121 protein-coding genes, 1 tRNA gene, 1 pseudogene and 1 riboswitch (2 of these 124 only partly in view) are annotated in these 115,343 nt (G+C 36.3%); of the genes and pseudogenes, 16 read left to right on the top strand and 107 right to left on the bottom strand.

What is annotated here, in order from left to right:
• The 4 genes from dinG to KD050_RS19545 all read right to left on the bottom strand — a co-directional run.
• A protein-coding gene (gene dinG, locus KD050_RS19560; RefSeq protein ID WP_370627147.1) for an ATP-dependent DNA helicase DinG crosses the window boundary here: on the bottom strand, window positions 1–1,358 show its 5' end (the start). It extends 1,402 nt beyond the left edge of the window; only the first 1,358 of its 2,760 coding nucleotides appear in the window; the start codon lies at window positions 1,356–1,358; its stop codon lies beyond the left edge, outside the window.
• A gap of 663 nt (window positions 1,359–2,021) precedes the next feature.
• Window positions 2,022–3,251 carry an MFS transporter gene (locus tag KD050_RS19555; protein WP_211893964.1) on the bottom strand — a complete coding sequence of 410 codons (1,230 nt, stop codon included), beginning with the start codon at window positions 3,249–3,251 and terminating at the stop codon, window positions 2,022–2,024.
• Window positions 3,252–3,280: 29 nt separating this feature from the next.
• The gene (locus KD050_RS19550; protein ID WP_370627146.1) at window positions 3,281–4,306 is read right to left on the bottom strand and encodes an ROK family transcriptional regulator; all 1,026 of its coding nucleotides are present in this window, start codon (window positions 4,304–4,306) and stop codon (window positions 3,281–3,283) included.
• 277 nt (window positions 4,307–4,583) lie between these two features.
• Window positions 4,584–5,021 carry a hypothetical protein gene (locus KD050_RS19545; protein WP_211893962.1) on the bottom strand — a complete coding sequence of 146 codons (438 nt, stop codon included), beginning with the start codon at window positions 5,019–5,021 and terminating at the stop codon, window positions 4,584–4,586.
• Between the two features lie 158 nt (window positions 5,022–5,179).
• On the opposite strand from KD050_RS19545, the gene KD050_RS19540 reads away from it, so the two are divergent.
• Window positions 5,180–6,184, top strand: coding sequence for a nucleoid-associated protein (locus tag KD050_RS19540; protein ID WP_211893961.1), 1,005 nt, complete (start codon window positions 5,180–5,182; stop codon window positions 6,182–6,184).
• Between the two features lie 282 nt (window positions 6,185–6,466).
• Here the strand turns inward: KD050_RS19540 and KD050_RS19535 are convergent, their stop codons facing one another.
• From KD050_RS19535 to KD050_RS19490, 10 genes are all read right to left on the bottom strand, one after another.
• Window positions 6,467–6,868 (bottom strand): DUF4830 domain-containing protein, encoded by a 402-nt coding sequence (locus KD050_RS19535; protein ID WP_211893960.1) that lies wholly within the window; start codon window positions 6,866–6,868, stop codon window positions 6,467–6,469.
• Window positions 6,869–7,117: 249 nt separating this feature from the next.
• On the bottom strand, window positions 7,118–7,501 hold the full coding sequence (panD, locus tag KD050_RS19530; protein ID WP_211893959.1) for an aspartate 1-decarboxylase: 384 nt from the start codon (window positions 7,499–7,501) through the stop codon (window positions 7,118–7,120).
• 259 nt (window positions 7,502–7,760) lie between these two features.
• Complete coding sequence (panC, locus tag KD050_RS19525) at window positions 7,761–8,591, bottom strand: pantoate--beta-alanine ligase (RefSeq protein WP_211893958.1); 831 nt, start codon at window positions 8,589–8,591, stop codon at window positions 7,761–7,763.
• Window positions 8,566–9,423: a 3-methyl-2-oxobutanoate hydroxymethyltransferase gene (gene panB, locus KD050_RS19520; protein ID WP_211893957.1), complete on the bottom strand. Its 858-nt coding sequence runs from the start codon at window positions 9,421–9,423 to the stop codon at window positions 8,566–8,568. The genes panC and panB overlap by 26 nt, the downstream gene beginning before the upstream one ends.
• 221 nt (window positions 9,424–9,644) lie before the next feature.
• Window positions 9,645–10,634: a biotin--[acetyl-CoA-carboxylase] ligase gene (locus KD050_RS19515; RefSeq protein ID WP_211893956.1), complete on the bottom strand. Its 990-nt coding sequence runs from the start codon at window positions 10,632–10,634 to the stop codon at window positions 9,645–9,647.
• On the bottom strand, window positions 10,618–11,826 hold the full coding sequence (locus tag KD050_RS19510; protein WP_211893955.1) for a CCA tRNA nucleotidyltransferase: 1,209 nt from the start codon (window positions 11,824–11,826) through the stop codon (window positions 10,618–10,620). The genes KD050_RS19515 and KD050_RS19510 overlap by 17 nt, the downstream gene beginning before the upstream one ends.
• The gene (bshA, locus tag KD050_RS19505) at window positions 11,804–12,934 is read right to left on the bottom strand and encodes an N-acetyl-alpha-D-glucosaminyl L-malate synthase BshA (RefSeq protein ID WP_211893954.1); all 1,131 of its coding nucleotides are present in this window, start codon (window positions 12,932–12,934) and stop codon (window positions 11,804–11,806) included. The genes KD050_RS19510 and bshA overlap by 23 nt, the downstream gene beginning before the upstream one ends.
• 12 nt (window positions 12,935–12,946) lie before the next feature.
• Window positions 12,947–13,354, bottom strand: coding sequence for a methylglyoxal synthase (mgsA, locus tag KD050_RS19500; RefSeq protein ID WP_211893953.1), 408 nt, complete (start codon window positions 13,352–13,354; stop codon window positions 12,947–12,949).
• Window positions 13,355–13,364: 10 nt separating this feature from the next.
• Entirely contained in the window at window positions 13,365–14,141 is a 777-nt protein-coding gene (gene dapB / locus KD050_RS19495) for a 4-hydroxy-tetrahydrodipicolinate reductase (RefSeq protein WP_211893952.1), read from the bottom strand.
• A 2-nt stretch (window positions 14,142–14,143) separates the two neighbouring features.
• Window positions 14,144–14,476, bottom strand: a complete 333-nt coding sequence (locus KD050_RS19490) for a nucleotide pyrophosphohydrolase (RefSeq protein ID WP_211893951.1) — start codon at window positions 14,474–14,476, stop codon at window positions 14,144–14,146.
• A 106-nt stretch (window positions 14,477–14,582) separates the two neighbouring features.
• Here KD050_RS19490 and KD050_RS19485 point away from each other — a divergent pair, with 106 nt between their 5' ends.
• Entirely contained in the window at window positions 14,583–15,452 is an 870-nt protein-coding gene (locus KD050_RS19485; protein ID WP_211893950.1) for a YitT family protein, read from the top strand.
• Between the two features lie 305 nt (window positions 15,453–15,757).
• Here the strand turns inward: KD050_RS19485 and KD050_RS19480 are convergent, their stop codons facing one another.
• From KD050_RS19480 to prsW, 34 genes are all read right to left on the bottom strand, one after another.
• Window positions 15,758–16,438: a zinc metallopeptidase gene (locus KD050_RS19480; protein ID WP_211893949.1), complete on the bottom strand. Its 681-nt coding sequence runs from the start codon at window positions 16,436–16,438 to the stop codon at window positions 15,758–15,760.
• A 58-nt stretch (window positions 16,439–16,496) separates the two neighbouring features.
• Entirely contained in the window at window positions 16,497–17,093 is a 597-nt protein-coding gene (locus tag KD050_RS19475) for a lipoprotein heptaprenylglyceryl N-acetyltransferase LhaT (protein ID WP_211893948.1), read from the bottom strand.
• A gap of 350 nt (window positions 17,094–17,443) precedes the next feature.
• Window positions 17,444–18,223: a menaquinol-cytochrome c reductase cytochrome b/c subunit gene (locus KD050_RS19470; RefSeq protein ID WP_211893947.1), complete on the bottom strand. Its 780-nt coding sequence runs from the start codon at window positions 18,221–18,223 to the stop codon at window positions 17,444–17,446.
• Window positions 18,224–18,264: 41 nt separating this feature from the next.
• Window positions 18,265–18,939, bottom strand: coding sequence for a menaquinol-cytochrome c reductase cytochrome b subunit (qcrB, locus tag KD050_RS19465; protein WP_093060857.1), 675 nt, complete (start codon window positions 18,937–18,939; stop codon window positions 18,265–18,267).
• Between the two features lie 20 nt (window positions 18,940–18,959).
• Window positions 18,960–19,463, bottom strand: coding sequence for a QcrA and Rieske domain-containing protein (locus tag KD050_RS19460; RefSeq protein WP_090561754.1), 504 nt, complete (start codon window positions 19,461–19,463; stop codon window positions 18,960–18,962).
• A 157-nt stretch (window positions 19,464–19,620) separates the two neighbouring features.
• On the bottom strand, window positions 19,621–20,067 hold the full coding sequence (locus KD050_RS19455; RefSeq protein ID WP_211893946.1) for a YpiF family protein: 447 nt from the start codon (window positions 20,065–20,067) through the stop codon (window positions 19,621–19,623).
• A gap of 12 nt (window positions 20,068–20,079) precedes the next feature.
• Window positions 20,080–20,631: a ReoY family proteolytic degradation factor gene (locus KD050_RS19450; RefSeq protein ID WP_211893945.1), complete on the bottom strand. Its 552-nt coding sequence runs from the start codon at window positions 20,629–20,631 to the stop codon at window positions 20,080–20,082.
• A 20-nt stretch (window positions 20,632–20,651) separates the two neighbouring features.
• On the bottom strand, window positions 20,652–21,896 hold the full coding sequence (locus KD050_RS19445; protein WP_211893944.1) for a tetratricopeptide repeat protein: 1,245 nt from the start codon (window positions 21,894–21,896) through the stop codon (window positions 20,652–20,654).
• A 206-nt stretch (window positions 21,897–22,102) separates the two neighbouring features.
• Entirely contained in the window at window positions 22,103–23,392 is a 1,290-nt protein-coding gene (gene aroA / locus KD050_RS19440) for a 3-phosphoshikimate 1-carboxyvinyltransferase (RefSeq protein WP_235754010.1), read from the bottom strand.
• 15 nt (window positions 23,393–23,407) lie between these two features.
• Complete coding sequence (locus tag KD050_RS19435; RefSeq protein ID WP_211893942.1) at window positions 23,408–24,508, bottom strand: prephenate dehydrogenase; 1,101 nt, start codon at window positions 24,506–24,508, stop codon at window positions 23,408–23,410.
• Window positions 24,508–25,608, bottom strand: a complete 1,101-nt coding sequence (hisC, locus tag KD050_RS19430; RefSeq protein ID WP_211893941.1) for a histidinol-phosphate transaminase — start codon at window positions 25,606–25,608, stop codon at window positions 24,508–24,510. The genes KD050_RS19435 and hisC overlap by 1 nt, the downstream gene beginning before the upstream one ends.
• Before the next feature lie 22 nt (window positions 25,609–25,630).
• Window positions 25,631–25,993: a chorismate mutase gene (aroH, locus tag KD050_RS19425; protein WP_211893940.1), complete on the bottom strand. Its 363-nt coding sequence runs from the start codon at window positions 25,991–25,993 to the stop codon at window positions 25,631–25,633.
• Window positions 25,990–27,081, bottom strand: a complete 1,092-nt coding sequence (gene aroB, locus KD050_RS19420; protein WP_211893939.1) for a 3-dehydroquinate synthase — start codon at window positions 27,079–27,081, stop codon at window positions 25,990–25,992. Before aroB ends, aroH begins: the two co-directional genes overlap by 4 nt.
• Before the next feature lie 2 nt (window positions 27,082–27,083).
• Window positions 27,084–28,265 (bottom strand): chorismate synthase, encoded by a 1,182-nt coding sequence (aroC, locus tag KD050_RS19415; protein ID WP_211893938.1) that lies wholly within the window; start codon window positions 28,263–28,265, stop codon window positions 27,084–27,086.
• A gap of 320 nt (window positions 28,266–28,585) precedes the next feature.
• Entirely contained in the window at window positions 28,586–29,356 is a 771-nt protein-coding gene (locus KD050_RS19410; RefSeq protein ID WP_235753859.1) for a CheR family methyltransferase, read from the bottom strand.
• 381 nt (window positions 29,357–29,737) lie between these two features.
• Entirely contained in the window at window positions 29,738–30,184 is a 447-nt protein-coding gene (gene ndk, locus KD050_RS19405) for a nucleoside-diphosphate kinase (protein ID WP_090561775.1), read from the bottom strand.
• Between the two features lie 145 nt (window positions 30,185–30,329).
• Complete coding sequence (gene hepT / locus KD050_RS19400) at window positions 30,330–31,304, bottom strand: heptaprenyl diphosphate synthase component II (protein ID WP_211893936.1); 975 nt, start codon at window positions 31,302–31,304, stop codon at window positions 30,330–30,332.
• A gap of 18 nt (window positions 31,305–31,322) precedes the next feature.
• The gene (locus KD050_RS19395; RefSeq protein ID WP_211893935.1) at window positions 31,323–32,027 is read right to left on the bottom strand and encodes a demethylmenaquinone methyltransferase; all 705 of its coding nucleotides are present in this window, start codon (window positions 32,025–32,027) and stop codon (window positions 31,323–31,325) included.
• A 3-nt stretch (window positions 32,028–32,030) separates the two neighbouring features.
• A complete protein-coding gene (locus tag KD050_RS19390) occupies window positions 32,031–32,792 on the bottom strand; it encodes a heptaprenyl diphosphate synthase component 1 (protein WP_211893934.1) in 762 nt (253 codons plus the stop codon).
• A 57-nt stretch (window positions 32,793–32,849) separates the two neighbouring features.
• Entirely contained in the window at window positions 32,850–33,071 is a 222-nt protein-coding gene (gene mtrB, locus KD050_RS19385) for a trp RNA-binding attenuation protein MtrB (RefSeq protein WP_211893933.1), read from the bottom strand.
• Window positions 33,072–33,138: 67 nt separating this feature from the next.
• Window positions 33,139–33,708 carry a GTP cyclohydrolase I FolE gene (gene folE, locus KD050_RS19380; protein WP_211893932.1) on the bottom strand — a complete coding sequence of 190 codons (570 nt, stop codon included), beginning with the start codon at window positions 33,706–33,708 and terminating at the stop codon, window positions 33,139–33,141.
• A gap of 234 nt (window positions 33,709–33,942) precedes the next feature.
• Complete coding sequence (locus KD050_RS19375) at window positions 33,943–34,215, bottom strand: HU family DNA-binding protein (RefSeq protein WP_090561787.1); 273 nt, start codon at window positions 34,213–34,215, stop codon at window positions 33,943–33,945.
• 172 nt (window positions 34,216–34,387) lie between these two features.
• Window positions 34,388–35,866: a stage IV sporulation protein A gene (spoIVA, locus tag KD050_RS19370; RefSeq protein ID WP_211893931.1), complete on the bottom strand. Its 1,479-nt coding sequence runs from the start codon at window positions 35,864–35,866 to the stop codon at window positions 34,388–34,390.
• 75 nt (window positions 35,867–35,941) lie between these two features.
• A complete protein-coding gene (locus KD050_RS19365; RefSeq protein ID WP_211893930.1) occupies window positions 35,942–36,649 on the bottom strand; it encodes an LptM family lipoprotein in 708 nt (235 codons plus the stop codon).
• A gap of 13 nt (window positions 36,650–36,662) precedes the next feature.
• Window positions 36,663–36,842, bottom strand: a complete 180-nt coding sequence (locus KD050_RS21325; protein ID WP_370627243.1) for a DUF2768 domain-containing protein — start codon at window positions 36,840–36,842, stop codon at window positions 36,663–36,665.
• A 560-nt stretch (window positions 36,843–37,402) separates the two neighbouring features.
• On the bottom strand, window positions 37,403–38,422 hold the full coding sequence (locus tag KD050_RS19355) for an NAD(P)H-dependent glycerol-3-phosphate dehydrogenase (RefSeq protein WP_211893928.1): 1,020 nt from the start codon (window positions 38,420–38,422) through the stop codon (window positions 37,403–37,405).
• 30 nt (window positions 38,423–38,452) lie between these two features.
• On the bottom strand, window positions 38,453–39,763 hold the full coding sequence (gene der, locus KD050_RS19350) for a ribosome biogenesis GTPase Der (RefSeq protein ID WP_211893927.1): 1,311 nt from the start codon (window positions 39,761–39,763) through the stop codon (window positions 38,453–38,455).
• 101 nt (window positions 39,764–39,864) lie between these two features.
• On the bottom strand, window positions 39,865–41,013 hold the full coding sequence (gene rpsA, locus KD050_RS19345; protein ID WP_211893926.1) for a 30S ribosomal protein S1: 1,149 nt from the start codon (window positions 41,011–41,013) through the stop codon (window positions 39,865–39,867).
• A gap of 93 nt (window positions 41,014–41,106) precedes the next feature.
• Entirely contained in the window at window positions 41,107–41,694 is a 588-nt protein-coding gene (locus KD050_RS19340) for a lysophospholipid acyltransferase family protein (RefSeq protein ID WP_211893925.1), read from the bottom strand.
• A gap of 1 nt (window position 41,695) precedes the next feature.
• Window positions 41,696–42,370, bottom strand: a complete 675-nt coding sequence (cmk, locus tag KD050_RS19335; protein ID WP_211893924.1) for a (d)CMP kinase — start codon at window positions 42,368–42,370, stop codon at window positions 41,696–41,698.
• Between the two features lie 173 nt (window positions 42,371–42,543).
• Window positions 42,544–43,191, bottom strand: coding sequence for a flagellar brake protein (locus tag KD050_RS19330; protein WP_211893923.1), 648 nt, complete (start codon window positions 43,189–43,191; stop codon window positions 42,544–42,546).
• A 75-nt stretch (window positions 43,192–43,266) separates the two neighbouring features.
• A complete protein-coding gene (locus KD050_RS19325; RefSeq protein ID WP_211893922.1) occupies window positions 43,267–44,550 on the bottom strand; it encodes a PepSY1/2 domain-containing protein in 1,284 nt (427 codons plus the stop codon).
• Between the two features lie 9 nt (window positions 44,551–44,559).
• Window positions 44,560–45,375 carry a spore cortex-lytic enzyme gene (gene sleB / locus KD050_RS19320; RefSeq protein WP_211893921.1) on the bottom strand — a complete coding sequence of 272 codons (816 nt, stop codon included), beginning with the start codon at window positions 45,373–45,375 and terminating at the stop codon, window positions 44,560–44,562.
• A gap of 44 nt (window positions 45,376–45,419) precedes the next feature.
• The gene (gene prsW, locus KD050_RS19315; RefSeq protein WP_211893920.1) at window positions 45,420–46,112 is read right to left on the bottom strand and encodes a glutamic-type intramembrane protease PrsW; all 693 of its coding nucleotides are present in this window, start codon (window positions 46,110–46,112) and stop codon (window positions 45,420–45,422) included.
• A 68-nt stretch (window positions 46,113–46,180) separates the two neighbouring features.
• Here prsW and KD050_RS19310 point away from each other — a divergent pair, with 68 nt between their 5' ends.
• Entirely contained in the window at window positions 46,181–47,146 is a 966-nt protein-coding gene (locus KD050_RS19310) for an asparaginase (protein ID WP_211893919.1), read from the top strand.
• 414 nt (window positions 47,147–47,560) lie between these two features.
• Here KD050_RS19310 and KD050_RS19305 read toward each other — a convergent pair whose 3' ends face one another.
• The 7 genes from KD050_RS19305 to KD050_RS19275 form a co-directional block, all read right to left on the bottom strand.
• Window positions 47,561–47,698: a hypothetical protein gene (locus KD050_RS19305; RefSeq protein WP_211893918.1), complete on the bottom strand. Its 138-nt coding sequence runs from the start codon at window positions 47,696–47,698 to the stop codon at window positions 47,561–47,563.
• 285 nt (window positions 47,699–47,983) lie between these two features.
• Window positions 47,984–48,961 carry a YpdA family putative bacillithiol disulfide reductase gene (locus tag KD050_RS19300; protein WP_211893917.1) on the bottom strand — a complete coding sequence of 326 codons (978 nt, stop codon included), beginning with the start codon at window positions 48,959–48,961 and terminating at the stop codon, window positions 47,984–47,986.
• Window positions 48,962–48,987: 26 nt separating this feature from the next.
• The gene (locus KD050_RS19295; RefSeq protein ID WP_211893916.1) at window positions 48,988–49,755 is read right to left on the bottom strand and encodes a metallophosphoesterase; all 768 of its coding nucleotides are present in this window, start codon (window positions 49,753–49,755) and stop codon (window positions 48,988–48,990) included.
• 75 nt (window positions 49,756–49,830) lie between these two features.
• Complete coding sequence (locus KD050_RS19290; RefSeq protein WP_211893915.1) at window positions 49,831–50,463, bottom strand: CBS domain-containing protein; 633 nt, start codon at window positions 50,461–50,463, stop codon at window positions 49,831–49,833.
• A 74-nt stretch (window positions 50,464–50,537) separates the two neighbouring features.
• Window positions 50,538–51,143, bottom strand: a complete 606-nt coding sequence (locus KD050_RS19285; RefSeq protein WP_211893914.1) for a LysM peptidoglycan-binding domain-containing protein — start codon at window positions 51,141–51,143, stop codon at window positions 50,538–50,540.
• Window positions 51,144–51,223: 80 nt separating this feature from the next.
• Window positions 51,224–52,639, bottom strand: coding sequence for a RecQ family ATP-dependent DNA helicase (locus KD050_RS19280; protein ID WP_211893913.1), 1,416 nt, complete (start codon window positions 52,637–52,639; stop codon window positions 51,224–51,226).
• Entirely contained in the window at window positions 52,632–53,666 is a 1,035-nt protein-coding gene (locus KD050_RS19275) for a YpbB family protein (RefSeq protein WP_211893912.1), read from the bottom strand. The genes KD050_RS19280 and KD050_RS19275 overlap by 8 nt, the downstream gene beginning before the upstream one ends.
• A 110-nt stretch (window positions 53,667–53,776) precedes the next feature.
• Here KD050_RS19275 and KD050_RS19270 point away from each other — a divergent pair, with 110 nt between their 5' ends.
• Window positions 53,777–54,025 (top strand): ferredoxin, encoded by a 249-nt coding sequence (locus KD050_RS19270; protein WP_211893911.1) that lies wholly within the window; start codon window positions 53,777–53,779, stop codon window positions 54,023–54,025.
• A 331-nt stretch (window positions 54,026–54,356) separates the two neighbouring features.
• On the opposite strand, the gene KD050_RS19265 is transcribed toward KD050_RS19270, so the two are convergent.
• The 12 genes from KD050_RS19265 to KD050_RS19210 all read right to left on the bottom strand — a co-directional run bounded on the left by KD050_RS19265 (window position 54,357) and on the right by KD050_RS19210 (window position 67,017).
• On the bottom strand, window positions 54,357–54,950 hold the full coding sequence (locus tag KD050_RS19265; protein ID WP_211893910.1) for an ECF transporter S component: 594 nt from the start codon (window positions 54,948–54,950) through the stop codon (window positions 54,357–54,359).
• 153 nt (window positions 54,951–55,103) lie between these two features.
• Window positions 55,104–55,236: riboswitch (FMN riboswitch) on the bottom strand.
• Window positions 55,237–55,627: 391 nt separating this feature from the next.
• The gene (locus KD050_RS19260; protein WP_211893909.1) at window positions 55,628–56,875 is read right to left on the bottom strand and encodes a hypothetical protein; all 1,248 of its coding nucleotides are present in this window, start codon (window positions 56,873–56,875) and stop codon (window positions 55,628–55,630) included.
• On the bottom strand, window positions 56,868–57,404 hold the full coding sequence (gene sigX, locus KD050_RS19255) for an RNA polymerase sigma factor SigX (RefSeq protein ID WP_211893908.1): 537 nt from the start codon (window positions 57,402–57,404) through the stop codon (window positions 56,868–56,870). The genes KD050_RS19260 and sigX overlap by 8 nt, the downstream gene beginning before the upstream one ends.
• 297 nt (window positions 57,405–57,701) lie before the next feature.
• Window positions 57,702–59,480, bottom strand: a complete 1,779-nt coding sequence (locus KD050_RS19250) for an ATP-binding protein (protein WP_211893907.1) — start codon at window positions 59,478–59,480, stop codon at window positions 57,702–57,704.
• The gene (locus KD050_RS19245) at window positions 59,473–60,189 is read right to left on the bottom strand and encodes a response regulator transcription factor (RefSeq protein ID WP_211893906.1); all 717 of its coding nucleotides are present in this window, start codon (window positions 60,187–60,189) and stop codon (window positions 59,473–59,475) included. The genes KD050_RS19250 and KD050_RS19245 overlap by 8 nt, the downstream gene beginning before the upstream one ends.
• Before the next feature lie 137 nt (window positions 60,190–60,326).
• Window positions 60,327–61,511: a c-type cytochrome biogenesis protein CcsB gene (gene ccsB / locus KD050_RS19240; protein ID WP_305080228.1), complete on the bottom strand. Its 1,185-nt coding sequence runs from the start codon at window positions 61,509–61,511 to the stop codon at window positions 60,327–60,329.
• 4 nt (window positions 61,512–61,515) lie between these two features.
• Window positions 61,516–63,174 carry a cytochrome c biogenesis protein ResB gene (locus KD050_RS19235; protein ID WP_211893905.1) on the bottom strand — a complete coding sequence of 553 codons (1,659 nt, stop codon included), beginning with the start codon at window positions 63,172–63,174 and terminating at the stop codon, window positions 61,516–61,518.
• 13 nt (window positions 63,175–63,187) lie between these two features.
• On the bottom strand, window positions 63,188–63,724 hold the full coding sequence (gene resA, locus KD050_RS19230; RefSeq protein WP_305080227.1) for a thiol-disulfide oxidoreductase ResA: 537 nt from the start codon (window positions 63,722–63,724) through the stop codon (window positions 63,188–63,190).
• A 99-nt stretch (window positions 63,725–63,823) separates the two neighbouring features.
• The gene (locus KD050_RS19225; protein ID WP_211893903.1) at window positions 63,824–64,558 is read right to left on the bottom strand and encodes a pseudouridine synthase; all 735 of its coding nucleotides are present in this window, start codon (window positions 64,556–64,558) and stop codon (window positions 63,824–63,826) included.
• A gap of 107 nt (window positions 64,559–64,665) precedes the next feature.
• Window positions 64,666–65,625: a D-alanyl-D-alanine carboxypeptidase family protein gene (locus KD050_RS19220; RefSeq protein WP_211893902.1), complete on the bottom strand. Its 960-nt coding sequence runs from the start codon at window positions 65,623–65,625 to the stop codon at window positions 64,666–64,668.
• Between the two features lie 53 nt (window positions 65,626–65,678).
• Entirely contained in the window at window positions 65,679–66,245 is a 567-nt protein-coding gene (gene scpB / locus KD050_RS19215) for an SMC-Scp complex subunit ScpB (RefSeq protein ID WP_211896365.1), read from the bottom strand.
• Window positions 66,238–67,017: a segregation/condensation protein A gene (locus tag KD050_RS19210; protein ID WP_211893901.1), complete on the bottom strand. Its 780-nt coding sequence runs from the start codon at window positions 67,015–67,017 to the stop codon at window positions 66,238–66,240. Before KD050_RS19210 ends, scpB begins: the two co-directional genes overlap by 8 nt.
• A 54-nt stretch (window positions 67,018–67,071) precedes the next feature.
• Here KD050_RS19210 and KD050_RS19205 point away from each other — a divergent pair, with 54 nt between their 5' ends.
• Window positions 67,072–67,581, top strand: a complete 510-nt coding sequence (locus KD050_RS19205) for a DUF309 domain-containing protein (RefSeq protein ID WP_211893900.1) — start codon at window positions 67,072–67,074, stop codon at window positions 67,579–67,581.
• Window position 67,582: 1 nt separating this feature from the next.
• Here KD050_RS19205 and KD050_RS19200 read toward each other — a convergent pair whose 3' ends face one another.
• From KD050_RS19200 to KD050_RS19145, 12 genes are all read right to left on the bottom strand, one after another.
• Window positions 67,583–67,942, bottom strand: a complete 360-nt coding sequence (locus KD050_RS19200; RefSeq protein WP_211893899.1) for a GNAT family N-acetyltransferase — start codon at window positions 67,940–67,942, stop codon at window positions 67,583–67,585.
• Window positions 67,943–68,238: 296 nt separating this feature from the next.
• Window positions 68,239–69,555: a diaminopimelate decarboxylase gene (gene lysA, locus KD050_RS19195; RefSeq protein ID WP_211893898.1), complete on the bottom strand. Its 1,317-nt coding sequence runs from the start codon at window positions 69,553–69,555 to the stop codon at window positions 68,239–68,241.
• 68 nt (window positions 69,556–69,623) lie between these two features.
• Complete coding sequence (locus tag KD050_RS19190; protein ID WP_211896364.1) at window positions 69,624–71,069, bottom strand: spore germination protein; 1,446 nt, start codon at window positions 71,067–71,069, stop codon at window positions 69,624–69,626.
• The gene (locus KD050_RS19185) at window positions 71,069–71,851 is read right to left on the bottom strand and encodes a SigF/SigG family RNA polymerase sporulation sigma factor (RefSeq protein WP_090561857.1); all 783 of its coding nucleotides are present in this window, start codon (window positions 71,849–71,851) and stop codon (window positions 71,069–71,071) included. Before KD050_RS19185 ends, KD050_RS19190 begins: the two co-directional genes overlap by 1 nt.
• Window positions 71,851–72,297: an anti-sigma F factor gene (gene spoIIAB, locus KD050_RS19180; RefSeq protein ID WP_093060805.1), complete on the bottom strand. Its 447-nt coding sequence runs from the start codon at window positions 72,295–72,297 to the stop codon at window positions 71,851–71,853. Before spoIIAB ends, KD050_RS19185 begins: the two co-directional genes overlap by 1 nt.
• Window positions 72,287–72,643 (bottom strand): STAS domain-containing protein, encoded by a 357-nt coding sequence (locus KD050_RS19175; protein ID WP_093534831.1) that lies wholly within the window; start codon window positions 72,641–72,643, stop codon window positions 72,287–72,289. Before KD050_RS19175 ends, spoIIAB begins: the two co-directional genes overlap by 11 nt.
• Before the next feature lie 212 nt (window positions 72,644–72,855).
• Window positions 72,856–74,160, bottom strand: a complete 1,305-nt coding sequence (locus KD050_RS19170) for a pyrimidine-nucleoside phosphorylase (protein ID WP_211893897.1) — start codon at window positions 74,158–74,160, stop codon at window positions 72,856–72,858.
• A gap of 33 nt (window positions 74,161–74,193) precedes the next feature.
• Window positions 74,194–75,372: a phosphopentomutase gene (deoB, locus tag KD050_RS19165; RefSeq protein ID WP_211893896.1), complete on the bottom strand. Its 1,179-nt coding sequence runs from the start codon at window positions 75,370–75,372 to the stop codon at window positions 74,194–74,196.
• 73 nt (window positions 75,373–75,445) lie between these two features.
• Window positions 75,446–76,345: a site-specific tyrosine recombinase XerD gene (gene xerD, locus KD050_RS19160; protein WP_370627145.1), complete on the bottom strand. Its 900-nt coding sequence runs from the start codon at window positions 76,343–76,345 to the stop codon at window positions 75,446–75,448.
• 65 nt (window positions 76,346–76,410) lie between these two features.
• Window positions 76,411–76,854, bottom strand: a complete 444-nt coding sequence (locus KD050_RS19155) for a ferric iron uptake transcriptional regulator (RefSeq protein WP_090561869.1) — start codon at window positions 76,852–76,854, stop codon at window positions 76,411–76,413.
• An 85-nt stretch (window positions 76,855–76,939) separates the two neighbouring features.
• Complete coding sequence (locus tag KD050_RS19150; RefSeq protein ID WP_211893895.1) at window positions 76,940–77,407, bottom strand: hypothetical protein; 468 nt, start codon at window positions 77,405–77,407, stop codon at window positions 76,940–76,942.
• Between the two features lie 50 nt (window positions 77,408–77,457).
• Window positions 77,458–78,006: an NUDIX hydrolase gene (locus tag KD050_RS19145; protein WP_211893894.1), complete on the bottom strand. Its 549-nt coding sequence runs from the start codon at window positions 78,004–78,006 to the stop codon at window positions 77,458–77,460.
• Between the two features lie 88 nt (window positions 78,007–78,094).
• Between KD050_RS19145 and KD050_RS19140 the strand changes: the two genes are divergently transcribed.
• Complete coding sequence (locus KD050_RS19140; protein WP_211893893.1) at window positions 78,095–79,003, top strand: aldo/keto reductase; 909 nt, start codon at window positions 78,095–78,097, stop codon at window positions 79,001–79,003.
• 173 nt (window positions 79,004–79,176) lie between these two features.
• On the opposite strand, the gene KD050_RS19135 is transcribed toward KD050_RS19140, so the two are convergent.
• A complete protein-coding gene (locus tag KD050_RS19135; protein ID WP_211893892.1) occupies window positions 79,177–79,431 on the bottom strand; it encodes a DUF3886 domain-containing protein in 255 nt (84 codons plus the stop codon).
• A 17-nt stretch (window positions 79,432–79,448) separates the two neighbouring features.
• Complete coding sequence (locus KD050_RS19130) at window positions 79,449–80,630, bottom strand: acetyl-CoA C-acetyltransferase (RefSeq protein WP_211893891.1); 1,182 nt, start codon at window positions 80,628–80,630, stop codon at window positions 79,449–79,451.
• Window positions 80,631–80,736: 106 nt separating this feature from the next.
• Here KD050_RS19130 and KD050_RS19125 point away from each other — a divergent pair, with 106 nt between their 5' ends.
• Together KD050_RS19125 and KD050_RS19120 are read left to right on the top strand one after the other, a co-directional pair.
• On the top strand, window positions 80,737–81,633 hold the full coding sequence (locus KD050_RS19125) for a hydroxymethylglutaryl-CoA lyase (protein ID WP_211893890.1): 897 nt from the start codon (window positions 80,737–80,739) through the stop codon (window positions 81,631–81,633).
• An 11-nt stretch (window positions 81,634–81,644) separates the two neighbouring features.
• Window positions 81,645–82,577: an alpha/beta hydrolase gene (locus tag KD050_RS19120; RefSeq protein ID WP_211893889.1), complete on the top strand. Its 933-nt coding sequence runs from the start codon at window positions 81,645–81,647 to the stop codon at window positions 82,575–82,577.
• A 110-nt stretch (window positions 82,578–82,687) separates the two neighbouring features.
• Here KD050_RS19120 and KD050_RS19115 read toward each other — a convergent pair whose 3' ends face one another.
• The 5 genes from KD050_RS19115 to KD050_RS19095 all read right to left on the bottom strand — a co-directional run bounded on the left by KD050_RS19115 (window position 82,688) and on the right by KD050_RS19095 (window position 86,461).
• Complete coding sequence (locus KD050_RS19115; RefSeq protein WP_093063024.1) at window positions 82,688–82,906, bottom strand: YneF family protein; 219 nt, start codon at window positions 82,904–82,906, stop codon at window positions 82,688–82,690.
• A 207-nt stretch (window positions 82,907–83,113) separates the two neighbouring features.
• Entirely contained in the window at window positions 83,114–85,114 is a 2,001-nt protein-coding gene (gene tkt, locus KD050_RS19110) for a transketolase (RefSeq protein WP_211893888.1), read from the bottom strand.
• Between the two features lie 86 nt (window positions 85,115–85,200).
• Window positions 85,201–85,434: a DUF896 domain-containing protein gene (locus tag KD050_RS19105; RefSeq protein ID WP_211893887.1), complete on the bottom strand. Its 234-nt coding sequence runs from the start codon at window positions 85,432–85,434 to the stop codon at window positions 85,201–85,203.
• A 62-nt stretch (window positions 85,435–85,496) separates the two neighbouring features.
• Window positions 85,497–86,147, bottom strand: a complete 651-nt coding sequence (locus KD050_RS19100; protein ID WP_211893886.1) for a YneB family resolvase-like protein — start codon at window positions 86,145–86,147, stop codon at window positions 85,497–85,499.
• Window positions 86,144–86,461, bottom strand: a complete 318-nt coding sequence (locus KD050_RS19095; RefSeq protein WP_211893885.1) for a cell division suppressor protein YneA — start codon at window positions 86,459–86,461, stop codon at window positions 86,144–86,146. The genes KD050_RS19100 and KD050_RS19095 overlap by 4 nt, the downstream gene beginning before the upstream one ends.
• 174 nt (window positions 86,462–86,635) lie before the next feature.
• On the opposite strand from KD050_RS19095, the gene lexA reads away from it, so the two are divergent.
• A complete protein-coding gene (gene lexA, locus KD050_RS19090) occupies window positions 86,636–87,256 on the top strand; it encodes a transcriptional repressor LexA (protein ID WP_211893884.1) in 621 nt (206 codons plus the stop codon).
• A gap of 166 nt (window positions 87,257–87,422) precedes the next feature.
• Here lexA and KD050_RS19085 read toward each other — a convergent pair.
• A pseudogene (locus tag KD050_RS19085) lies at window positions 87,423–87,563 on the bottom strand (peptidoglycan-binding protein); the annotation flags it as partial.
• Between the two features lie 616 nt (window positions 87,564–88,179).
• Here KD050_RS19085 and KD050_RS19080 point away from each other — a divergent pair.
• The 3 genes from KD050_RS19080 (at window position 88,180) to KD050_RS19070 (ending at window position 89,699) form a co-directional block, all read left to right on the top strand.
• The gene (locus KD050_RS19080) at window positions 88,180–88,350 is read left to right on the top strand and encodes a hypothetical protein (protein ID WP_211893882.1); all 171 of its coding nucleotides are present in this window, start codon (window positions 88,180–88,182) and stop codon (window positions 88,348–88,350) included.
• Between the two features lie 303 nt (window positions 88,351–88,653).
• Entirely contained in the window at window positions 88,654–88,824 is a 171-nt protein-coding gene (locus tag KD050_RS19075; RefSeq protein WP_211893881.1) for a hypothetical protein, read from the top strand.
• A gap of 443 nt (window positions 88,825–89,267) precedes the next feature.
• A complete protein-coding gene (locus KD050_RS19070) occupies window positions 89,268–89,699 on the top strand; it encodes a hypothetical protein (RefSeq protein ID WP_211893880.1) in 432 nt (143 codons plus the stop codon).
• A gap of 1,051 nt (window positions 89,700–90,750) precedes the next feature.
• Here the strand turns inward: KD050_RS19070 and KD050_RS19065 are convergent.
• The 18 genes from KD050_RS19065 to KD050_RS18980 all read right to left on the bottom strand — a co-directional run bounded on the left by KD050_RS19065 (window position 90,751) and on the right by KD050_RS18980 (window position 110,333).
• Window positions 90,751–91,620, bottom strand: a complete 870-nt coding sequence (locus KD050_RS19065) for a cation diffusion facilitator family transporter (RefSeq protein WP_305080257.1) — start codon at window positions 91,618–91,620, stop codon at window positions 90,751–90,753.
• Between the two features lie 242 nt (window positions 91,621–91,862).
• Window positions 91,863–92,153 carry a VOC family protein gene (locus tag KD050_RS19060; RefSeq protein WP_211893878.1) on the bottom strand — a complete coding sequence of 97 codons (291 nt, stop codon included), beginning with the start codon at window positions 92,151–92,153 and terminating at the stop codon, window positions 91,863–91,865.
• A 336-nt stretch (window positions 92,154–92,489) separates the two neighbouring features.
• The gene (gene glnA / locus KD050_RS19055) at window positions 92,490–93,824 is read right to left on the bottom strand and encodes a type I glutamate--ammonia ligase (protein ID WP_211893877.1); all 1,335 of its coding nucleotides are present in this window, start codon (window positions 93,822–93,824) and stop codon (window positions 92,490–92,492) included.
• 40 nt (window positions 93,825–93,864) lie between these two features.
• Window positions 93,865–94,248, bottom strand: a complete 384-nt coding sequence (locus KD050_RS19050) for a MerR family transcriptional regulator (RefSeq protein ID WP_090561907.1) — start codon at window positions 94,246–94,248, stop codon at window positions 93,865–93,867.
• Window positions 94,249–94,384: 136 nt separating this feature from the next.
• Window positions 94,385–95,635: a methionine gamma-lyase family protein gene (locus KD050_RS19045; protein WP_211893876.1), complete on the bottom strand. Its 1,251-nt coding sequence runs from the start codon at window positions 95,633–95,635 to the stop codon at window positions 94,385–94,387.
• Between the two features lie 77 nt (window positions 95,636–95,712).
• Complete coding sequence (locus KD050_RS19040; protein WP_211893875.1) at window positions 95,713–96,012, bottom strand: rhodanese-like domain-containing protein; 300 nt, start codon at window positions 96,010–96,012, stop codon at window positions 95,713–95,715.
• Between the two features lie 73 nt (window positions 96,013–96,085).
• Window positions 96,086–96,307: an RNA chaperone Hfq gene (hfq, locus tag KD050_RS19035; RefSeq protein ID WP_211893874.1), complete on the bottom strand. Its 222-nt coding sequence runs from the start codon at window positions 96,305–96,307 to the stop codon at window positions 96,086–96,088.
• Window positions 96,308–96,370: 63 nt separating this feature from the next.
• Window positions 96,371–97,291, bottom strand: coding sequence for a tRNA (adenosine(37)-N6)-dimethylallyltransferase MiaA (gene miaA / locus KD050_RS19030; protein ID WP_211893873.1), 921 nt, complete (start codon window positions 97,289–97,291; stop codon window positions 96,371–96,373).
• A complete protein-coding gene (locus KD050_RS19025; RefSeq protein WP_211893872.1) occupies window positions 97,284–98,180 on the bottom strand; it encodes an alpha/beta hydrolase in 897 nt (298 codons plus the stop codon). The genes miaA and KD050_RS19025 overlap by 8 nt, the downstream gene beginning before the upstream one ends.
• A 25-nt stretch (window positions 98,181–98,205) precedes the next feature.
• Window positions 98,206–99,852: a glycerol-3-phosphate dehydrogenase/oxidase gene (locus KD050_RS19020; protein ID WP_211893871.1), complete on the bottom strand. Its 1,647-nt coding sequence runs from the start codon at window positions 99,850–99,852 to the stop codon at window positions 98,206–98,208.
• Window positions 99,853–101,364: a glycerol kinase GlpK gene (gene glpK, locus KD050_RS19015; protein ID WP_211893870.1), complete on the bottom strand. Its 1,512-nt coding sequence runs from the start codon at window positions 101,362–101,364 to the stop codon at window positions 99,853–99,855.
• A gap of 11 nt (window positions 101,365–101,375) precedes the next feature.
• The gene (mutL, locus tag KD050_RS19010; RefSeq protein WP_211893869.1) at window positions 101,376–103,184 is read right to left on the bottom strand and encodes a DNA mismatch repair endonuclease MutL; all 1,809 of its coding nucleotides are present in this window, start codon (window positions 103,182–103,184) and stop codon (window positions 101,376–101,378) included.
• Between the two features lie 21 nt (window positions 103,185–103,205).
• Entirely contained in the window at window positions 103,206–105,773 is a 2,568-nt protein-coding gene (gene mutS / locus KD050_RS19005) for a DNA mismatch repair protein MutS (RefSeq protein ID WP_211893868.1), read from the bottom strand.
• Window positions 105,774–106,158: 385 nt separating this feature from the next.
• Complete coding sequence (locus tag KD050_RS19000) at window positions 106,159–106,296, bottom strand: YfhE family protein (protein WP_211893867.1); 138 nt, start codon at window positions 106,294–106,296, stop codon at window positions 106,159–106,161.
• A gap of 354 nt (window positions 106,297–106,650) precedes the next feature.
• Window positions 106,651–107,214 carry an outer spore coat protein CotE gene (cotE, locus tag KD050_RS18995; RefSeq protein ID WP_211893866.1) on the bottom strand — a complete coding sequence of 188 codons (564 nt, stop codon included), beginning with the start codon at window positions 107,212–107,214 and terminating at the stop codon, window positions 106,651–106,653.
• 118 nt (window positions 107,215–107,332) lie between these two features.
• Window positions 107,333–107,908 carry a nucleotidyltransferase family protein gene (locus KD050_RS18990; RefSeq protein WP_211893865.1) on the bottom strand — a complete coding sequence of 192 codons (576 nt, stop codon included), beginning with the start codon at window positions 107,906–107,908 and terminating at the stop codon, window positions 107,333–107,335.
• 15 nt (window positions 107,909–107,923) lie between these two features.
• The gene (locus KD050_RS18985; RefSeq protein WP_211893864.1) at window positions 107,924–109,546 is read right to left on the bottom strand and encodes a hypothetical protein; all 1,623 of its coding nucleotides are present in this window, start codon (window positions 109,544–109,546) and stop codon (window positions 107,924–107,926) included.
• A complete protein-coding gene (locus KD050_RS18980) occupies window positions 109,539–110,333 on the bottom strand; it encodes an ABC transporter ATP-binding protein (protein ID WP_211893863.1) in 795 nt (264 codons plus the stop codon). The genes KD050_RS18985 and KD050_RS18980 overlap by 8 nt, the downstream gene beginning before the upstream one ends.
• A 186-nt stretch (window positions 110,334–110,519) precedes the next feature.
• Between KD050_RS18980 and KD050_RS18975 the strand changes: the two genes are divergently transcribed.
• On the top strand, window positions 110,520–111,728 hold the full coding sequence (locus KD050_RS18975; RefSeq protein WP_211896362.1) for a CynX/NimT family MFS transporter: 1,209 nt from the start codon (window positions 110,520–110,522) through the stop codon (window positions 111,726–111,728).
• 44 nt (window positions 111,729–111,772) lie between these two features.
• Here KD050_RS18975 and KD050_RS18970 read toward each other — a convergent pair whose 3' ends face one another.
• A complete protein-coding gene (locus KD050_RS18970) occupies window positions 111,773–112,828 on the bottom strand; it encodes a nitric oxide synthase oxygenase (protein WP_211893862.1) in 1,056 nt (351 codons plus the stop codon).
• A 344-nt stretch (window positions 112,829–113,172) separates the two neighbouring features.
• Between KD050_RS18970 and KD050_RS18965 the strand changes: the two genes are divergently transcribed.
• The 3 genes from KD050_RS18965 to KD050_RS18955 all read left to right on the top strand — a co-directional run bounded on the left by KD050_RS18965 (window position 113,173) and on the right by KD050_RS18955 (window position 115,028).
• The gene (locus KD050_RS18965) at window positions 113,173–113,436 is read left to right on the top strand and encodes an excalibur calcium-binding domain-containing protein (protein WP_211893861.1); all 264 of its coding nucleotides are present in this window, start codon (window positions 113,173–113,175) and stop codon (window positions 113,434–113,436) included.
• Window positions 113,437–113,816: 380 nt separating this feature from the next.
• Window positions 113,817–113,889, top strand: a tRNA-Val gene (locus KD050_RS18960).
• A gap of 131 nt (window positions 113,890–114,020) precedes the next feature.
• The gene (locus KD050_RS18955) at window positions 114,021–115,028 is read left to right on the top strand and encodes a tyrosine-type recombinase/integrase (protein WP_211893860.1); all 1,008 of its coding nucleotides are present in this window, start codon (window positions 114,021–114,023) and stop codon (window positions 115,026–115,028) included.
• A 46-nt stretch (window positions 115,029–115,074) separates the two neighbouring features.
• Here the strand turns inward: KD050_RS18955 and KD050_RS18950 are convergent, their stop codons facing one another.
• On the bottom strand, window positions 115,075–115,343 hold the 3' portion of the coding sequence (locus KD050_RS18950) for a YhjD family protein (protein ID WP_211893859.1). 88 nt of this gene lie beyond the right edge of the window; 269 of the gene's 357 nt are visible here — the last part of the coding sequence; the start codon falls outside the window, past its right edge — the gene reads right to left on this strand; it ends in the stop codon at window positions 115,075–115,077.

Genomic DNA, 115,343 nt, shown 5'->3' with positions numbered 1-115,343 from the left:
GCACAACCAGAAGTTAATAATGGTTTCTCTCTTTCTTGATCGGTCATTACCATCGCATGGTTGGTTACTAATATATGACAATTTGCACTTTTGCGGAGAGCTCTTTCATAAAAATCATGTTCTCCAACCTCTTTAATGTTTGACAAACTTCCTCGCCTGATTTTATCGACAAACAGTTGCCCTCCACCAGAGGCATTTAACTCTGTTAGATCTCCATCTTCCGTTAAAGTCAGCCATACTAATATTTGCATAATCGTAAACGTTTCATCGTACGACTCATCCTCTAGTTGGACATGCTGCCAAAAGCTATAAAGATCTATATAATGATGCATCCCTTTTAGCGTTGCAACCTTAATATTCGTTTCTAAAATTGCGTTTATCTTTGGAATTTCCTCTGTCACCAATTGGTCTATCAGATGAGTTGTATATGTACTAATAATAACTGGTCTTTTCATTTTAAATGCATAGATAACAGCTGGTAATAAGTAGCCTAATGTTTTTCCAATTCCCGTTTCTGCTTCGCAAACTATTTCAGATTCGTTTGTTAGAGCTGCTTGAATTTGATCCATCAATTCAAATTGCCCCTGCCGTTCTTCAAAGCTAGAGAAACTCTTACTAAATAATTCTATTTTCATTTCCTTTGTTTTGGGAAATGAAAGTAATTCGGTTTCTTCCTGTATCTCCTTCAATACTTCTTTTACCGGAATCCCACGGTAAATTAGAAAATTGTCTGGTGATAACGCTTTTCTTTTACTTACGAGTGCGTCAAAAAATAGGATGGATAAATTAGATTTTAATTGAAAGGATCGCTTATGTAATAACTCAATAGTTTTAACTGGTAGCTTCATTAATCTATCTATACATTTTAACAATAAATGAGCAGTTGCTAAAGCATCATCATCCGCTCTATGTGCAGACTCTAAATCGATTTCTAACTCATTGGAAATATCCTGAAGCTTATAGCTATACAGGTTCGGAAACATTATTTTTGTGAATTCTACTGTATCCATTGTTTTACATACTAATTTTGAAAGTCCTACTCGTTTCAATTCCTTTTGGAGAAATGGTAGGTCAAAGTGTATATTGTGGGCAACAAAAATATGATCGTGCAGCATTTCTAATACTTCTGCCCCTATGTCCTCAAATAATGGTGCATTTTGAACATCACTATTCGCTATTTTAGTCAAATCCTGGATAAATAATGGAATAGGCTTTTCTGGGTTAATAAAAGTCGTATATGTGTTTACTATATTGTTATTTTCAATAAATACAATTGCAAGCTGAATAATACGGTCACCATTCGTCGATGAGTGGCCTGTTGTTTCAATATCGACAACTGCATATTTATGATTTTCCATCATTCCTCAACTCACAGTCCTGTTGTTCTAAAAAAATTGTACCACATTCACTTTCCAGTGACGAAACTTTTACTTTTATAAGGACTTCTATCGTCTTATTTTTAACTGTTAGATTTAAATATGAACTGTAAAATTTACTTATGTCAATGAGGGGTTTACTTACTCAATTAAAAACATGATTGCATTATGATTTATTACTTCTAAATATTTTTTTAGGATCCTTGTAGGCACTTATGAAACCATCGAAAAAAGATTGCTAGAAATTTAGTGATAACTCTCAATAAGTAACTCGGGTTTTCAACATGGATTATTTAGGTTTCACCTGTTCTCTTTTTTCGAATATCAGATAATTTATTATGAAATTGATAAGTATAAAAACAATCTCGGCATTAATTTCCCACACCTCGCCCTATTTGTTTCTCCCCTCTTTTCAGTCTTCCTTCCTAACCAGCCTCCTTACTTTACTACAATAAGAAAAAGCCATTCTTCTTGAAGAATAGCACCACATAATAACTTTTATTAAAACCAGCCACATAAAACACAATTATTTACTTACTCCCAAAATTTTGTCCGATTCAAATGGGTGAGTTTTGTCAATAAAATGTACTTTTATTTCTCTCTACTTCATTTTTAGATTTCGCTAAATATACAATCCCTACATCATTAAAGTGCTGTTGAGCTTGTATCATTCCTCTTGAATACATCCTTGTTCGCCAATAATATATTTAGCTTTTCAGAGCTTAATAGCATTGCAGTAACAAAAATAACAATAGTAATTGGGAAGATACCTATTGTTGAATGAGATGCAATGAAACCAAGGAGAGGTGGCATAAATGTTGTGCCGGTGTATGCAAACGCCATTTGATAGCCCATAATTGTCTGAGAATTTTTTTTCCCAAAACGTGCTGGCGTTTCATGCAACATACATGGGAATATCGGTGCTAATCCTAGTCCAACAATTATAAACCCAACAAGTGAGAAAGCAGACGGCAATGGTAAAACTAGTATAACGGCACCTGTCAATGCTATTATTTGCCCCCACCGTATAAGCGTACGGTTAGTAGTTTTAAAGGTTATAAATCCTGTTATAAATCTACCAATTGTTATTCCTGCATAATAAAAGGAAATCCAACCGGCAGCAGTTACTACACTTAATCCTTTAACATTTACCAAGAAACTGCTTCCCCAAAGACCGACTGTCGCTTCAACTCCACAATAAAAAAAGAAGGAAGCCAGAGCCAGTTTAACTCCTTTAGTTTGTAAAGGTTTTATTTTAGTATCTTCTTCATTGATTACACCTTTTATATCTTCATTCTCTTTCTGTAAAGTAATATCGCTCTTTGTTTTCACTTTTTTCCATAAAGGCAAAGTGAAGAGAAGGATGATAACTAATGCAAACTGAATACCTGAAATAACAAAATATCCATTTCTCCAAGAATTATCCTCTGATATTAACTGAGCCATAATGATTGGACCTAGAGTAGCTCCGACTCCCCAAAAACAATGTAACCAACTCATATGACGTGCCTTATAATTTATAGCAACATAATCGTTTAATCCTGCATCAACAGCCCCTGCTCCTAATCCCAATGGGACAGCACATACTATTAACCAAACAATAGATGGAGCAAAATGAAATCCAAGCAAAGCAAAAGCAGTCATTAATACACTGACAAATGTAACTTTTCCAGTCCCGTACCGTTTAAGTACCCTTCCACTAATCAGACTGGAGATAATTGTACCGCCTGCAATCGTCATAAAAAGGAACCCGGCAGTCTCGAGTGGAGCCCCTAAGTCCGGTTGCATCACTGGCCACGATGCCCCCAATAAGGAATCTGGTAAACCCAAGCTGATAAAAGCCAAATAAATGATCATTAAAAGGAATGTTGCCATATTTCTACCTCGCCTACTTTCCGATTGTTTTACTTTGTTGTTTCATTCAACATAAGACCAAGCCCTAGACTTTGTAATCCATATAAATAATCTTGTTTCCAATCACTTATTGTAAGCTCTGGCAGATGCTCTGAAGGAATATATTTAGAGCTTGCTATGGCAATTTTCTCCACTTGTGCTTCTTCCACTTCATCATTGCAAAAAATGATGGTATGAGGGTTAATGATAGCTGTAAATGTGGCTACTAATCTGCTAATTGGATCAATCTGATAATCTTGTGAAAACACTAACTCTTTAGATCCAGTTCCATTTTCCAAAGCATTTCGGAAATTCCGATCATTATACTGAGGGACAAATGAAACCTCTCCCGCGAAAAATGTACTACCTCGCACCACATCACCATTGATCATAAATCCTGCACCAGGACCATTTTGTCCGGAATACAAATATACTAGAGATGGATTCTCCTTAATTTCTCTATAATGGTGATATCCAAGAACAGCAGCGTTCATATCGTTCTCAACTACCACAGGTATAGAAAACTGATTCTCATAGAATCCTTTTATATCAAAATTTTGAAACTGCTCATAACCAGGTATATGAAAAATCCTTCCATTATCAACGGAACCAGGAACTCCGATTGCGATAGAACTGATTTTTGGAAAGCCTGTTATTAATTTTTCAATGCATGTAGTTAATAAATGCAACCCATCCTCCACTAATACACTTGGAACTTTTCCTTGATCCTTTACTTCCCCTACACAATTAAAAATTGCAAAATTCGTCTCTGTCCTCTCTAAGAAAATTGTAAGGCCAAGCATATGCTCGGGATTGTACGTATATCTTTTTGCTCTTCTCCCACCACTAGATTCATCTAAACCGACTGAAGTAATTTCCCCATCCTTCTCCATCTCTACTAGGAACTTACTAATGGTTGGAAAACTAATTTCTAATTTATCGCTAAGCTCAACTTTTGTTGCACTTCCTAATTCTAAAAGGGATTTCCGAATTCTAGAAAGAATTACCTTCCTCAATGACTTTTGAGTAGGATTCACAAACGTCACCTCCTATAAAGTATACTTATTAAAGACCTTTAATAAGTGATGGTGATAACATATCATATAAAATTTTCGAAAACAATCGCTATTAACAGAAATGAATGAATTTTACGTTTTTTCGAGGAGTTGTAGAAGAAAATACTAATTTATACTCAACGAGAACCCCACCTGCGAAATTTGTTGTTGAACTGTTTCGTTATTATTATATGGTTACTTCCATTTAAAAATAAAAAAAAGCTGAAACCAATAGAGTTTCAGCCTTTTCTTAGCTTTTTTATTCGTTAACTGATTCTGATAATGCGGTTAATCCAAGGTCAAGGTCCAATCCTAATTTACTAGAATAATGCTCGCTATCTTCATTCTGTCTAGATTTTCCCCAAAGACCAACTGTTCCATTTAGCATGGAAGAGATAGAGTTTTCCTCTTCTGATTCATGCCCAAATATTGACTCAGTTTCTACCTCGATCCAAAAATGTGAAGTGTCCTCTGTGTTTTCTGCTTCAATCCATGCAGACAACTGCGTCATAACTTTTGCATGGACTTCATTTTCACCGTCTTGAGAACCTAAACTAAAATCTGATGCAGAGTCTGTTCCTAGAGCAAATGATGAAGAATCATTTTCTTCGTAAGATTCAATAACGTTAACCAATGAAGTGTTGTTATCAGCATTCAAGAAAGATGAATCCTCTTCATTCTCGAATAAAGCATTCAAGCTTCCGCCCAAATGTACCTTCTGTCATGGAATAGTATGTGTCTTTTTCCTCATCTACATAGTAGTTTATTTCTTATTTTATAATAAAACACATGATAATATTGTGCAGAGTATGATATGGTAAATTATCTACAACTAAAGATTAGAAGGTGAAGACCATGTTAGAAGTAAGTGAAAGTAAATTAGCAAAGTATGTCGTACATTATGTAGGCGATACGCTTGTATTCGGAGATGAAGCATTCTCCCAACCAGAAGTTATGCTAGAAGCTGCCTTTACACAATTAGCGTTTAACAAAATTGATTTGGAGCAGCAATACGAGTTTTTTCACGAATCCGATATAGGATTAAATGAAGTATATAATTATGTAAATTCAATTTTTGACCAGGAGAGCAGCTTTCTGGAACAATCCAAGCATATAGCGACACATTTAAAAAGTGTATCCCAACATCCTAATATTAAAAATGGAGAATTGTTTATAGGATTATTCGATAATTGCTTATGGCACACAGAAGTAAAAAAGGTGCTAGCCATTGTAAAAATAGATGAAAAAGAAATGTTTCTTGACGTGAAAAATGAGCAAAACAAAATGGTTGTCAATGGAATCGACGGTATTAATGTAAAGAAAATCAATAATATGGCAATAATCATAGATATGGGGCCGGACGTAGCTCCTGCGGTATTTATGAAAACGAAAAAGAAAGAAGATGTTGTTTATTGGCAAGAGCGTTTTTTAAAGATTAAAGTAGCCGATGAACATTATCATAAAACTAATTTAGCGTTAACAGAATGTAAAAACTATATTATTAAAGAAGAAGGTTACACGAATACCGAGAAATTGGGTTTTTTAAACAAAACACTCGATTATTTTAGAAATGAAGATGAATTTCAAGTAGATAACTATATTGATACAGTCTTTGAAAAAACAGATCCAACCCAAAAAGACATTATCGTCAATTCGGTAAAACCATACGAAACGGTCATTTCCGAAAGTGCTATAGCAAAAGTAGAAAAAACGTATAAACGTAAAATCAAGTTAGATTCCAATATCGAAATTCAAGTTAACGTTCGTGATATTGACCAAGTCGAGGAGCTAATAGAAGTAGGCTACGATGAGGCAACAAATCGAAAGTTTTATAAAATTTATTTCCAAGAAGAGATATAAACGTAAAATGATAAAATTCAACATCAAAGCTGCACCTCAATTGTTAGACACTTTCTAACAATTGAGGTGTTTTGTCTATTGAGAACATAACACCAAGAACTGGCGTTTCCTTTAGTGGTCAAATACTATCTTACAAGTACTATTACAGATTCGCATAAAAAATGAGATGGTGGTCTCTGCTTGGGATTTCAAATCCTGTCGTAGATTTGTCGGATATTAACCACAGAGCTGAGAACATTATCTGTTTATATATTAATAACTTTTTTCAAGCTAACGGAAGCACTACTTTTTAATCTTTTGTTCTTTTCTCAAACGCTCTTTATCATCCAAGTTAAATGTACCAGGTTCCCAATTCGGAAGAATCCCATATCCACCAATAATATCACCATCCACTTCGAATAATATTACTTCTAGAGGTTTACCTTCCACTTCTTTCTCCTTAAGCTTATAAAAATATTCCGTCACTTCTACTCCAATATATTGTCCTAAAAAGGTAATACCACTAGCTTCAAAATTACTTAGCATTTCATCAGGAATCTCTAATTGATATGTATCAACTTCTAAAAGCTCTTTTATTTCCCACCCTTTGTTGGATAGATATAGTTCATGCTGTTTGTTAAGGCTTTCTTGACCACACCCAGGGATCAACAGTAGCATAACAAACATTGCAAATGCTTTCCTCATCACAACTAACTCCCCCTTCTGTTATCTCTCCTTCTTGAGATTAAACTTCTTATTAGTACTATGAGTTCTACAAAAAAGACATTACCCCTTTTTCTGTTTATCGATTATCTCTATACTAGACTCACCCAGTTACTAGAAGGTACCAAGCTAACGAAATTCTGATTTATATAAGAAACTCACAAATATATAAAAAGCCTACCCATAAAGACAGCTTTTGCTATCTTCAAAGGTAGGCGTATTTTTTCCCCGTTACATAACTGTAGCTTCGGGTTCGTAATGGATGATTTGATCGATTGAATTATCTTGGTTCATAATCGCAACTGTTGGTTTATGGGATTGTGCTTCTTCATTCATCACATAAGCATACGATAAAATGATTACTACATCTCCACGTTGGACTAAGCGTGCTGCTGCTCCATTTACACAAATCACTCCACTTCCACGTTCACCGGAGATTATATATGTTTCAAAGCGGGCACCGTTATTATTGTTAACGATATGCACTTTTTCGTTTGGTAGCATACCCACAGCATCTAATATATTTTGGTCGATTGTAATACTTCCTACATAATTTAAATCCGCTTCTGTCACTACTGCACGGTGAATTTTACCATTTAACATCATACGTAACATTTGTTACACATCCTTCTTCAAGTATAATCAAATTAATTTCAAAAAAACTGTTATTTAGTGAAGTCCCATCAATGTTGATTTCTGCTCCAGGCGGACGCTTTCCGCGGGCACAGCTTAAATCTCCTCGTCACTACGTTCCTGTGGGGAATTCAGCTCGCATTATTCCGGCTGGGGTCGCCGCCTTCCGCTCCAATCAACAAGACTGACTTTTTAAAAAAGAATAAATTTTATAGAAAAAGAAATTATAGATTTTATTCAATCAAGTTAAAATATTATCTATTAACCGAGCTTTCTCGAAAAATACTGCTGTCGCAAATAAGACTTCCTTTGTTTCACCAGTAACTGGCTTCAAATCTGGATAGGATAATGCCTCTAAATAATCAATTTTACCAGACGTATTACTTTCAATATGCTCTCTTCCTTTAGCAATTGCTGCTGTTAAATCATCTGTCGTTTCCCATGTTACTGTAGCTAACTGCAATGCTTGATACAAATGAACTGCCTCTCCACGCTCTGTTTCACTTAGAAATACATTTCGAGAGCTTTTAGCAAGTCCGTCTGGTTCCCTTACTGTCGGAACTCGAACTATTTGTACTGGGAAGTTATACGCATCAACAAATGTCTCAATAATCGCTAGTTGCTGTGCATCCTTTTGTCCAAAATACGCCTTAGTAGGTTGAATTAGATGAAACAATTTAGTAATTACCTTAAGCACTCCATCAAAATGGCCTGGTCTGCTTTCTCCACATAACTTTGTCGAAAGATCTCCTACAATTATATTGATATCACTTTCAAAAGGATACATTTCATTAGCACTAGGAATGAATAATACATCCACTCCTGCATCTGTCGCTAGTTGTGTATCTCTTTCAATATCTCTAGGGTATCTGTCTAAGTCTTCATTTGGACCAAATTGAGCAGGATTTACGAAAATACTTGCCACAACTATGTCATTATCTTTTCTCGCTTTGTTTAATAATGCCTGGTGTCCTTCGTGTAAATAACCCATAGTTGGGACAAAACCAATCGTTTTTGCATTATTTAACGCTATAATTTGCTTTAGCTCATTTATCGTTTGTATTGTTTGCATGATTGCCTCCATATAATGCGGAAAGTTGTTCTTCCTTCATCGTGAAAGAATGCTCTACAGTAGGGAAAGTTCCATTCTTCACTTCACCTACATATTGCTTGATTCCTTCTAAAATTGGTTCACCGACATTTGCAAATTCCTTCACAAATTTCGGAATATGATGTGTTCCGTATTTCACCATATCATGGAAAACTAACACTTGACCGTCAGCTTGTGCACCTGCTCCAATACCAATAGTTGGAATTGTAAGAGACTTAGAAATTGTTTCTGTCAGCTGGTGTGGAATACATTCTAAAACGACCGCACAAGCCCCAGCTTGCTCACATAATTTCGCATCCTCTATTAGCTTTTCTGCTGCTGCTGCAGTTTTACCCTGTACTTTATATCCACCCAGTACGCCTGCAGATTGAGGCAATAAACCAAGATGAGCGACAACAGGAATACCAGCAAACGTCAATTTTTCGATGACTGGCAGTACATCATCTGCGCCTTCTAGTTTCACTGCCTGTGCACCTGTTTGTTGCATTAGTTGGACGGCATTCGTAAGCGCTTGATCTAAGGAACCGTGAAACGTCCCAAAAGGCATATCTACCACAAGAAAAGTATTCTTGGCACCGCGTCTAACCGCTTTTCCATGATGGATCATATCATCCATCGTAACTAATACAGTAGAATCATAGCCAAGCACTACCATTCCTAGCGAATCTCCAACAAGTATCATATCCATCTCTGCTTCTTCCGCAAATTTTGCAGTTGGAAAATCATATGCTGTCATCATCGTAATTTTCTCATTGTTTTTTTTCATACTAATAAAGTTACTCGTCGTTTTCATACTATTATCCCTCCATTTGTTAGTGAAGAGAAAACCATATAAAAACCCTTCTATTCCAATTTGGACAGAAGGGCAGAAAATTTATGTTCATAGGTTTTCTCCGTCCCTGTCATGTAGATCAAGGCAGACTATTTAGTTAAACAAACTACTTCATATGGTGCAGTTCAAAAAGATACTGCCCAACACATACAGAATAACAAAAAAATTGAAATCCGTCCAAATTAATTTTTTCCTAATAAATGAATGTCTGCAGAATAGACACCACGAATTTCACCACTATCTAGTTTAAGTTCTAAAATACCATCATTCGTTATACCTAAAGCAACACCTTCAAGGGTTTCTCTCAACGTAGTTGCACGTATACGTTTACCAATCGTACAATTATGACTTTCCCAAAGAATTTTAATGGGTTGAAAGCCTTTTTCTACATACAAATCCCCATACTTTTCAAGATAGAAAAGTATTTTAGCTACTAATAATGAACGATCGACTTCTTCACCGTTTTCCATTTTCAATGATGTAGCAATCGTTTGAATGGATTCGTCAAATGCGCTCAGTTCTTGATTTACATTGACACCAATTCCTATAATAATTGAATGGACTATATCCATATCAGCCTGTAACTCGGTCAGAATACCCGTCACTTTTTTTCCGTTTATAAGAATATCATTAGGCCATTTAATCTCAGGAGTAAGATTTGTCACCTCTTGTATAGCTTGCGTAATAGCTACAGCAGAAACAAGTGTGAATTGAGCAGCATATTGCGGACTAATTGCTGGTCGAATAATGACACTCATCCATATACCTTTGTTTGCGGTAGAGTTCCAGCTTCGTTCTAGTCTTCCTCTTCCCGCAGTTTGTTCCTCTGAAATTATAACAGTTCCATGAGGGGCCCCAAGGCGTGCTTTATCAGCCGCAATAATTTGTGTGGATTCGCAAGTTGTATAATAATCCATATTTCTGCCTAATTGCTTCGTAATCAGATTAGGTATGATTTGCTCTGGAGTAACTAAATCAGGAATAGACTGTAACACATATCCTTTCTTTTTGATGGCTTCAATTACATAGCCATCCTCTTCGATACTTTTCAGATGCTTCCAGATCATCGTGCGCGAAATATGCAATTCATCTGCGAGCTTCTGACCAGAGACAGGTTCCCCTTTTGCATTTATCAGCTGAGATAGAATTTTTTCTTTAATGGAGATATTCATGAGAAAACCATTCCTTTATTTCTTGTCTGTCATTCTTTATTTGGCTATTTACTATCATGCCAGTTAATCTATCTAATGCTTCTTTTATCCATGGACCTCTTTTTTTGTTTGCCCATTGCATAATATCATTTCCATTGACAACAATCTCTTTTTTGGAGGCGATTGGAATAGTTCGCTTTCGTAGTAAAAATTCCTCAAGTGGATGAGTTATTTCATTAGAAAGAATGGATTTTCCATAATGGTAGGAAACCGTTAAAACTTCCTCATTAAAATGGAATAATTCATCGGTTGTCCAAGCACCTTTTACTAAACTCTGAACTGCTTGAAACACATTTTTCACATGTCTTTTTTCATCATTTGAGCATTTATAATAGCTTAATAGTTGATTAGTATTCTCTTTTGACTGCAGGAGAGCAAGGAATGCCCATCCATTTGCTTTAACATTAAAACTAGAGAAGTCTTCCCAACTTTCTAGAATCCTTACCCAGTCTCCAGGGAACATACTTGATAGACCACTATCTACAAAAAGTTGCATCCCTTTGAATGGAAAATCACTTAGCCATACTTTCTCTAGTTCAACTTTCACTCGTTCAATGGAAATATGCTTTATAAGTTCATGCAACGACTGAATTGCTTCAAAAGTATGTGACTCAAGGGAGAAATTTAACTGTGCAGAGAATCGAACCGCTCTTAACATTCGTAGGGCATCCTCTGAAAATCTTAACTGAGGATTTCCAACAGCTTGAATTATTCCATCCTCTATGGCTTGTCTTCCTCCAAAATAATCGACCAGTCCGTCTTCTTTTGTTAAAGCCATCGCATTTATAGTAAAGTCTCTTCTCTGCAGATCCTCTTTTAAAGTACGGACAAACATAACCCCATCTGGTCTTCGAAAGTCTGAGTATGTAGATTCTGACCGATACGTAGTTACTTCGATAGGCTCGTCTGATACAACTAATACAGTACCATGTTCAATACCAACATCAATCGTATGGGTAAATATTTTTTTGACTTCGTCTGGCGTTGCATTTGTGGTAATATCCACATCATTTACAGGAGCGTTACGTATAAAGTCTCGGACAGCCCCTCCCACTACAAATGCCTCAAAACCTGCTTGTTCCAGTTCATCAATTACTTTATACGCTGCTGGCCACCGATTTTTCATAACGCTATTTTTTCGCCACTCTTTCATACATCGCTTCATATTGCTCCACAATACTTTTTGAACTAAATCGATCCTGAATAATCGCAAGCGATCGATCTACTATTTGTTTATGTAAAGTCGGGTTTTGTAAAATTTTCACACCATATTCTGCTACCTTCTCACAATCCCCTAATTCAACGATATATCCATTTTCTCCATTTGTAATAACCTCAGGAATTCCACCAACATTCGTTCCAATACAAGGTACTCCACAGGCCATAGCTTCAAGTAGAACTAAACCAAATGACTCTTTTTCAGAAAGTAATAGCATAAGATCCGCAATTGCATATAGCTCTGATAGACTTTCCTGTTTTCCTAAAAACAACACATCATTTTCGATTGAGGTGCCTTTAATTGACTCCATAATTGGATGTTTTTCAGGACCATCCCCTACCAATAGCAGTTTAGTAGGAACGTGCTGGTGAATAAGTTTAAAGCTTTCCACTATATCAGGTACATGCTTCACTTTTCTAAAGTTAGAAACATGAATAACTACTTTTTCATGCGGTTTTATGCCTAATAATTCTTTTAGATTACCTGGATCTTTTTTAGTGTATTCTCGTTCATCAATAAAATTATATATCGTCTCAATATCTCTATTCGGTGCTATTAAGTCCATTGTTTCTAAGGCAAGGGAATTAGATACCGCAGTAACTACGTTCGATTTTTCTATTCCATATTTAATTGCACCTTTAAGTGATGAATCATAGCCTAATACTGTTATATCTGTTCCATGTAACGTTGTAACAATGCCTATATCTGAATTTGCCATATCTTTAGCCAGAATAGCACAAACTGCATGAGGAATAGCATAATGGACATGTAACACATCTAATTGCTGGTCTACAATCACTTCTGCCATTTTATTGGCTAGTGCAATGTCATATGGTGCATATTGAAAAACCGAGTAACTATTCACTTCTACTTGGTGAAATGTTATGGTTGGATATATTTTATTTAATCGGAAAGGGATTCCTGATGTGATGAAATGTATTTCATGCCCTTTTGCTGAAAGCATCTTTCCTAATTCTGTCGCTATTACCCCTGATCCACCAACTGTTGGATAGCAAGTAATACCTATTTTCAATTTACGCATTTAATCACTTCCTTAACGTGAACGTCTCTCTTCCAATAAACGCCAATCTAAAAAACCTTCTTCAATACCTTTTAGCAGAATTTCTGCTGTTCCCATATTAGTTGCAAGCGGAATCTGATATACATCACAAAGTCGAATGAGTGCAGTTACATCTGGCTCGTGAGGTTGAGCAGTAAGTGGATCTCGGAAAAATATGACCATATCCATTTCGTTATTTGCAATTGCTGATCCTATTTGTTGGTCACCACCTAGTGGTCCTGATTTATATCTAAATACATTTAAGCCAACTTCATCGATGATTCTAGTTCCGGTTGTTCCAGTAGCAAATAAGTCGTGCTCCTCTAATATTGCTTTGAAGGCAGTTACGAACTGTATTAAATCTTCTTTTTTCTGATCATGCGCTACTAATGCTATTCTCATTTTTTACCTCCTATAAAATAATATCTTCTAAACCATAAATCAGTACATTTCGTTTCATGACTTCCTCGATGGACAATACAATTCCAGACATAAAGGATGCTCGGTCAAACGAATCATGACGCAGTGTAAGCAATTGTCCTTCTCCTCCAAGCAGTACCTGTTGATGTGCAACTAAACCAGGTAAACGGACACTATGTATATGCATCCCATCCATATTTGCTCCTCTTGCCCCTTGAATAGTCTCCTCCTCCATAGGATTACCTTGTTCCATCGACGTACGTGTTTGCTGAATCATTTGAGCTGTCTTAATAGCTGTTCCTGATGGTGCATCTACCTTTTGATCGTGATGCATCTCGATAATCTCTACATTTGGTAAATATTTTGCTGCTGTTTGTGCAAACTTCATCATAAGAACTGCACCAATAGAAAAATTAGGAGCTATTATACATCCTACCTGTCTATCTTCTACTTTGTTCCGTAATGTATCTAATTGTAAATCAGTAAAGCCTGTTGTACCAATAACTGGTCTTACACCATACTCAAGAGCAGTCATCGCATGTTCAAAAACTGCTGAAGGTACCGTCAAATCAACTAGTACATCAGGTTCTGTTTGTTCAATTAATAAATTTAATGAAGTGAAGATGGGAATGTTATCCCCAAGGCACTCCATATCTTTCTTAGAATCCAAAACCGCTACTAACAAAAAATCCTTATTTTTAAGTACTGTTGCTACAGCTTCTTTACCCATTTTACCTCTTGGGCCTGCTACTGCTACTTTAATAACCATTATTAGTCCTCCTTGACCGTCCATCTATCTTTGTCTCTTGTATTATATTTGTTTAAAACTTGCTCTAGTGACTGCTGCAGATCTATCCCTTCCGCGTTTGCCAGACACAATAGTACAAAAAAGAAATCTCCCATTTCATCGGCTATCTCTTTTTCTACTTCTGTATCTTTTTTCTTCTTTGTACCATACTTATGTTGAATCTCTCTAGAAAGCTCTCCCAATTCTTCTGTGAGTCTTGCTAATAGCTCCAGAGGTGGAAAATAACCTTCTCTATATTGATTTATGTATGTATCTACTTTTTGTTGTAGTTCAAATAAACTTTTTTTCTCTGTCATAATATTATCTCTCCTTTTATATCGTAATAAATTTATCCACTAGTTGTCAAAAACATCAAAATAATCGATAATAACTTAAGTATGAACTAATAAGCGAGGTGGAACAATGGGACTTGGACTTAAATTTAAAAATATTATGATGATTATTTTTGGAGCAGCCATTTATAGTTTTGGCTTTGTTCATTTTAATATGCAAAATGAGCTTGGAGAAGGTGGATTTTCTGGTATTACCCTCGTTTTATATTTTGCATTCAACTGGGATGTAGCCTTGATGAACCTTTTATTAAATATACCTATGTTCATTATAGGGTGGAAGCTGCTCGGTAGGAAAATGTTTGCCTATACATTAATCGGTACCATTTCAGTATCCGTATTTTTAAAAGTATTTGATATTTATGAATTTCAACTAGGTTTAGAGGATGATCTTTTTCTAGTTTCGCTATTTGCAGGGGTTTTCGTAGGTTTAGGTTTAGGAATTATTTTCAAATATGGAGGTACAACCGGAGGGGTTGACATTATTGCCCGTCTTGTATTTAAATACAAGGGTTGGAGCATGGGTAAAACTATGTTTATCTTCGATGCATTTGTAATTTTATTATCATGGGCAACTTTCTTAAATGAGCGTTCTATGATGTATACTCTAGTAGCGGTATATGTTGGAGCAAGGGTCATCGATTTTGTACAAGAAGGTGCTTATTCTGCTAGAGGTGCATTTATCATATCCGACAAGCAAAGTGAAATTGCAGATCTAATTACAGATAAATTATCTCGTGGAGTCACAATTTTTAACGGCCGTGGTCATTTCACAAAAAATGATAGAGATGTTCTTTATTGTGTAGTTGCTAAAAACCAAATTACATCGTTAAAAAATGTTATAACTTCTATCGATCCGCACGCTTTTGTTTCAATAACCGAAGTTCACGATGTGATGGGTGAAGGCTTTACACTAGATGATGAGAAAAAACCGATTGAATAGCTTGCATAGATGCAATTAAATATGGATTGTTCAAGTTATTTACTTGGGCGATCCTTTTTATATTGTTATTTATATAAACGACATATATTATCGAGAAATTTAGCCTTCTTCCTTTGTAAGCTCTCTGTGAAGTCTAGACTTTTTCGCTGTTCCCGATGAAGTCGCTGTGTTTCATTGCGATCAAGAAAAATTCCTTCAACATATACCATATTGTTGGGATAACTAAACAATCCTATTCAGAAAACAGTCAATAAAAAATGAAGAGCTATGACTATTGTCATCACCCTTCATCCTTTGAACTTTTCTTAATCGTTCCGAGTCATTCCAGTATAGACTAACACTAAGCGTAATAACTCTAAAACAGCTACTGCTGCAGCGGCAACATAGGTTAATGCGGCTGCACTTAACACTTTTTTCGCATGAGGTTCTTCTTCATTGCGAATAATACCGTGAGACACCATTTGGTCCATCGCTCGACTAGAAGCGTTAAATTCCACAGGTAGCGTAACGATTTGGAATACAACTCCAGCAGCTAACAGCACAATCCCTATTAAGAGTAAATTAGAGAAGCTAGCAAGCATTCCTATCATGATGAATATCCATGAAGCATTAGAAGAAATATTAGCAACTGGAACTAGTTTGTGACGTAAACTTAAAAACGAATATGATTCTTTGTGTTGAATAGCATGACCAACCTCATGTGCTGCAATCGCAGATCCTGCAACAGAAGCTTCATGAAAATTGTGAGAGGACAATGCCACTATTTTTGTCATTGGATTGTAGTGATCACTTAAAAACCCTCTGCTCTCAACAACTTGAACATCCGATAAACCATTTGCATCTAATATTGTTCTTGCGACTTGAGCACCTGTCATTCCAGAAGTAGAACGAACTTTTGAATACTTTTTATATGTTCTTTTAACTTTCATTTGTGCATACAAAGGCAATAAAAGAATTATCGCAAAGTACACGAGATAAGAAACCAAGTTTCTTTTCCCCCTCTCTATTCTATACTACTTATTTTAATAGGAATAATATAGACATTCAACTAATAAGCTTTGACCTTTTTTGATAAATGAGCACAGCTAAGAAAATACAAGCAATGGATAGCCAAAATGTAAAATAACCGATCTGATCGGCATATTTGTACAAACTTCTATATGTTGGCATTTGATCAAACACATAATCTATCACATCATTATGTAATGTCCAAACAGCAGCTATAAAAATATGTATCCATGTAAAGCGATAATAAGGAATGTATAATATAGCTTGGATCGCCATTGCAAAATGCGATGCTACAAGCATCCACCCCATCCAACCGAGATAATCATTTTCCACGTATGTCCAAACATTCATCACTACTGCCCATAATCCATATTTCACAAGCGTGATTAATGCTAGAGCTTCGATTAGCTTCCAATTTTTCTTTAACAGCCATGCAAATAAAGCAATTGTGAAAAACAAACTTGCTGTAGGACTGTCAGGTACGAATAGGAGAAACTTTGACTCTGTTTGGGATAACTGCCCTTTATACCAATAGTAACCATAGATGGTACCAACTAGGTTCACTAAGAATAACAGCCACATAAATGTTTTATTAAAGAGAACCATTTTTATATACAGTAGCAATTCTTTCATTTATTTGGACTCCTTTTTAATTTATGAAAAACCATGCAAGAAAAATGCACAGTCCTTTTAGTTCAAAACCTGTTTTTAGCGTTTTCAGTAGGCTTGGGAAAGTTTGATGCAATCTCGGATGATTCTCTTCTTCTTTACCGGGGAGACACTTACTATTTCTTTAAAATACCACTAGAATCAAAATCAACCATCACAAAAGATGCCGATGGTTCATTGCCCACTCCTCGGAACGTGCCCTCTTTCTATGCAATCAGCCAGTATTATTCATTTTCAAAAATCCATGAACCCACTTTTCTTATACTTCGAAAAAAAAAGAGAGCCAGTTTCCTGACTCTCTTCACTTGGTAATATTATTCTGCTGGTTGAAGTGTTGTGATAAACTCAGCGAGTTTTTGTAACTCTTCTTCAGTACCTGTGTAAGTTCCACCTGGCATACCGCCTCTACCATCATGAGCGATTTCAACGATTTCCTCAGCAGTCATGTCTAAGCCTACTAATGGTAGACCTACACCACCCTCGAAGGAGTTACCGTGACAATTAATACATGATGAAGCTTGGTAAAGCTGATAGCCTTCTGAAGTTTCATCAAATTCAACTGAAACTTCTTCTTTAATCTCACCATAAGCTTTTGCAGCTTCCCAGTCATGGTTTACAACAGATTCCCAAGTTAAGAAAATAATTGAAGCAAGAGCAAGAAGCATGAATCCTGTCGGTAATGGACGTTTCCATGGACTTCTTTCTTTACTTGTATCTAAAAACGGTACTAATAATAGCGCTCCGAAAGCCAATCCTGGCATAACAATTGCTCCAATAACATTGTATGGTCCTGAAGCAAATTCATATTTTAATAATTGGTATAAAAACAAGAAATACCAGTCTGGTACTGGAATATAACCTGTGTCAGCTGGATCAGCTGGGCGTTCAAGTGGCGATGGATGTGCAACAGTTAATACTAAATAACCAACTAAGAAAACCGCACCGACTAACCATTCTTTTAGTAAAAAGTCAGGCCAGAAAGCTTCTGTTTTGCCTGGATACTCAGAATAGTCCTTTGGAGTGTTTTTCTTACGGTTAGAAAGATCTGGCACACGTGAGTCTCCAACGAATTTCATGCCTTTTCCGCGATGCATAGTGTCCCCTCCTTATAACAATAATCTGTTCCCTTTACCCATTAAAGTGGTCCAGAAATACCTTGACGACGAATCATGATAAAGTGAGCTGCAAGTAATCCAAATAAAGCAGCTGGCAAGAAGAACACATGAATCGCAAAGAATCTTGTTAATGTTTGTGCACCGATGATAGTTTCATCACCAGCTAAAAGTGTTTTAATCATTCCACCTATAAATGGAACTGATGCTGCAATTTCAATACCTACTTTTGTTGCGAACAATGCTTTCATGTCCCAAGGAAGTAGGTAACCTGTAAATCCTAAACCTAACATAACAGCGAAGATTAATACTCCGACCATCCAGTTTAGTTCACGAGGTTTTTTATAAGAACCAGTAAAGAATACACGTAATGTATGTAAGAACATCATAACAATTACAAGCGATGCTCCCCAGTGATGCATCCCACGCACGATTTCACCGAATGCTACTTCATTTTGAAGATAGTATACAGATTCCCATGCATTTTCAATATCAGGTACATAATACATAGTTAAGAACATACCTGAAAGTATTTGAATTACTGTGATGAAGAACGTTAATCCTCCGAAACAGTATACAAATGCTGAGAAATGATGTGCAGGGTTTACGTGTTCTGGTACTTCATGGTCTGCAATATCACGCCATATAGGAGTAATATCTAGACGTTCATCCACCCAATCATAGATTTTATTAAGCACTGATGTCGTACCCCCTTACTTTAAACTAATGTGTTAGGAATAGCTTTCCCAATTTCTAAGAACCCGTCATTTTCACGAACTTCATATTGATCCAACGGACCTAGAGGTGGTGTTTTTGGAACATTTTTACCGTTTTTCTCGTAACGACCCGCGTGACATGGACAGAAGAATTGATTTTTGTGAGCTGGGTCAGCTTCCCAGTTTACTGTACAACCTAGATGCTTACATACTGGAGAAAGTGCGATAATTTCATCGCCTTCTTTGTATACCCAAGCAGCATTGGTAATATCAGACTTGTACCATGCGTCCACTTGTTCAAAAGTGAAGTCAACACGTTCTGGAACTTCCGTTATATCGGCAATTTTCTTCTCCGTTAATACGAAATCTCCGCCTTCTTTTTTCTGCAATACAGGATCAACTGCAAATCGTACCATTGGCATTAGCATTCCAGCTGCCATAAATCCGCCAACACCAGTTAAGGTGTAACTTAAAAATTGACGTCTTGATACTTTATTGTTACTCATCCTTTTCCCCCCTCTTACTTAAAGGTCAGTCCAATGGACATACTTGCTTGAATAATAATACTAGGACATATACATGATATATCAATAAAAAAGGAAGGTCAATATTCGATTTCCTCGAATCATGAACTTTATAGACAAATCATGAAGCAAATTGTCACTAATTCGCCCATTTTTTCGCAAAAATCGGAATAAGTTGTCGTAATTGATCTTCTAGTACTGAGTTTCTCATTTTTTGGTCCATGGAATCCAGTGGAACAGACGGAATCCAAATAATATTTTGTTCTTCTCCCATTGTACTCCACTCTCTATCAGAAGTAACGTAAAAGATGTGTTTGAAAGAGGCTTTGTTTAGCTCTTCTTGCCACGATTCAAATACCGACTGCTTGTCCTGACTTCTTGTATAGGAGAAGGAAGGAAATAAAACAATCCTTCCTTTGAATTGATTTTCAATTACGTTTGCTAATGACAACGTGAAGTCAGCTGCAGATGCAGCAAATTGGAATCCTTCATCAGAACCATCAATCTGTATAAGTGGGATTACTGCTGTGTCTATAAATTCTTTTTGTGCTTGAAATACTTTACTATCTTTTCCGTTCCAATGCATTTGTAACCTCTCCTAAACCTCTTTATGTTGTATTTGCTTCCATAACGAAGAAAGTTCCATAAACTTTTCTTTGTTATTTTCATCAATTGCTTGATCAATCTGCTTTTTTAGTTGTTCCACTTGAAATGAATACAAGCTTTCACTAACTATATCCTCTGCTATCAATTTATCCTTTTCACTAATCTGCAAATATTTTGGCATATATGGATTCTCTTCTAAAACTGCCAAATATTCTGGACTAGGTGGCATCATTTGAAAGTTCAATTGGATATACATATCCTCTTCTGGGTGTAATCGCAAATCATGGAAGGACTTTTCAGCATCAGCAGTCATAATACTTCCCTTGTAAAAGCGAAACGGGATACCTGAAGACGTCGTAACCGACATGATCATCGCTCGAGGACAATAATGCGCCTCCTCCACAAAGTGTACGTTATTTAACAATGTTTCATGGCTTATCAAGTAATTCAAGATCCACACGCACTCTCTTCTTTTCATCTGATACTTTTTTAAAAACCACCGAACAAATTCTTTTTTCTCACCAACTGAAACAGAAGCAGTCACGTAACCTCTCCTTCCCTTATTTATTCAAACATTTCAAACCATTCACTATTTTCCGGTTGAAGTTTTTGCAAAATCAGCACAATCTCTTTTGCCTCTGTCCTTTTTCCTTCCTCTAAAAGGAAATAAACATATCTCTCTAAAAAAGGAACATCCTCTTTATGTTCAGTATATGCAAGCTGATAAAATTCGTATGCTTTTTCATATGATTCTAATCTTTCATAAGCAGCTGCTAAAAACGGGAACATTGCAGACCATTCAAACTGCTCTTTCTTCAACGTTTCATAGAGTTCTACTAACTCCTCATCCTTCTCTTCTGTTGAAAATAAGGAAGATAAAATGTAAATAGCATCCATATATTCTGGGTCAAGAGCAATTGCTTCTCTTAAAAAAGTTTCTGCTTCTTTCACTTTACCCAATTTCAAGGAAATTTTACCTGCAAATAAATAATATTCTTTTTCATATTCATCACGAGTAATTCCATCTGTAATTGCTTTTAAAGCATCCTCATTTTTCTCTAAGCTAGCATATGTCTCAGCAAGTAGCATATAGCCAGAGAAGTAGTCGGGATCAATTTGAAGTAGATCCTCTAACTGTTTTGCAGCAGTTTCAAAATGTTGTACTTGGAACGACGCATAAGCTGCATGAAATAGTATGTCTGGTGCAACTTCTTTTTTCAGTGCTTCTGTATAGTATGGAATTGCCTCTTCATAAGCTGCTCCAGCACTATAGATTTCTGCTAATTTAAGCGATAAATCTACTGCTTGTATTAACTCCTGAGAGGGAAGTAAATCCTCCATTACACGTGCTGCTTCTAAGTATCTGCCGGTTTCAAACAATAATTCTCCTTTAGCATACATAAGCAATGGTTCTTTTGGTAATAACGTGATGGCTTCATTTATTTTTTGTTCCGCAACCTCATATAACCCAATCATTTGATAATAGTCAGCTAAAGTGAGAAGTGCTTGCGGATAAGCGTCGCTAGTTTTTTCAATAGTCGTAAGCATTTCGAGAGCTTCATCTTCCTTATCCATTTCCAGATAAAGCTGTGCTTGATCAATCTTCAACTGATTTTCCTCCGGAAATAAAAAATGAAGATGTTCTAAGACTGTAATAGCTTCCTGTAAAAAACCAAATTGTGTAAGCAAATCTGCAAGCTGGTATTGCTCATCTGGATCGCCATTCAATAAAAAATTATCGATCATTGTTCCGAGTTTCTCTATGTTTCCTTCTTCCATCGCCTGGACAAAGGGTGTCAAGTTATCCATGTTATCACCATTCTTTCATTATACCTTTATCCTACAAGAACATTTGTTTTTGAACAAGAAAAAAACCCTCTTTTAAAAAGAGGGCAATTATTTTTTCACACATCACCGGTAGTAAAGCACCCGATATACTTGATCAAAGTTCAAAGCCTATGAGGGTGTTCAACTAACAATCAATAAGGAATGGAGCTTTCTCACTAATCGAATTTTTATTTTATCACGCTCGAAATATCTTCAAAAAATGTCGGATAAGAAACAGCGATACAACCAGCATTGTCAATTGTGACAGGTTTTGTTGTTATGAGAGAAGCCACTGCAGCCATCATACCAATACGGTGATCTCCGTATGTGAATAGATCTCCACCATGAAGTGTCGTCGGCCCTTCGATTATCATACCATCATCAGTGGCGGTAATATCTGCTCCCAGCTTCTTTAATTCATTTACTACAGCATCAATTCGGTTCGTTTCTTTTACTTTTAGCTCTTCTGCATTTTTAATAACAGTTTTCCCATTAGCTTGTGTAGCTAGTAACGCAATAATAGGTATTTCATCAATAAGTCGAGGGATCAGTTCTCCTCCGATTTCCGTGCCAACTAAAGCAGAGGATTCGATTTCAATAGTTCCCATTTCTTCATGACTACTGTTCGAAGAGTCATTAACTGTATAAGAAGCACCCATTGCTTGCAGAACGTCCATAATACCTGTTCTTGTTGGATTTAAACCCACATTTGTTAAGGTTAGCTTGCTATTAGGAACAATCGCTCCAGCAGCTAAAAAGAATGCTGCAGATGAAATATCACCCGGTACGACCACATGGGTTCCAGTTAGTTTTTGTCCACCTTGTAAGCGTATTGTTTTATCATCTACGGCAATGGTTGCGCCGAAGTGTTTTAACATTTTCTCTGTGTGATCTCTAGAGGTTTCCAATTCTTCAACTATGGTTTCTCCATCCGCATTTAAAGCTGCCAGTAATATGGCAGACTTCACCTGTGCACTTGCTACAGGCATCGTATAGCGAATAGCTTGTAATTTAGTTCCTTCTACTCCAATAGGAGTAAACTGGCCGTTTTCTCTCCCAATCAGCTTAGCACCCATTTGTTTTAACGGATCTGTAACACGCCTCATAGGACGTTTTTGGATAGATTCGTCACCTATTAAAACCGATGAAACTGATGATCCTGCTAAAATTCCGAGCATTAAACGAGTAGTTGTCCCCGAATTCCCCGTATATAGTATTTCATCAGGTTCTTTCCAATTCATGATTCCCTTGCTGTTGACCTTTACTTTGTCGCCTTCTATGGATATTTCTACACCAAGCTTTTGAAAGCAATCAATCGTACTTAAACAATCATCACTCTGTAAAAAACCTTCGACCGTTGTAGTCCCTTCTGCTATAGCACCGAACATAATAGAACGATGCGAGACAGATTTATCTCCAGGTATACGAATGGTACCCTTTAACGAAGGTTGTGCATAATCTAATATCTTACTTGTTATCAAGGTCATCCCTCCTCAAGAAATATACGTTTCAAATGTTGTATTATTAGCAATACAGTCTACCGCTTTAGCACGGTCATCTGTCGATTGAAAACTGATGACTAGAATTCCGAATACATCTTCACGAGTTTCTACGATTCGTAAGTTGGTAATGCTAATATTGTCTTTTGCCAAATACCTTGTAATCTCAGAAATAACACCAGGATAATCAGGTACATCCACATACAGGTCAAATACGCTAAACATTGCACCCTGTGTATTTATAGGAAGATCGTCTCGTATTCTTTTAGCAGTAGTAAAATAAGCTTCTATATCACTAGAATCAGCAAATGAAAGTAAGTCTTGCAATTTTATCATTTCATTCGTCCATGCCTGCAATTGAGTAGTTAGTTCCTTACGATTTTGAAGCGTTATATCTCTCCAAACAATTGGGTTGGCGGAAGCAATTCTTGTTAGATCACGAAATCCACCGGCTGCAAGCTGTTTCGTAAAAGGATATTGTTCGTTTTCAAAAGATAATTGATGCACAAGCGAAGCTGCGACTAAATGGGGGAAATGACTAACTACAGCGGTCATATGATCATGTTCCTCTGCTCCGACTTGTACTAACTTCGCTTTAGTTACCTGCAATAAATCTATCAGAACTTGAATACGTTCATGGGATTCATCTTCAAAAGGGGTGAGTAAATAATAGGCATTTTCAAACAGGATTGGTCTAGCTGCCTCCACACCACTTTTGTGGGAGCCTGCCATAGGGTGACCACCTATAAACGTTATGCCCCTTTCTCTTAATGAAATGGCAGTTTTCATAATTTCTTTTTTCGTACTTCCTGTATCCGTTACAATTACTTCGTTCTTTAGCTGCCATTTCGGTAATTCATTCATTAAGCGGATTGTTTCACTTACTGGAGTTGCAAAAACAATTACGTCTGCAAACTCAGTTCCATCTTCGATATTCGTAGCCATCTCATCAATGACGCTAATTCGTTTCGCTGTTCGTAGCGTATGACCATTTGCATCATATCCAATTATTCTCACATCTTTATTGCGTTTTAAACCAAGCGCTAAGGAGCCACCTATTAGTCCGAGACCTATTATGAAAACTGTTTGCTGCATTATAAGACGCCTTCCTCTTTTAGAACCTCATCTAGCTTTTCCAATAACTCGCTATTTTGCTGTTGTGTTCCAATTGTTATGCGTAGGTATCCCGGTTTTCCTAATGCATTCCCACTTCGAACGATAAATCCACGTTTCATCAAACCTTGGAATACTAAATCACTATCAGCCTTCACTTCCATTAAGATGAAATTAGTTTGCGAGGGGAAATAATCTAGATTTCTTTCTTGGCAATATGCCACGAATTGAGCTTTCCCCGCGTTATTTTTCTCTTTACATTGTTCTATAAATTCTTGATCTTCTAATCCTAGAAGCGCTACCTGCTGACTTATAACAGTATTATTAAATGGCTCGCGCGTAGGCTCCAGTTGAGCTATTACTGCTTCTGACCCGATTGCATATCCAACACGGAAGCTTGCAAGTCCATATGCTTTAGAGAAAGTACGCATTATTAATACATTAGGATGGTTCTCTAATAATCCAAGAGAATCTTTGTAGTTTTTGTCTGATATGTATTCTGTGTATGCTTCATCTAATACGATTAAAACATCCTCCGGCACTTTTTCGATAAAATCTTTCAATTTATCACTAGGTGTTAGTGTCCCTGTTGGATTGTTTGGATTACATACCCAAATGATCGCTGTGTTTTCATCAATCGCTGCTAGCATATTGTTTAAATCATGCTCTCCGTTTTTGGTAAGAGCGATTTCACGTACTTCTGCTCCTTCAACAATCGCATTATGCTTATATTGACCAAATGTTAAATCTGCCATAATAGTATTCAAACCCGGTCGTAAAATAGCTCTTGATACAATTAGGATATTCTCGTCAGATCCATTACCAAATAATAATTGTTTTTCAGAGATGTTTAAATGATTCGCTACAGCTGTTCTTAAATTTGACGCATAACCATCAGGATAGATAGCAAAATCTAGATTCGCATTTGAGAAATATTCTTTTACTTTTGGTGACGCACCATATGGATTTTCATTGGATGCAAGTTTTGTCACTTTTTCTAAGTTAAACATTTTCTTCACTTCATCGGAAGTTTTACCAGGTTGATATGCATTTAACCCATTGATCTGTTTTTTGAATTTCATTTTAACCCCTCAATTCTACAAATTATTTAAGTAAATCTGGTCTTAATACTACAGCGTTATTTAAATAGATATGCTCGACCTCTTGCTGTGTTTTTTCCGTATTTACATGCATTAATAGTCTAATACACTTTTCTAATGCCCCAGGTACACTCATTTCATGGGTGCACATCACCGGAACATACGTCCATCCTTCTATGCCTCGAACAGCTCTAGCAGGAAATGCAGAAGTAATATCGGTCGTAGTTGAAATGATGACGGAAGCGATGTCCTCGGGTAAGATTTCATTCGATTTTGCCATCTCTTCTACAAGACGTCTAGTTTCCTGAAGTACTAATTCATTTGAATCCGCCGTTACTGTTGTTGCTCCTCTTACGCCTCTAATCATTTGTTAGCCTCCTTAACCCATTGTCGCAACTGTTCATCACATTGTTTAACTTCATCCATCGAAATGATTTTCACAAATGGATTTCCAATTTCTTGAAGTAATGCAAAATGAAGTTCACCATTCATTGTTTTTTTATCTTTTTGCATAAATTTTGCTAAACTTTCAAATGGACACTGAAGCACATGTTCAAAATTATAACCCAGTCTATTAGCTAAATCATAAACGGCTTTAGAATATCCCATGTCAATTTTTCCATGAAGCTCGCTTAGCATGAGAGCAGGTATTATACCGATCATCACTGCTTCGCCATGCGTGATTTTCCCGTAACCTACTGTTGCCTCAATCGCATGACCATAAGTATGACCAAAGTTTAAAAATTTGCGATAGGACTGTTCTTTTTCGTCTATTTCGACAATACGTGCTTTTACTCGAATTCCTTTTTCTAGCCATATTAATAATTCTTTATTATCGATTGCCTTTAAGTTAGGGAGAGCAAGAAATTCATCCATCCAGTTAGTATCACTGATTAAAGCATGCTTGATCACTTCGGCTAGACCTGAGCGAACTTCTACTTCTGGTAACGTTTTTAAAAAATGAAAATCATATAATACTTCCATAGGTTGATAGAAAGCCCCAATCATATTCTTTCCATTTGGATGATTGATCGCAGTTTTACCTCCAACGGCACTATCGTGCGCTAATATAGTCGTAGGAATTTGGTAAAAAGGAATACCTCGCATAAATGTAGCTGCCACAAAACCAGTCAAGTCCCCGACTGCTCCTCCACCTAATGCAAGTAGTGCAGAATTTCTAGAGCAGTTTTCTTCTAATAAAAATGATTGGACTTGAAAATAAGATTCAAACGTTTTGCATGCTTCACCGTTGGGAACAATAAAAATTTTAATTGGTAGCGTTAAATTAGTACGAACATATTCCTCATGTAAACTCCACACATGTTCATCTGTTATTAACACTAATTGATCATATCCCGATAATGCATCCGCTTGTCTCTCACAAAAGGATTGTAAAATATTCTCTCCTAAATAAACTTCGTAAACGGAGTCTTTCGTTTTGACTTGGATAGACATCATTAAAACCCCTTTGTATATGCTCTATGACTCTCTATATCTGCAAGTAATGTATCTATTTTATCTCCATGGAAGGTTTCTAGTACTGCTTGTGCAATCTCCCAAGCAATAACCGCTTCCGCAACTACAGAAGCTGCTGGCACGGCACAGCTATCTGATCTTTCAATACTTGCCTTGAACGGCTCCTTTGTATCAATGTCAACACTTTGGAGTGGCTTGTAAAGCGTAGGAATTGGTTTCATCACTCCACGTACTACAATTGGCATTCCCGTTGACATACCACCTTCTAGACCACCTAGACGGTTTGTATCGCGTGTATAGCCTTCTGCTTCACTCCAAGATATCTGATCATGAACTTGACTTCCAAAAAGGTTAGCCATTTCAAAACCTAATCCTACTTCTACACCTTTAAATGCATTAATGCTCATCATCGCCATTGCTAGTTTACCGTCTAACTTACGATCATAATGGACATAACTCCCAACTCCAGCTGGCATCCCAGAAACAATTACCTCTACTACTCCACCAATCGTATCTCCAGCTTTTTTCGCATTATCGATGGCCTCTACCATTTTCGTAGACGCTTCCGAATCTAAGCAATAAACCGGGTCAGCCTCCACAATCTCACGAATTTCCTCTACCGTTTTACCATTAGCTAGATTTAAATCCGCTTCAATCCCACCAATTTTTGTAACATGAGCCACAATGGATATACCTAGTTTACTTAACAATTCTTTCGCAACTGCTCCTACCGCAACTCTTACTGTAGTTTCACGTGCTGATGACCGCTCTAGGACATTACGTAAATCACGATGACCATACTTCATGCCACCTACTAAATCGGCATGTCCAGGACGTGGTCTTGTAATCTGTCTTTTAATATCCTCAGGATCTATTTCATCTCCAAGAGGCTCAATCCCCATAATATTCGTCCAATGCTTCCAATCATCATTGTTCACAACTAGGCAAACTGGAGATCCTAAAGTTTTCCCGTGGCGTACACCTGAAGTAATTGCTACTGTATCTTTTTCAATTTGCATACGTCTTCCGCGTCCATGTCCACCTTGACGACGTTTTAATTCTTTATTTATCATTTCACTCGTTATTTCTAATTGAGCTGGTAACCCCTCAATAATAGCTGTTAGTTGCGGCCCATGTGACTCACCTGCAGTTAAATATCTCACAGCACTTTCCCCCTTCAACTCGCTAAAGTATTTGTTTATCACTATAACAAAATTTCAATACAATGTATAGAAGAAATACACAAGTCCCTACGAAAAATTCTACTTGCACTGGAAGGATTTCGTAAAGGCGCTCCCAACTCTTTAACCGATTATAGTAATGGGCTGATCGTTATTTTTTTATTCATTGATCGATTGCACCTCATTATTTCGACTTAATAATTGATTGTTCGTTCTATACCTAAAATTATTGATTTTACTCAACTTCTGTACTTTATCTTTTCTTATAAGAAAACTGTCCGAAATTTCCCGGACAGTTCCACTTATTTTTTCCGATAAAAAAAGGTATCTTCCGTTTCAAATCCATATTTTCCTGGATTGAATATCTGTTCCGTACTACCGACGAATAGTATTCCTCCGGACCGAAGCGAATCACTAAAGTTTTGATAAATTTGATCTTTTGCTTCTTCTGTAAAGTAAATCATGACATTCCTACAAACAATCAAATCAAAGTTTTTATCATATGTATCTTTCAATAGATTATGTTTTTTAAATGTTACTGTCTTTTTAACCGAATCACTTATCTTATAAAATGGCGTTTGGTTCTCAAAGTACTTATTCTTCATAACCATTGGAACCTCGGCTAGCGACCGTTCAGGATAAACACCAACCTTCGCACGTTGTATTGCATTTTCATCTAAATCCGTTGCGTGTATAGCAACTTGAGATAAAGGAACATGATTGGACAGAACCATAGCAATTGTATAAGGTTCTTCTCCAGTAGAGCATGCTGCACTCCAAATTTTTAGACGTTTATTAGTTTCTAATAATTTCGGAAATATTTTAGTTTGTAGTACATCCCAGCGTTTCGCATTCCGATAAAACTCCGAAACATTAATCGTCATTCTATCTAGAAATTCATTCATTAAATCTCTATTCGAGTCGAGTGCTTGATAAAATTCAACAAAATTTTTATATCCCTTTTTTTCATACAAAGAGGTAAGTCTACGTCGCATCTGCGCCTCTTTATACGCCGCAAGATCGATACCTGTTTTTTTCTTAATGGAATTCACAAACTTTATATAGTCCGGCAAAATGACTTCGCTCCTTTCTGAAAACCTATATTTAGTATATCTTATACGTAGCATTTCGAACATACAAAAAAGACAGATAAATGTGAACATTTGTCCGTCTTTTTAACTGTTGAGATAGCGTCTCTCTCGTATAGCTGTCATTTTCGCTCGTATAGGCGTTGATATCTCTATTATAACCATAGGGCTCTCGTATAGCATCATTCTCTCTCGTACGAGCCCGAATTTTGCTCGCTTAGATGTAGAGGCCTCTCGTATAACCGTGGGGCTCTCATATACCAACCAGTCTCTCTCGTATAAGCTCGAATCTCGCTCGTATTGAACATTTTTCAAAACAAAAAAATGGTTGTTTATGACCGAAGTCATAAACAACCATTTTAGATATTAGTTAATCCAGTTGTTAGCATCTTTTTTGTAAGATACTAGTTCTTCTTGTTTGAAGAATAATCCGATTTCGCGTTCCGCGCTTTCAGGAGCATCAGAACCGTGGATAATATTTTTCCCTACAGTTACTGCGAAATCTCCACGGATAGTTCCAGGTGCAGATTCTTTAGGGTTTGTAGCACCCATCATTAAACGAGCAGTTGAGATAACGTTCTCACCTTCCCAAACCATTGCGAAAACTGGTCCAGAAGTGATGAATTCTACTAATTCACCGAAGAATGGGCGCTCTTTATGCTCACCGTAATGTTGTTCAGCAAGTTCAGTAGGAATTTGCATTAATTTTGCTCCAACTAATTGGAATCCTTTTGCTTCAAAACGACCTACGATTTCACCGATTAAGTTACGTTGTACGCCATCAGGTTTTACCATTAAAAATGTCTTTTCCATAGTTAACACTCCTCAAAAATATATAATGGACTTTATTCTCCACCGTTACAAATATTATCATTATAATTCATTATTTTCAAATTAAATTAATATCTGGTTATTTGCTCTATGCCCTAGAGGTTATATAACCTTAAATTTGTGTTGTTTAGAATTTCCTTTTACTCATAAACAAAGCAATGTTTTGTAACGATTTCTTTGCGGAGTTTGCCGGTAGTTGCTTTACTTCATTTAGCGCTTTTTGCAAGTATATATTACTTATTTGTTTTGCACGATTTATACCGTCTGATTCGCGAATTTTCAATAACAGCAGCTGTCTATTTGCGTCACTAATCGTTCCTTCTAATATTTCTCTTAATAAAGGTTCGATGACTGGATCGTTTTTTACATATAGAACCGGCAAAGTAATATTTCCCTGTGCAAGATCAGATCCAGCAGGTTTGCCTAATTGCTCATCAGTAGATGTAAGGTCCAGAATGTCATCGATTATTTGAAATGACATACCGACATAATATCCAAACCGTTTCAGATGCTCTACTGTTTTCTCGTCTGCATCGGAAGCAATTGCACCTAATTCACAGCTTGCAGATATTAAAATTGCTGTTTTTCGTTTAATCCGACGTAAATAGTCTCGAACCGTTTGTTCAAGATAGTGTTTATCCTCGATTTGGATAATCTCACCAATACAAAGTTCCACCATTGTTTGCGATAACACTTCATGTGCATATGTATTTTGTAAATCTGTTATGTATTCAATTGCATTTGCAAAAAGAAAATCCCCTGTATACATCGCGACCCGATTATTCCACTGTGCCTTCACCGTTTCTCTGCCCCGTCTAGTTTCCGCATCGTCAATTACATCATCATGGACGAGAGAAGCCATATGAATGAGTTCAACAGAAACAGCCACATTTTTTATAGAGTCTATTGAATAGTTTCCAAATTTCGCTGCAAGCAAGACGAAAACTGGTCTAATTCGTTTACCACCAGCACGTAATAAATGAAGAGACGCCTCATTCAATAAGTGAGAGGATGAATTCACCGCTATAGCTAATTCTTTTTCGATGATATCAAGATCCGATTTTAAATCGGAATAGAGTAACTTTAACTTCATCTTATCCACGGTTACAACCTCACTCACTTAAATATCTTTTTTATACCCAATATGTCTAGCTGCCGCTCCACCACTATATGGTTTGCTTGTCACATTAACCATGCCCACTTTTTCAAATAGCTTAGTTAACTCGGCTCTATTTGGAAACTCTTTAGCAGACTCCTGTAACCATGAGTATTCTTTATAGCTTTTCGCAAAAAGTTTTCCAAAGATCGGCATGATATAACGGAAATAGAATCGGAATAACCCATTGAATAATTTCGAATCAGGTTGTGACGTTTCTAAACAAACAACCATTCCACCTGGTTTAGCAACACGATTCATTTCACTTAACACTTGTGTATAGTCCGGAACATTGCGTAAACCGAAACCAATCGTTACATAATCAAAAGAATTATCTTCGAATGGCAATTCCATCGCATTTCCTTGAATTAACTCAATTTGAGAAATTCGCTTTACTTTTTCTAACCCAACATTTAACATATTTTGACTAAAATCTAAACCTCTAACGTCACCAGTTGGTCCAGTTGCCTCAGCCAATGCGATTGTCCAATCTGCTGTTCCACAACATACGTCCAATGCTTTGCTTCCAGACTTTACTTGCATAGCCTTCATCGTATCTTTTCGCCATGCTTTATGTTGTTGAAAGCTAATAACCGAATTCATCGAATCATAATTATCGGATATTTTTTCGAAAACTTCATGCACATGCTGTTCTTTTGATTTCCCCACGATTTAACCTTCTCTCAACTGCTTTTCTAAGGTGCTTTTCATTAATTTATTTAACATTATATTTTTTAGTTGGTCTTGTAATAGCTCTGAGTTGGTGATTTCTTCTTTGAGTAGAGACTCAACTTTTTCTATCTCCACCTGTAGCAAATTAATATTAGCTTGTAATTGACTAGATTTACTAATGTAAAACGGTTGGCCGCCTTGTTCATATGCTTCTAGTTCTTTTTTTAAAGCAATGAGTAGCAAGGACTCTTTCATAACGAATACATACTCATGAAATGAATAATAATCATAAAGTTGTTCGATAGATTTAGATTCAATCAGTTGTATAGATTGTATGAGTTCTTCAAAGCTATATAATTGTCGATCATAAAATTTAGTTTTCTGTTCAGATATAGTCGCGACACCATCCGACAATTGTTGGATTAAGTCTAATTGTTTGTCGCTAGCTAATAACTGGTAATACTTCCCGCTATAATAATCCCCAGCTAATACTTGTAGTTGCTGTTCCTTGGTTGTTGCATTCAATTCTTTTACTAAGTCGTGTGCAGCTAAGGCAGAAAAGATAAGCGTAACTGCAATGGCGGAGTTGCTTTGAGACTCTTCCCATTCTTCCCCATTAAATAGTGGTAAAAGTGTAAAAAACAAACGCTCTTCATCAATGACAGGAGCCCCGGTATATTTTAACAAAGTACTTTGCTGAACTTGTTTGAGAATACCATCTTTATACTGCTTTATATGTTGTTTGATCAATGCTTCGTTCATACACTTTACTCCATTTCCCAACTGCGCTTTATCTGTCTATCTGGTTATTTTAAATAATTATTTTTTAGATTCGGATTGTATAATACCATTTGCAGAATGAATTGATGCTTTTCCTCTGATCTTCATGGCCGACGTATGTTCGGTAAACTGGGCAATCATAACTTCGCCATTATCCAGTTTTTCAGAATGATGAAATTTTGTATCTGTTCCTCTTGTAAGACCAATTACATGAACTCCATCTTCCTCTGCTTTTATCAAAATATAATCTGAACTAGACATATTATAGTCTCCTTTGTTCACAGTCTTTTTCCATCATACCATATTCTAAAGCCGACATCCAAAGGTGTTACTTCATCTGTATAAATGAAAGTATTTCGGAGCGCTTCACGTCGTCCTTTTCTAAAATTCCACGTGCAACAGCAGTAATTGTTTTTGCACCAGGTTTTTTAATACCTCGCATCGTCATACACATATGCTCCGCTTCCACTACTACATATACACCGTGCGGATTTAGCATTTGCATTATATCATCCGCCACGCTTGAGGTGATTCTTTCTTGAAGTTGAGGACGTCTTGCTGTCGTCTCTACAGCTCTAGCAAGTTTACTTAAACCAGTGACCACCCCATTACGAGGAATATATGCGACATGTGCTTTTCCGTAAAAAGGAACTAAATGATGTTCACACATGGAGTAAAATGGAATATCTTTTACTAAAACTAACTCTTCATGCTCTTCGTTAAAAACAGTTTTAAAATATTCCTTTGGATCCTGATGTAAGCCTTCGAACATTTCTGCGTACATTTTAGACACTCTTTTAGGAGTGTCTAACAATCCCTCTCTACTCGGATCTTCTCCGACTGCCTCTAAGATCATTTTAACAGCTTCTTCTATCTTGTTCAGATCGACTTTTGTCATCTGTAGACCCCCTAAAACTTATGTATTATATCAATAGCATCTTAGCATATGAAATGCTTATAATAAATAAATTTATAATAAGCCCATACTTGCATATTTTATCCTTCTCAATTTCTGATTTTCTTTTTATGGGTTAGCTTAACAATCGAACAATCTGATAACAGAACTTAATTGAAAAGAACGGCTACCGTGAAGCAAGCTCCACAATAACCGTTCTATGTACTACAACATCAGTTATTTAACTGCGTCTTTAAGTGCTTTACCTGGTTTAAACGCAGGTACTTTGCTAGCCGCGATGTCGATTTCTTTACCTGTTTGTGGGTTACGTCCTTTACGTGCAGCACGTTCACGAACTTCAAAGTTTCCAAAACCGATTAATTGAACTTTTTCACCATCTGCAAGAGCAGTTTGAATTGATTCAAATACAGCTTCAACAGCTTTAGAAGCGTCTTTTTTAGAAAGTTCTGTAGCTTCTGCAACAGAGTTAACTAGTTCTGTTTTATTCATACCATTCACCTCCTCTCAAAGGAAGATAGCTTCAATCCTGTAAAAAGAGTATCACAACCAAAAAACCTTCGCAACACAATTTACACGACTTTAGCTAAGTTTCCTCAAAAAAAGGGCATTTTCGCACAATAACAGGACTTTTTGCATAGTCGCAAAAAGTCCTGTATTGGATTCACAATATAAATGTGACCATCCCTCGGTCACCTTCATTCACCATTCGTTCAATCGTTTCTCGCATTCTTTTCTTCGCAACGTCAGAAACACTTTCTGTTTTATAACGTAAACTTTCTTTTAATACTTCCACTAGTGAAGTCCCAAAAACCTGTGTTTGCCATAAAGCATCTCGGTCATGTAAAAACCCATGTTTTAAATCTTTTAATAATTGTTGACTATGAAATTCAGACCCGATTAATGGCGCGAATTCCGCTTCCATATCCACACGAATAATGTGAAGAGATGCGGCTTTTGCTTTTAAGCTTACACCATAGAAATTATTTTGTTTTATAATTTCTGGTGCAGTAGGCTGAAAATCTTGAATAGTTGGCAAAGATACACCGTAACCGTGTTTTTTTGCTGCTTCTAATGCCTCTGAAAATTTATTATATGCCTTTTTAGCTGTAGAAGCCTCTTTAACAAATAGTAGCCAATCCTTTTTGGACTCAATAGGCTCCTCTAACCATTCATCACAAACTTCTTGAAACACTTCGGGTTTTAAACCGATTTGTATACATGCAGATCCTCTGCCTGGATTTGCCTCAACCACTTCTGCAGATTGGATAAAGGGAACTTGCTTAAATCTAGAAGCTAATTCTTTCACGTCTTTCATTTTGGATACTATCTGCAGCCACTCTTGTAAAGAAGAAGTGATGGCATTATTGACAAAATGATCCGGTTCAAGTACATCTGTCCAATCTGGTTTGACTAATTCGATATCCGTGATCGGAAATTCATAGAGTGCTTGTTGGAGTATGTATTGAATTTCCTCAGCAGTCATACGATCAACGGCAGTTGCAATTACCGGAACCTCATGTTGTCTCTGTAATTCTTCACTTAATTGAATCGTCTCTAAATGACCTGGATTTTTACTGTTTAAAACGATCACAAACGGCTTACCAATCTCTTTTAATTGTGTGATGATTTGTTGTTCTGCACTTTCAGCTGCTATACGTGGAATATTATTTACTGTTCCATCCGTAGTGACAACAATACCAATAGTTGAATGATCTCTAATTACTTTGTCTGTACCGATTCTAGCTGCTTCTTCAAAAGGTATTGCTTCGCTATGCCATGGGGTATGCACCAACTTCTGACCCTCTTCACCCGAATGTGTTTTAATGCCGTCAATCATATACCCCACACAATCTACTAGTCTGATCTGTAAGCGTAGCTGATCTTCTCCTAGATGAATATTTGTCCCGTGTGCAGGCACAAATTTAGGCTCTGCTGTCATTATTACATTACCAGGTGAACTTTGAGGCAATTCATCTTGTGCACGTAGACGTTCGGCCTCTTCCTGGATGTTCGGTATTACTACTAACTCCATTACTCGTTTTACAAAAGTAGACTTACCTACTCGGACAGGGCCGACTACACCAATATACACATCACCATTCGTTCTTTCTGCTATCTGTTCATACAGTTTACTCGACATGGATACTCTCCTTTCTTAGCAATTTAATATATGCACAAAAAAAACGTTTCATGCATATCGCACGAAACGTCCTTTTTATTTTTCCAACATAAAAATAGGCTCATTCTGTTCGTTTACCGTGTAAGGTAGGGAATAGGCTGGGACAATTGCAAAATTATCTGTTAACAGATAACGAATGTCATCTCCAGGCTCTATTTTATCTTCTGTTTCTTGTAGTAATCTATTTAATTCTATGGAGTAATCTACATAGACCTCCCCATCACCAGTAACTACAATCGGTAATTGAGTATCAGAGTATGGACTTTGAACAGATAATTCACCATTATAACCCATTTTTTTATAGTCCAGCTTATAAACACCTTCTACAATCGTTTCAGCTATCGGACCGAATCCATTTATACCTTTTCGATAATTAATGTCACGTAGTGTATCCGCGATACGTAGGTCCACTAATTTAACCGTAGGATTCTCTTCAACATCCATTAGCACGTATTGATAAATACCTCCTGCTTCAAATGAATTGGCAGGAGCCTCGCCAAGCTTGGATGGAATGATTTTGCTAAAGTCAATTGGGTATTTAATGTATTGATCAGTTTCCATATCGCGCGTTTTAATCGGTAATAGTCCACTGGAATCTTCCTGAAAACTATCAACAGCTTTTTGAACTGCCTCTAGTTGATCCTCATATGGCAATAAATTTTCAGGTTCATAACCGCTTTTATAACCACATCCGGCTAAGAAGATCATTAGTAAAATTACAGCAATAAGTTTAAACTTTTTCATAGGAATCTCCTTACTAAGCCTTAGTTGGGTTAGATATTATATAGATCATCGTAATGAAACCTACAAACAATAATATGTATGCGATCAAACCAAATATAAACTTCAAGAATTTATTATTCAGTTTATTCTTTACAAAAAACATAAATGCCATAGCTAAAAACATACAACCCATAGATCCAAACGATATCCACATTTTATCCATTGATGATACTAATAACACAACTCCCACACCTTTCTTCAATAAAAAAGTATAACACATATAAAAAACGCAAGCACCCTCCAAAGAAAAATCTAACTCGCATCGTTTCCCGAGGGCAATGGCAAAACTTAAGCTACATCATTACCGAGAACCTTGAATGGAGGGTCGTGACTCCGTCACGACCCTCCATTTTTTCGCTAATCTTGTGGCAATTATTTGTCTGTCGCTCACCTCTAACTATAAGAAACAGATTCGAGAAGCTTTTGAAAAGAAGAGAAGTAATTCTTTCCTATGCGTTAAAGAAGCGTCCGAAGATACAATTTCGGTCGCACCTAGCCTTCATTATTGGGTAAATACTTACTATTTCTTCTTATTTCCACTAGCATAAAAATAAATCTATTTTCTTCATCTCTCATTAAAATACCCATATTACTTGTCTTTGAATAAAAAGATCCTAGCAAACATTCAAAAGAAGCATTCTATAAAAAATAGTATTCTAGATTAACAGCTAAAAGAGTTGTTTTTAACAACAACTCTTTCCATTTGTGACAAATTTAGAACGTTTTATAATCTTCTAATTCGTGTTTTTTGGTTCGGTGCATGAGTATGTCTACTGCCTCTTTTGGATTAACCTGTTCAAATAAGACAGAGTACAGTGCTTCCGTAATCGGCATATCCACTTGCTGTTTAGTAGCGAGCTGATAAGCAGCTTTTGTCGTTCGAACACCTTCTACGACCATGCCCATCTCTTCTAATACTGTTTCCAGTGTAGCTCCCTTACCTAACATATTACCAGCACGCCAATTCCTAGAATGCACACTTGTACATGTTACGATCAAGTCACCCATACCCGTTAAACCAGAGAAAGTGTAAGGCTGTGCACCAAGACTAATGCCAAGACGAGAGATTTCTGCAAGTCCTCTTGTGATTAGTGCTGCTTTTGCATTATCTCCGTATCCTAGCCCATCAACAATTCCAGCTGCTAAAGCTATTACATTTTTGAGCGCTGCTCCAATTTCTACACCAATGACATCATCGTTTGTATAAACCCGGAAATATTTGTTCATAAACAAATCTTGAATCTTTTCGGCAGCAATCATATTTTCACTTGCAACTGTAATAGTTGTTGGGTGCTTTAATACAACCTCTTCTGCATGACTAGGACCAGATAACACGACTATTGCTTCCATGACATCCCTTGATAGTTCATCCTCAATCATTTCTGATATTCTATTTAAAGAATCAGGTTCAATACCTTTAGAAACATGCACAAATAACTTCTTTTCATCCAAGAAAGGTAGCATATTTTGGCAGACTTCTCTAATCGCTTTAGTTGGAACCGCAATCACAATTACATTCGCGTATTGGATTGCTTTTTGAAAGTCACTAGTAGCTCTTAAATTAGCTGGTAATATTGTATCTGGCAAATACTTTTTGTTAGTATGCTTTGTATTTATTTCCGTTGCTTGTTCATCTCTGTGTGACCATAGCAGACAGTCATGATCATTGTTTGCAAGAACCATTGCTAAGGCTGTTCCCCAGCTTCCTGCACCCAGTACAGTTACTTTTTCCATCGCTATTTCGCTCCTTTAAAACTAATAGGATTAAGTTCTTGCCCGTGTGATAATCCGGATTGGAGTACCTTCAAAGTCAAAGGACTCTCTAATGCGATTTTCTAAAAATCTTTCGTAAGAAAAATGCATCATCTCTGGCTCATTAACAAACACAACGAAAGTTGGTGGTTTAATAGCCACTTGAGTTGCATAGTAAATACGCAGTCTCTTCCCTTTATCAGTTGGAGCTGGATTTCTTGCTACAGAATCTTCAATTACCTCATTCAATACAGAAGACTGAACACGCATTGCATGGTTTTCACTTACTTGATTGATAACCGGTAGAAGTGCATGAACACGTTGCTTTGTTTTAGCAGACACGAAAACAATCGGTGCATAATCCAAAAATTGAAAATGATCTCTAATTTTCTTCGTCATCACATTCATCGTTTTATCGTCTTTTTCAATTGCATCCCATTTGTTCATGACGATAATAACTGCTTTACCTGCCTCATGCGCGTAGCCTGCAATTTTTTTGTCTTGCTCTTGAATACCTTCTTCAGCATTCAGAACAACTAAAACAACGTCAGAACGTTCGATCGCCTTTAAAGCACGTAATACACTGTATTTCTCTGTCGTTTCATATACTTTCCCTTTTTTACGCATACCTGCTGTATCAATCATTACGTATTCTTGACCATCAAACGAGTATTCCGTATCAATCGCATCTCTTGTTGTTCCGGCGATATCACTTACGATTACACGATCATGACCTAAAAATGCATTGATCAAAGAAGACTTCCCTACATTTGGACGTCCGATTAGAGAAAACTTAATAACTTCTTCCCCATATTCTATATCCTCTACGTCTGGGAAATTCTTTGCTACTTCATCTAGCAAATCGCCTAAACCAAGACCATGTGAGCCTGAGATTGGGAAAGGTTCACCTAATCCTAAAGCGTAAAAATCATAAAGCAAGTCACGCATATCCGGATTATCGATTTTATTTACAGCTAATACGATTGGTTTTTTTGTTTTATATAAAATTTTAGCAACATATTCGTCTGCAGCTGTAATTCCTTCTCGACCATTCGTCAAGAAAATGATAACATCTGCTTCGTCCATCGCTATTTCAGCTTGTTGCTTAATTTGTTCTAAAAACGGCTCGTCGCTTAGTTCAATACCTCCTGTGTCGATAATATTGAATTCATGTGTCAACCAATCGGCAGAACTATATATACGATCACGTGTAATCCCTGGAATATCCTCTACTATGGATACGCGCTCTCCTACGATTCGATTAAATATAGTCGATTTGCCGACATTTGGCCTACCAACGATTGCTACTACTGGTTTTGTCATTGCTTTTTCATCCTTCCAACTTCGTCTAAGTTGTATTATACAACAAAAAGACAAAAACAGGCGACTTTATTGAAGTCACCTGTTCAAGATAGGGTATGGTTTTAATTATTGTTTGTGAAGCCTTTCAGTTTGTCACCCAGTACATCACTTATAGAAAATCCTCGTGATTCTTCAGGCATTTGATAATCTTCTATATTATATCGATCTTCATTTTCAACTAATTCTTTGATGCTTAAAGAAAGACGTTTTTCAGCACTATTAACTTCTATTACTTTAACTTGTACTTCTTCGCCCTCTTTTAAAACCTCTTGTGGATTACTAATATGCTTATGTGCAATTTGAGAAATATGCACAAGCCCTTCTACTCCAGGGAATACTTCTACAAACGCACCGTATGAAACAAGGCGTTTTACTTTCCCAGTAAGTACTGTTCCTTTTGAAGCTTTTTCTTCAATCTCTGCCCAAGGTCCAGGAAGTGTATCCTTAATAGATAATGAAATTCTTTCAGCATCACGATCGATAGATAAAACTTTTACTTTAACTTCTTGACCTTCAGTTAAAACGTCCGCAACATTTTCTAAGTGCTCGTATGAAATTTGTGAAATATGAACAAGTCCATCAACTCCGCCAATATCGACAAATGCACCGAACGAAGCTAGACGTTGTACTGTGCCTGTCAATACGTCTCCACTTTTAATGGCTTCGAATGTTTGGTGCTTGCTAACTGATTTTTCATCTTCTACGACTGCTTTGTGAGAAAGAATCAGTCTATTTTTATCTTTTTCGAGTTCAACTATTTTAAAGGTTATTACCTTTCCTTTATAGTCTTCAAAGGATTCTACAAAATGATCCTCTATTAATGACGCAGGGATGAAACCACGGACACCTAAATCTACTACTAGTCCGCCTTTAACCACTTCTTTTACTTCAGTTTCAATTATTTCTCCAGATTGGAATTGCTTTTCTAACTTATCCCACGCCTTTTCCGCGTCCACTTTTCTTTTAGAAAGGACAAAGTTAGCTTCTTCCACTTTAGTAATCATTAATTCCAATTCGTCACCGATGGAAACGGAGTCGGATGCTTTTTCAATATGCAAGCTAGATAGTTCACTTATTGGAACTATTCCATCAAAAGGTGCACCTTCAATTGTTACGATTATAGATTTCTCATCTACTTGTGCAACCGTTGCTTTTACTAGTTCACCCTCTTTAAACTCATTCGTGTCGTTTAAGTTCATTTCTTCTGACATATGATATTCCTCCTTCACAGCGTCTCTATTCTATTTTATGCGAATTGGCACAGAATTACAAAAGGAAGCACTTTATAAAAAATAATATTCTAATTATTTTGATTTATGCTCTTCTAGTAATTTAGCAATATTCTCCATTATAATATCTGTCACTTCATCTGCTGAAGCCTTTCTTTCACGGTAAGGTTTAATATCAATCGGCTCGCCGTACACTACTTTTAACTTTTTAAAAGGTTTATAAGGACCTATAATAGCGCATGGGACAACATTCGCTTCTCCACGTAATGCAAAGAATCCTGCTCCACTAAATCCTTTTCCTAGCGTACCATCCTTACTTCTTGTCCCTTCAGGGAATAATCCGACCACTTCTCCCTCTTTTAAAAGCTTAATAGCTGTGCGAAGAGCATCACGGTCACTCAGTCCTCTTTTCACTGGGAAAGCATTCACTCCAGGTAAAATCCCTTTCAATAGTGGGACATTAAATAATTCTGCTTTTGCCATAAAATGCACAGGCCTAGGAGCAAGTATCCCAACCACTGGTGGATCCAATGCATTGATATGATTAGAGCATAACAAAATTCCGCCATCTTTTGGAAAATTTTCCGTCCCAATAACTTCAAATCTATAAATTGGTTTTAACGCCGAAAAAACAACCGTCTTTGCAAAGGAGTAAAGATTCAATTTAAGACATCCTTTCTTTTGCAAGATGCATAATTTTTTCCGATACTTCATCAACCGTTAAAAATGTCGTATCTATAAAAATTGCATCATCTGCCTGTATTAATGGTGAAGCTTTTCTTTCACTATCTAACTTATCTCTAAGAGCAATCTCTTGTTTAAGTTCTTCAAGGTTTGTTTCAATTCCTCTATTTTGGTTTTCTAAATACCTTCTATTTGCTCTTTCTTCCACACTGGCACTCATAAAAATCTTCAGCTCAGCGTCCTTTAAAACATGGGTACCAATATCTCTACCATCCATTACGATACTCCCATTTTTGCCCATTTCCATCTGTCTCTTAACCATCTCTTCTCGTAATGTTGCATGTGCAGCAACCGCTGAAACAGAAGCTGTAACCTCTTTTGAACGAATTTCCTCAGTGACAGCCACATTATCAAGAAATACCAATTGACCAGCTGGAGAAGGTTTTAGCTCTATAGAAGTCTCTTTTAATAAGTTTGTTAATTTATCTTCTTCTTGCAAATCTATGTTCTCTTGTAGTGCTTTATACGTGATTGCACGGTACATAGCACCTGTGTCTACATATGTATACCCTAGTAACTCTGCGGTCTTTTTAGCAATCGTGCTTTTGCCTGCTGCTGCTGGGCCATCTATGGCTATTTGTATTTGCTTTTTCAATCTATTTGCCTCCACTCTATTCCTTTACATTTTATCATAGAACCGTAATAATGAGAAAAAAGCAAGCGCCCTAAATGAAAACTTATTTTTAATAATTACCAAATAGTTCTGCAGTAAACTTTAAGAGGCTACACAAAAGTTATACTTTTGTGTAGCCTCTTTTCTCATTTCATTTAACTCATTGTTTTCTTTCGAATCAGTAGTTGACGTTCAAAACAAAACCGTACAATTTGTTGTTTATCTAGGTCATCCGTATCTGTAAAATGCAGAGAAGCAATAGTAAGGGATCCTTTTTCCCAAATCCTAATTACTTGCGCTAGAGTTGTAACATATTTAATATCACCATTATTAAACAACAGGGGAATTAGTAATGATACTTCATCTCCATCTTTAAAGTTTACTGGTTTGTTTAAGATAACCGCCGTTCCTCCAGCACTTATATCATCTGTAACGAATTGATATTTTTCCTCATCGAATTGTACAGAAATATCTATAGATGTATTAACGCGAACAAAATCTCTACGTTGTATACGCAAAAATTCGGATTCTGCTGGAAGCGCAAGCTTAACCATTGGTATTTGTTTTGATTTTTTTTCTAATACCTCTGTCTGAAACGCATAAACCGCCTTTGAATCTTCCACAAAAGTTGCTCTAAGCTGCATGCCGTCCATTAAAAAAACTGTTCTATTGGAGATTGTATCCATTGGATAATCGATATAAATAAATTGATCGTCTAGATCGACCACTTTACATCGATATTTTTCTGTTTTATCAATAAAGGTTGGCTCTAACGTTAAATGTGTACCAAGTTTGATTTTCATAAGCAACCCTCTTTAGTGTCATAATATACTTTCTATTATGACATTGAAGTGATTATTTTTCTACAGAAAAAAATTCTACGGAAGTTTATCTGCATGTAATATTTCGTGGTTTTCGGTATCTATATAAATTTTGTACGTGCCAATAGCATCATTCCTAGCTAACAATTGATAGGCCAAACGTTGTTGGAGTTGCTTGTTTTCTACATATGCTAGGCGCTCTTCCTCAATTAAGAAGTTACTCGAAAATAGTTCCGTTTTATCTAATGGCACTATTTCTTGCTTCTCAGTTTTTTCTTTCTGAATATATTCCATTGCATTTAAACCGAGCAATTCACCATTATCTTTCGCGATTTTCAATTGGATGCCATCCGCATAAATCAATGCATCATTATTCTCGTCTAATCTCGCAAATGATAAATGCCAAGCCACTGAATTCTCACGATATTCTACCATCTCAGTGTCCTCAAATCCTAATGTTTTCATATATTCAGCAGATTTATCTTTCATCTGTTGTACTGTTATAGTCGTCTTGTCAAAGGGTCTTTCCATTAAAAATGACAGTATATGTCCACCCTTTTTGGTTAAATCTGCGTATCCTATTCGAATGCCTTCATGAAATTTAATATGGTAAAATGGATAAGGAGCATCCTGGGAACTTTCCGTTATATGAATTTTTGCATCCTTAAACTCTGGAAACAATTTAACAAACCGTTCCTGAGCCTCATCTGAAGTAATTTCGGTGTCCTGAATATGCTGTAAATCTCTTTTCTTTTGTTGATCCGTTTCACTTGCAGTCATTGGGAAGTCACTTTCTGTATATGCCTTTACAGAATTACCTAGTGATTTCCAATTCTTCTCACCACTTTTATCTAATTTATTTTGAACAAAAGCAGTTACGATATAATCTTTATTCCCTCCGTCTTTGTTCGTAAATGCCCACTGATCTGAAAGTGCTTGCAAGTTTTCTCTAGCACTGACCATGTTCTTTTGCCATTCCTCAATTGGCACCTTCCCATTTTTCACCTGGGCAGCACCATTGCCTAGTCTGTTTAAATAATTCATCCATACTGTAGATGTTTCATTACTTATTGGCAATGAACTTATAGAATTTCTTATATCCGAGGAAATTCTCCATACATCTTCTAAAGGCTGATCTAAAGCTTCCTTATCCGTAAATAACATTGTTTGATCGACGGACTCAGTTAACTTAGTCAGTTTTTCAGATGCCGAGGTCAATTGATTGGAGTATTGTACTGCTAATGCATTTTCTAGTCGTTTATTTTGAGACTGAACAGAGAAATGATACATAAGGAAGACTACTGCAACGGAAGACACGATTACCCATATAGTTTTTTTCATTTTATCTCCTTATGAACAGAAAATATGCTGTCCAATTTTTTTAATTTGTGGTCGACTCCAAATCCATTCACTAGTCGCAGTTTCTGGATTGAAATAATAAATGGCATTTTCAGTTGGATCCCAGCCATTAAGTGCATCTAACACGGCTTCCTTTGCACGTTCATTTGGTTCAAGCCATATTTGTCCATCCGCAACTGCTGTAAAGGCTAAAGGCTGAAAAATTACTTCCGAAACCGTATTTGGAAAGTCAGCATGTTCGACCCGGTTTAAAATTACTGCCGCTACAGCAACCTGCCCTTCATAAGGCTCCCCTCGTGCTTCACCATATACAGCATTAGCGATCAGTTTTAAATCTTTTTCCGAATATTGTGGGGGTAGTTGCATATTTGTACTCTCTGCTTTTTGGTTTTTTACTTGCTTATCTAAATCCACCCCACCATAATGCGTAAAACTATTTCCTTTATTTATCTGCTCGTGAACAAATTCTTTGTTATAATCAGAAACGCCCACTAATTTTTTTTTGGTAGCTTCTCCAAGTAGACCGTCGATCGGAAGTCCGTATTTTTCCTGGAAATTTCTTAATGCCCAGTAGGTACTATAACCAAATTTACCATCTATCTCACTCTTATAAAATCCGATATACTGTAATCTTGCTTGGAGTTCGATAACGTCGTCTCCATAAGCACCTCGTTCTAATACTTGAGCAGAGAAAGCCTGGGTAGTTGGTTGCTCATGGATCAAAGAAAAACTAATTGTACAAAATAGCAAACTAATCAGGATGTATTTTATTTGTTTCAAACGACATCTCTCCTTTTTACTTAGCATGGAGTAAAATGTGTCAAAATATACAAAAAAAGTCTAGCACTTAGCTAGACTTTTTCTTCTACATAGTATTCATGATTCTTATATCTTTTTCTACGAGATAAAACATGGGCTTTCTTTACTTTGGACAAACTAAATAACCACAAAAACAGCATAAATGGTACCATCAATAAAAGCTCCAAGCCTGTAATACCTAGAATACTATTATAAATAGTGTGCAAGGTAAGTGGTGCTATCAATGCATAAACTATTTCATAACGTGATTTTGTTATGGTCGTGAATTTTGCTCTACCGATATAATACCCCATCAAAACACCAAATAGTGCATGACTGGAAACAGGAAGAATTGCACGTATAAATGCTTCCTCCATACCAAAATTCAATAAATACAATATATTTTCAACAGTCGCAAAACCTAGCGCTACGCTTGCACCATATAAAATGCCATCGTAGGGATCATCGAACTCCACATGCTTATAGATAGCTACAATAAGAACTAGCCATTTAAAAAACTCTTCTAGTGCACTCGTTACAATAGCTTGATGTATAAATGAAGAAGAAAAAATCTGTTCCTCTTGAAAAACATGTTGAATAAACAATATCGGAAATGTTAATATAGCGCCATATATAAATGTATGTAACAATAATCTGGAGGGTTCTGCAGAAATTTCTTTACGCAAGTAAAAATAACTTAACAGTGCTAAAGCAGGGGCTATTGCAACGGAAAGTAGTATGAACATAAGCTTACTCCTTCCATTTCATTATTACTATTATACCTTAAATACTCAAAATATGGGAGGTACTTACAATGAAAACTATTTTACTAATCCACACAGGTGGCACGATATCCATGCAAGTGCATGCAGAGACCGGAGCTGTTGTTCCAGCAGATCAAAATCCACTATTAATTGAGGCAGAAAAACTTAGATCATTAGCCAATATAGTGGAAATCGAGGCATTTAATCTTCCTTCACCCCATATTACTCCTGTCGAGATGTTGCAGTTGAAACAGCTTATTGACCAATATATTTTAACTGACGATATAGATGGAGTTGTCATTACGCACGGAACAGATACTTTGGAAGAAACTGCATACTTTTTGGACCTCACGGTTGATACGGAAATTCCAATTGTCCTTACAGGTGCCATGCGTTCTTCCAATGAGATCGGAGCAGATGGATTATATAATTTGATGTCTGCTATTCAAGTGGCTTCTTCCGATCATGCAAAAATGAAAGGTGTATTAGTTGTATTAAACGATGAAATACACACTGCGGAAAATGTGACCAAGACCCACACTAGTAATGTAAGTACTTTTCAGAGTCCACAATATGGACCTATTGGTTTTATATCTAAGTCAGTCGTACATTTTCATCATTCACCCAATCATCGTATCATTTTTCCAATCGAACACGTCGAGAAAAAGGTCACATTGTTTAAAGTATATGCAGGAATGGAGCCAGACTTGCTAAAAGCCTCGATAGATTTAGGGTATGATGGAATAGTGTTGGAGGGCTTAGGTCAAGGAAATGTACCCCCAAGCCTTGTTTCTGTCATTGAAGAAACATTAAATAAAGGAATTCCGATTGTGTTAGTATCCAGATGTTTTAACGGAATTGCGCAAGACGTGTATGGTTATAAAGGTGGAGGGAAAGGTCTTAAGGATGCAGGAGTGGTTTTTGCCCAAGGTTTAAATGGACAAAAAGCACGACTTGCCTTACTAATAGCATTGAACCATCCCGACCCACAACAAGCAATCGAGTGTATTTTTTAGAGGTAAGTTTTGTAGGTTATTAAAGAGTAGCTTTCGTAACTCAGTGAGTTTACGGCAAGCTACTCTTGTTCAATTGTAGTAATAAAGTGAAGTTAATTGTAGAAATAATTAAGTAATTCCTCATTTTAATAATAACCGTTTTACAAATGACCATTTACTTGCGTTCCCATGCTAGTTACTTGAATTCAATAGTATTTTATTAACTCTATCGAATGCGTTACTTACTCTCCTTTGTGGGGTACTTTCTCTCTCTGAGGATTTACTTGCGAACAGGAAATATATCCATTTTTGACTAACATCCTTTTAGTAAATTATCTTTTACTAACTCAAATCGTATTTATTTAAATAAAACAAAAACACCGTTCAGTATCGAACGATGTTCTTATATGAATCCTGTTTTAATAAAAAAATATATTATTGACTATTATCTTCTGTTTGCTCAGTAGGTTCTTCGGTCGGATCTGGCTCATCTTCATCGACACCGTTACAGCCGAATAAAAACCCTGTTGATAAAATAACAGACACAAGCGCAAAAGTATGTTTTTTCTTCATCCTAATCCCTCCATTTCTGCATCTACTCCCGTTAATGTTTCCCACTTCTTAAAAAGTATTCATTTGACGCTGAAAAAGTATTATTTTTAGCCATTTGTTCCTTTCGACGATAATGATAATTTCAATCGGGTCTTCATCATTTTCATCGCTTAGTTTCCCGATTTCGGCTTTCGTCCTAGTTTAAAATAAAACAAAAAAATCACCCCTAATTCAAAAATTTAGGGATGATTTTCTATAGACTCGGACTATGGAACGCCACTTAAATCTTTGACGATTAAATAATCATTACTTGTCGTCTTGTTTTCTTTTTATCTCTTTTGCAATTTGCTCCCCGTGGAAACGTCCATTTTCAATAAAAATTTCATTTGCGTTATTACCAGCAGCAATAACACCAGCAATGAAAATTCCTTCTACATTCGTTTCCATCGTTTCTGAATTAAAAGCTGGTCTTCCTGTAGCTTCATCGATTTGAATACCCATTTGCTTTAAAAATGCATGATCTGGATGATAACCAGTCATTGCAAATACATTATCATTTCGTATTTGGAATTCTCCTGTTTGACTATTTTTTAATATTACATTAGATGCGCTAATTTTTAATACTTCTGTATTAAAATGCATTTGTACTTCATTATTTCTAACGAGACCATCAAACTCAGGAAGGACCCATGGTTTTATACTTGGCGAATACTCGCTTCCACGATAAACTACAGTCACATTAGCTCCAGCTTTGTTTAGTTCTAGAGCTGCATCGATAGCCGAATTTTTCCCACCTATCACTAAAACATCTAAACCGAAGTATGGATGCCCCTCTTTAAAATAATGATGTACCTTCGCTAATTCTTCACCAGGAATGTTCATATAGTTCGGGTGATCATAATAACCAGTTGCAATGACTACATATGTTGCCACATAAGTTTCCTTAGAAGTGTGTACCTTAAAATTTTTTTCTTGTTTCTCTACTTTTTGCACCTGTTCATACTTATGGACATCAATATTATTTAGTTTTGCCACTTCTCTATAGTAGACTAGCGCTTGGTTTCTTTTTGGCTTTCTCTCCTCTACTATAAATGGAACTCCGCCAATTGATAATTTCTCACTAGTACTAAAAAAAGTCTGATGTGTGGGATAGTTATAAATAGCCTCAACCACATTCCCTTTCTCGATTACAACGGTTTTTAATCCAATATTTTGCGTAGAAATAGCAGTTGCTAACCCACAAGGTCCTCCCCCAACTATTAATACATCTACCTGTTGATACACAAAAAAACTTCCTTTCTTTTATTCACTTAATGTCTTCCACTAATCGTTACTAGATGACATTCCGATTTTGCACCAAGTCTCAATGGAACAGCTGTTGTTCCATACCCATTACTAATGAGCTCTGCACTATTTTCTTTTTCACGATAGCTTCCCTTTTCATAAATCCCAAATGGTCCAAAGCGTATTTGCCCACCATGAAGATGACCAGCTAAAAGAAGATGTGGCTTACTTATCTTTTTGGCATTATTGAAATACACAGGAGCATGGGTTGCAAAAATGATGACATCCGATTCTTCAACGTCTTTGTACGCCTCATATATTTTTACATTCCCCGCAAATCCATCATTAATCCCAACTATACGAACAGAATAATTGTTTTTTTCAAATTTAACTGAGCTATTTTCCAATATATGAACGTCATGGGCATCTAAGATACTCCGTAAGTTTTGTTCCCCAACTTCTCGATCATTGTTACCGAACACGTAACAGGTACTACCTAACTTGGCAAGATTCTTAATATTTTCATTAGTCCGTTTTAACGGGACGCCTCTTTCTGTCAAATCTCCTCCAATTATTACTATATCTACTTTTCCGATGAGGTTTTGAATAAGTTTCTCACTTAATTTTCTCCGATGGATATCAGATATGAAAAAAATATGAAATTGACTGTCCTTCGTCCATTCGTCAATTAATAAAGAGTGGGTATGAACATTTGTTTGAAAAGCTAAAAATAACATATACAAAAAAATACTAAAAAATATAACCAATACAATACCAATTATCCATCCAATCAAGTATATCCCCCCAAACAACATGGAAAAGGACAGGGAAATTCCCCTGTCCTACATTCGTGTCTAATATTGATAATTCTACTCTTCTTTGTCAATATGTAAAACACGAAACCCTGACTTTTCTAGATCAGCTAAAATCCGATCTATCTTTGAATCGTTTTCAATCTTTAATACAATACGTCTAAATAGTTTATCTGTTTCATCAAAAGTAACGATTGAAATGACTGAGGCATGATATTTATGAAGCACATCCGTCATTTTTTGAATCCGCCCCTCCGATTCCACAGAAGTGAATGTAATACGTGTTCCTTTACTATTCATACCAAATGCACTTTTAAATTGTTCAACTGCGTCATAACGGGTGACCAATCCAAGAAATTTCCCTTCCTCAACCACAGCTATGACTGGAAAATCATGAAGCTTAATCATTGCATTTTCAAAAACTTCCTCGTAGCGAACAAATATGTCTTCGTTCGTCATAATATCTGTTACTTTTGTTTGCTCCATGAAAGCGTCATTATCAAGACTGCTATAGAAATGAGCTTTATACAAAAGGTACTTATTGAACATACCTACATATTTTCCATTATCTAGAATCGGTAAAGCATCCATTTCTTTTTCTTCTAATTTACGGAGAGCCGACGATACCGTCGTATCCACTTGAACAGTTATACATTTTTCTTTTGGGATCATCACACTTTTTACAAACATATTAGCACCTCTTCCAACTTAGGATATACTTTATATATTCAACATTTGTGAAAAATATCCTTCTTTCTTTACGTTTAAGGGAGCACTAGCTTTTGTCCAACTGCAATTTCATTCGATGTTAGACCATTTGCAGACTTTATTTTTTCGACTGCTGATGGATCATTATAATAATTTACGGCTATACGATATAGTGTTTCATTTTCCTTTACTATATGCGTTTTAGAACCGGCCACATCGGTAGGCTCTGTTTTCTCTACTGGAGTTGGTTCTTTCTTTGGCTCTTCAGTAACTTCCTCTTTTGGTTCTTTAACTGATTGCTCTGTTTCTTTAGGAGTAGTTACTACTGGAGTTTCTACTTCTTCTTTGACATCTGCTTCTTCTTTAGGAGTATCCTCTTTTTCTGTTCCATTATTAATTGTCTGTGTTTCAACATGTATCGTATCATTTTTTACTACTTCTGCTTTATCTGGATCAGCTTCATAGAAAAATTGCACATAAATAAAGATACTAACTGGTATTAATATAAAAATACAAAAGACAGTAGGAATTAATAAGTTTCTAGATTTTTTCTTTGGTTTCTTATTTGAACTTCTACTTCTTCTCATTTCATTGGAATCGTCATCTTGTCCAATGGATTGTCGATGTTCGTCGATTTTTTTTTGATAATCATCTTGGTTCATTTTATTCAAACTCCATTTCTACCTTCATTTCTACTTCTATTATGACGAATATTGTAGAAAAAGTAAACTTAACAAAAGTATTAAGATGGGAGGAGAGAATTTAGTCTATCCTTCCAATTCAATTCGTCTTGGTCATTTTTTTCATCTGATCTTTTTCGTAAGATGCTTGAAACGTCTAACTTACATTTGGAACAACAATAGTAAGGTTTTTCTATCAATGGTTGGTCAAAAAAATGTAGTAGCTGCTGACGTAAACAAATATCGTTTTGTATCATCGAGTAAAAACTTTGTATATCCTGCCACTTTTTTTGTTTAATTTGCTTAAATAATTGAATAGTTTCTTGTTCATTTAATTGCTCTTTCCAATAAGTTAGAATACGTGCTGTAGTCTCTGCCTGTTCGACTTCAGAATACTCAGAGTGATAAGCAATATGAATGTCTTGCTCCTCTGGAAAGTCTTGCATAGCTACGTAAAAAGTTTGGTCAACATCCGTAGAAGTATATAAAAGAGAGGCGATTGCTTGATTGCCATCTCTAGCAGCCCTACCAACCTCCTGCATATAACCTGCTACAGATGTAGGAATATGATCATGAATAATTTGTCTAATATTATCTTTGTGGATACCCATTCCAAAGGCGTTAGTCGCACAAATCCAATCTAATTGCCCTTGCTGGAACTGTTGCTGGATTAATATCCGGTCACTTTGCTCCATTTTGGCATGGTAATAGGCAACAGAAATTCCTTGTTCTCGTAGCATCTCTGCATAAACTTCCGTCTTTTTACGTGATTGAGTATAAATTATCCCTGGACCTTCTGTTGTGGTGACTCTACCTATAATCCAGTTCATTTTTTCTAGATGATTTTCTACCTCGACCATTTCATATGCAATAGCAGGTCGATCAAGTGAATGAATGTATTCAAATGGTTTTTTCATCCGTAAAGTCTTTTTAATATCCCCCACAACTTCTTTTGTCGCAGTTGCTGTTAACGCAAGAACGTTCACAGTTTTTAGTGAATGTAACCAATTGGATATTCTTAAATAATCAGGTCGAAAATCAAATCCCCACTGAGAAATACAGTGCGCTTCATCGGCCACGACATATGCGATGGAAAGATTTCTAAGCGCTTGGTTAAATTGTTCATTTTGCAGCATCTCTGGTGAAGTGAATATGAATTTATAATCAGCTAGCTGGCGTATCGCCAATTCTCTTTCCTGAAATGGTAAAAATGAATTGATGGCAATAACTCTTTTTTCCCCTAGTATTTTCAATTGCTCCACTTGATCCTGCATAAGAGATAAAAGAGGCGAGACTATAATCACAGTTCCTTCCATTAGGTAAGCTGGTAGCTGATAGAGAAGGGATTTTCCCATGCCAGTAGGAAGTATAGCGACAACATCTTTTCCATCTATAATTTGCTCAATTACTTCTTGTTGACCTTCTCGGAAGTTTGCATGGCCGAACTTTTTCTGAAGAATTTCATATAATTTATTCATGAATTTGTTCTCCCTTTGTCAATGCTAAACGCACTTGAAAGTAACTAACTTCTGGTAATCTGTCTTTTATTAATGTAAGTTTTTTTGTATGTAACTCGTTTGATAGATGAAGAATTCCTTCTACTTGCTCACTAGAAATAAAAGGTGAAATAGAGAAGTTTTTATTGTTTGAGACTATTTCAATAACATGATCCTCTATTGTGTTAATCTTCAACTTTCTTATTCTAGCAATTTGTTCAATAGAATATCCCTTCTCAAATAGGCTATTTGTTCTAAAAGCAGATTCAGTTAGAGGTGAATCAATATGAATATCTTTAGCTAAATCGAATAACCGAGGACTTGTCTCCATCGAAATATTGTCTAACATACAATGTAAGCATTCTAAAAAAGTAATTTTGATATCCAAATCAGTCATTTGATAGTAGCGAGCCAGTTGTTCCCATGTCAAACCAGTTTTGTTATAGCCGCTGAATCTATAAACAAATAATGTTCTGTGTATGTCATCTAAAGTAGAATTTTCAAGTAAATGAAATATTTCTTGCTTAATATCATTCTTTAAGTTGGAGTGACGAAAATTATGCTGAATTAAAAAGTCTTTAACAAAATGCTGATTAGCAATATCCTTTTGATTTGGTACAAATTTTTTCTCATTTGCTTGAAACTGTGATAGCGTTTGGACAACCAAGTCGATTCTTTTCCAAAAGATTTGTTCCTTACCTCTATATTGCCAACCGTTTAAGCGAAGCTTTTTATCTTGAGGTAATGCTTTTACTCCTTTGTTAGTTATATAGACAAGTGATTCGTTTAACTGGATAAACTCTTCTTTAAACAAATCATTAATCGCTGTATCATAATCTTCCTTCGATAATTGTGGAAGGATAGAGAAAAAAGCATGAAGTTGAAAATATGTCACATCTTGAATAGTTTGCCCTGACTTTTTGCCTTTTAATAAATAATATGGAGCATTCTCAGAACGTTGACCGGTTATTTTATGTATAATAAATAGTAATATTTGATGAAAATGCATAGGAATACCTCTCTTTTCTGAAGTATTTTGGTTGAAATGTATGGAAAACATCTTTAGAATGAATACGATAGCATATTCGTTTTAGTAGTTACAAAGGAGAGAATATAATAATGGCAAAATATACAATTGTAGATAAAGATACATGTATTGCATGCGGAGCTTGTGGAGCCGCTGCCCCAGATATTTATGATTATGATGATGAAGGTATTGCCTTCGTTATTTTAGATGATAACATGGGTACAACAGAAGTTCCAGAAGAACTAATGGAGGATATGGAAGATGCATTTGAGGGTTGTCCTACTGATTCTATTAAAGTAGCAGATGAGTCTTTCGAAGGCGACGCACTGAAATACGAATAGTATATTGAATGGTGGTTGTGACTTTGTCATGATCACCATTTTTTAAAGATTAAGAAAGTATATAATAATGTCTTGTAACCACTGAATTCATGATAGTTTAAATAATGAATAGTACTAGTGATTTCCATTTCAGATGGAGACAAAGGAACGCTGGCTAAGACGCCACCTCGTGTGGCAACGCCTTCGTGACCAACATCCTGTTGGCCTACGCGTGGAACGGAAATCAGAGTATTACACTCCAAATTACTCTGATTGGAGCATTTTCTCTTAATCACTTCATTTTTTTCCTCTTAAAAAAGGTTGTTCCTCCTAATGGAGAAACAACCTTTTGTTAATTTGTATTAGGTTTCATATATGAATTAGTTACCTTATCAAGCAATGGTTTCATTCGTTTGAATAATACAATCATCACAATAGTTACTAATATACCTTTAATCAAATTAAAAGGTAATATACCGAATATGATAGTATTAAACAAGGCAGAACCTGTTTCCATTGGGAAATTTAAGAAATAAGTGTACATAGGTAAGAACACATAATAATTTAATACACTCATTCCAATCGCCATAGAGACTGTACCTGCTCCAAGACCAACCATAATCCCTTTTGACGTAGTAACTTTACGGTAAATCAGATACACAGGTGCTAAAAACAATATACTAGTTACAAAGTTAGCCATATGTCCCACAGGTACACCAGTTGGACTCCCTGCAAATAGCCAATCTAACACATTTTTTAAAAATGCAACTAGAATTCCTGCTACCGGACCCATCGTGATTGCAGCGATTAAAGCTGGTATATCACTAAAGTCCACCTTCAAATAAGCCGGTAAAACCGGTAATGGAAATGCAAGTAGCATTAAAACAAAAGAAATACTACTAAGCATTGCGACTGCTATAAGCATCCGCGTTTTGCCTTTTAACATAAAATCCTCTCTCCTTTTGCGATTCACTCCACAAGAAGAAAGGTTCAGCACGTTTGCATACTTAAAGAATCCCTTGAACTAATAAAGTCCAAGGGAGAAACAAGGTACACTTAAATAAGCGTATCCGTATAAGCATACGAAAAACGACTGCACCTTCACCTTCTCCCATCCAGACTATACTGTCGGCTTTGGAATTTAACCAAATCAACCTGTTAAGGTTCGCGGGCTGAAGAAATAAATTTCTAATACCGCCGGTCGGGAATTGCACCCTGCCCCGAAGATGAATCAATATTTTATTGTCCTTCAAGAATTATCTTGAATTAATAACATTTTATCAAATAAAAACAATATATGCAACAGACCTGTTTGTAATTAGGAAACAGCTTAATATGTTTTGTTTCAAAACAATTAATAATCCATAATCCAGAAAAATTTATAACCTTTTCCGACTAATTTACACTGATTCATAGAAGTTACATGGGCTATAATAACAAATATATTGGTTATTTCGCATTATTTGTGGGTTATATGTGAACCTGAATGGGCGGGCTTTCGACTCTTTTTTACTCCTCGGTAGGTTATTTATGGGCTATTTGCACAATTTCTATTAGGTTGAAAAGCACTTCAAAACAAAAAATGCCATGCTTAATTTAATAAGCAATGGCATTTTACGAAATTTATTTGGTTTGCATAGTAAAACCATTCGGTCCAATTGGAACTGGAAGTGGGCTAGTCATATCTATTCCATTCCAATTTTCTTGTACGACATTCTCTAATTGAATGGATTGATTAAAGCTTGCAGCTGTTAAGGAAAAAGCTTCTATAAATCGAGATGCCTCACCCGCATCAAATGATTCCAAGTTTAAAGGTTCATCGAAGTGCACTACAAAACCTTTATCCTCTTGTACTGTATAAGTAACATCATTCGGTATAACAGAAGTATAAATATCATTTTCCGGATTTTTCATACCTATCAAAGCTTCTGTTAGTGTAGTGAATGTATTATTAAAATTAGGTGTTAAATAAGTCTCTTCGTTAAAAGCCTTATACGCAAAATAATTTACCTTTTTCTCTGAACCTGTTAATACCACAGGTTCATCTAAAGTCCCGACCTGATCCCATTCAATCGGTGAGCCGTCTTCATTTACTCTTAATAATGAATCAAAATCACTAAAAATTTCATTGATAGAAGAGAGATATGGTGCCGCTGCTCCAGGGGCAGTATCGTAACCATGATCTACTGGTAAATAATGCTTTAACATTTTACCATCAACCAAAAAGTAGCCTTTGTAAGGATGATATTCTTGGAATCCAAGGGAAGTTTCATCAATCCCAAACGCATATTTTTCATATAGCTCCAAGCTATTCGGTGTCTTGCTTGGAAAATTATTTTCTATTTGTTCCTTAGGAATTACAATCGTGATTGGTACAGAAAGAGCATTTTCTAACAGAGAAAAATGAAAAACTGTTCCGCCATTTAAATCATTCTCGTAAACTGAAGTATATGGACTACCAAGCGGAACTATTTCAAACGGAGCCGCTACTTTTCCAGACATAACCGACATATCATTTGACTTTTCCTCTTCTACGTCACCAACAGTGGCTTCTTCATATATTTCCATCGTTCTCATATTATCGTTTGCCGTTGATGACTCTGCAGCCTTATCATTGGTGGAACTCTCATTATTATTTATATATGAGGAGACGAGAACTGTTAATATTAATACGGATGCTACGGAAATGATATAAGGCATCCATTTATTCATTGAAACTCCTATACGCTTCCTATTTTCAGTTTTCTCCTGAGTTTCTATCTCCGACTTTATCCGTTGGTATATTTCATCCTTCGAGCGTTTATCTGTAAACTTAGGCATATTATTTAATAGTTCATCTAATACACGATCTTCTGGTTTTTTCTCACTCATGATGAACATCTGCCTCCTTTTGCTTATCAGATAATCGCTCACGAAGTGCTTTTATTGCACGATGTTGCGTTGTCTTCACTTTCCCTTCCGACCAATTTAGAATTTCTGACGTTTCCGCAATCGAAAGCTCCTGGAAATACCGCATGATAATTACCATTTTCTGATCCCCAGTACAATCATCCAATGCAACTAATAATGTTCTCATCTCATCATTAAGTTGTACTAAATCTTCCGGTAGCATATCTGAAGATGCAAGTTGCATCGTTTCCCAGTCAAATGAGTCGAATAACCTCTTTTTTCTGACGGCCTGTTTTCTAAAATGGTCAATTGCTATATTTTTTGCTATTGAAAATAACCATGTTTTTTCTGAACTTTTTCCCTCGAAGCTACTATAAGCTTTAAGTACTCGTACATATACTTCTTGGACCAAGTCTTCCGCAGTTTGTCTATTTTTCACCAAATATATGAGAAACTGAAAAACATCTTGATGATATGTATCATACAAGCGGTGGAAAACGGAGTCATTCATAGGCTCCCCCCGTTCTTTCAATTAGTCGTTTCAAGTCCGTTTTTGTTACACGGCTTTTATCACTTATTTACGGGCAGGCCGATTCAAGTCGCCACGTCCTATGGCAACATCGGCAATAGTACGTCCTGTACGTTTTAGGACACACACTTCAAGGCTAGGTCTTAGCAACCAAGTTTAAGTGGGAGAGATAACTGCGAGCTACGGGACAATAAGATGACATTGCAGCATAACGCTACGTTATAGCCTAAATCTTATTTACAATCAGTGGAGATGAAGAATCCCACACTGATTGAAGGTTCACTTTATTGGTAAATTTATAATAAAGGATGTACCTACCCCTATCTCGCTTTCTGCAGTTAAGACACCATCATGTCTTTCCACAATATTTTTTGCGATAGCCAATCCTAAGCCAGTGCCACTTTTTCCTCTTGTTCTAGCCTTATCAGCTTTATAAAAACGTTCGAAGACATAAGGAAGATCTTCTTTTGGAATCCCATACCCAGTGTCAATTACCTTTATAACAAATTGAGCATCTGTCTTACTTATTTGGACGGTAACAGAGCCATTCTCTTTCGTATGCCTAAGAGCATTATCGATCAAATTAGTTAGCACTTGTTCCATTCGGTCCTCATCAAGTTCCATCAACAAGTCTTCTGTTAAGTTATGCTCAAAGTTCAATCTAATATCTTTTTCTTTGGCAACCTGATCAAATTTTTGTGTTATTCGTTCAAATGTCGGAACAACAGAAACTTTCTCTTTATAAATACTCAAATAACCTGATTCTAGGCGTGCCAAGTCTAACAATTCAGTTACTAGTCTTCCCATTCGCTTAGACTCATCATATATAATACGGATCATTTCATTTTTATCGTCTTCGGTTGTTATGACATTATCTATTATTGCTTCTGAATAGCCTTGAAGCATCGAAATAGGTGTTCTGAGCTCATGCGAAACGTTGGCTATAAAATCTGATCTCATTTTATCTAAACGATGCTGTTCGGTCATATCACGAAGCACAATTACCGCACCACGCACAGCATTACCACTTGTGAATAACAGACTAATAGATGCAGCAAAATAGGATCCTTTAATCTCTAGCTTTTCATCAAACTCTTCTTGTACATCAAAGACATATTCCAAAAGATGATGTAGTTCTGCAGGTAACTTCGAATCTTCTAATGTTTCTGCATTTTTATACCACTTATCGAATAATAAATCTGCCTGCGGATTACTAACTTGAACTTCAAATTTAGTATCAAATGTAATAACCGCATCTGTCATAGATGTTAGTATACTCGCTAATTGCTCCTTCTCTTGATTGATCACTTCTACATGGTGCTTCAATTGTTTGCCCATTTGGTTAAATGCGATTCCTAGTTCCCCAATTTCATCCTTCTGAAGATAAGGAACTTTTGTTTCAAAATTACCTTTAGCTAATTGAATCGCAGCTTCCCTCATAGATCTTAGAGGTAAAGTAATACGAGAAGTTAAGAAAAAAGTAAACATTGTAGTTAGTAGTAATGCGATAAATCCTGATAAGAAAACAATTTTCGTCGTACTATTCGTCGTCTTACTAACAACTTCTAAGCTTTGATAAATAAATACAGCGCCATGAATATTTTTATTGGATTCAAGTGGTGTAGCTAGAATAATATAATCTTCCATCCGATCCTCACTATTCATAGCAGGCATCAGCATTTTCTTCACGATTGGCTCATCGGATGTGTATATTTTAGACAATTGCTTATCATCCAATATCTTTTTTTGTACTACCTCTTTGTTCAACCCTTCATGGACAGATAAAAAAATGGATTCTGAATTTCGAACAATTAAAGTGTTAGTTTCTGTGCCTAAAATATCTTGTATTATTTCAAACGAATCTTCTACATTATCATGCTGCTCAACAATTTTACCGATAGTTATTGCCTCTTTACGAAGTGATTCCTCCGCCTGCTCTGTGTGGAAATCTCCAAGAAATTCAAGTAGTAAAACGGTTACAATAAATAACACAAATAAGACGAGAAGCAGTATGGTTCCCCATAGCTTCCCGACAACACTATTCCAAATCCTATTCATTTACTACCTCAAATTTGTATCCGACACCCCACACAGTAACAATCATTTTAGCAGACTTTTCAGAAACTCTGTTTAACTTTTCGCGTAACCGTTTTACATGAGTGTCAACAGTTCTTAAATCCCCGAAGAAATCATAATGCCACACTTCTTTTAATAATTGCTCGCGATCAAATACTTTGTCTGGTGCTTTCGCTAAGAAATAAAGTAATTCATATTCTTTAGGAGTTAAACCTACTTCAACACCATCCGCAGTAACTCTATGCGCATCATGATCTATCGTTAGATGCGGAAACACTACTATTTCTTTAGAAATAGACGTTCCTTGTGAAGGTGCAAAAGCTGTAGAACGCTTCAAAAGAGCTTTTACTCGTAACACTACCTCTCTTGGGCTGAACGGTTTGACTATATAATCATCTGCTCCCAGTTCAAAACCTTCCACGCGGTTAGCCTCTTCACCTTTAGCTGTCAATAATATGATTGGTGTTTCTTTATGCATGCGTAGCTCCGTCATCATTTCAATGCCATCTTTTTCGGGCATCATTATATCTAAAAGGATGCAATTATACTCAAATTCTAATGCGAGCTGTAATGCAACTTCTCCATTTTCAGCTTCTTCTACTTCATAGCCTTCTCGTTCTAAATACATTTTCAATAGACGACGAATACGTTCTTCATCCTCAACTACTAAAAGTTTAATTGTGTCAGACATAGTTTTATCAAACCTTTCTATCAACATCTACTTTATATTGTACAATTACTGTACCCAAAATGAAAGAAAAGCTCTTCCTCCTGTTAACTAAAGAGTAAAGAGCTTTCTAATTGAGCACTGGACTAATCTATTTGTTTTTATGCATAAGAATGTAATCCCGCTAAAATTAGATTTACAGCGATTAAGTTAAACATAATTATGATAAAACCAATTAAAGCAATCCAAGCCGACTTCTTACCTTCCCAGCCTTTTGATAAACGAAGATGTAAGAACACTGCGTAGAATAAGAACGTGATAAGCGCCCATACTTCTTTTGGATCCCAGCCCCAAAAACGTGACCAAGCTTCATGCGCCCATATCATGGCAAATACTAATGCTCCAAGTGTAAACACAGGAAAACCGATTAATACTGATCGATACCCGATTTCATCCATCAATTGAGAATTAGACTTTTTCGTAAGTGGTTGTAATATAACCGAAATACGTTTACGTAATATTAAACGAAGTAACACATAAATTACTGTACCAAATAGGATAGACCAAACAACTGTAGTCAGTTTTTTGGCATTTACTAACGGAGGCATTTCCACAAGGGGGTCCATTGCACCGTCTGTAATTGCTTCTGATTCATTCATACCGAATAGAGCTGGCATTGTGTATTCAATTGTATGTTGTGTTTCATCTTTACTTATATAGTTGTATTCTGCACTGTAATTCATAATTGAAAACGATAAAGTAGAAACAACAAACCCTACAACAAGCACTAAAACGTACATAACTGCTTCAATCCAAAAACGTTCCTTGGATTTTTTCGTCAGATCAATATTTTTCAATAAATAAACAAACCCTGCTACAGCGCTGATCGCTAAAATTGCCTCACCCATTGCTGCAGTAATTACGTGAATAGTCAGCCAGTAGCTTTTTAATGCTGGTATTAAAGGAGTAATTTCTGTCGGGAACATACTTGCATATGCAATGATTAGTACGGCAATAGGTAAAGCAAACAATCCAAGAGCAGGTGCTTTATATATGAAGTAAATAAGAATAAATGCTCCTACAATCATCATTCCAAATGCAGCAGTAAACTCAAATAGGTTACTTACAGGAGCGTGTCCTGCAGCAATCCATCTAGTGATAAAATAACCAAGATTAGCTATAAATCCTAAGATGGTAACGCTAATTGCTAATTTACCCCATCTATCAAATGATTGTGTGGACTGAGCAGTCGAAGATTTGACTGCTCCTCCAAATAAAAACGTAGCAACTAGGTACGCTACGAAAGCTACAAATAATAAGGTACTACTTAAAGATGCCATATCCATTTTATTAAACCCCTTCGCCTTTATCCACTTTTTCTTCTAAAGATTCTAAATCCTGTTGATCTAGATATTCAGGAAGATGAGCTGCTTCAACAACTTTGTCCAAATCTCTCTTAACACTTAACCAGTTTTTGTTTGTATGCGCAGCAACAACAGTCTGTCCATCTTCTAATAATTGAATCCAGATTCGACGATGATTCCAGTACGAGCCTTGTGCTACTCCAATCATGAAGATAAGACCTCCTAGCGCGAGAATTGGAAGTGTTAAATCCTTACGAACTGTTAATCCAGACACATCTCTAGTCTCTACACTTTGGAAAGCAATTTTATGTTGGTTTTCCCCAAGTGGTTCTACCGTTTCCTTAATCATGACAAAACTTGTTTCCCCTTTAGGGAATTCTGGACTATACATTTTAACTAAAAATGCAGGGTTGTTCGGAAGTGGTGATTGAGATTGTGGAACCCCTTCTTCAAAGCCAGTAAAATCTGCGTAATAATCCATAATCTCGACTTTATAACCCTCGTCCAATTCATACATAGGCTGAGGATCTGCAAGATCAATTGTAAATTCGCCAAATGATTGTTGTGTTTCTTTATCTTGTAACTGGAATGTCATTGTTGCCAATTCATCCAATCGGAAGTCCATTTGGAACACTGAAAAGTTATCAAATTTAATCGGCTTATTTACTTGAATGGATACTTCTTTTTCAAATGTTAAGTCCTCTGTATGTCCTGCTACAGAATCTTCTGGACCCTTATACAAGGCAACATCTGTTTGATAGTTCTTCGCAATAGTACCCACTCGATCAATTGCCTCACCATAAACTTCTTTGGACTCCTCTTTTGAGTATGTCTCATATATGAATTCCTTACTTTCTAAGAAATACCCGTCTGTTTCGGGCACATAAAGTGTTTCTCCTTCACGTAACCACATAGTTTCATCGACATAAAAACCTGGAAGAGCACGAAGCATTACACCAAAAAGGAATATAATGAGACCTAAATGGTTCACATAAGGACCCCAGCGTGAAAAGCGTCCTCGTTCTGCTAAGATAGCATTACCTTCACGTTTTACATTGTATTTAAGTGCTTTAAGTTTTTCTTCTGCTTTTAGTAAAGAATCTTCTGTAACATCAGCTTTACCAATTCCAAAAACTCGTTGACGTTTTAAGAAACTAAAATGTCTTTTCGTCTTTTGTTTTTTCAGAGATTTATAAAGAGGTATAACTCTATCTAAACTTGCGATAACTAAAGAAATACCTAGCATACCAACTAATACCTGAAACCACCAAGAGCTATATAAGTCCGATAATCCAAGCTCATAATACAATGTTCCAAACCAACCATAAATTCTCTCATAATATGCTGCAATATCCGTTTCATTTGTTGCAGGCACATAAAATACTTGTGGAAGTATAGTTCCAATTGCAGCTGCCACTAAGATGGCAACGATTATCCACATACCTACTTTTACACTGGAAAAGAAATTCCATACTTTATCAATTATCGTCTTATTATACGTTTGAGACCGTCTTGCAGATCCTTCATAGCGCATATCTACAATTTTTTTTCCTTTTGTCTCTTCATTTAATGGACGACCACAGCTCTCACATAATTCTGTACCAGCTGGATTTACATTGCCACATGCACAAACTATCTTGTCCATCTTTAAGACTCCTTCATGAAGGTTTAATTTGATCCATAAAATTCGCAATATCTTCTTCTGTCATTTCGCCTTTAATAATTTTTTCAATCTTACCTTCTGGGTTGATCAAAAAAGTAGTTGGCAGCGGATCAATATTATACGATTCCATTACACTTTTATTGCGATCAATTGCTATAGGAAAAGTTAAACCATATCGATTTGAAAAACTATTTACCTTAAGATCTGATTCTCCAATATTAATGGCCAGTGTTTGGACACCCTTATTAGTAAACTCTCCGTATTGGTTGTCCATTGCCGGCATCTCTTTTGCACATGGCTTACACCATGTACCCCAAAAATTCAGAAATACGCCTTGTCCTTTATAATCAGACAAACGCCTTTCCGTGCCATCCATATCTACTAATACAAAGTCCGGTGCTTTATCGCCTACTTGTAATACAGCATTTTTCTCTTTATTTAGGTTGGAGTAAACTGTAAAAACTATAGCTACGACGAGTACTGCTAATATAGCGGTTCTCATATAAAATCGTCGTTTTTTAGATTGTGCCAATTTGCTAACCTCCATTTCCAAGCATAATCATGAATAATTATAACAAAATTTACAATTTAAAAGAGCCTTACTTATGAAGGCTTTGTGAACACGTAGGTTTTATTTACCTATTTTCCCCGTCTCTGCTAATACTCTCATTTGTTTTACTTCATGAGTAGTCAGCTCTCTCCACTCGCCAGCATTTAAGCCATGAAGCGTTAAGAATCCGAATTGCTCTCTTTTTAGCTTTTGAACTGGAAAACCTATTGCATCGAACATTCTACGTACTTGTCGGTTTTTCCCCTCATGTATGGTGATCTCTACAATCGACTTGTCCGCTTTACGCTCAGAGGATAATAACTTAACTCTTGCAGGAGCTGTTTTACCATCTTCTAGAACGATTCCACGCTCCAGTGGACGCAACTGCTCTTTTAAAGGGACACCCTTTACACGTGCTACATAGGTTTTATCCACTTTATATTTTGGATGCGTAAGGGCATATGAAAAATCGCCATCGTTAGTAAGAAGTAAAACACCTGAAGTTTCATAATCCAGTCTTCCAACAGGATATAAACGTTCTTTGACATGAGGCAATAGATCCGTTACTGTTTTTCTGCCTTTATCATCTGAAACTGCTGAAATCACTCCACGTGGTTTATAAAGTAAATAGTATACTTTTTGTTCCTTTTCTAATTTTACTCCTTCAACTTCTACTACATCATTGTCAGACACTTTTAATCCTTGTTCAGTGACTACTTTACCATTAACTTTAACTTTACCTTGCGTAATCATTTCTTCCGCTTTTCTTCTCGATGCCACACCTGCATGCGCGAGCACTTTTTGTAATCTTTCCAACACATTCACCTCGTCCATTCTATCCAATTCATATGAAAGAATTATGTCATACTTTGGGACAAATTAAAAGAAGACAGTCTTTTATAATAACTGTCTTCCCCACAATTCTATTTAATTTTCTTTACATTAAATTTCAATGCTATCTCATTATTAATCGAAACATTCCAAAGATAGGGTTTTTTCTCCGATGATTTTCGAGGAATCATCAATACGTTTTTAGTTGCTTCTCGTTCTTCTTTGTTAAGCAAAAGGTAATAATCTTTGTTCACTTCAATAACCTGTTTATCTAACAGGCGATATTTTCCTTTTTCCACAACCTTCACATTATCGTAAGTCTGAAAAACGTTTGCTGCTAGAGAAGAATGGGTATTCCAATCATTGGAATGGTTTAATGTTACCACAATAACTTCTTTTCCCTTATCTTCGAAATAAGTCACTAGTGTTCTTCCCGCTACTTTTGTATATCCTGTTTTTCCGGCTATGGCAAACTCGTTAAAGTGCAATAATTTATGCTTGTTTCTCCAATTGACGGATCTTTCTTTTGGAGTATAAGATTTGGCTGATGCGATTTGGATAAATGACTCGTTCTGCAACGCCAAGCGGAACATATTTGCCATATCTATAGCTGAAGCGTAGTGTTCCTCATGATGAAGCCCCGACGGATTAGTAAAATGCGAATTTTGTAACCCAGCATACTGTATTTTTTCATTCATCAATTTAGTAAAGCCCTCTATTGATCCACCTGTATGCTCAGCAAGTGCATAAGCTGCATCATTGCCCGACTGTAATAACAATCCATACAATAAGGATTCTACAGTCCAAACCTCACCTGCCTGTAAGTATAAGGATGAACCTTCTTGTGTTGCAGCAGCATTTGAGATTGTTATTTCATCATCGAGAGGAACATTATCCAAGACTGTTAAAGCAGTCCAGACTTTAGTTAGGCTCGCAATAGGTAATTCTTCATTTGCATTACTACCTTCTAATAATCTCCCTGTTTTTGCATCAATAACAGCATAAGAGGATGAAGCATCAGCCTCATTTACATTCCATAAAAGAAAAAGCAACAGAAACAATACCGTTTTTTTTATAATGAATCATACTCCTCATTCAATTATTTCTATCCTTCAAAGGTCTCTTGAAACTTCGTCATAAATAAATCTGTGTCTTCCATTTCATCAATAGACAGATCTTCCGGGAGTGGTGGAAGTGCTTTAATATCCTTTAACCCAAAGTATTGAAGAAATTCATTTGTCGTTCCATATAAAATAGCCCGACCTGTCCCTTCTGCACGGCCTACTTCTTGTACTAGACCTTTAGCGGAAAGAGTATGAATTGGTCGCTCTGACTTAACACCTCGAATTTCTTCAATTTCCACTCTCGTGATTGGTTGCTTATAGGCAACAATTGCTAGAACTTCAAGAGATGCTTGCGACAATGATTGAGTTGTTGGATTTTCTACTAATTTCTGAATGCTATCTATATTTTCTTGTTTCGTTACAAATTGATAGGTTCCTGCTAATTGTTTTATCTCTATTCCCCGAGTGTGATTTGTTTTATATTCCTGCAGCATTTCCTGTAGAATCACTTCTATTTCCTCATCCGTCGAACTAGTTAGAAAAGCTAATTGTTTTTTAGTTAGCCCATCCTCTCCACTTACAAATAATAGACTTTCTATATTACTCATCAATTTCATCTTCGAATTCACTTTCTATATCTTCCTTTCGCAACTGCACAAACAAATCTTCAAAATTACTTTTTTGCTCTACTAGTATAATCTGTCGCTTCATCAATTCAAGTAAAGATAAAAAAGTAGTTACGATTGTTATCTTATCTCTTGTAGGGAATAAATCGTAAAACGATAATTTCCCTCCACCTTTTTTTAACACCTCAATGACATTTTTCATCTGGGCTTTAATCGATATTTCTTGCTTACTTATTCGCGTATTAAGTGGTGCGTTTATTTGTTTTCTTCGTAGCATTTTTTGAAAAGCACCGAGCATATCGTATACATTCGCGTCTAATTCAAGTAATTCTAATTGTTTACTAGTTTGGTATTCACTTAAATCTGTTGGCGGTCTAGAATAATAGAGTGAACGTGTTTCCTCCATCTCATGCAAGTTTTCTGCTGCTTCCTTATACTTCTTATATTCTATTAATCTTAGTACAAGTTCATCCCTTGGATCTTGTAAATCCATATCGAAATCATCGTCAATGTCATCGTCTTGATGAATTGGCAATAGCATTTTACTCTTAATGGATAGTAAAGTTGCCGCCATTACTAAGTATTCACTTGCTTCATTGAGCTCTAGAACACGCATTGCTAGAACATGCTCCATATACTGCTCCGTGATTTCTGCCATCTTTATATCGTATATATCTATTTCCAAACGATTTATTAAATGTAATAATAAATCTAGAGGCCCTTCAAATGCTTCTGTTTTTACTTCATAAGACATAAAACTCCACCTATTATCGGTTTTTATCATTATTATAGAGGAAAGGTGATTGTATTGCACCCTACATTTCATACTAGTTTTGTGGCATTTCTAAAACAATTCAATGAGACCTTCGATTATTTTGAATGTCACGAGTTATTAGAAGACTATTGGAAGGAAGTTTCCCCAAGACAAAAAAATCATGCGTTAACTGCTTTAATCTTGTTAGCAACTTCTATGTATCACTGGCGCCGCGGAAATTTAACTGGAGCTATTAAAACGATGAGAACAAGTATGATAAGAATGGAAGTAACTAAGGACTCCCCTTTCTTTGAAAACTTCAATTACCAAAAGTTACTAGAAAATATGACTTCCGCAATCCAATTAATGACCAGTAGTCAAAAGTTTCAAGCTTTTACAATTGAGATAACCAATCCATCTTTACAATCGCAAGTAAATCAGCTTCATATAGAAACGAATGAGGACTTACATTTTCTTATTCATAAACATATGCTTCGAGATCGTTCAGAAATACTGGAGGAACGAGAAAGAGAGAAAAAAAGGAGAGGTGACTTAAAAAAATAAGTCATTCCTCTTCCTTTTTTGTTTGGCACTTAGTATAAAATGATTCCACATCTTCAGATGGCTTTATAGAAGTTGTTTGCAATACGGTTGGAAGTTTTTGTAACATTTCTTCTCCGAGTCCTTCCCCACGGTGTGACGGATTGACAGAAATATGTTGAATTACTGCTTCAGTACCTTCCATTCGTACTCCTATTAATCCTACTAAGTCGTCCTCTTTCTTCCAAAGAAACAAATGCCAATCTGGATTTGTCTCATACTCATGAATTGTTTCTAATAACTTTTTTAAATCTTTTTCATGAGGCATGAAGGATAGTAGCCCCATTGAAATTTTTTCAAACGTTTTTTTATAACGAAGTAACATAATTACAACCCTCTTTTAATTTCTTGGCCAGTTTATTCAATCTTCTATACATACGAATACAACTCTAATTTAACTGTCTACCTTCAATTGGTTTCACAGAATTCTATAATCGCATCATATCAACACTAAATCTAACTAAGTCCAATTTCTTAAAATATCTGTATTATCGTACCTTAATTTTATCGATTTTACAAATTGGCATTTGGCGCTATGAATAACCAGTAAATGAGACCCCATACAATTCCTACGATAAAAATCATTAGAAATAGTATTACGTTTGTCTTTTTCATCTTGTTTCACTCCTTCTCCATTGTTAAAGGAAGGTCAAGATGTATGATATCTTCCAACGTTTCTCTTCTTATAGCCAATTGATGCTTTCCATTTTCCACAAACACTACGGCTGGTTTCGATAAACGATTGTAATTACTAGCCATGGAGTAACCATAGGCACCTGTACAGAATATTGCTAGAATATCTCCAGCTACAGCTTCAGGTAATTGAATGTTTTCAATTAATTTATCACCAGACTCACAACATTTACCAGCAATTGTATAGTTATTTGTTAGCTGTGCTTCCATTTTGTTTGCAATAACTGCGTCATATTCTGCTCCGTATAATGCAGGTCTAATATTGTCAGACATACCACCATCAACCGCTAAATAATTCCGAACATCTGGGACAACTTTCTCAGATCCGACCGTATATAACGTAGTTCCTGCATCTCCAACTAATGACCTACCCGGTTCTATCCAAATTTCTGGCATTTTAAAAGAAGAATTATGCACGAGCTCTTTTACTATTTGTATCATTTCTTTCACATATACAGCTGGTTCAAGCGGAGCATCCGCATCTGTGTATTTTATACCGAAGCCACCGCCTAGATTTAAAACGCTGCATAAGTAGTTATAATCTGTATGCCACTCTATCATTTTAGTAATTAGCTTCTCTGCCGCTACCTTAAAACCAATCGTTTCAAATATTTGAGAGCCAATATGACAATGCAAACCAAGCAACTGGATATATTCATCCTGATATACATCAAGAAATGCTTGGTCAGCTTGTCCATTCAACAGATCAAATCCAAATTTAGAATCTTGCTGGCCAGTCGTAATATAATCGTGTGTATGAGCTTCGACACCAGGTGTCACTCTTAACAAAATATTAACCTTTTGCTTGTTTTTTGCAGTAAGCACCTTTAGTAATTCTATTTCATAAAAATTATCGACAACTATACAACCAATATTATGCTCAAGAGCTAATAATAATTCTTCTTTGCTTTTATTATTACCATGAAAATGAATTCGTTCTACTGGATATCCCGCTTTAATCGCAGTGTATAATTCCCCAGCAGATACAACATCTAATGATAAGTTTTCTTGTTTCATCACTTGGTACATTGCTACACTAGAAAAGGCTTTACTTGCATAAGCAACTTGTGCAGATATCTGTTGATCTTGGAATGTCTGGATGAATGCATTTGCTCTTTCTCTAATTAAAGATAAATCGTACACAAACAATGGTGTTCCATATATTTTTGCAAGCTCTAAGCTATCTATTCCACCAATCATTAAGTGACCTTTTTCGTTTACAGCATGAGTTGAAACCAGCACCATTTAGTTCGCCTCTTTTCCCTATATCTATTAGAACTTTATCACAATAGATAAGGAAATGGCAATGCACATTAGGAACGTTTACGATCAGGCGATCTTGTTATAAATGGTCTCTTAGCATCAGTGGGCATTGGATACCGTATGATCAAACGCAAAAATGCTTTTGGAAAGAAAGGTTGAAGTGGCCATAAATAAGGGACATTTAATGGTTTTACAGAACCTACATACCAAAGCAGAGCTAAAGATGCTACAAAAAATCCACTTGGTCCAAATAACGCAGTACTAAGCAGGATAATAGTCCTGAAAATTTTAGTTGTAATACTTAGCTCATATGAAGGGATAGAAAAAGTGAATATCGCTGTTATGGCGGTATATAAAATAACCTCGGGAACAAATATCCCTACATCAACAGCCATTTGTCCAATGACTAGTGCAGCTATAATCCCCATTGCCGTAGATAACGGTGTCGGTGTATGGATAGCAGCGAGTCTTAGAAATTCTATCCCAATATCTGCAAACAAAATCTGTAACAATAGCGGTATTTCTGTCGTTTCTTTCGGACCAATAAAATCAAGTGCCTTTGGTAAAAACTCGGGGTGTACCGATAGTAAATACCAAAATGGTAAAAGAAATAGACTTAGAATAACACCTAAAAATCGAATCCACCTTACAATCGTTCCAATTGCTGGTGCCTGCCTGTATTCCTCTGCATGTTGCAAGTGGTGAAAAAGGGTAGTAGGAACTATAACTACAGATGGTGATGTATCTACTACTATAATTATATGCCCTTCTAGCAAATGTGCTGCAGCTATATCTGGTCTCTCTGTAAATCGTACAAAAGGCAAAGGATGGAACCCTTGTTTAAAAAGCCATTCTTCCAACGCTTTGTCTGTCATCGTAATTCCATCATGCTTTATTTGCTTTATTCGATCACGAATTTGAGTAAGATAATCTTCATTGGCAATATCTTTAATATAAGATATTGCAATATCAGTTTGACCTAGCTCCGTAATTTGATGTAACTCAAAGCGCAAATTGGTATCCCGAATCCTTCTTCTAATCAGAGCTGTGTTTTGAACAATATTTTCTGTAAATCCATCTCTTGAACCCCTTACAACCTTTTCATTATCTGGTTCTTCAGGTGTTCTTCCAGGATAAGAACGAACATCTATTGTGTACACAGAACCATTAGTTAATATGAAGGTTACTTGTCCACTCAGAAGTGCAGCTAACCATTTTTCCTTGGAATCATATTGAGTAATAGAATAATACGGAAAATAATGCTCAATAATTTCGTTTTCGCTTATTGTTTTATCAGCTATTTTCAATTGGGTGTTCGTCAATAATTGAGTTATTACTAAGCCATCAATAAGTCCATTAATATAGACGAGTAATACTGGAAATTCATATAAATGGGTATGTAATATTCCCACATCATAGGACTCATTTACTCCGAACTTTTCTTTTAAATATAATTCAGCTTCATCCTTACTATTAAACAAAGGTTTCGTTTCAATCACCTATCTTTTGCATTTGTATTCGTATGACCTACTGGTACTAGCCAGGTTTTTAATTGGGTTAAAATTTTCTTCTCTAGTCTCGAAACTTGTACTTGAGATATTCCTAATCGTTCTGCAATATCACTTTGTGTACAATCAAGATAATAACGTAAATAAATAATCATTTGCTCTCGTTTTTCTAGCTTTTCCACTAGCTCACGTAACGGAATATGCTCAAAGGGCTTCTCGGAACGCTCATCCTTCATTTGATCCATTAACGTAAGAGCATCACCGCTATCATTTTCATAAAGCTGCTCCTGTAATGACGCTGGATCGCGTAGAGCGTCTGTAGCCATCACTATTTCTTCTCGAGACACCTCTAAAATATGCGCAAGCTCCAAAATAGTAGGTTGACGCTCGAACGTTTTTAAAAAGTCATCGGTAGCATGGCGAATTTTAAAATTTAACTCCCGGATCGAACGACTGATTTTCACCATTCCGTCATCTCTTAAAAACCGCTGAATCTCCCCTATAATCATAGGAACCGCATACGTCGAGAACTTCACTTCATAGGACAAATCAAACTTATCCACCGATTTCATCAAGCCAATACAGCCGATTTGAAACAAATCCTCCAGATCTGCTCCTCTAGAAGCAAATCGTTGAACAATAGACCATACAAGCCTAGTATTACCCTCAATCATTTGCTGCCTTGCTAGTTTATCACCAGTCTGTGATAGCGCTATGAGCTCTCTCATTTTTTCTTGAGTCAGTAAAGTAGACGGTTTTTTATTTATCATTAGACGATCCTGCAAGATTCTTGAATTGGTACAAATTGCTTCGTTATGGTTACAGTCGTCCCCCTATCAGGAATGGAGTAAATCTCAACACCATCACTAAAGCTTTCCATAATTGTAAAGCCCATTCCTGAACGTTCCTGTTCAGGCTTTGTCGTAAATAGTGGCTCACGTGCTTGATTTACATCACGTATTCCACGCCCATAATCTACAATAGAAACGACAATTTCTCTATCTACTCGTTGTGCATGCAGTTCAATTTTCCCGACGCCGTCTTCCTCATAACCATGAACGATAGCATTCGTTACAGCTTCAGATATGACTGTTTTAAATTCAGATAATTCTTCAATTGTCGGGTCAATCGTTGCAATAAAACTAGACATAACCATTCTAGCAAGTGCCTCATTCTCACTTTTAGCGATAAAAGATAATGTGATCTCATTGTCCATAAACTATTCCCCCTAACTTAGACATTATTTCAATTTCGGATTCACTATAAATATAAGGGCTTAAACCTGCAAACTGAAAAATTTTGCGCATTGTTGGGGATGGATTTACAATAATTGTTTGTCCATCTATTGGAGCAAGCTCTCTCATTCTGCCTAGAATTAGTCCTATCCCCGAGCTATCCATAAAATGCAAATCTTTCAAATTCCAAACTAGTACTTTAATAGACCCGTTTTTAATCATTGGAACTATCTCATTTCTAATATCATTTGTACTGTGATGATCTAATTCACCTTTTAATCGAATAATAATAATTTCGTCTCCTACTTTTTCTACTTCATGAATCATAAAATCGCCTCCTTAGATAGCGCTATTCCACATGTTCCTTGAAAATTCCTTGCGCTTGACAAAAGTAGAAGAAATCATCGCTTATTAGTCGATTTTCGACAGAGGGTGGTCATTTAAAGTATGGGAACATATTCTTTTTTTTAATCAAAAAAATAGGCATCTCGCAAAAGTTTTTATAAACCCTTACGAGATACCTAATTAATTTAGATGGCTTATTTAGTTATTACTTCATAAATTAAAGGTGGTGCTTCTTTTTTAGTAGATTCTATATCGATAAACTGAGTTAACTTATCCATTACTTCTTGTACATCTTCTCTATTGGAATAAATAGTAGCTAGTGAATCTCCTTTGCTTACAGAGTCTCCAACTTTTTTATTTAGCACTATACCAACCGCTAAATCTATTTCTGATTCCTTAGTAGCTCTTCCCGCTCCTAATAACATAGCAGCAGTTCCAATTTCGTCTGCTTCCATAAAGGTGATAAAACCATCTTTGGATGCTGGGACTTCAAATTTGTACGATGCTTGAGGTAGTAAAGAAATATCGTCAACGATTTTCTCGTTACCACCTTGCCATTTGATAAATTGCTTGAAGATTTCTAACGCAGAGCCATCTTCAATAACAGCTAGTAGCATTTCTCTTGCTTCTTCTAAAGTTTCCGCCTTTTCACCAACTACTACCATTTGACTTCCAAGCGTCAAACATAGCTCTGTTAAATCATCTGGACCGTTTCCTTTTAATGTATCAATAGCTTCCACTATTTCTAGTGAATTCCCGATTGCTCTACCAAGAGGTTGACTCATATCTGAAATAATAGCCATCGTTTTTCTTCCCACATTATTCCCGATGCGAACCATTGCTTGTGCTAGCTCTCTTGCATCATCCGTCGTTTTCATAAATGCTCCGTCACCAGTTTTTACATCTAATACAATAGCACCAGCTCCGGCAGCAATTTTCTTACTCATAATAGAACTTGCTATTAATGGAATACTATTTACAGTACCTGTAACATCACGTAAAGCGTATAACTTTTTATCTGCAGGTGTTAAATTACCACTCTGTCCGATCACCGCTACTTTCAGTTCATTCACTTGTTTCACAAACTGTTCAGATGTAAGCTCTACATGAAAGCCTTCGATTGCTTCCAGCTTATCGATTGTTCCACCAGTATGTCCTAGTCCTCTACCACTCATCTTAGCTACTGGAACACCACACGCCGCAACTAACGGACCTAAAACCAAAGTAGTTGTATCGCCAACGCCGCCAGTTGAATGCTTATCGACTTTAACACCTTCGATTGCAGAAAGGTCAATTGTTTCTCCTGAATTTACCATTGCCATTGTTAAGTCGGCTCTTTCTTCATCCGTCATATTTTGAAAGAAAATAGCCATTAGCAGAGAACTCATTTGGTAATCAGGGATAGCACCAGTTGTACAGCCGTCTATAAAAAATTCAATTTCTTCTTTCGAAAGAGCTTTACCGTCTCTCTTCTTTTCAATAATATCTATCATTCTCATTGTTCATACACTTCCTTAATTTAGGTTCTTTTTTTATTTTAATAAAGATAAGAAACTTTCTCCGAATTCAGTTGTTGCTACACCAAAGTTTTCACTAATTGTTGCTCCAATGTCAGCAAATGTATTGCGTAGTGGCAACTCATTTATTTCCTTAAATTTTGGTGAGTATATGATTAACGGAACATATTCTCGCGTATGATCCGTCCCTGGCATAGTTGGATCATTTCCATGATCCGCCGTGATAATCAATAAATCTTCCTCTGTTAACTTTGGAAGTACCTCTTTTAAGCGCACATCGAATTCTTCTAATGCTTTACCATAGCCTAACGGATCGCGACGGTGACCAAATAATGCATCAAAATCAACTAGATTTAAGAAACTGATGCCTTTGAAATCTTTGTCCAGTGTAGCGATGAATTTATCCATTCCATCCATATTATCTGTTGTTCTTTCCGTAGAAGTGATACCTTCACCATTGTAAATATCGTTTATTTTACCAATTGCGATTACTTCTAGTCCAGCGTCACTAAGTTCGTTCATCGCTGTGCGACCAAAAGGTTTTAAAGCATAGTCATGTCGATTAGATGTACGAACAAATTTCCCTGGCCCTCCAATAAATGGACGAGCAATTATGCGACCTACTAAAAATTCCTCCGAAAGTGTTAACTCACGCGCAATTTCACAAATACGATACAATTCTTCTAATGGAATTATTTCTTCATGTGCCGCAATCTGAAGCACAGGGTCAGCAGATGTATAAACTATAATGGCACCCGTTTTCATATGTTCTTCGCCAAGCTCGTCTAAAATTTCCGTCCCACTTGCTGGTTTGTTCCCAATTACTTTGCGACCAGTTTTCTCTTCTAATTGGGAGATTAATTCGTCCGGGAATCCATTAGGGTATACTTTAAATGGTTTATCAATATTTAAACCCATAATTTCCCAATGCCCAGTCATCGTATCCTTACCAACAGAAGCTTCCTGCATTTTACCAAAATATGCTGTAGGTGCTGCTTGACTATTGATTCCTTGAATATCATCAATATTACCAAGTCCAAGTTGTTCCATCTGAGGCATATGAAGTCCGTTCATTTTTTCTGCAATATGCCCAATTGTATGTGATCCTACATCACCAAAATCTGCTGCATCAGGTGCTTCCCCAATACCAACAGAGTCCATTACTATCACATGTATGCGCTTAAATTTATTCATTTTTATAACCTCCTACTGTTTTCTTCTAGTTTACCAAAAAAAAACAAAATGTACAGGTCAGACCTCTGACAATTTATGCTCGAGGATGAAATTGTTTATAGACATCCTTTAATCTGCTTTTGCTAACATGAGTATAAATTTGAGTCGTAGAAATATCCGCATGTCCTAGCATCTCTTGAACAGCACGTAAATCGGCTCCATTTTCTATTAAATGTGTTGCAAAAGAATGGCGCAAGACGTGAGGTGTAATTTCCTTTGAAATCCCTACTGCATTAGCATGCTTATTTAATAACTTCCATATCCCCTGTCTAGTTAGACGCTTACCGCGCCTGTTGATAAAAATAGCTTCCGTTTTCTCAGACTTCAACAAAGCTGGTCTAGCATTTTCTATATAATCTGCGCAAGCTCTAATGGCAGAACCACCTAATGGCACAATTCGTTCTTTGCCACCTTTCCCAAAGACACGAACAAATCCCATGGATAAATGTATATCCTCTAAATTTAAGTTTAAACACTCACTTATCCGCATCCCACTAGCATACATAAGTTCAAACATAGCTAAATCTCTTTGTCCCTGTGGTTTGGATATATCAATACTATTTAATAGATTATTCAATTCTTCCACTGACAAATAAGTAGGTAACTTTTGCTCTAGCTGTGGTAAATCCAAGTGGACAGATGGATCTGTGTTCGCCACTTTCTCTCTTAATAAAAACTGATGAAAGGAACGAATAGAGGAAATATGCCTAGAAATCGTTCGAGCAGATTTTCCATTTTCTTTTAAACTTCGCAGATAAAGAACAATATGTGTGCGCTCTACCCCATCTAAACTATGTAGTTGCTGTACTTCAAATATATGATGTAAATAATCGGATAAATCTTTCTTATAGGAGGTCAACGTATTATTCGCTAACTGCCGTTCAATCTGCAGAAAGTGCATATAATCCTCTAAATGTAGTATTCCATTATTCAAGTACCTCACTCCTTTTGATAAAACAATAATTTAAAAAAAGGATAGCTAGTAAGCTATCCTTTTGTTTATTTATCTTCTTGGCAACGGTAGCATATACCGTGAAATGTTAGACGATGGTCTTTTATTCTAAAGTTCCATTTTTTCTCGACAATAGCTTCTACATCTTCTAACAAATCTTCTTGAATTTCATCTACAGCTCCACATTCAATGCAAACTAGGTGGTGGTGAAAATGCGCTGCGCCTTCTTGTCTCAAATCATAGCGAGATACGCCGTCACCGAATTGAATTTTATCTACCACATTCAATTCGTTTAATAACTCAAGCGTTCTATAAACTGTTGCAAGTCCAATATCAGGTGATATCTCTCTAACTAGTAAAAATACATCTTCTGCACTTAAATGATCTTCTTCATTTTCAAGCAAAACTCGGACTGTCGCTTCTCGCTGCGGCGTCAGTTTATAGCTCGCACCAGATAATTGTTTTTTTATACGATCAATACGGCTTTCCATATGACGCCTCCTTAACTAAATCCATTATACCAATAATTGAATTCTCATTACAAGAGATTCACATAATAATAATTATTAATAAGAACTAATTATTAAATAATATAAATGGTATTAAGATGGACTCTATAATTATAACAATTATATAGAAGGATAGCGAAAAAATATTAATCCGATTTGCTAAGGCTAATAATAAGATACAGTAAACTAGCTGAAATGGAAACCACCAAAACACATAAGGAAAAGTAGATTCCTGTGTTTGAAGTAAATAACTCGAACAATATCCATAGAATGTAATTTTAAACGCACAAATAACTAAAATTAGTTTTCGTAAATAAGGATGTTGATAAAATAAAAAAAACACAATCGCAAACATTAGATGAGGAAATATCGTTTCTAAAAAAGTAGGCTGTTCTACTAATAGAACGCGTGCGTCCAAGAGATTAATAATCCATTGCTGCTGTTCTACCGTACTTTTTTCAAATAATATCAAACCTCCGATAAAGCTAACTACGAGTACACATAATGAGATGAAAATAGTATAAGTCTGGTTCAAATTGGAACACCTCCCTATCTACTTTCATCATATGCTTGTACTAACTTAAATCATGCTACTTTAAAATAATCTTTCAACCAAATATATGCAAAGGCAGTTTTAGCATCATAGATTTGTTGTTTCTTTACCATTTCTTCCATTTCGGAGATAGTAACATATAATAATTCTACAAACTCATCTTCATCTAATCCAACTGGTTGCTCCATCTTTTCAATATTATCTGCAAAATATAGATGGATAATCTCATCAGCAAATCCTGGAGATGTAGCAAATGATTGTAAGTATTGTAGATTTTCCGTCGTATAGCCTGTCTCCTCTTCTAATTCACGAAGAGCAGTTATTTCCGGAGCCTCTCCAATTTCTATTTTTCCGGCAGGAATTTCAATAATTGATCTTTCTAATGCTTTTCTATATTGTTCCACTAAAATTATTTTTTTGTCTTTTGTTACAGCAATAACTGCAACTGCCCCAGGATGCTTCACAATCTCTCTATTACTAGTTTTACCATTTGGTAGTTCTACTTCATCTACCTGCAGAGATATTATTCTTCCTTTGAATTTAACCTCAGATTGAATTGTTTTTTCCTCAAATTTTTTCATAACATATCTTCCTCTCGTTTATAGCGTTTCACTTTAGTTGAATCTATCTATTTGACATTGTACCATGTAGAAAAGGACGTGATGAAACTTGAAGAAAAGACAATTAGGTAAAAGTGATTTATACGTTTCAGAAATTGGATTAGGTTGCATGTCACTTCCAGTAGAGCAAGCAGCCGCTAATAATATTATTCAAGTTGCCTTAGAAAACGGCATAACCTATTTTGATACAGCAGATCTATACAATAAAGGTGAAAATGAAAAGATTGTTGGGAATGCTCTAAAGAGCAATCGACAAAATATAATTTTGGCTACAAAAGTTGGAAATCGGCTAAACAAATCTGGCGATGGTTGGTCATGGGATCCGTCTAAGGAATGGATAACAGATGCCGTACATGCTTCATTGAAGCGACTCCAGACTGATTATATAGATGTATATCAGCTACACGGAGGTACGATGGAAGATGATGTAGACGAAGTTATAGACACAATGGAATCTCTCCAAAAAGAGGGGATTATTCGTGAATACGGAATATCTTCCATTCGACCAAATGTCATAGAACGATTTTTAAGCAAAAGTAATGCCGTCTCTGTAATGATGCAATATAGTTTACTAGACAGAAGACCAGAAGAATGGTTTTCCCTTTTAGAAAATAATTCAGCAACTCTCTTTAGTAGGGGTACATTAGCAAAAGGATTATTAACTGCTGAAGGATTAACTCGAGCAAGTAAAACAGATGAGTATCTAAGCTATACTCACCAGGAATTACTGGAAGTTATTAAAGTATTGGATGCGTTGGATGCTCCTTTAAGTTCTATAGCTCAACATTATGTTTTACGAAATGATGTAACGGGTTCAATGATACTCGGTGCAAGCAGTGAAAAACAGCTGTTAGAATCTATTCAGTCATACCATACAGAAGTACCACATAATATTTTACAAACAGCAAGTGAATTAACAAAGAAAGAGATCTATATGGAACATCGAGTTAATTCATAAGCTTAGGATGGCCAGCCGTGATTTACTTCACGACTGGCTTTTTAAAGTGATAGGAAAGTATAGGACAAATGTCCTGTGAACACTGGGTTTGTGGTACTTTCAAAAATGAAAAACACGACTGATTTCCTAAAGCACAAAAAAACTATTTGCCAAAGCAAATAGTTTTTTCTTTCTTAAAATTTCGAGCCACCAAAGCCATATTCATCTAACAGCTCTTCAAACGATTTGTTTTTTTCTTTTTCTTTCTTTTCGAAAGCTAGTTGTGCTTGTCTCTCTTCCTCTTTTTCTTGTTCAGCGGTTACTAATTGTTTCTTCGTTTCTTTTAGTTTCGCTAGAACGTCAGAAGAAAGCTGATCGGACAATGAATTACCTTCTTCCACTTGCTTAGCAGGCTTTACCTGTTGTTGTCTTTGTTTTTTCTTAGCCATTTTGTTCACCTTCTTTATTAGCGTTTAACTATAGTTGCGACCCCTTGGCCACCACCGATACAAAGTGTGGCAAGGCCTGTTTTCGCATCTCTCTTCTCCATTTCATGAAGTAAAGTAACAAATATACGAGCACCACTAGCTCCAATCGGATGGCCTAATGCAATCGCTCCACCATTTACATTTAGTATATCATGATTAAATGATAGCTCTCTATCTACAGCAATCGATTGTGCCGCAAAAGCTTCATTCGCTTCGATTAAATCGATATCCGCTAATGATAGTTGAGATTTGTTCAATACTTTTTTCACTGCTTCAACGGGTCCAATGCCCATGATGCTTGGATCCACTCCTGCTGATGCATTTGCAACAACTGTCGCAAGTGGTTTAAGACCAAGTTCATCCGCTTTAGCTTTTGACATTACCACTACAGCTGCTGCTCCATCATTAATACCTGAAGCATTACCTGCAGTTACAGAACCGTCTTTTTTGAATGCCGGACGAAGCCCCGCTAGTTTTTCTTCTGTAGAACCTTTTTTCGGATACTCATCCTGCGAAAAGACAATTGGATCTCCTTTTCTCTGAGGAATTTCTACAGGCACGATCTCGTCTGCAAATTTACCTTCTTCTATCGCCTGTGCAGCTCTGCCCTGGGAACGCGCAGAAAATTCATCTTGCTCTTCTCTTGTAATTTCATATTGATCACATAGATTTTCAGCAGTCACACCCATATGATAATCATTAAATGCACACCAAAGACCATCTGAAATCATACTATCTACTACCTTCTGATCGCCCATACGGAAGCCTTCTCTAGCGTTCTTTAACAGATACGGAGATTGGCTCATGTTTTCCATTCCACCTGCAACAACAATATCTGCATCCCCTGCTATAATAGCTTGCGTAGCAAGATGAATTGCTTTTAAGCCAGACCCACACACTTTATTAATAGTTAGCGCAGAAACTGAATGTGGTAATCCAGCTTGAATTGAAGCCTGTCTTGCCGGATTTTGGCCTAAACCAGCTTGAAGGACATTCCCCATAATTACTTCGTCCACAGCATCTTTAGATACCCCTGCTTTTTCTAACGCCTTTTCAATTACAATAGCACCTAGTTTAGTAGCTGGCACGTCTTTTAAAGCCCCTTGAAACGAACCAATTGCCGTTCTAACTGCACTTACGATCACAACTTCATTTGTCACGTGATTTCCTCCTTGTTTCCCCTGTTTTAAACAAATTTTTACAAAGCTAAATTTAAATTTGCTTGTTTAACCATCCTTTCTTTACAATAAAGAGGGAGGGATGATTATGTTTAGTTTACCAAATAAAGTGACAATTATCGAGGTAGGTCCAAGAGACGGATTGCAAAACGAAAAAAACGAAGTACCAACCGAGGTAAAATTATCTTTTATCGCAAAACTTCAGCTTGCAGGGATAGAAGAAATGGAAATAACTTCTTTCGTATCGCCAAAATGGGTTCCACAAATGAAAGATGCAAATGAAATAGTAACCCAAGTGAATAAAATGGGTCGACAACTCGTACTAACACCTAATAATAAAGGCGTAGAATTAGCCAAACAATCCGGGGCACAGAGTTTCGCTGTATTTGTAGGTGTCTCAAACAGTTTTAATAAAAAAAATATTAATAAAACGACGAAAGAAAGTATGGATGAACTTAAGCCTATTGTGGGAAAACTATTACAAGAAGGTCATTTTGTCCGCGCATGTATTTCCACTGCTTTTTATTGTCCATATGAGGGTAAAATAGATTCATCAGATACGGTTGCATTGTGCAAGGAGTTCGTTTCATGGGGTGTAAACGAACTTAGCGTAGCTGACACAATTGGCATGGCTAATCCACTGGAAAGCTATGAATTATTCGACTCGCTAAAGAAAGAATTCCCTGCTACATTAATAACTGCACATTTTCACGATACTAGAAAAATGGGAATAGCCAATATTCTCGCTAGCTTACAAGCCGGGATTGATCGATTTGATACCTCCGCTGGCGGCCTAGGTGGATGCCCTTTTGCACCAGGTGCTACAGGGAATGTAGCAACCGAGGATGTTGTGAATATGCTACATCAAATGGGTATTGGGACGAATATAAATCTTGACTCATTGCTTAAAGCTGTAGAAGTAGTTGAACCTTATGTGTCCAGACCGATAGACACGGGAATGTATAAACTATTTAAAAGTAAGTAGGGGTTGATACGATGAAGAAACGTGTAATTATTTGGACGAGTATTTTTACTAGTGTATTAACAGCTATGGCTACGTTCTTTGGTTTCTTTGTAACTAATAGGCTTATGTATATGAAGAAAAAAGAAAATGATTTTATCTTAAATCGTGAAATTACTTCTAAACGATTAGATGAAGCCTGGTTTAACGCTGTAAATAAAACTGAACAATGGATTGAATCTAAAAATGGATATTCCTTAAAGGCTATTTTTGTCGAACCATTAGTAACAAATAATTATGTCGTCATTTGCCATGGTGTTACAGAAAACAAGATTAACTCTCTACGTTTTGTTCGTATGTTCGAACGACTAGGCTTTAATAGTGTCGTCTATGATCACCGCAGACATGGTGATTCTGGCGGAAAGACAACTAGTTTTGGATTTTATGAAAAAATAGATTTACAATCAGTTGTTGAAGCAGTCAGAGATAGAGCTGGGAAAGATGCAGTTTTAGGTATCCACGGAGAATCTATGGGAGCAGCCACAACACTATTATATGGTGGATCTATAATAGATGATGCTGACTTTTATATTTCGGACTGTGCATTTTCAGATTTTGAACAGCAAGTTTATCATATAATGACACAAACTACTCCTCTTCGCACTAGTCTTGCCATTCGATTTGCAAATTTGTTTTTGAAGCTTCGTGATGGATATACACTAAATCTTGTCTCACCAATCGATGTTATAGACAAAATTGAAAAACCTGTTTTGTTTATCCACAGTTTGCAGGATGATTTTATCTTACCTAAAATGACGGAAGATTTATACGAAAAAAAACTAGGTCCAAAAACATTAAAATTGTTTGATATAGGTGAACATGCGAAATCCTTCAATGAAAACAGCAAGGAATATGAGCAGGTTGTGGCAGATTTCCTACAAGAAAATAGCTTGCTAAACAAAAAGTAATTGAAATCTGATTTGACATGAAAGATCCTCATTTGCATCTTGCGCTTATCATTTCATAAAGTAATATTATTTTCTATTCAAAAAAAGCACTCAGCTGAGTGCTTTTTTATTTATTTTTGCATTTTATTCATTTGATTCATCATTTGTTTAACTTGTTTTTCTGAAGGCTTGCGACCCATTTGCGCCATCATCATACGAAGCATTTGTTCATTAATAGGTGGGTTTTCTTTTAAGTATTTCATCATATATTGACGTGCCGCAAAGAAACCGATTGCCGCACCAGCGATTAACGCAACGATTATAATAACAATCCAAATCCATGTTTGCATATTTTCTCCTCCTTTGTGTTCTTATCTACGTGTACAAGACACCACTGAAAATTATACTATAGATTCTTTTTGCATTCTATTATAATTTCAAATAAAGTGAAACTTCAAATAGTCGGGGTATATTTCTCCCCAATTTCTTCCTAATACGTTATAAAAAGCAATTCGAATACTTTATATCCAAAGCATTCGAATTGCTCGTAGAACATTTTACTTTTGAAGTAGTGCTTTCATTTTCGCAACTACGTTTTCTACAGAGAAACCGTATTCTTTCATAATGATTTCGCCAGGAGCACTTGCACCAAATTTATCTATGGCAATGACGTCCCCTTCAAATCCAACATAACGGTGCCAACCTAATGAGGCCCCCATTTCTATTGCAAGGCGTTTCGTTAAATGAGATGGTAATACAGCATTTTTATAAGCCGAATCTTGTTTCTCAAACAGATCCCATGATGGCATTGAAACGACAGAAACTTCAATTCCTTCTTTAGAAAGTGCTGCTTGCGCTTCAACAGCAAGACTTACTTCTGAACCAGTTGCAAGTAAGATTGCTTCCGCTTTTTCGTTAGGGGCTACAACATAAGCTCCTTTTGAAACTCCTTCTTTAGCCAGTTCAACTGAATTTTCAAGAGTCGGCAAGTTTTGTCTAGAAAGAACTAAAACTGTAGGATTATGTTTAGATGATACAGCTAGTTTCCATGCCTCCGCAGTTTCATTTGCATCCGCTGGACGGATTACAGATAAACCAGGCATTGCTCGTAAAGAAGCTAAATGTTCAACCGGCTCATGAGTTGGACCATCTTCTCCAACAGCGATACTATCATGCGTGAATACATACGTTACAGGAAGTCCCATTAATGCAGATAAACGAATTGCTGGTCTAACATAGTCACTAAATACGAAGAATGTACCACCAAATACATTTAGTCCACCGTGTAAAGCCATTCCGTTTAAAGCAGTTCCCATTGCAAATTCACGTACACCGAACCAAATGTTTTTCCCAGCATAATCATCAGCTGAGAAATCTCCAACATTCTTCATAGTAGTTTTATTGGAACCCGCTAAATCTGCACTACCACCAAAGAACGAAGGTAGGTTTTGAGCAATTGCATTAATTGCTTCTCCAGAAGCAGAACGTGTAGCATGTGAAGTACCAGTTTCGTATGATTTAAGGGCATCTGCAAAGTTTTCAGGTAATTCACCAGAAATTGCTTGTTTCAGAGTAGAAGCTAACTCTGGAAATTCTGACTCATACGCATTAAATTTCTCATTCCAAGAATTCTCTTCTTGAACACCTAAATGTTCTGATGCTTGTTTGAACGTATCATATACTTCTTCTGGCACATGGAAATCCTCTTCAAATAACCATTTATATTCAGCTTTAGCTAATAGAGTTTCATCTTTTCCTAATGGCATACCGTGAGCATCTGACTTACCAGAACGGTTAGGAGAGCCAAATCCAATTACAGTTTTCACTTCAATAATAGTTGGTTTGTCATTTTGAGACTTCGCTTTTTCAATAGCATTTGAAATTTCTTCAATATCATTTCCGTCTTTTACATGAATATAGTTCCAACCATATGAATCAAAACGTTTTGCTACATTTTCTGAGAATGATTTATGTAAATCACCATCTAAAGAAATATCATTACTATCATATAATACAATTAATTTATCCAATTGAAGATGTCCAGCAAGTGAAATTGCTTCTGCTGCTACACCTTCCATTAAATCACCATCACCACATAACGCATATGTGTAATGATCGATTATCGAGTGGTCTTCTTTATTGTAGGTAGCAGCTAAATGTGCTTCAGCCATAGCCATTCCTACTGCCATTCCAATTCCTTGACCAAGCGGTCCTGTTGTTGCCTCTACTCCAGCTGTGTGACCGAACTCTGGATGTCCAGGAGTTTTAGAATCCCATTGTCTAAAGTTCTTAATCTCCTCCATTGGTAAATCATAACCACCAAGATGAAGTAAGCTATACAGTAGCATAGAACCATGACCGGCCGATAACACAAAGCGATCACGGTTGAACCATGTTGGGTTACTTGGATTATGTCGTAAATGTTTTGTCCATAATGTGTAAGCCATTGGCGCTGCCCCCATTGGTAAACCAGGGTGACCAGAATTTGCTTTATCGATTGCATCAATAGATAAAGTTCGAATCGTATTAATTGCTAATAAATCGGATTGTAATGACATGAATGACATCCTCTCAAACAAATTTTTATTATATTTCTAGTTTAGACAAGAATGTCTGTATTATCAATGGTTTCTGAAATGATTAATTAATTCAGAAACTTCCCTTTCTTTGCTTCTTGAACTTTTACAGGTGTTACATCGTTTCCTTCAGGGTCGATTATTTTTACACTTTCAATTGTATCTCTCATAGTAGAGCGGAAAGTTTCTAAATATTCTTTACGTAAAGAGCTTTGTTCTTTTGCCTCTTCGATAGAAAGTCCTGATATTTTAGATTTTCTAGATAACTCACTAATTCTTGCTAATTTTTCTTTACTTAACAATTCATTTCATCCTTTCACTATATCTTTATATAAAGGTAAGGAAAAAACACACAGAGTGCAAGTCATTTCACTCCGTGTGCTTCTATATACTCAATATATCGTCGATGTACGGTTGCTTTACTAATATTAAATCCTAAACCTTTTAGAGTCATTGAAATCTCTTCATAAGTGAGACCTGCATTTCGAAGTCTAACTACTTCTTCTAATGGCACATCTATTCGTTCTCTTCCTTCGGGGTTACCTTTTGTCTTTAAGTTTTTCTCTGGCCGATATCCTTGTGATACTGCTTTCTTCATACCTCTTCTGATTTTAGCGTTGTGTAATTTCCGTTGATATTCCTCTACAAGCGCTAATATCTCCAGTAACATAGAGTCCATTTCATTTAAATTGATGACGCCTTTATCTTGTAAAGTATATATAGAAGTGTTTGTTTTTTGAAGGAGATGTAGAACTGCCATTCTACCATTCCCTCTCCCAATTCTAGTTTCATCTTGAACAAAAACCGCTTTAATTTCGTTTTCTTTTATGTAGTCAAGTAAATCTAATAAGCCTTCACGTTCTATATCGTAACCACTATGTTGATCTATAAATACTTTCTCTACTTCATAATTATGTAATGCTGCAAATTCTAACAACTCTTCTTCCTGTCTTTGCAAAGATGTCTCTTGGGACTCTTTTTCTGTACTCACACGACAATATATAACTGATTTCATTTTGTATCGCCCGCTATCTCCGTTTCATGATCGAAATGGTAACTTTTTTCTGCAGCTGGAATTTTAAGTATTTCCCCTGCTTTAATATGTCCGTCTTGCAAATTATTCATAGTCATCACTTTATTGATCCATACTTTTTTATCTTCGTTTACACTATACTCATGTGCTAACTCCCATAAAGAATCGCCTTGTTCTATATTAATATGAAGACTCTCTTCTGTCGAAAAAGAATTCGAGATTATTATAAACATTGTAAATGCAATACTGCACGCTACAAATATTGTTAAAAAGTAGTTTTCTTTTATCCAGGTCATTAAAAATACCCCCTAATAGAATGTGTGTTCGTAATGTATGATTTAATAATAATGCGAACGTTTGTTTTTGTCAACAACAATTAGAACCTATGTTTGCATTAACGTTCGTCCCCTGTTATACTATTAATAAGATAGAAAAGGTTAGAGATTAATTACTCTAAAAGAGGTGAGCATATGAAAAAAGCATCTAAAAGACAGGAAGACATCCTAGCTTTTATAAAAGAAGAAGTTCGAAAAAAAGGATATCCGCCATCTGTTCGAGAAATAGGCGAAGCTGTGGGCTTAGCATCTAGTTCTACTGTTCATGGACATTTAGCTCGACTGGAAAGTAAAGGATTGATAAGAAGAGACCCAACCAAACCACGTGCCATTGAGATTCTTGATGGATTAGGAAGTATTGCAGAAAAACAAAATGTTGTACATGTACCACTTGTAGGTAAAGTTACTGCAGGTATGCCAATTACAGCAATTGAAAATATTGAAGAGTTTTTCCCACTTCCTGAAACATTCGGAACTGCTGATGATAATTTATTTATGTTGGAGATTATGGGTAATAGTATGATTGAGGCAGGTATATTGAATGGTGACTATGTCGTTGTAAAACAACAGCAATCGGCAAATAATGGCGATATTGTCGTAGCTATGACAGAAGAGGATGAAGCAACTGTTAAACGATTCTTTAAGGAAAAGTCTTACTTCCGTTTGCAACCGGAAAATTCTTCCATGGAACCTATCATTGTTAATTCTGTTAGCATTCTTGGAAAAGTCGTTGGCGTTTATCGTAATATTCAATAGACATACAGACTTGACAATACAACTAAATATAAGTAAGATAACGTAGAGCCGATATCATATTTCAACGAAAAGTGGACATTTTTGTTGAAATCATCGAAAAACCCCTTTACCTTTATGGTTGAGGGGTTTTATTTTGTTCATATTTCTTTTTATCTCTCCGAAGGTTTTATTTCTTCTTTAAAGCAACTAAAGTTTTTGGTCCTACTACTCCATCAACGGTTATACCATTGTTTTTTTGAAAATGTTCTATTGCGGCAATAGTTAATGGCCCATCTATCCCTTCAGCCACCAGTTCATAACCTACTGTATTTAAAGCTTCTGTACTTCGGTTATACTTGTTTCACTTATATAATATTAAGAATTCACTGCATTAGGCTGTTCCACAACATCTTATGATGGTATGTGAATTTCAAAATGCACGTGTATTACTGTTAACACTTTGTCCAACTTTACGGAAAAAGATTTTAAATGTGCATATAAGGCTTCATACTTTTTATCTTTCAAAGTATGTGAAATCTTTATAGTATTTCTGTATCCACCTATAACTTTTGTTCTCGTCACGACACCACTTGCAGCTACTTTATAACCGGACTACCCCCACTCCCAAAATTTACTCCCTTTTGCACTTTAACCTCACTATTCTTTCGAATTTCTCCTAAAACGAGATGTAATTCTCACTTTGCATGGCCTAATAAACAAAGTTTAACCTCCCTTCTATTAATTTGTAGAGATTTATCCCTCACACTAGTTGATGCTGGAATGAATATAGAAAATAGTCAATTGACATTATATTTATCAAATAAAATAATAAAAGTGATTAAAAATGCCGAATTTTGGGTATTACTATTTATAATTAGACATAGGTTAAATTAAGTATATCGTTTTTTATATCAGCCTATATAACTATAAAGGGGCAAAAACTTATGAAATTAATTATAGCGGAACTTAAAAAACTCATTAATGATTACTATAGATGCAATAACTACCAGCTGAAGGAACAGATTTTAATAGATATCAACCTGCTAAAAGAAGCACTAAGAATTTTAGAAAAAAATAACATAGAAATAAATACAAAAAGATCACTTGGTTTTTAACCGAGTGATCTTTTCTAATTGACACCACTTCTAGTTACTTCAAAAATTACAAATCACTCTAATTTGTATTTTTTTATACACCTATTTCTATAGAGAAAATCGCGCATTTATAAGGACAACCACCATTCGTTTGAGGAAAATGCCAATTTCAGGAGAACCGATCGTGAATAACGTCACAACTCTCCAAGCTTTTTCGTTGTAATGATGCTTATTATTCAAAAATAATTAGGTAAATCTCTTCCAATTAAACTTGTTTTGTTAGATAATAAGTAACAGGAAATATCGATTACTGGGGGAGTATTATTGCCTACTAACTTGATTTATAAAGAACTAAATAACCTAATAGATGATTATTACAAATGTCCCTTCATACATATAAAGGAACAAATTCTATTAGATATTAATCTTTTAACAGACGCATTAGTACTTGATGATATCGATTATTTATCGGAAATTCCACTTGAATCAAGTTAAATACAATTAATCTTATTCCTGTGAAAAGTTTCAGTTTTTATGAAATAAGATATAACTTATTTAATCAACTTTTATCAATATTTATCATCATAGAATGTCACTAAAACACATTTATATCAGGGTGATAATGGGATGTGAAAATAAGTCCTTCCAAATTAGTGGTTGGGCTTTTTTATCATCAACACTGTCTCTGCGACAAAAGAGAAAAGTATATGAATGGTGTAATTAATGATAGTAAGGTTTGTATTGGCGCAAGCGGGAACAATGAGGATCGTGTATAAAAAAAGAAGAATAGAAGGAATATTATCAAGAGGTAAACATATTAAAAAGGCAGTAGATTTAAAGTTTTAAAAACATTTAGGGAAATAAGTGAAATAATAAACTACCCTCTCTATTTAAACTTACGATATAATTAAACCAAAAATGGAGTTGAGTGGGAATATATGAATAAATTGTTAGTTTTATTAGCAACGGTATTTTTATTGTCTGCATGTGGAGACGAAAGCGTTGAACCTATCACTATTAAATCTATTATTGGATCAATTACCAAAGAAGAATTTAATGTCTATGAAGATAAAGGCATCTTCTTAATTAAAATTGACTACAAAGATGCTCATGAAGCTTCGAAAAGCGCTATGTTAAAGGACACTATGGAAATATTAGCAGACTTATCGAAATTAGATGAAGTGAAATCTGTGTTAATCAAATGGAATGCAAACTTAACTGACGACTACGGTAATAAATCATTTGACGAACTCTTAGCAGTAGTGTTTGATGCTGATACGTTCGCAAAGGTGAATTGGGAAAATTATAAAACATTGGATTTAGAATCAATTGCGTCTGAATATACCCAGCATAGTACTTTGAAGGATTAAGTCACTTATTGAGTGAACTATAAGATAAATAATTAGATGCGAGATTTATAGAATTATTATCTAACCAGCCGATTCCGTGCCATACATTTTATTAAATTTATACGCATACTTGTTCCCTCCTTTTTTCTATTATCACGCGAACATTCGTTTTGTTTTATAACAAGTAAATATTGGAGAAATAAAAAAGCGACATACCCCTTTTAGAATATATAGCTAAATTTACTATTGTGCTTTACTACCATATCTCTGACTTAATGTATAGACAGTATCACCAGAAACTACGTAATGGTATATAGCCTTGCTTGTCTTCGGAACTACTAACATCAACATTTTTATAGCTTATGCAAACAAGCACTTTCGACTTCAGAGATTATGGTTTTTTATCGCTTTGAATACCCCGGTCACAATATCTAATACCATTTACACCAATAATAAATATAAAATTTTTCGTCCACAATTAAACAAAATCGAACTACGCCGAAATTTTCCAAATAAATCCTCCTATGTTTTCACTCCTTAGTATTTATTGTGTATAAAAAAGAACGCTCCGAATGGAACGTTCTCTCCTTTCAATCTATTCCGGAAAATAACACACCTCTAAATTATTTCCTTTTATATCTTGAAACTTAAACCATTTAACATCGCCATCGTCATTTATAGGTTCAACGGTTACATTATACTGCATCAAATGATTACGTGCGGTATCTATGTTCGAAGTATAAAAATTAAAGGAAATATGACTACTTTTTACTTGCTCATCATTTTTTCTTTTACGAACCAATGTTAATGGGGTTTCACCTATGTTTAGCATTTGATTGCTTGTTCTAAATCACTTACATGTAAAAATACAGTATCAATTCTCTTAAATATTGAAGACATCTCCTATACACCCCTTTTTAAGTCTGGTATTCGGCAAAAAAGAAGGAAATCCTTCTGAGGTATAAAAAATAACGCTAACTTATGCTGCGTACTATATTCCAGATGTGCATCAAAAAAGCCAACTAAATGTTGGCTTAACTTATTATACTTCAGTCGATCATTCAAGTTCTATTTAGTTTGGCTCTACATGCACATGCACTTCAAATACATCATATTCCTTTATTAATACGTCTTCTACTACCATTGAGATATCGTGGGCAGCACCAATATCTAAAGTGGAATTAACAAGAATAACCACATCTACAACAGGATTATTTCCATATTTTCTTGCTCTTATCTCCTTTACTCCCTTTACACCGGAAATATCAATAATTGAATTTTTATAATCCTTTAACTGCTCTTCATCAAAACCATCTGTCAAATCATGGGACGCCTCTCTAAAAATATCCCAACCTGTCTTGACTATTAATAATCCTACGACAACAGCAGTAACAGGATCGAGCCATGGCAGACCAAATTGAGAGCTGGTAATCCCAATAACTGTTCCAATACTTACCCAAGCGTCGGATAAATTATCTTTTGCAGCAGCCATAACAGATTGACTATTTATTTTTCTCGCTAAATTTCGGTTATAAAGGTACACTCCATACATAATCACAGCACAAAAAAGGCCAGTCAATGCGGATATCCAGTCAGGTTCTGAAATTGTTTTATCAAATACCGATAAAGCGGCATTATACAGGACATAAAGACCAACACCCACCATTATAAAGGCAGCTACCATAGAAGCTACCGTTTCTGCTTTCCAATGACCATAAGGATGATCTTTATCTGGAGGTCTCTGTGAAATTTTCAATCCAATCAAAACTGCAATGGAAGCAATTATGTCGGTTGTATTATTTAATCCATCCGCTTTTAAGGCTTCAGAATTTGCAGTATAACCAATAACTAACTTCAAGGTCGACAAACATAAGTAAGCGAAGATACTCAAAATTACCCCTCGTTCACCTAGTTTCAAATCCATATATTTTTGTTCCATTATTTCACCTCTGCTATATGCTCCTAAAACATAGTAACAGAGGCAATTCGTGTGTGTCTATGGCAATCTTTTTGCACGTTTCGAACAAATTTATCGAGTACCAATTCTGTTTCACAAAGGAAACAATAAGAAAATTAAGCATGATTTTTGTCTGAGCTTTTCTGCCTCTCGTTAGATTCCGTTTTCATTTACAGGTGATCAGTATGTTCCGACTACGAAAATAAGCCAACAGATCACTATTGACTTTAATTATATACGGGATAAAACTTAAGATTATTTTCAAATAAAGATTTGTAAGTTTCTTCTCTATTCTGAGGAATAAAATTATTATACTTTCCCACACCAAAATTATTACTTGGGAATCTCATCGGTTGATGTTTTAAGTTTTTTACAAGACATACTATTGTTTGATACTGTTCTGTAATCTTCATTACAGCAGCTTCTTCTTCAATATAAAATAGTTTAAATCCAAATATATCTTCGTACCAATTTGCTGTCAATTCAGGGTCTTTTACTGAAATAATAATTTCTTCCATCCCCTTTAACGCCTTCTATAAAATATATATGCATATTTAATTTGATATAATCATGTGAAATTTTTTAATGAATATCATATTGAACTAACCTCCTGCGTTAGTTCAATAAGAAATTAATAAGCATTATATACCAAAAGTTTATCTTTTAATCAGAGCAAATCCTAGACCAACACGGTTTATCAAGTAGGCAAGGTAAAAATTATCAAATTCCATTTTATCTCTCACTATTACTGCACCTTTGTTTTTAAAAGTGGTAGATTTATGAACCCTCACCACGAACCTCATTCTATAATAAAAGAAAAAGCGTTGGAAGCTTAGAGCCCCAACGCTTTACTATTAATACATTTTTAGGTATTGCTCACGTTCCCACGGATGTACAGTCGTACGGAACATATCCCATTCAATTTCTTTCGCTTCTACGAAGTTTGCGTAGATATGCTCACCAAGTGCCCCACGAATAATTTCACTCTTACCTAATTCTTGTACGGCAGCATGTAAAGTTGGTGGTAGGTTATGAATGCCGTTTTCGATGCGCTCTTCCTCTGTCATTACGTAAATATTGCGGTCCACTGCTGGTGGTGGTGTTAAGTTATTTTTAATACCATCTAAACCAGCTTGTAGAATTACTGCCATCGCAAGGTATGGATTAGCCGCTGGGTCTACTGAGCGGACTTCAATACGTGTACTTACACCTCTTGAAGAAGGGATACGGATTAACGGACTTCTATTTTGTCCAGACCATGCCACATAACAAGGCGCTTCGTAACCAGGTACTAGGCGTTTATATGAGTTAACTAATGGATTTGTAATTGCTGTAAAGCTTTGTACATGCTTCAACACGCCGGCCATAAATTGCATAGCTGTTTCACTTAATCCAATCTCTGCTGATTCATCATAAAATGCATTGTCTTTCCCTTTAAATAATGAAACATTAAAGTGCATTCCTGAACCATTTACGCCAAATAGTGGTTTCGGCATGAATGTTGCATGTAAGCCGTGCTTACGTGCAATTGTTTTAACAACAAGTTTGAACGTTTGAATATTATCACACGCCGTTACTGCATCAGCATATTTAAAGTCAATTTCATGTTGACCTGGAGCAACCTCATGATGAGATGCTTCAATTTCAAAGCCCATCTCCTCTAGCTCTAGAACGATATCACGACGGCAGTTTTCACCTAAGTCCATTGGCGCTAAGTCAAAGTAACCACCATGGTCGTTCAGTTCAAGTGTTGGCTCTCCTTGTGCATCTAATTTGAATAAGAAAAATTCAGGTTCTGGCCCTAAGTTAAAGCTTGTAAATCCTAATTCTTCCATTTCCTTCAAGATACGTTTTAAGTTATTACGAGGATCTCCTGCAAATGGAGTTCCGTCCGCTTTATTTACATCACAGATTAGACGGGCCACTTTCCCTTTACCCGTAATCCAAGGGAATACTACCCATGTATTTAAATCTGGAACTAAGTACATATCTGATTCTTCAATTCGTACAAATCCTTCGATAGAAGATCCATCGAACATCATTTTGTTTTCGAGAGCTTTATCGAGCTGACTCACTGGAATTTCTACGTTTTTAATCGTACCTAGTATGTCTGTAAACTGAAGACGAATAAAATTCACCTCATGTTCTTGAACGAACTTTTTGATATCCTCTTTTGTATACTTGCTCATTATTTCACTCTCCTAGTTGATTAATGTATATGAACCTCGATTACCTAAAAAATCGAGATAGGTCCCCTTGTCGCAAAGAAGCTCGTTGTTGTCTTTGAGCTAAATGCATTTCTTCTTTTACTATCGCACGTAGTTCTCTGTCCGAAATTACTTGTCGAACCTCTTTCGAAGTTATTGGACTGTTTTTCATTTCAAAGATTTGTTTGATTCCGGCAATATTAACACCTGTTTTCAATAAATCCTTAATCTCCAACAATATATCAATATCATCTAAAGAAAACATGCGCTGTTTACCTTCAGTACGTGCAGGGTGAACCAGTTCTTGCTCTTCATAGTAACGAATTTGCCTTGCAGTCAAACCAGTCAGCTGCATGACAATATTCATCGAAAGTAATGGCATTGAACGTCTCCATTCCTTTTCCATCACTGCACCTCCTAGTAGGTTATATAAACAGTATATGTCATGTTAGTTAACATGTCAACACCATGTAAGGAAAACTGACAATCTTTTTTCAGAAAACTAAAACCATTCCCTATAATTCAGAAATGGCTTCTCTTCACTACTTGTTTAACGTTTGAACTGCTCCTAAAATAGCATATTTTACATGCTCGTATGTTAATCCACCTTGGATAAATGCTGTGTAAGGAGGACGGATTGGTCCATCAGCCGTTAACTCCATACTAGAACCTTGCACAAAAGTACCTGCAGCCATTATGACATCGTCGGCATAACCGGGCATATATGCTGGCTCAGGCATAAATTGTGCATTTACTGGGGAATGCATTTGTATCGCCTTGCAAAACTGAATCATCTGATCCGCTGTTTGGAAAGATACTGATTGTATTAAATCTGTACGCTGCTCCGCATAATGTGGTTCAGTAATCATACCAACTTCCTCCAAAAGTGCAGAAGTGAAGATGGCACCCTTAACTGCCTGAGATACAACATGCGGTGCAAGGAAGAATCCCTGATACATATCCATCAATGCATGTAAAGAAGCACCCGCCTCTGCTCCTATACCCGGAGAAGTCATACGGTAAGCACATTTAGTAACAAATTCTTCTTTGCCAGCAATATAGCCACCAATTTTAGCAAGTCCACCACCAGGGTTTTTGATCAGAGAACCCGCCATTAGATCTACCCCAACATCTGTTGGCTCCAATTCTTCCACAAATTCCCCATAACAATTGTCTACAAAAATAATAGCATCCTCTTTAATGCTTCTAATTTCGATAACCATTTGCTTTATTTGTTCGATTGTAAAGGAAGGACGTACTGCATAACCCTTCGAACGTTGAATAGCAATTACCTTCGTATTGCTTTTCACAGCCCTTTTTACAGAATCCCAGTTTATATCTCCATTTTCCATTAAATCTACATGATTATACGTAATACCGAAGTCAGCAAGGGACCCTGTATCCTCTTCCCCTCCACTTACAATGGATTGCAAAGTGTCATAAGGTTTACCCGTTATATACAGCAATTCATCTTTTGGTCTTAGTACACCGAACAAACTAATAGAAATCGCATGTGTTCCAGAAATAATTTGAGGACGTACAAGCGCTGCCTCCGCCCCCAATGTCGTTGCATACACTTTTTCTAGTGTATCTCGACCTTCATCATCATAGCCATATCCAAATGACGGATGGAAATGGTGATCACTAACTCCATGATTCTTAAAAGCTTGAATTACTTTTTGTTGATTTAAAAAAGCAACTTTTTCTACAAGTTTGTGGTGTCCTGTTATTTTAGTTTCAACCTGCTCCGCAAGATTTAATACTTCTTTCGATAATGTTGTTGTAAATGTCATGTTATACTCTCCTAATTTTAAAATTACAAATAGAAAAGACTAATCTCATAAATGAAATTAGCCCTTAGTCTATTATTTTAGAACTGTAACTCGCCGTCCCAGTCCATCATTCCTCCAGCAATGTTCGTAACGCTATATCCATTTTCCTCTAGAATTTCACAGGCCATTGCACTACGGCCACCTGCTTTACAAACTATGTAATGAGGAACGGATTTGTCGAGTTGATCCATATTGCTCTCGATTTGACCTAATGCGATATGTTTTGCTCCCGGTATAATGCCAGTCGCCACTTCATCACTTTCACGTACATCGATGACACTGATTTCTTCTCCAGCCTCTATTTTTTGTAAAAGCTGTTCCGTTGTAATTACATTCATATTTTACTCTCCGCTTCTGTGATTAGTCTATAAAATCATAATAGCAGCATCTCAATCTGTCAAACAATCCATATTATTCTTCTGTTAGCTTAACTGGTTTAGAAGGAGCAAATGTGGAAATTGCATGCTTGTAGATTAACTGCTGCTTTCCATCTGATTCAAATAAGACTGTAAAATTATCGTAAGACTTTACTAATCCCTTTAGCTGGAAGCCATTCAATAAAAATACTGTTACAAAAATGTCGTTTTTTCTAAGCTGATTTAAATATAAATCTTGAATATTTATAGGTTTCATCCCAATACCCCCATTATACAATTTGCATGTTAAAACATACTACCTTGTTAATATTCGCTTTAATTATTCATTTTCCTGCATAAATTGATTAATTTCTTTTAATATTCTTTCGGTATCAGAAAACGGATTATACCAATGGATGTCCATTTTGTTTCTAAAATACGTTAACTGTCTTTTTGCATACCTTCTCGAGTTTTGCTTTAGTTGTTCAATTGCATCTTCGAGAGAAACATTGCCATCCAAATAGGCATATATTTCTTTATAGCCAATTGCTTGGATAGATTGAACATCTCGAACGCCTTTACTATAGAGTGTTTTTACTTCTTCTAAAAGACCTTTTTCCAACATTATATCTACTCGGTGATTAATGCGATTATATAACTGTTCACGATCTATGGATAGACCAATAATATAATGATTATAGACTTCTTCATTCCCTTGGTTTTGTTCAATATCATTTTTTTGTTTCCCAGTAAGCTCTACTCGTTCTATTGCGCGAATCACACGTTGGACATTATTCGGATGTATTTCCTTTGCAGCCTCTGGATCCAGCAAACGCAATCGTTCAAATAAATTATCAGGAGACATTTTTTCTAATTCCACAAGTCTGTTTTCATCACGATTCGGTTGTTCCGTAAATCTAAAGTCATATAAAACAGATTGAACATAAAGACCAGTTCCGCCAACTATAATCGGAAGTTTACCTTTTAACGTAATTTCTTCAATTTTACCTCGGACGAGCTTTTGATACTCCGCAACAGAAAAGCTCTCATCTGGGTCCTTAATATCTAGTAGGTGATGAGGGATACCTTCCATTTCTTCTTTGGTAATCTTTGCAGTTCCAATATGGAGCTCTCGATAGACCTGCATCGAGTCTCCATTTATAATTTCGCCATTAAATGCTTTAGCCAATTGAATACTTAAAGCTGTTTTTCCAACAGCAGTAGGTCCGACTATAGCAATTACGTTCGTTGTATTATGCATTATCTATCATCCAATTTGCAATTATTTCATATGTTTGAAGCTTATTTACCTCGTTTAGTATTTCGTGCCTCGCACCCTCTACCAAATGTACAGTCACGCTAGTCATTCCAACATTTTTTAAGCCATTTGCTACCTTAAATAAATCCTTACCATCTTTTCCAACAGGATCCTTGGCACCACTAATAACTAAAACGGGTAAATCCTTTTTAATATGATTATTTTCTATTTCTTTGTGGATTATTTTTAATCCATCAAAAAGGTCAATATAGAATCGATTAGTTGGTATGAACCCACATAACGGATCTTCTATATATTTCTGTACTTCTGTTTCATCTGTAGTAAGCCAGTCAAATGATGTCTTTGGATTTTGTATTTGTTTATTGAATCCTCCGAATGCCATGCTGTTCAATAAAGCCCCTTCAGATTTAGGACTTTTTACAACAGATACAAGCTTACCGACTACTTTACCGATATCACCCATAACTCCAGGACTAAAAGTAGTCCCTGAAAGGACAACTTTAGTTAAAGAGTCGCTATACTTTTGCATATATCTGCGAGCAATAAACGACCCCATGCTATGACCGAATAAAATAAGCGGAATATCCCCCAAATCCTCCCGCACATGCAGCAAAACTTCACGAACATCCTCAGCTACACGCTCAAATCCTACCTTATCTGCAAAATATCCATATTGGCCATTTTTTTCAGCAGTTTTACCATGACCACGATGATCGTGACCGGTAACGACAAACCCTTTACTCATTAGAAATATAGCAAAATCATCATAACGACCGATATGCTCTACCATTCCATGTAGAAGGTGGATATGAGCAATTGGGGTTGTATCAGGAGAAAACTTAACGATATGAATAAGATGATCATCTGACATTTTGCCTTCTAAGATAGTTTTCAGCTTAATCCCTACTTTCTTTTAATGTAGCTTCGTTAAAAAGTGTTTCCAGTTGTTTATTAAATCCAAGTGATTCCTCATCTGAGTAATGCAGCAATTGCTTCATAACATTCACTACTTCTTCTTTATACTCGTTAAAATGCTGTATATCAAAATAGAGCATAGCTGTTCTTCTTACTAAAAAGTCAGCAGGAGAATAAGCCATTTCTTCATGCACTGCGTAATAGATTTGAGCGAGTAACGCTAAAGGCAAGTTTGAAGGGATAGTGGAAAGAATTTGTGCATATTGAAATACTTTATCGACATTCGTCCCATACATTTTAGCCAGTTTTCTTCCTTCTATACCGGAAAGTCCATAAGCTCGAGCCATTTGTTCCTTTTGAGTGAGAAATGCCTCCCATTGTTTAGAGCCACCTATATCACCACCGGATAATGTTAAATGCTTCGTTACACATGGTCCGTATTTTTCGTCCCCTAATTGCTTCGAGATTTTATCTACAATTGTTTCAGCCATTTTTCGATACCCGGTAAGTTTACCTCCAGCTATTGTAAATAAACCAGCCTCCGACTGCCAAATCTCATCCTTACGAGAGATTTCCGATGGATCCTTCCCGTCCTCATATATTAATGGACGAACCCCTGCCCAGGTAGACTCGACTTGATTTGCTGTAACATGAACTAAAGGAAACATAGAATGGATTGCATGGATAAGATAATCCACATCTTCCGGAGTGGCTACAGGATGCCGTATATCACCTTCAAAGAACGTATCTGTTGTTCCAACATAAGTTTTACCATCACGTGGGATAGCAAAAACCATTCGCTTATCAGGTGTATCAAAATAGACAGCCTGTTTAAGAGGAAAAACGGATTGGTCTATAACGACATGCACGCCCTTTGTCAGTTTTAATTTTTTTTTGTTCTCAATGGCATCTAAAGCGCGAACTCCATCGACCCATGGACCAGTAGCATTTACTATTTTTTTTGCATGAATGGAAATTCGTTTATTGCTTACTGTATCAACAATCTCTGCACCAATTACCTTATTATAATCGTTATAAATAAAGGAACGTGCTTTAGCGTAGTTTAAGCACACCGCCCCTTTTTCCATTGCTTTTTTTATGACCTCAATCGTTAGTCGGGCATCGTCCGTACGATATTCAACGTAATAGCCTCCACCTAGTAAACCTTTACTTTTTAGGAGAGGCTCCTTTTCAAGTGTCTCCTGGTCAGAAAGCATTAATCTTCTTTCATCTTTCTTAACACCTGCTAAATAGTCATACACCTTTAAACCAGCTGATGTAGTGAGAGGTCCAAATGTACCTTTTTTATGAAACGGCAGTAACATCCATATAGGATCGGTCACATGAACCGCATTTTCATACACAATTTCTCTTTCTTTACCAACATCAGCAACCATTTTCACTTCCAATTGCTTCAAATATCGCAATCCACCGTGCACAAGTTTTGTGGACCGACTGGAAGTTCCAGCTGCAAAATCCTGCATTTCTACCAAGGCAACAGACATACCTCGAGTAACAGCATCAAGTGCGATCCCTGCACCAGTTATACCTCCACCTATCACCAACACGTCGAATTCATAATAATCTAGTGTATTTACTATTTGTTCACGTTCTACAGAAGACTTCAATTATTCCACCTCTTCATCTGAAAGTTTGAAAATACGTGTTGCCTCGACTGCTTTTGTCCAGCCTTTATATAGTTTATCTCTCTTTGCAATATCCATTTTTGGCTCATACTGCCTTTGACTTTCTCGCAAGTTGGATAACTCTTGTTCATCCTTCCAGAAACCGGTAGATAAACCTGCTAGGAAAGCAGCTCCCAAGGCCGTTGTTTCATTAAGCTTTGCAAGTTCGACGGGTAAGCTTAATAAATCACTTTGGAACTGCATAAGAAATTCATTACTTACTGCACCACCATCAACTCTTAATGTCTCTACATCTACTCCAGAATCTTTTTCCATCGTATCAAGCACGTCTTTTGTTTGGTAAGCAAGGGATTCTATCGTTGCACGGATGAAATGCTCTTTAGTTGTTCCCCTTGTTAATCCAAAAATTGACCCTCTCGCTTCAGAATCCCAATAAGGCGTACCCAGTCCGACAAAGGCAGGTACAAAATAGACTCCTTCAGTGGATTCCACCTTTTTTGCATAATCTTCTGACTCAGGTGCACTCTTTAACATGCGAAGCCCATCTCGTAGCCATTGAATCGCAGAGCCAGCAACGAAAATACTTCCCTCTAAAGCATAGGTGACTTTACCGTTTATACCCCATGCAATAGTTGTTAATAAACCAGACGGTGAAGTAACTGCTTCTTCTCCAGTATTTAAGAGCATAAAACACCCAGTACCATACGTATTTTTAGCCATACCTTTCTCAAAACAGCATTGCCCAAAAAGTGCAGCCTGTTGGTCCCCAGCCGCTCCTGCAATATCTATTTCTTTACCAAAGAAAACAGATGGATCGGTCTGTGCGTACACTTCAGATGATGAAGCTACTTTGGGAAGCATTTCCATAGGGATAGAAAGCTTCTCACAAATCTCTGCATCCCACTTTTGATCATATATATTGTAAAGCATCGTCCTAGATGCATTGGAATAATCAGTAACATGGGCTTTTCCATTTGAAAGCTTCCAAATTAGCCATGTATCTATCGTCCCAAAAAGTAGATCACCCGCTTCTGCCTGCTCTCTTGCACCATCAACATTATCTAATATCCATTTGACCTTTGTTGCAGAAAAATACGGGTCCAATTTCAAGCCTGTCTTCTCTTGGAAAAACGATTCGAGATTAGCTTTTTTAAGTTCTTCAATTATGGATTGTGTTTGTCTGGATTGCCAAACAATCGCATTATAAACAGGTTTCCCTGTATGTTTGTTCCACACGACTGTTGTCTCACGTTGGTTTGTAATTCCAATTGCATGAACATCCTCTGGTTGGTTACCACTTTCCGTCAGAACAGCGGCCAACACGGATAATACGGATCCCCAAATTTCTTTCGCATCATGCTCAACCCATCCTGATTTAGGAAAATATTGTTTAAATTCTCGTTGAGCAGAGTGAACAATATTGCCGAGCTTATCAAAAAGTATTGCTCTGGAGCTTGTCGTTCCTTGGTCGATCGATAATACAAATTTCCCCATTTAGCTTCCTCCTACATAACTCGTTTGAACATTTTCTCAATCTCATACGTCGAAAAATGTACGATTACTGGTCTACCGTGCGGACAGGTCAATGGATGCTGTGCATTTTTTAAGCTTTCTAACAGTTGCTCCATATCCTTTATCGTTAAAAAATGATTTGCTTTTATGGACAACTTACAGCTCATCATAATAGCTGCATCTTCTCTAAGTTTTTTAATATCTGTTTTACGGTTATTCAACACCTGTTCGATTAGGCCTTCAATAATCTTCGTCTCCTGCCCCTTAGGAAACCATGTAGGATAATCTCTAACAACAAAGCTAGAAGAACCAAACTCTTCTAAAAATATTCCCACATCATGTAATTCATTCAATGATTCTTTAATACGGTATGCCTCATCTAAAGAATAGTGAAAAGTTAGTGGCAGTAAAAGTGATTGTCGCTCATTTGCATTTACTTCCCCTATCTTCTCCTTGTAAAACTCATATTTTACTCGTTCCTGCGCAGCATGCTGGTCTATCAAGTAAAATCCATCATCACTTTGAGCAACAATGTAAGTACCATGGATTTGACCTACTACATGTAAATCAGGAAATGGCTTCTTATCCACCACATTTTCGATCGGTTGTATCTCGAAATCTGTCAACGGCTCTTGTTCTTCATATACGACACTAGGCTGTTCTTCAGCTGGATTTTCAGTTCGTTCGGATGTCACACCACCATCAACTGGAGTAAATGGATCTTTTTTTGTTGGCTCATATGTTTGTTTGAAAAAGTCAAATTGCACACTTGGCTGCTTTTTCACAACTGGCTTTTCGATAATCTCTGGTGGCCTTTGCACACGATGCATGATCGAACGAATTGTTAAACGAACCATTTCCATAAGCTCTTTTTCCTTACTTAGTCTAATTTGATGCTTAGCAGGATGAACATTAACGTCCGTCAGTATCGGATCCATATCGATGTTTAAGACGACAATCGGATATCTTCCTATCGGCAACAATGTATGGTAGCTATCTACTATAGCGTTATTTATACCATAGTGTTTAACCCAGCGCCCGTTCACTAGAACCGTTATATAGTTTTTAGAGGCTCTTGTTATTTCTGGTAGTGTTGCAAAGCCCGAAATACGAAAATCAGATGATTCCTTGTCAAATGAAACCATTTTTTTCACGTTAGAGATTCCATAAATCGAAGCTAAAACCTGTTTCAATTCTCCTCTTCCGCTCGTCTGCACGATAGTTTGTTGATTATGTGTAAGTTTAAAAGCAATCCCCGGAAAACTAATTGCCAAGCGGTTGATCAAGTCAATAGAGTGCCCTAACTCCGTTTGGATTGTTTTCAAATATTTTAAGCGAGCTGGAGTATTGTAAAATAGCTGACTCACGACAATATCTGTTCCTCTACGAATAGGAGCAGGAGTATTCGATAATACCTTTCCACCTTCTAACACTACTTTTGTACCAATATTTTCACCATTTGATGTCCATAAACTAATTTTGGACACAGAGGCAATACTAGCAAGCGCCTCCCCGCGAAAACCTAATGAACGGATTCTGAAAAGGTCATGCTCAGTAGTGATTTTAGAGGTCGCATGTCTAGAGAAAGATTTTACCGCATCATCCTCATCCATCCCTTTTCCGTTATCGGTCACTTGGATTTTAGTCAGTCCTGCTTCTTCCAGTGTAATTTCAATAGAAGTACTTTCTGCATCTATTGCATTTTCAACCAATTCTTTCACAACAGAAGCTGGTCGTTCCACTACTTCACCAGCCGCAATTTTGTTGGACAGCAGTTCGTTCATTAAAATGATTTGTCCCATTTTTATTCACCTACTTTTTGGTTATTCGAGCTCATTTTGTAGCTCGTACAATAGTTGTAATGCTTCTAAAGGAGTTGTACCTGATATATTGATTTTCTTCAATTTTTTCATTATCTTATCGGACGATTTATTTTCTTGGACAACAATTGTTTCTTTACTTACCTTTGGTTGCTCATCAAAGAAGGATAACTGTGTTTCACTTACGTTTACAACACTTTCTTTCTTTTCCTCCTGATGTTCGAAGGTCTCTAAAATTTCACGTGCCCTGGAAATAATTTGTTCAGGCAGCTGCGCTAGCTCTGCCACGTGAATACCGTAGCTTTTATCCGCTGGACCATCTTTGAGCTTGTGTAAAAAGACAACTTTCCCATCTTTTTCAGTTGCTGAAACATGGACATTTCGAAGCTTCGGTAGCAATTCCTCTAAATCTGTCAGTTCATGATAATGAGTAGAGAATAGCGTATTTGCACCGATGTTTTCATGAATATATTCCATCATTGCCTGAGCTAAGCTCATGCCATCATAGGTGGAAGTACCGCGCCCAATTTCATCAAATAAAAGCAAGCTCTTACTTGTCGCATTCATAATGGCATGCTGTGATTCCATCATTTCAATCATGAAAGTACTTTGCCCACCTGCTAAATCATCTGCTGCTCCAATGCGAGTAAATATTTTATCGACAATTGGTAGCTTCGCAGATTCAGCAGGTACATAGCAGCCAATTTGAGCCATCACAGTCGTAATCGCTATTTGTCGCATAAAAGTACTTTTCCCTGACATATTTGGCCCAGTGATCAAGAGCATATTAATATCTTCCGTAAGTACACAGTCATTTGGTACATATAGCTGATTGTTCATCATTTTTTCAACAACCGGATGTCTTCCCTCTTTAATAATCATTGCATTGGACTCATGGAAAACAGGTTTCGTTAAACGATGGTTCTCTGCTACTTGAGCAAATGAGATAAAGACATCTAGTTCACTTATTTGTTTCGCTAATTTTTGAACGAGCGGAATATATGCTTTAATTTCTTCTCTAACTTGCGTAAATAATTCATATTCCAAAACTAGACTTTCATCTTCTGCAGATAAAATAAGGGATTCCTTTTCTTTAAGTTCATCCGTAATATACCGTTCTGCGTTCGCAAGCGTTTGTTTACGCACATATCTAGACTCATCTGCTAGATGGATATTGGATTTTGTTAGCTCGATATAGTAGCCAAAGATTCGGTTATATCCTATTTTCAGGTTTTTGGCACCTGTAATTTCTCTTTCCTTTTGCTCAAGCTCTGCAATCCACTTTTTACCGTTAACTGAAGCATCACGAAGTTGGTCCAGTCGTTCGTTGAATCCGTTGTTAATCACTCCACCATCTTTAACGGAAATCGGAGGATTCTCACTAATTGCTTCTTGTAACTTTCTCCAAATATCTTCACAATCCTCTAATGCAGTCCCAAGTTTTTGCAGTACTTGATCTTCCGATTCAACGAGTAGCTGTTGAATAATTGGAACCTTAGAAAGGGATTGTCTTAACTGGGCAAGGTCTCTCCCTCCAGCACTACCAAAACCAATTCTACCTACAAGTCGTTCTAGGTCATATACTTCCTTAAAAGCTTCTTTAATTTCTTCACGAAGCATAAAGTCATTTAGAAAACTCGTTACTATTTCTTGACGTGCTTCGATCGATTGTTTGTTAGCAAGCGGCTGATGAATCCATTGCTTCAGCTTACGTCCGCCCATTGCTGTCACTGTTTCATCCAATAACCATAATAACGTCCCTTTTTGGTCGCCACTTCGAATTGATGAAATAAGCTCTAAATTTCGTTTTGAATGATAGTCCATTGCTAAAAAGGATTCTCTCTGTTGAAAAGTGAAAGGCTGAATATGTAAAAGAGATTGTTTTTGCGTTTTTTGAATGTATTGTAATAATCGTTTCACCGTTTGATGCGTTTGATCGGGATGGTTCGGAACGTATTTATGAATCTCTTCATCTGATAACTCATCTTTTTCAATCGAAACCGTAAAATCATGAATGGCAGATAAATCATTGATCAACACATACATTTGTTCGCATACGATTAATTCTTTTGCCTGAATCGCAAGCAACTCTTGTACTACCTCTTTTTCATCGCCAGTAAGAACGGTCGTAAAGCCGTCTCCCGTTGATACATCTAAATAAGCAAAAGCGACTTCATTTGTGGCAAGCAAATCAGCGGAAGCAATAAAATAGTTAGACTTCGTTTGCATGGCTTTTCCTTCTATAATAGTCCCCGGTGTGACAAGACGAACAACCTCTCTTTTTACCACACCTTTCGCATGTTTTGGATCTTCCACTTGTTCGCAAATAGCTACTTTATAGCCCTTACTAATAAGTGTTTCGACGTATCCTTGGGCAGAATGATGGGGCACGCCACACATCGGAATATTGTCCTTCCTACTAGTAAGCGTAATTTCTAAAATCGCAGCAGCTTTAATAGCATCATCATGAAATAATTCATAAAAATCACCTAAACGAAAAAATAAAAACGCATCTATGTAGTCTTCTTTAATTTTTAAGTATTGTTGCATCATTGGTGTTTGTGTAGTCATTTAAATCCTTCTCTCTTCTTCACTAATATAATGATTATACCAAAAAACCAATGAAGCTGATAAAGTGAAACTTCAATCAGTGAGGGTTTTCTTCATTCTTCACCGATAAAATAGAACTGAGGCAAAAAAAGACGCTTCCTATGGCAATGCCTGAGTGACCAACATCCTGTTAACCTGTGGCTCGCCGGAAGAGAGTTACATAGACGTAGACACACGACCTAGAATTTTTGTTTATGTTCCATATAGTGCTTTTACGGGCAGTTGTCTCACACTTATGATTTGATATTTTGGCCAGAATTACTGCCCATTAATGCAGGAAAACGAATAGATGCCCCAATAAAATGAACCCCGAATAAGAGTCATAATTCGGGGTTCATTATTTCGATTACTTTTTAATAGGATTTTTCTTAAACGTCTCTTTGTCTGCCCGTTTGAATTCTTTTGGATATATAACCTCTTGCATCGAAGTCAATTCATTATCTTTCATCGTGAATTGCTCATGTGGTTGTTTACGATCCTTCATAGCGAACACTCCTTTCGTTTTTAATCTTTAGTAGGTTTTCCTTTGTAACGATAGATATCCATTTGTTATATAAAAGAATCAATTTCATAGAAGCATATTAAATAGTGAAATCGGATTAACGTTGATTTCCGCTGTAGGCGTGCGCTTTCAGGTCGCGCTGTTCCCGCTGAAGTCGCCGCCTCACGATTCAATCTACAAGATCGACTACTAAAAAAACGATTAAAAATTGTGTTATCACTTAAACATTCTTATTTTTAATGGAAACAACTGATTATGAAAATAATTTAATAAATATAACCATTTTTAAATTGTTTTAATGCCAATAAAAAAAAGCCGGAAATAGTAGCCGGCTTGTTAAAGTGACGAGGAATCTTCTGTACTTTTGGAGGAACCTGCGGATCCAGAGGAGCTTGAAGAACTAGATGACGAGCTAGAGGAGCTTTCTTCACCATATGCCCATTCTTCTTCAAATTCTGCTTCATGTACTTGAATGCATATAGTTGTTTCACCTACAACTTCAACTAGTATCTCTCTTTCTACTGTTACTTGGAACTGTGTACCTCCCGAAATTATAATTGCCTCTGTACAATTTGGTTGCTGCAGCACACGTACATGTACTTCTTCTCCGGTAGAGTCTTTATCGCGGTAATGTAGTTTGATACGATCCTTATAATTGATCGTTTCTGTAAATACGGACGTTTTGGAATGATCATGATGTGCATACCAAACGTTTATATCAAATTTCCCAGTTACTTCAACATATCTTCCGTGTTTTTTAGACGAACATGTGTGATTAATAACCCAGCATCCTAAAATACTTGAAGGTGTATTTGGTGGACGAAGCACTTCACAGGATTCCGTTCTCTTTTTACCTTTAGCAACAACAGCTTTCGTCACAATATGGCGCATGTGTTTCATTTTTTTCCTCCTTGTAATCAAGTCATAACATCATATGCGCCCATCGCCCATTCGGTTCATCTAGTTGCGAAAGTTGTATAGACATAAAGGAAAGAAATAATAACTTATACGTTTTTTGTCACATGAGACGGCTAACTATTCTTACATTTGGCCAGATAGTTAGCCAGTTTTTGTTTTGTATTCGTTGTTCGTAAACTTCTAGTAGATCTTTATTTGTTGCAAAACGAGGGACTGGATTCACGCTCATCTGCAGGATGTCGGCTATTCCATGAGGTGCTACGAGTACAACTTCATTTTGCTCATCCAATTTAACCCCTATAGCAGTCACCGTTTCTGGAAAATTGGCTATTCCATCCACGGAAGAGATATAAGGTGGCAGGCTGTTTATCTTATGCATTCTAGCCTGGTTTTTTACAGACCACGGGATATTAGGCAGCAAGCACTGTAGCTGATCCTCCCACTTTTTCTCCTCCGACTCTTCCTTATTGTTAGAATCAAAATAAATCACATCGATATCCGCTAAAGGAGTTCTTTCTATATATCCATGTAAAGTATCCCAAATCTTAGAGCGGACAAACCCAGCGCATATCCACCAGTCTGGCAGTTCTAATTGATGAGCTACTTTTAATATATCCATCATCCATTTATCTTCTTGTATTAAAGATTTTATATCTTCTCTTGTTTGTAAAACCACTTACCCCACTCCTCATTAACCTCTCGAGAACATTAATTTCCAACCTATGAAATTACTGAATAACAGTATAACGGCATACACCGGCAAACCATAAGGAATTATTAAAATCACAGAATGTATAGCTGCCATTATTCCTACTATTAACATACTACCGAATACTTTAAAAAACGCATTAGTTTGTGTATGCTCATGAGAGCTAATAAATGGGAATTTACCCTTATTAAAAATTCCATAAGATACTACTGTTAACATAATTGCAGCTAGTAGGACGACGACTAAGTCCAGAAAAATTCGGAAAGAAAATATCCATAAAAATATTACACCTAGCATAGTTAAAATAGGTATGAAATAATTCATAATGCTAGCCTTTAAAGTCGCACTATATACAATCGACTTATTTTTAATAGGCGCAGCGTAGAAGATCCATTGCCCTTTATAGTTACCAGAGTATTCCAGCATTTGAACAACAGATGGAATCATAATTAGAGCAAAATATATGACCATAAAAGAATTTCCACTTCTCATTTCCTCAAAAGAACCAGTGCTTAACGTATTAAATAAAAAGATAAAAGGAAAAATAATAGCAAATCCAAGTATGGGAAATATTTTAAGCTTTAATTCCCTTTCTTCTTTTAACATAAGGGATGCAAACTTGTAAAAGGTGCGCTCCTCTTTATTTCTACATAAGGTTCTTGCCCAAACTCCCTGTAGCATGCGGTTTCTCTTTTTCGTTCTGTTAGTATCACTTTGTAATTTAGATAGATTTCGCTCAAAGGTTGGCATAAGACGAATATAAATCGCAATAGCAATAATTGGAGCTAGAACAGCGAGCACGGATAGTATAATAATATGCAAGGAGTAATCTCTATTTAATATCAATTCAAAAGGAGCTGCAAACCAAAAAGATGGCAGTAACGTATGCCACCAAGCAAAGGTATACGAAATTTCAATGTTAACTATTTGAAACACGCGCCCAACTAATTGATAACTTACCGCCATTCCAATTGCTAAGAAAATTTGTACATAGTTAATAATATCCTTTAGCATTTCACCACTAAAAAAACGTAGAATGAACAAATAAACAAAGGCAGTCAACACCACAGCCAAACTACTAATTAATATTATTTCTATTAAAAACAAGAGCGCAAAGATAATACCAAACTTAAAAATACTTACAACGAGAGGAATAACTACAAACGAACCGGTTAATAAAAACATATAAATCATAATATGAGTAATCTTCGCGGCATTTAAAGTCTTTTCACTAATAGGTTTCGAGTGAAGTATATTTTTATCCCGTATATCTAGCAGAACAGCAGAAAAATCAGAAACCATTGATGTCATTAAAATGACAAATAAAGAGCTAAACATAATAGTAAGAGAGAATAGAAACTCATTACCTAAAAATAGAAAAGGAACTAAAAAGAGAATTCCAAATAACGCGTACATCCATAAGGATTTAAGAAACTGGTTCCCTTCTTTTTTTACATTTGAACCACTAAAGATTGCTGGCATCCTTCTGCTATCCATCGTCAGCTTCAGCTGTAAAATCTTTCGCATCACATCATAGTCTATATTCAATTTTTGAAAAAACGGTCTAAAACGATCTAAAACTCTAAGTGCAGCAAAATCATTCATAGTCTTTGCCTCCATGAACTACATTCACAAATCTCTCCGCAATTTCCTCATGCTCAGTAAAACCAGTCAACTGATTAAAGATGTCTTCTAATGATCCTTCCTGGTTTTGCATTTTCAGTTCTTCAAAAGTTCCATCTGCCACTACCTGACCATTTACTAATAATACAATTCGGTTACTAATTTTCTCAACGACATCCATAATATGAGAAGAATAAAAAATGGTCTTTCCCTGCTCAGCAAGCTTTGCAAGTATTTCTTTAATAACCATTACACTGTTCGCATCTAAACCACTAAGCGGTTCATCGAAAAACAGTAAATCCGGGTCATGTAACAAACTCGAAATGATTAATACCTTCTGCTTCATCCCTTTTGAAAAAGAGGAAATTCGTTGATGAAATACAGCTTCTAAACCAAATTCCTTCATCAATTCGAATGCCTTTTTCTCTGCAACCTTACTACTCAATCCATAAAGCTCCCCTGTGAAGGAAAGATATTCGAAGGCGGTTAGATTTTCATAAAGCTCCGCCGTCTCTGGCACATAGCCAATTCGTTTTTTATAGGAATAATCACCTTTAATAATATTTTTCCCAAAAATTTCTATAAGCCCCGTATAACCATCTATAAGACCAAGCATCAACTTTACAGTTGTACTTTTCCCTGCTCCATTTGGCCCAATATAGCCAATAATTTGACCTTCATATACATCTAGATTGATACCATTCAGCACTTGTTTATTTCCAAAGTTTTTAGATACACCCACTAATGACAATACTTTCTTTGCAGTCATTTGAATCCCCCTATGTATAAATCATTCTCGTTTTGTAAATATTTACATATCTATTTTATCATACCAATACTCTTAATATTCCAATATTTTATTATAGAAATATCTTTTTACGTCTAACTATTGAACTTAGAGGATAAAGAGTGTAGCATTTTCTAAAGTTGGACTACATAATCTCGTAAGGAGAGAATTCATTTGTTAACTAATAAAGAAACAAATAAAAAAACAATTGCTTTACTAATAATTGGGATAATTTTCATATCCACTACACTACGAGCACCACTTACCGCCGTAGGACCAATTATTTCTTACATACGAGATGGATTAGACATTTCGAATGTATTAGCAGGATTTATCACAACGATTCCACTTTTAGCATTTGCAATTATCTCCCCTTTTGCCCCAAAGATTGCACGACGCTTTGGGATGGAAATAACACTATTTCTGGCTATTTTATTATTGGCGGTCGGTATTATTATTCGCTCGCTCGGAACACCATTTTTCTTACTATTAGGTACTGCTTTAATAGGAGTTGCGATTGCTTTTGGTAATGTATTACTCCCAAGTTTCATTAAGTCGAAATTTCCTTTACAGCTTGGTCTCATGACTGGAGTATTTACCGTGTCCATGAACTTATCAGCTGGTATTGGTGCAGGTATTAGCTATCCAATAGCAGATGGGACTTCTTATGGCTGGCAAGGTGCACTCGGTTTTTGGGCAATTCTCGCGATAATAGCGTGTATCATTTGGTTACCACAGATCAAGCAAAAACAAATAGTTGTAGCGAGCCCTTCAACTAATGTGGAAAAAGCTAAATCTATTTTAAAATCGCCTTTAACTTGGACCATCACTTTATGTATGGGTCTACAATCGCTCATTTTTTATACAACTGCAGCATGGATTCCTGAAATTCTTCAAACACAAGGGATGGATGCAGAAAAATCTGGTTGGATGCTTTCCATTATGCAATTTGCGCAGCTTCCAATGACGTTCCTTATCCCAATTCTTGCAGGTCGACTTAAGGATCAGCGAATACTTGTTGCGTTATTTACGGTTTTCTATTTAATTGGTTTCACTGGATTATTGTTCGGAGATATTTCACTTGCACTAGTTTGGATGATTACACTTGGTTTAGGTGGAGGGGCATCTTTTGGTCTTGTCATGATGTTCTTCTCCCTTCGTTCTCGAACACCAATGGAGGCGGCTGATTTATCAGGTGTTGCTCAGTCAATTGGGTATTTACTCGCAGCAGTTGGTCCAGTATTCTTTGGATTTATCCATGATGAAACAGACAGCTGGTATACACCAATGATTTTATTTTTGGTTACAGTAGTTCTCCTTTTCTTTGCTGGAATGCATGCAGGAAGAGCTCGATATGTTTCGGAGGAAGTCCAATAAAAATTTATGATTTAAAAAAAGAAGCATGAAATCATGCTTCTTTTTTAATACGGTAATGGTTGATAAGAATAATTGGGGGTTACTTTTTCATTGTTATACGGCTTGTGAAAAACATGTGTAGTTGCTGGTGACATTGGTGGGATAAGCCATGCCCAATTACCAGTGACGTCTCTTCCTGCATCCTTTTCAATTTCTTCAAACTTCTTAAACTGTTGCGCTGCAGTATGATGATCTACAATACTGACACCGTCTTTTTTATACGAATACAATACAGCTGCATTTAGCTCCACTAGAGCACGGTCTTTCCAAAGAGAAGCATTAGATTTCGTATTTAAACCCATACGTTTCGCAACTGCTGGAAGCATATTGTAACGATATTCATCCGCCAGATTGCGTGCCCCAATTTCCGTACCCATATACCAACCATTAAACGGAGCGGCTGCGTAAGTGATTCCTCCAATTTCTAATTTCATACTTGAAATCATCGGAACAGCATACCATTTCAATTGTAGATCCTCAAACCAGTCATATTCGGGGTGACGAATCGGGACATTCAAAATATATTGCTCTGGAATATCGAATAATTTCGGAGGATGATCCTTTACTTGAATGACGAGGGGCAGCACATCAAAATTGGTTCTCTTCCCTTTCCATCCAAGATCCTCGCATATTTTCGTAAAATCAATAGAATCGGAATCTCCAATAATCCAATCTTCAGTTTCATAGCCCGCATATCTGATTAGCTGATGATTCCAAATTCGTACATCTTTTTGTGAAAATATTGTAATTGTCGGCCTAATCCGACCTTCATTTGTCGCAAACTGCATATGCTCTAGTAGCGCTTCAAATATAGCGCCCTCAGTATGTAAATCTCGTTTATCAAAAACAGTAAGGCTTTGCCAAAATAAACGCCCGATGCATTTATTGCTATTACGCCATGCCACTTTAGCACCAAACTCCAATTCCTCGGTAGTATGTTCGTAGACACCTTCTGTATTGATCTGATTTTCTATTTCTCTTAATCGCGTGTACATGTCTTGTTCAGCTTTACCAGTTTCCATATAAAAAAGACGAATAAAATCCTGTGCTTCCAATAACATAATCGTAGCACCTCCCCTATCTCTCCATCTTAGTAGAATTGAGAGGACACAGACAAGTACCAGAACTAAGATAGTTGTGAGGAATTTATGACAGAAAAAATTTCCGCAATAGAACAATCGCTATATACGCATTTGTCTTTGTTATGTTAAAATTTAGGTAACATTGAATATTTTGGTTTTACCACCTAGACATTTACAACATTGCTTGAAATTAAAGGAGCCTTTTAGAATAGGCAGTATGAGATGTAGTTATCTATGTCTCTTTTTTGCAAGTTTTGGTAGTAGTTTTTACACAAGTCTATAGACATAGTTAATTACAAATAAAATTTTTAGGAGGATTTATCATGAGAAGAATTTCTGTACTTTTACTTTCAGCAACACTAGTTTTTGGAGTTTCTACGATTTCACCAACAGTGACAGATGCTGCAGCAAAGTCTTTCAAGAATTGCACAGAGTTAAATAAAACATATCAAGGTGGAGTCGCTAAGGCTGCAAATATTAAAAATAAAGGTGGAAAAACAAAATATACTCCATTTGTATCAAAGGAAATTTATGATGCTAACATTAAAAGCGATCGTGATAAAGACGGCATTGCATGTGAGAAATAGTCGGAATCTATTTTTATAAAAATAGTTTTAAGATGTGAAATACAATAATAATGAATTATCTAAACCCCATTTATTTTCTAAGTTACCTTTACAATAACCTTGAAAGGCCTTAGCTAATCAAGGTTATTATTTTTTTACATTTATGGGTAACTAAAACTACTAACAAATCACCAAAGACGATAACAATTTTTTTCTTTTTACTTTCTCACACCCTCTTCAAAAGTTACTACTTCGATTCCCCTTTTTGTAATGCTGTTTTGCCTCTGTTTTATGAGTTATCTGATATAGCTGTACTTTTAGTTATATACTAATACACTTCTTTATAGTATATTTATTATTATGAACATTAGTGCACCGAGTGCTTATGTTTTCCTTAAATCGGTCTTGTAGCTCAGTTGGGAGAGCACCACCTCGACAAGGTGGGGGTCGCTGGTTCGAGACCAGTCGGGACCATCATGGTAGTTAAAACCCCGTCACGTAAGCGTTTAATCAACGATGCGTGTTCGGGGTTTTATTCGTTTTTATGCGAAAGGTGTACGCCTACCCTCTACCCCGTAAATGCTACGTAACTGGAGGCGTTTATATTGAGGAAACGGCGAAACTATGTCGCCAATCATGCGAAACAAGAATCGGCAGACGCGAAAGATATTCGTAATCTATTCCGCCAATTCGTCAGTATTAAAGTCGCGGAAGGTGTGTCGGGTGGAACGGTCAAACAGTACGAAGAGAACTTCAGATTCTTCCGTGATTATGTCGAACGGAATGGAAACGATTTTGATGTAGATGTGGTCACTAGCGAATTCATACGTAAGTGGATTACGTATATGCAGTTCGATCATATTCAATACCGCAAAGTTGCAACACGTAAAGTAAAGGAAGTCGGTTTGAAGCCCGCGACGATAAACACTCGTATTAAGACGATTCGCGTTATGTTCAATACGTTGTATAGCGAGAGGTTAATCAATAGTAATCCCGTCGACCGAATTAAGAATGTGTACGAGCCGGAAGAACCTATCGAAGTACTATCCGATAAAGAAATCGTTCGGCTCCTAGGCGTAATGGACAAGTCTTATTACACGGTGTACCGAGATTACGTACTGACCATTTTACTTCTCGATACGATGTTACGAGTTACAGAAGCTGTAAGCCTTAAGTATGACGACATCAACCGAGAGTCCGGAGTTATTATTGTTCGCGCTAGTATAGCCAAAAGTCGTAAGTCTAGAGCGGTACCAGTTAGTGACAGAACGCTTCGCTTGCTTGAAGAACTAATGAAGGAAAACGATCACCAATATCGTTCTGCTTTCGTTTTCGCCACTGGTGAAGATTCTTTCTACGACAGGCATACGTATAATCAGAGGCTGAAGAATTATGCGGCATCCGCACATATTCGTAAAAATGTTCATCCTCATCTATTTCGACACACCGCAGCTACTAGTTGGTTGGAAAACGGCGGTGGTATGGAGGAACTACGTATGATACTTGGTCACTCTAAGTACGATATGGTTAAGCGTTATGCACATGTATCGAGTAAGTCTATCGTGAAAGCTGCAAAGGAATATTCGATAACGGCAAAACTAGACGTGTATTAATTAAGAAACGCCACCGCTCATACTACGAGTTGGTGGCGTTTCTTAATTAATACTTAGAAAAATAATCCGACATCAATTCCTCGGATTTACTACGCATTTCTTCGCTAGAATAATTACGACGTTCTTCATAACCTGCGCTGATGAACGCATATTCCGCTTGCTTATTTGCGTCAGGTTTACCGATTACTATTCGCATATTATGCCGCAATAAATAGACTTCGGATTGCTTTAAGTCCATGCGAATTAAACTTAACGCTTTTTCAATAATAGCGAGGTATGGTCTGCGCAATTTAAACGGCAGCTTATTAATTAATT

Origin of the sequence: Psychrobacillus sp. INOP01 (assembly GCF_018140925.1) — a bacterium.
GTDB lineage: Bacteria > Bacillota > Bacilli > Bacillales_A > Planococcaceae > Psychrobacillus.
This window is presented reverse-complemented; position numbering and strand designations above follow the sequence as displayed.

Coding starts and splice junctions, on each gene's coding strand:
- KD050_RS19555 (WP_211893964.1), bottom strand. CDS start 3,251: ATGGCAACATTCCTTTTAATGATCATTTATTTGGCTTTTATCAGCTTG.
- KD050_RS19540 (WP_211893961.1), top strand. CDS start 5,180: ATGTTAGAAGTAAGTGAAAGTAAATTAGCAAAGTATGTCGTACATTAT.
- KD050_RS19535 (WP_211893960.1), bottom strand. CDS start 6,868: ATGAGGAAAGCATTTGCAATGTTTGTTATGCTACTGTTGATCCCTGGG.
- panD (WP_211893959.1), bottom strand. CDS start 7,501: ATGTTACGTATGATGTTAAATGGTAAAATTCACCGTGCAGTAGTGACA.
- panC (WP_211893958.1), bottom strand. CDS start 8,591: ATGCAAACAATACAAACGATAAATGAGCTAAAGCAAATTATAGCGTTA.
- panB (WP_211893957.1), bottom strand. CDS start 9,423: ATGAAAACGACGAGTAACTTTATTAGTATGAAAAAAAACAATGAGAAA.
- KD050_RS19515 (WP_211893956.1), bottom strand. CDS start 10,634: ATGAATATCTCCATTAAAGAAAAAATTCTATCTCAGCTGATAAATGCA.
- KD050_RS19510 (WP_211893955.1), bottom strand. CDS start 11,826: ATGAAAGAGTGGCGAAAAAATAGCGTTATGAAAAATCGGTGGCCAGCA.
- bshA (WP_211893954.1), bottom strand. CDS start 12,934: ATGCGTAAATTGAAAATAGGTATTACTTGCTATCCAACAGTTGGTGGA.
- mgsA (WP_211893953.1), bottom strand. CDS start 13,354: ATGAGAATAGCATTAGTAGCGCATGATCAGAAAAAAGAAGATTTAATA.
- dapB (WP_211893952.1), bottom strand. CDS start 14,141: ATGGTTATTAAAGTAGCAGTAGCAGGCCCAAGAGGTAAAATGGGTAAA.
- KD050_RS19490 (WP_211893951.1), bottom strand. CDS start 14,476: ATGACAGAGAAAAAAAGTTTATTTGAACTACAACAAAAAGTAGATACA.
- KD050_RS19485 (WP_211893950.1), top strand. CDS start 14,583: ATGGGACTTGGACTTAAATTTAAAAATATTATGATGATTATTTTTGGA.
- KD050_RS19475 (WP_211893948.1), bottom strand. CDS start 17,093: ATGAAAGAATTGCTACTGTATATAAAAATGGTTCTCTTTAATAAAACA.
- KD050_RS19470 (WP_211893947.1), bottom strand. CDS start 18,223: ATGCATCGCGGAAAAGGCATGAAATTCGTTGGAGACTCACGTGTGCCA.
- KD050_RS19460 (WP_090561754.1), bottom strand. CDS start 19,463: ATGAGTAACAATAAAGTATCAAGACGTCAATTTTTAAGTTACACCTTA.
- KD050_RS19455 (WP_211893946.1), bottom strand. CDS start 20,067: ATGCATTGGAACGGAAAAGATAGTAAAGTATTTCAAGCACAAAAAGAA.
- KD050_RS19445 (WP_211893944.1), bottom strand. CDS start 21,896: ATGGATAACTTGACACCCTTTGTCCAGGCGATGGAAGAAGGAAACATA.
- KD050_RS19435 (WP_211893942.1), bottom strand. CDS start 24,508: ATGCAGCAAACAGTTTTCATAATAGGTCTCGGACTAATAGGTGGCTCC.
- hisC (WP_211893941.1), bottom strand. CDS start 25,608: ATGAAATTCAAAAAACAGATCAATGGGTTAAATGCATATCAACCTGGT.
- aroH (WP_211893940.1), bottom strand. CDS start 25,993: ATGATTAGAGGCGTAAGAGGAGCAACAACAGTAACGGCGGATTCAAAT.
- aroB (WP_211893939.1), bottom strand. CDS start 27,081: ATGTCTATCCAAGTCAAAACGAAAGACTCCGTTTACGAAGTTTATTTA.
- ndk (WP_090561775.1), bottom strand. CDS start 30,184: ATGGAAAAGACATTTTTAATGGTAAAACCTGATGGCGTACAACGTAAC.
- KD050_RS19390 (WP_211893934.1), bottom strand. CDS start 32,792: ATGAACGAAGCATTGATCAAACAACATATAAAGCAGTATAAAGATGGT.
- mtrB (WP_211893933.1), bottom strand. CDS start 33,071: ATGTCTAGTTCAGATTATATTTTGATAAAAGCAGAGGAAGATGGAGTT.
- folE (WP_211893932.1), bottom strand. CDS start 33,708: ATGACAAAAGTCGATCTGAACAAGATAGAAGAAGCTGTTAAAATGATC.
- KD050_RS19375 (WP_090561787.1), bottom strand. CDS start 34,215: ATGAATAAAACAGAACTAGTTAACTCTGTTGCAGAAGCTACAGAACTT.
- spoIVA (WP_211893931.1), bottom strand. CDS start 35,866: ATGTCGAGTAAACTGTATGAACAGATAGCAGAAAGAACGAATGGTGAT.
- KD050_RS19365 (WP_211893930.1), bottom strand. CDS start 36,649: ATGAAAAAGTTTAAACTTATTGCTGTAATTTTACTAATGATCTTCTTA.
- KD050_RS21325 (WP_370627243.1), bottom strand. CDS start 36,842: ATGTGGATATCGTTTGGATCTATGGGTTGTATGTTTTTAGCTATGGCA.
- KD050_RS19355 (WP_211893928.1), bottom strand. CDS start 38,422: ATGGAAAAAGTAACTGTACTGGGTGCAGGAAGCTGGGGAACAGCCTTA.
- der (WP_211893927.1), bottom strand. CDS start 39,763: ATGACAAAACCAGTAGTAGCAATCGTTGGTAGGCCAAATGTCGGCAAA.
- rpsA (WP_211893926.1), bottom strand. CDS start 41,013: ATGTCAGAAGAAATGAACTTAAACGACACGAATGAGTTTAAAGAGGGT.
- KD050_RS19330 (WP_211893923.1), bottom strand. CDS start 43,191: ATGAAAATCAAACTTGGTACACATTTAACGTTAGAGCCAACCTTTATT.
- KD050_RS19325 (WP_211893922.1), bottom strand. CDS start 44,550: ATGAAAAAAACTATATGGGTAATCGTGTCTTCCGTTGCAGTAGTCTTC.
- sleB (WP_211893921.1), bottom strand. CDS start 45,375: ATGCTAAGTAAAAAGGAGAGATGTCGTTTGAAACAAATAAAATACATC.
- prsW (WP_211893920.1), bottom strand. CDS start 46,112: ATGTTCATACTACTTTCCGTTGCAATAGCCCCTGCTTTAGCACTGTTA.
- KD050_RS19310 (WP_211893919.1), top strand. CDS start 46,181: ATGAAAACTATTTTACTAATCCACACAGGTGGCACGATATCCATGCAA.
- KD050_RS19305 (WP_211893918.1), bottom strand. CDS start 47,698: ATGAAGAAAAAACATACTTTTGCGCTTGTGTCTGTTATTTTATCAACA.
- KD050_RS19290 (WP_211893915.1), bottom strand. CDS start 50,463: ATGTTTGTAAAAAGTGTGATGATCCCAAAAGAAAAATGTATAACTGTT.
- KD050_RS19285 (WP_211893914.1), bottom strand. CDS start 51,143: ATGAACCAAGATGATTATCAAAAAAAAATCGACGAACATCGACAATCC.
- KD050_RS19280 (WP_211893913.1), bottom strand. CDS start 52,639: ATGAATAAATTATATGAAATTCTTCAGAAAAAGTTCGGCCATGCAAAC.
- KD050_RS19275 (WP_211893912.1), bottom strand. CDS start 53,666: ATGCATTTTCATCAAATATTACTATTTATTATACATAAAATAACCGGT.
- KD050_RS19270 (WP_211893911.1), top strand. CDS start 53,777: ATGGCAAAATATACAATTGTAGATAAAGATACATGTATTGCATGCGGA.
- KD050_RS19265 (WP_211893910.1), bottom strand. CDS start 54,950: ATGTTAAAAGGCAAAACGCGGATGCTTATAGCAGTCGCAATGCTTAGT.
- KD050_RS19260 (WP_211893909.1), bottom strand. CDS start 56,875: ATGAGTGAGAAAAAACCAGAAGATCGTGTATTAGATGAACTATTAAAT.
- sigX (WP_211893908.1), bottom strand. CDS start 57,404: ATGAATGACTCCGTTTTCCACCGCTTGTATGATACATATCATCAAGAT.
- KD050_RS19250 (WP_211893907.1), bottom strand. CDS start 59,480: ATGAATAGGATTTGGAATAGTGTTGTCGGGAAGCTATGGGGAACCATA.
- KD050_RS19245 (WP_211893906.1), bottom strand. CDS start 60,189: ATGTCTGACACAATTAAACTTTTAGTAGTTGAGGATGAAGAACGTATT.
- ccsB (WP_305080228.1), bottom strand. CDS start 61,511: ATGGATATGGCATCTTTAAGTAGTACCTTATTATTTGTAGCTTTCGTA.
- KD050_RS19235 (WP_211893905.1), bottom strand. CDS start 63,174: ATGGACAAGATAGTTTGTGCATGTGGCAATGTAAATCCAGCTGGTACA.
- scpB (WP_211896365.1), bottom strand. CDS start 66,245: ATGAGTAATATAGAAAGTCTATTATTTGTAAGTGGAGAGGATGGGCTA.
- KD050_RS19210 (WP_211893901.1), bottom strand. CDS start 67,017: ATGTCTTATGAAGTAAAAACAGAAGCATTTGAAGGGCCTCTAGATTTA.
- KD050_RS19200 (WP_211893899.1), bottom strand. CDS start 67,942: ATGTTACTTCGTTATAAAAAAACGTTTGAAAAAATTTCAATGGGGCTA.
- lysA (WP_211893898.1), bottom strand. CDS start 69,555: ATGGTGCTGGTTTCAACTCATGCTGTAAACGAAAAAGGTCACTTAATG.
- KD050_RS19185 (WP_090561857.1), bottom strand. CDS start 71,851: ATGATAAATAAAAAACCGTCTACTTTACTGACTCAAGAAAAAATGAGA.
- spoIIAB (WP_093060805.1), bottom strand. CDS start 72,297: ATGGACAATGAGATCACATTATCTTTTATCGCTAAAAGTGAGAATGAG.
- KD050_RS19175 (WP_093534831.1), bottom strand. CDS start 72,643: ATGATTCATGAAGTAGAAAAAGTAGGAGACGAAATTATTATTATTCGA.
- KD050_RS19170 (WP_211893897.1), bottom strand. CDS start 74,160: ATGAGAATGATAGATATTATTGAAAAGAAGAGAGACGGTAAAGCTCTT.
- deoB (WP_211893896.1), bottom strand. CDS start 75,372: ATGAATAAATTTAAGCGCATACATGTGATAGTAATGGACTCTGTTGGT.
- KD050_RS19155 (WP_090561869.1), bottom strand. CDS start 76,854: ATGGAAAGCCGTATTGATCGTATAAAAAAACAATTATCTGGTGCGAGC.
- KD050_RS19145 (WP_211893894.1), bottom strand. CDS start 78,006: ATGAAAAAATTTGAGGAAAAAACAATTCAATCTGAGGTTAAATTCAAA.
- KD050_RS19135 (WP_211893892.1), bottom strand. CDS start 79,431: ATGGCTAAGAAAAAACAAAGACAACAACAGGTAAAGCCTGCTAAGCAA.
- KD050_RS19125 (WP_211893890.1), top strand. CDS start 80,737: ATGTTTAGTTTACCAAATAAAGTGACAATTATCGAGGTAGGTCCAAGA.
- KD050_RS19120 (WP_211893889.1), top strand. CDS start 81,645: ATGAAGAAACGTGTAATTATTTGGACGAGTATTTTTACTAGTGTATTA.
- KD050_RS19115 (WP_093063024.1), bottom strand. CDS start 82,906: ATGCAAACATGGATTTGGATTGTTATTATAATCGTTGCGTTAATCGCT.
- tkt (WP_211893888.1), bottom strand. CDS start 85,114: ATGTCATTACAATCCGATTTATTAGCAATTAATACGATTCGAACTTTA.
- KD050_RS19100 (WP_211893886.1), bottom strand. CDS start 86,147: ATGAAATCAGTTATATATTGTCGTGTGAGTACAGAAAAAGAGTCCCAA.
- KD050_RS19095 (WP_211893885.1), bottom strand. CDS start 86,461: ATGACCTGGATAAAAGAAAACTACTTTTTAACAATATTTGTAGCGTGC.
- lexA (WP_211893884.1), top strand. CDS start 86,636: ATGAAAAAAGCATCTAAAAGACAGGAAGACATCCTAGCTTTTATAAAA.
- KD050_RS19080 (WP_211893882.1), top strand. CDS start 88,180: ATGAAATTAATTATAGCGGAACTTAAAAAACTCATTAATGATTACTAT.
- KD050_RS19070 (WP_211893880.1), top strand. CDS start 89,268: ATGAATAAATTGTTAGTTTTATTAGCAACGGTATTTTTATTGTCTGCA.
- KD050_RS19060 (WP_211893878.1), bottom strand. CDS start 92,153: ATGGAAGAAATTATTATTTCAGTAAAAGACCCTGAATTGACAGCAAAT.
- glnA (WP_211893877.1), bottom strand. CDS start 93,824: ATGAGCAAGTATACAAAAGAGGATATCAAAAAGTTCGTTCAAGAACAT.
- KD050_RS19050 (WP_090561907.1), bottom strand. CDS start 94,248: ATGGAAAAGGAATGGAGACGTTCAATGCCATTACTTTCGATGAATATT.
- KD050_RS19045 (WP_211893876.1), bottom strand. CDS start 95,635: ATGACATTTACAACAACATTATCGAAAGAAGTATTAAATCTTGCGGAG.
- KD050_RS19040 (WP_211893875.1), bottom strand. CDS start 96,012: ATGAATGTAATTACAACGGAACAGCTTTTACAAAAAATAGAGGCTGGA.
- hfq (WP_211893874.1), bottom strand. CDS start 96,307: ATGAAACCTATAAATATTCAAGATTTATATTTAAATCAGCTTAGAAAA.
- miaA (WP_211893873.1), bottom strand. CDS start 97,291: ATGCATAATACAACGAACGTAATTGCTATAGTCGGACCTACTGCTGTT.
- KD050_RS19025 (WP_211893872.1), bottom strand. CDS start 98,180: ATGTCAGATGATCATCTTATTCATATCGTTAAGTTTTCTCCTGATACA.
- glpK (WP_211893870.1), bottom strand. CDS start 101,364: ATGGGGAAATTTGTATTATCGATCGACCAAGGAACGACAAGCTCCAGA.
- mutL (WP_211893869.1), bottom strand. CDS start 103,184: ATGGGACAAATCATTTTAATGAACGAACTGCTGTCCAACAAAATTGCG.
- mutS (WP_211893868.1), bottom strand. CDS start 105,773: ATGACTACACAAACACCAATGATGCAACAATACTTAAAAATTAAAGAA.
- KD050_RS19000 (WP_211893867.1), bottom strand. CDS start 106,296: ATGAAGGATCGTAAACAACCACATGAGCAATTCACGATGAAAGATAAT.
- cotE (WP_211893866.1), bottom strand. CDS start 107,214: ATGAAACACATGCGCCATATTGTGACGAAAGCTGTTGTTGCTAAAGGT.
- KD050_RS18985 (WP_211893864.1), bottom strand. CDS start 109,546: ATGAATGATTTTGCTGCACTTAGAGTTTTAGATCGTTTTAGACCGTTT.
- KD050_RS18980 (WP_211893863.1), bottom strand. CDS start 110,333: ATGACTGCAAAGAAAGTATTGTCATTAGTGGGTGTATCTAAAAACTTT.
- KD050_RS18970 (WP_211893862.1), bottom strand. CDS start 112,828: ATGTTATTGGAAGCACAGGATTTTATTCGTCTTTTTTATATGGAAACT.
- KD050_RS18965 (WP_211893861.1), top strand. CDS start 113,173: ATGAGAAGAATTTCTGTACTTTTACTTTCAGCAACACTAGTTTTTGGA.